The sequence below is a fragment of the Lentzea tibetensis genome, from assembly GCF_007845675.1.
Lineage (GTDB): Bacteria > Actinomycetota > Actinomycetes > Mycobacteriales > Pseudonocardiaceae > Lentzea > Lentzea tibetensis.
The window spans coordinates 113,642-224,758 of the sequence record NZ_VOBR01000007.1; the positions used below are offsets into that span (position 1 = coordinate 113,642).

Below are 111,117 nucleotides of genomic sequence, written 5' to 3' on the forward strand. Positions count from 1 at the left end.
CTGGACCGACCTTCTCACCGCCCGCCATCAGCAACCGTCATCTGACAAGTCGCTCGGTGGTATCCCCCCCGTTCCACCGCAGAAGGAACGGGATGGAACGCCGTACGAGGTGAGACGGGGAAACTACCGACCCGATCTCGGATCCATCGTCGTGGGAAGGGCGGCTGTGATGCGTTGCGTTTTCATCGGGACGGGCGGGGTCCTGGGTCGGATCGACAGCGAGACGCGGTGCGCGTTCTGGGCCGAGGAGCCGGTCGATCACGGCGCACCCCAACGCGGCGCACTGTTCTTGGTCAGCGGCCAACTCTCGAGCGAGCTACCCGTGGAGTCACGATGAACGACAGACCCGAGCCAGCAACCAACTCCCGCAAATCGCTCGTCGCGAATCAACCGCGGAGCTTGCGTGTCGCCGCGCTGCTGGTGGCCGCCGCGCCGGTAGCTGTCGCGCTCGTCGCCCTCGCCTCGCCGATGGCCGCCCCGATCCGGATCGGCTCAGCACCTGCCGACACAACGCTCGTCCAACCCACGTGCGACGTCGCGATCCCTTCTGGTGCGCTCAACCCGGTGAAGTGGCCGGAATGCGGCGGCGACTGAGCGATCGTCCGCGCGCCACACGAATCCCGAGGAGTCACGATGGACAAGGAGCCCAAGGCGTCCGCACCGCCGGTTGCCGCGAAGCGATCGCCTCGTGTGCGGGCCGCCGCGCTGTTCAACAGTTCCGTCCTGCTGGCCACCACCGCGCTGATCATTGCGATCGAGCCCAAAGCTCCGCCCTTCAAAGGTGACTAGCGGACCGCGCAAGGCGTTTTCAGTGACCGTGCTGCATTACCAGTGAGGTGGGGGAACATCGCCATGTCGACCGCATCCGGGGTTCTGAGATCCATCGCGACCAGCGCCTTGGCTGTCGTCGCGGTCCTGTCTGCTGCTGTCGGGTCGTCGGTGAGCGCGGCCGTCGTCGAGTCGCCGCAGGTGATCCGCTTTCACGGCGGTGGTGACGACCGTGCCGGCGCCATCGCTCTCGACGGTGCGGGCAACATGTACCTCGGGGGTGCGGTGGGCACGCCCAACACCGGCATCACCTTCGCGGTGGTCAAGCTGAACGCGCGCGGTGAACTGATCTGGCGCACCACGTACAGCGGTGCGCGCGGCGGGACCCTCGGCGCCGTGAGCGCGCTGGCCGTCGACGCGGCCGGTAACGTCTTCGCGGGTGGCCACATCAGCGATGACCGCAACGTGGACTCGTTGGTGCTCAAGCTGGGGCCCGACGGCTCGGAGCGCTGGGCGCAGCGCTACGACGGACCAGGCGGAGGCTATGACCAGGTCATCGGGCTTGCGGTCGACCAATCCGGTGCCGTGTACGCCACCGGGAACTCATATGGCACCGGCTTCGACTGGGTGACGCAGCGGTTCGGGTCCGACGGAACGTTGCAGTGGACGCGGCGGCACAGCGGCCCGGGATCCGCCGACGACGTGGTCGGCGACATGATGCTCGGGCCCAACGGCGACCTCGTTGTCGCTGGGGTCACGAGGAACACCCCCGACGCGCTGACCAACGACATCGAGATCGTGAGCTACCGCCCGTCGGGCGAGATCAACTGGCGACAGCAGTGGACCGACACGCCCATCAGCCACGAGCTCGTCGAGGACATGGACGTCGACGCCGCCGGGGGGATCACGGTGACCGGCTCGACGGCCCGGAATCCCAGCCCCGAGTTCGGCGTACCGTTGCCGATCACCTTGCGGTACAACGCTTCAGGCTCGCTCCAGCAGACGATCCGTGCCGGTGGTAACGCCGTCGCCGTCGACTCGAACGGCGGCGCCGCCTACCTCGTTGGGTCCTTCATGGACAAACCTCAGCTGTCGCAGACAACGAAGTACGACGCGGCCGGCAACCTGGTGTGGGTCACGCCACTCGCGTTGAACACCAACGAATTTCTGGTTGTCACCGGCATCGTGGTGGACGCGCAGGGCGTCGCCACCGTCGCAGGCACGGTTCACAACCCTCGCATGCCCGCCGTTGACTACCTCACCATCCGGTACTCCTCCGACGGAAGGGAGTTGTGGCGCCACCGGTTCAACGGCCTGGGCAACGGTGACGACCGCGTGGCCGGGCTCGCGGTCGACAGCGCGAACGGGGTCCTGGTCACCGGGACCTCGTGGGGCGACTACTCCTCCTCGGGCGATACCGACAACGACATCCTGACGTTGAGGTTCCCCGCAGGCGTCACCCCGAGCCCGGACCTGCCGCCGGTCGCGCCGAGCCACCTCGTCGCCACATCCGCGTCCAGGAGCCAGATCCGCTTGAACTGGCACGACAATTCGGATGTCGAGACCGGACTCCGGATCGAGCGCTGCCGGGGTTCGAGATGCACCGACTTCGCCCAGATCGCCGTGCTCGGCTCTGACGTGACGACGTTCCTCGACAGCGGTCTGGCCCGGAACACCTCGTACACCTATCGGGTGCAAGCAACCAACACAGCCGGAAGCTCGCTGTTCTCCAACCCGTTCAGCGCCAAGACTCGCGTCAGCTGACCGGCATGGCTGGACATGACGACTCACGGCTGCTGATCGACATCGTCACGGCTGTACTCGCGCGAGCGGGTGCTGACTGGACGATTGACACCGGCGCGTTCTGGTGCTCGCTGAGCCCTCCTGACGGGCGCATGCCTGATCAGGGTTGGAAGTTGCACGTGTCGGCAACCCAGCTGTCCGCGCCGGTGGTGCTTTCGCGCGCCGCGGACGTGCTGATCGCGGAGGGCTGTGCGTTCAAGTTCGCACGTGGGCTGGACGAGGTGGCGGCACTTCTGTCCAGTCGGTGTGATCGGGGCAGCGGTGGGAAGTTCATCACCGCGTATCCGTTGGACGACGAGACGTTCCGTCGGGTGGCGGCGAGGTTGGACCTGGCGACTGATGGTTTGCCGGGGCCGGCGATTCTGTCCGACCGCCGGCTGCGCCCGAACAGCCTTGTGCACTACCGCTACGGCGTTTTCGGCGCCGAGGCGGTGCTCACCAACGACGGCGGTCTCGAGCCCGTGCTGACGGGGCCGGACGGGGAGAAGATCGTTGACGAAAGGCCGGCGTGGTTCAGCCCACCGGAGTGGGCGGTGGCGCCGCTGCCCGAGCCGTCCGGAGCTGACGGAGGCCGCGTACCTGAGTCGGTGCTCATCGCCGACCGGTTCGTCGTCCGTGAGGCCGTCCGGCATTCCTACCGGGGCGGTGTCTACCGGGCGACCGATCGGGACACCGGCGACGAGGTCATCGTCAAGCAGGCTCGCCCGCACGTGATGGGTCTGTTGACCGGCATGGACGCGCGTGATGTGTTGCGTCACGAGGCAGAGATGCTCGACCTGCTCAGCCCACTCGGCCTGGCGCCGCGCAAGATCGCCCTGGTCCGTCAGCAGGACAACCTGTTCCTCGCCGAGGAGTTGGTGCCAGGGGTCACGTTGCGCCGGTGGGTTGCTGAGCGCTGCATCGATGTGTGGCGAGGTGCGGGCGCTCCGGTGGCCGAGGCGGTCGACAAGGCGGGCCGGCTGGTGGGGATCGTGACCGCGGTCCACCGGCAGGATCTCGTGTTGCGTGATTTCACGCCCAACAACGTGATGGTCACCCCGGATGAGCGCCTGCGGCTGATCGACCCGGAGCTCATCGTCGCGACCGGCTCCCGTGCCTCGGCGGCACACACGGCGGCTTACGGCGCGCCGGAGCAGGTCTCCGCGCCGAGGTTCGGCCCGGTGCCGTCGCAGCGGGCCGACCTGTACAGCCTCGGCGCCACCATCATGTTCCTGGTCTCCGGTGTCGACCCGCTGCTGCCCGCGGACGAGCGCCCGCTGCAGGCCCGCATCGCCGAGTTCGTGACTGCGCTGGGGACATCCATGCCGGCGGTGCGTGCGTTTGCCCCGCTGATCCTTGGCCTTCTGCGAGATGCCCCGGAAGAGCGGTGGACAACGGCGCAGGCACACGCTTTCCTCGCCGACGAGCGCCACGCCGAGGCGGTGGCCCCCGCGCGGCTGCGGGCCGCGACGGTCGACCGCGTGTTGGCCGACGGGCTCAACCACGCGCTGCGGACCATGAGCCCCACCAACCCGCGGCTGTGGCCGGTCGACGAGCAGCGTGGCAACACGGACCCCGCCAACGTGCAGCACGGCGTTGCGGGTGTGCTCGGGGTGCTGACCAGGGCCGCGAGGGTGCTCGGTGATGACCATCTGCGTGAAGGCGTTGCCACCGCGGCTGGTTGGCTCGACCGTCGGCTGTTCGACGTGCCACGCCTCCTGCCGGGTCTGTACTTCGGCAGAGCCGGTACGGCGTGGGCGATGTACGACGCGGCCCGGCTGCTGGGCGACGACGAGATGGCCGCGCGAGCCGTCGAGTTGGCGAAGCGGTTGCCGGTGCGGTGGCCCAATCCGGACGTCTGTCACGGCACCGCCGGTGCCGGAATGGCGTACCTGCGCCTCTGGCTGGCGACCGGTGACTCCGAACTGGAACGCCGTGTCGAGGATGCCGCGGACTGCGTGCTCGACGCGGCACAGGAGCGCGACGGCCACCTGACGTGGCCGATTCCGGCGACGTTCGACTCGCGGCTGTCCGGGTTGGCGCACTACGGCTTCGCCCATGGAGTGGCAGGCGTCGGAGCCTTCCTGTTGTACTGCGGTGTCAGCACCGGCCGAGCCGACTGCGTGACAGCCGCCCGCCAGGCGGGCAACACGTTGGCGGCCGCGGCCGACCTCGACCACGGGGCGGCGTGGTGGCCCAGTGGCACGCAACGCGACCCGGCCGCCTCACGGATGTGGCATTGGTGCAGCGGATCGTCCGGCGTCGGAACCTTCCTGATCCGGCTGTGGTCGGTCACGGGGGAGCCGCGTTTCCGCGACCTCGCGGAGGCCGGGGCGGTCGCGATCCGCCGCGCGGGCTGGTACTCCTCGACAGCGGCCTGCCACGGCTTGGCAGGCGACGGGGAGTTCCTGCTGGACCTGGCCGCCTGCACCGGCGACCACCGCTACCACGAATGGGCCTCAGAACTCGCCGCGATCGCTCACACCCGTCACGCGATTCGCGACGGGCTCGCGGTCCTGCCGGACGAGTCCGGTGCGGACACCGTCGCCGTCGGCTACAGCACCGGGCTCAGCGGCGTACTCGGGTTCCTGCTCCGGCTGCGCCACGGCGGCCAGCGGTGGTGGATGCCCGATGAGATCCTTGCCCCAGAAGGGAAATGGCCCGTCTTCGTTGCTCGGACACCTGAGCTGACTGTCCACTGAGGAGTGTTTCATGATCGAGACGGATATCAGCACACTGGATCTGCTTCCGGCAGACGCGAACACACCCGTGTTCTCGGGCGTCATCACTTGTCCTACCGGCAGCGGATTCCCGGGGTCGGCTGTGGCCGCCGAATCGGGCGCGGGCTGCCCCGTTTCGGAGTACCGAACGACCTTCGTCGCGCGGCCGTGTCCGTGGCACTCGAGTCAAGGTCGATAGTGAGCAAGGGAGTACGTCAATGATCGAGATCGACATCAGCAAACTGGATCTGTTGCCGGCCGACGCGAACACACCCACGTTCTCGGGCACCATCACTTGTCCCATGAGCAGCTTCCTGGGACCGGCAGTGGTCACCGACTCAACCGCCAAATCCTGCGACGTCCCTCGAGTCAGTCACCTCTGAAGGGGGGAGACTTGGGCTCGATCGCGGCGACCAACGCCGTGGTGGTCAGCACCGCGGTGGTGTTGAAAAATGCGGCGATCCGCAGGAGGCTTGGCTGCTTGGAGGTTGCCGGCGGCACGGGCGAATCGGCTGGACGGGGATTCTTGTTCATCATTGCTCCGGTGAGTTGGGGTTCCGCAGCGCGGGCGGTCAGCTGAAGGCCGAGGCTTCGACGAGGATGTGGGTGAACGCGGGGTTGAAGCCGTCGGCGGTGGAGTGGCTCTTGAGGAGTGGCTTCAGCGTTCCGAAGACCGGCAGGTCCAAGGTGCGGGCGAGCATGCGAAGCGTGCGTTGGCCGGCCTCGGTCACCGCGGTCTCGCAGCCGAGCAGCCGCACGGCGGTGATCCGCAGGCGGGGGAGCAGACGGGCCTCGGCAAGCGCGTGAAAGAACCGCGCGACCGTCGGGTCGAGCATGTTGATCGGTGTGTCGCCGAGGCGGAGCAGGTGGTGCTCGCGGGTCGAATGGCCGAGCAGGTCGAGCGTCGCGGGCGATCCGACGGTGTTGAGATGACCTTCGAGAACCGTGCGCAGCTCGGCGAGCGAGCCCGCGTGCCGCAGGTTCACGCAGCGCGCGGCTCGCCCGGCGAAGAATGCCTCGGCGCAGTCAGGCGAGGCGACGTTGAGGCTGGGCACCGGGGTGGACATGGTCGGCTAGTCGCCCTTGAAGGGCGGGTTCTTCGGCTCGATCGCGATGATCAGCGCGGTGGTGGCCAGCAACGCGGTGCTGTTGAACAACTCGGCAACGCGCCAACGACGTGACCGCTGAGCGGCGGCCGGGGGGCCGGACGGTTCGGCGGCTGCCGGTTCGACGTCCTCTTTCATCGTGACTCCTTGAGGTTGTGGCCGGTCTCATCCGTACCGGCGTTCCACCTCGTTCCACCGGTGGGCGTGAGGACGTTCCACCGTTGTTGGGTGAGGAGTTGGAACGGGGTGGAACGCCTTGGTGGCGAAGGTGAATCAGCCACCAGGTTGGAGGAGTTCCTTGAAGATCACTGATCGAGTTCGCGGCTGGCACGTCCGGCTCGCTGTGGTCGCTGCCCTGCTCTGCATCGCCACCAGCATCGGTGTGGCCACAACGTCTCCCGGCTCGGGCCTCGCCTGCGGCTCCTCGCCGAAATGCGCTGACGGTCCGCCGCCAGCAGGAATCGTGCGAACCAACCCGGAACGGGATCGCAGCTCACACCTCGCCTGCGGCGGCGACCCGAAATGCGCTGGCGGCCCACCGCCAGCAGGAGTCGCCCGAGCCGTCCCGCAACGGGTTCATGGCCCGCACCTCGCCTGCGATACGCCGAAATGCTCCGGCGGCCCACCGCCTACGGCAATTTTCGCCTGCAACAGCTCGCCGAAATGCTCCGGCGGTCCGCCGCCTGCGGTCGCTGTCCTGCTCGGCGTCTCCGCCGGTGTAGGTGCGGCCACGACGCCCGCTGGCTCTCCTGGCGCGGACCTCGCCTGTGGTGCCTCGCCGAATTGCGGTCAAGGCCCACCGCCGGTGACTCTCGTCCGAGTTGGCCTCGGGGTCGCTGTTCCGTAGGAGCCGGTAGTCGCCGGTGCTCGGGCCCTGCCCCAACAGGGCCCGAGCTGACCTTCACCGCAGATGCTTCACAACGCCAAGGGCGCTTGAGACAAGCCGTCGGACTTTCATCTACAAGCTAGTCACCTTTGTAAGGAGGGAGCTTGGGTTCGACGGCGATGACCAGTGCGGTGGTGGCCAGCACCGCGGTGGCGTTCAGCAGCTGAGCGGCCCGGCGATGGCGTGGCAACTTGGCGGTGACCGACGGCGCGGGTGGGACGGACTCGGCTGGATCGGGATCGTTCTTCATGTGACTCCTTCGGTTGCGGACGGTTGCGGCTAGTCTCCAGCGCAGACCGGAACTTTCATGGTGTTGAGCGCTCCGGAGTGGACTGACACGACGCACTCCGTGGGGATGAGCGTTGCGCCGGGGTGTGGCGTGGTCGCTGCGCCGATCGTGACGGTCAGCGGTGCGGCGAGTGCCAAGGCGGTGGCCACCGGCGCTGCGGCGATCAGTAGCGCGGCGATCCGGTGACGGCGTCGTTCGGTGGGTTCGGGTTTGCTGTTCACCGCGTGCTCCTCAGGGTTGTGACGGGAGGTGGCCGCTGATCAAGAACAGCGCGCCACGTTTGGGGGCGGAGCCGACGCCGATCGTGGTGAGGCTGTCGGGGCCGGCGTCGCATTGCTCCGGCGACGCCAAGTCGATCCACATGGGAACCGGGCGCACGTCTGGCTGATCCGACCTGCCCGGCGGGTAGACCGCCACCCGCGCCAGCGAACCCTGTTCGTCGAGAATCTCCGCGCAGTGCCCGGCGTAGCGGCTGCCGGCCCGCGGATCATCACCGTCGGGCCAGTAGACCGTCGTCATGCATTCGTAGGACTGGCCGCTCATCCCCGCAGGCGGACACGCCGGGCGCAGCTCTGCCGGGAGTGTGGCCAGGAAACCGCGCTCCAGGTACACCGCGCCGCCCAGCTGCAACTCCGGCCACCGCGGTCCCAGCGTCGTCCCGGACAGCGCGCCGTTGGGGCCGGTGAAGCAGTCGTCGACCTGCACCTCGTCCCAGCCGATCTCCTTCGCCACCGCGGCAGACGGCGTCCGTCCGAGGTCCACCTCGATCAGCAGGGCCGGGTCGAAGCCGTGATCAACAGGTTCCTCCGCCCAGAACGCGCACCGCGTCTCACCATCGATCCGGCCCAAGAACCCCGGCGTCCCGACGAACACACACCGCATCACAGCCGCCTTTTCCTCACCACGATGAGCCGATCCGGCTGACCCCTACGGCGTTCCACCCCGTTCCACCGGGAGTCAGGTAGGTCGGTACCAGCAGCGAATTCCGGTGTGGACCCCGGCGCGCAGGTGCGCACCGATCGTGGGGTCGGCCCGCTCGATGTGGGTGAGGGCACGCCGGATCGCCCGGCCCACCGCCAGTCGCGCGCGTTCGGGGTTGTCCGGAAAAGCGCGGGCTCGGCCGCCCAGACCTGAACCCGCAGCCAGCTCGGCGAGCACCCAGTCGCGTTCCAGCTGTACCTGGTCGTCGCCGCTGCCGTCCGGGTCCGCCTGGTCGAGCTCGGTGAGCCGCTGCCGGTAGCGCTGGACCGCGGCGCGGTCGAGCACCGGCTGGGCGGCCGCGCTGCCGGCCACCCTGGCCAGCGCGTCGAGGCCGACCGCCAGGTCCAGGGCGGGGATCTCGACCTCCGGGTTCGCTGTCAACACAGCCAGGTGGAGCAGGCCGACACTCTGGTCGACGAGGACGGCCCGGCCTCCCAGTTGGATCCGCCACCGGCGGCCGTGCCGGGTGCAGGTGGCCCTGCCGCTGGGCGACCGCGGTGACGCGGTACCGAGTGTCGACGCCAGCTCGGTCGCCAGGGCGCGCTGCTCCTTCGCCGCGGCCTCGTCATCGGGTTGCCCCCGGCGCTCCAATGCCTCAGCAAACCGTTGCCGGGCAACCAGCAGCGCGGGCCAGTGGCCCAACGCGAGGTCGCGGTGCACGGCCTCGCGCAGATGAGCCACCGCTCGCTCCGTCTCGCCCGTGGTCAACGAGGCGACGCCGAGCGCGTGGTGGACCGAACCGAAGCAGACGACTGCGGGACCCGCCACCACCGGCAGGTCGGCGAACGGGGCCAACAGCTCGTAGGCCGCGGCGGACGCCTTCGCGTCGCCGAGCAGACGTGCCGCCTCGACGATGCCGTACATGGTGACCAGCCAGTTGCCCGACCGCGGCAGGTCGGCCAGCGCACGACCGCGCAGCGCGGCCAGCAGCCGCTCGGCGGTCCGGTGATCTCCGGCTGTCGCCGCCGCGACGGCCAGCGCGGCGAAGAACGAGTTGTCCACCACGCTCAGCGTCGGTGAGTTGACCAGCTCGGTGAGCATCGGCAGCAACTCGCCGAGCCGGCCTTGGTACCAGCGGATCGCAACGATCTGCGCGGCGAACCAGGCCGGCGCATCGACATGGCCCGCACTGGTGCCCTGCTCGAGGCAGTCCCGCGCGAGCTGCTCGGCTTCCTCCAACCGACCGGCGCGAACAGCCAGCATCACCTCGATGGCCTCGACCACAACGCTGATCGCCCGATGCTCGTCCTCAGCCAACAAGCCGCGCAGTTCACCCAGCCGCCGCTCCGCGTGCGGATCGGCATCCAGAAACCGGTCGACCACCTGCCAGAGCAGACCCATCAACAGATCCGTGCGACGCGCACCCTGTGCCGCGTCACCGACCAACTCATCAGCCAGCGCCCGACGCAGCACACCGTGGTCGGGCCCGCGCAGACACTGGTGGGCCAGGCTCAACGCCTCCGCGCGCGCCACCGGGTCCGACGATGCTCGGGCCTCGTCGAGCACGGCCAGCGTCGCGGTGTGCGCGCCGGCGCGGTAGTCGGCCTCGGCGGCCAACCTGATCCGGACTCGCAGCGCCACAGCGGATTTCGGATCGATCAACCGCAATGATCGCCGCAGCCGCGCGCACAGCGAACCCGACCCGGCGGCCGTGCGGTGCTCGTCCACCCACAAACCGCCCAACCCCAACGCGGCCTCCGCCATCACCAGCGCATCACCGGTCTGCTCGCCCGCGCCGTACGCAGCGTCGAACCACCGCCGCCCGGCCAGCAGATCACCGTCGGCGTGCAGCGCCCGGATCCCCGCCGCGAGAAACGACTCAGCATCCTCGACAACCGCGACAATCGCCCCGAACGTCACCTGAACCACTCCTCACCCAACCCCGCTCGCGCGGCTCAGCCGCCCGCGACGAGGGTGGCAACAAGGCCTGCAACCGAGCTGGAACGGGGCTGGCACGGCGGTGGCACGGGTCTCGGCATCGGTTCCAGGTCCGAGGACCGACAGGGCGCGAATCAGCCTTGCTGGGGAAGGAGTCCCGCTTCGCGATCGGGCTCAGGAGCCGCAGCGAGGTGGTGGAGTTTGGCCCGGACCTGGGCGGCTTCGGGTTGGTCGAGCTCGTCGAGCACGCTGAGGGCCTGTTGCGAGGCGGTCCGGGCGGCGTCGGTGTCGCCGGCCGCGCGGTGGGTGTCCCCGAGGCTGGTGAGGGTTTCGGCTTCGTCGCAACGGTTGCCGAGCTGCCGGTACAGGTCGAGGGACCGCTGGTAGCAGGTGATGGCGGCGGTGTGGTGGCCGAGATGTCGGTGGATGTAGCCGAGGCTGTCCCACGTGTCGGCCTGCCCCCGGCGTTCACCGAGCTCCTGGAGCAGCGTGAGGGCCTGCCGACAGCAGCTGAGGGCCTCCTGGTGCTCGCCGAGCAGGGCGTGGAACCAGCCGACCGCGCCGAGCGCGTTCGCCTGCCCGCTCTGGTAGCTGGTGGTTCGGTACAGGTCGAGGGCCTGCCGGGCGTGGCTGAGGGCGGCGGTGGCCGGGGAGGTCAGCCTCACCGTCGCGGGCCCCGTGCACGCCGCGGACGCCGGCACCGTGCAGGTGAACGGCTGGCAACTGGTGTTCACCGCGGGCGACCGCGGCAACAAGATCGAAATGTCGCGCGCGGGTGACACCTTCTTCTTCTGGGACAACCGGGAGATCACACCGCAGGCCGGGTGCTGGCGCCCGGTCCCGACCGAGCCCAAGCTCGCTCAGTGCAGCGCGGCCGGCGTCGGGCAGATCGTCGTCTGGGCCAACGGCGGAGACGACGAGGTCAACACCCTCACCCTGAACATGAACACGCCCCTGTTCCTGTCCGGCGGCACCGGCAACGACACCCTGCGTGCCAACGACGGGGACGACTTCCTGTACGGCGAAGAGGGAGCGGACTTCGTCGACGGCGGCGCCGGACGGAACAACGTCAACCGCGGGCCCGACGTCGACACCTGTTGGAACGGGCCGGTGTTCGTCAACTGCCCGTAGCACTTCACCTGTCGCACCACCGGCATCGCCGGTGGTGCGGCGGGGTCGGCTTCAGCAGCGGAAAGCACGAACCCCGGTCAGTGACCACGCGCGCGAGATCCGGCCCTCGTGCGTGGTCAGCAGGTCGACCCCACCAACGGCGACGCCGTCCGCGGCTGTCCAGAGGAACACGACGGACCCTCGGGCGACGTGAACACGTTGACGTGCCGCGCGCGATAGTCGGTGACGAACCGTTCCTGTTGGTCCGGGCCGACCACCGCGTCCAAGCTCTCCACGCGGTTCGACCACTGCACGCAACTGCCTGTCATAAGCTCGTGCGCCAGCGAGGGGTCCTCGTTCCACATCCGGCACCAGTCGATCATGCGCTGCTCGTTGTCCATGATCGACAGCCTCGCAATCGCCGGCGACAGCGTCCTGTCGGTGTTTCAGGCAACCGAGGAGGTCGTGGATGCGCTTGCATCCGGGTGAGGTCGAGGCCACGGGCTGGCGGGTCGAGAAGCTGGCCGATGTCGTGCAACGACTGCGCGACGCAGCACCCGACGTCACCGGACGTCCTCTTCTCATCGCGATCGACGGGCGCGGCGGCGCCGGGAAGTCCACCCTCGTCGCACGGCTGCACAAGCTCGTCCCCGCGTCCGAGGTCGTGCACACCGATGACGTCGCCTGGCACCACGCGTACTTCGACTGGGGAGACCTGATGGTCGAGAACGTCCTGCGGCCCCTTCACCGCGGCGAGGCGGTGGAGTTCCGGCCGTCGGCCTGGATCGAGCACGACCGGCCCGACGCGATCCGCGTCCCGGCCGGGACGGACGTCGTGTGGGTCGAGGGCACCGGGATCATCCGCGAGCAGTTCGCCCCGTGGATCGACGCGTCGATCTGGATCCAGGGCGACCTGGACGAGCAGGAACGCCGGCTGGTGGCACGCGACGGCGACTCCGTCGATCAGCAACGGCACATCGCCGCGTGGCTGGCCGAGGAACTGCCGCTCATGCTCCGCGAACAGCCGTGGCGGAAGGCGACGTTCGTCGTGGCCGGCACGACCGAACTCCGCCACGATCCCGCTACCGAGATCGTCATCGCTCCTCCGGTCTGACCAGCAAGGCGGTGATCGTCCGCGGCGCGTTGTTCATGGTGCCGGAGCTCCGCGGGTGACGTCAGGACCGGACTACCTGGTCTCACACGGAGAGCGTCACGAGACCTTCGTCGGTGTCGAGCACGAGTGGGTCGCACAGCGGGGCGAGGGTCGCGTGCAGCTTGCTGAGCGCGTCCGCCGTCAGGGTGTCCTGGACCGCGATGATCGCGTCGACGACCTGGCGCTGGTCGAGAGCGTAGAGACGGTGCGGGTAGTGCACTTCCTGGTCGCGGTCGAGCAGCTCGAACTCGATGCACACCCCGCTGGTGTACTCGTCGCGCATGCGGAACTCGCACATCATGTCGAACACGGGCCCGCTGTACCGCGCGACCGCGACCGGGTCGATGAGAATCTTGCGGTCGATCAGCGGCCGGCGGTCGACGCAGTCCCAGCCGGCCGACTCGAACGCGTCGACGAATCCGCCGATGTTCGCGCGCATCTCGTCGGACACCTCCACGTCGAAACCGTCCATCAGATCCCCCTTCGTAGGACGCTGTGAGGCGGAACAACATACGGAATGGGCGGTTGCGCACAGCTCGAGGCCCCGTGAGCACGTGGAGATGCTGGTCTTCAAACGCTGTCGTGGTCCCGGCCTAGCTGTTGACGTACCAGTCGACCTGAACGGCGTTCGCCGAGATGTCCTTCAGCTCCGCGCACACCTGGTGAGTCACGAGAACACCGGTTTGCTGGCACATTCGCGGGTTGCCGGTGATCGTGCTCGTCGGCCCCGGCGTGTAGCCGCGTGACGCGAGATGCTCGCGCATCACCGCGGGTGCGCGGTCTCCGGTGGCCGTGAGGACTCGCCAGCAGCCGCCGGAACCGCACGCTTTGTCTTCGGCGATCCGCAGCTGCGCGGGCGCGGGCAACACGTTCTCGTCACCGGGTGCTTCCTCCAACTGTGCGAAGAGGACGAACCCGGTGGCGACGAACCCGATGACCACCATCGTCAGCAGCCTCCCGGCACCTGCTGGCCGTCGGCGCTCCACCAGTGCGCCGGCGAAGCACACCGCGGCCGCGAGTGTCGTGTGGAGCCAGTAGACCTCGATCGCGGCGGGCACCCACGGTCCGGACCACCCCAGTTCGCGCGGCACCACGAACCACGCGAGCAGCACCATCAGGATCAGCCCGACGACCAAACCCGTCCTCGGCGACCGCGCCGAGGCGCACCAGACCAGGATGGGGATCAAGGCGAACAGGCTCGCTCCCCACACGCACGTGGCGACCGCGACGGTCAGCAGGGCCAGGCGCCACCAGTGCTCGCGCAAGCGAAACGGCACAACAACCCCAGTACCTGACACCTGGCCAGTCTGGCAGTCAGTTGTGAAGGCCCTGCTGAAGCAGCGTCTCGCGATGCTGCCACGCCAGCGCGAGCAGGGCGGCGCCCGCCGCTTGCGTGGGCTCGTCGTGGACGTACCGCGAGACGTTCTCCTCCGTGAAGGGCAGGCCTTCGAGCACGCGGCCCTCGTCGTTGTTCGTCACCAGGCCGCCGAACAGCGAGTCGAACTGGGGAGCGTGGATGACGACGACGGTCAGCACGTCCGTCGCGAACGTCAGCGGGTCCACGCCCATCCCGAGGTACCACCGGCGCGCCGACGAGGTCAGGCTTCGCGCGAACGGCCAGGCGTCGTAGTCGATCGGGCTGCCGTGCTCTTCGGACGCGCCCAGCATCTCCTCCGCGAACTCGCGGATCATGCAGCGCCACAACGAGAAGTCGTTCGCGACGTTGCCCGGCTCGTCGCCGGACGCCTGGAAGATGCCGACCGGCAGCACCTGGTACATGCCGCCCGCGTGGCCGACCCGTTGAGGGTCGCGCCAGTGCAGGTAGAACGTCGCGTCCCCGCTCTCCCGGTCGAGCCGCAGCGTCAGCGTGCTGATGGCGACGTTCGTCGGGCGGCGCGACGGATCGCACGGGTCGCCGATCGCGGAACGCAGGCGCAGCTCGCCGACCAGTCCGAGCTCGCGTGCCGCGTACTCGTGGGCGCACGCTTCGCCCACGTCGATGCCGTCGAAGTACGTGCCATCGCCGAACGTCAGCAGACCGGCCGCCAGGTCGGCTTCGAGCAGGCGGTAGGTCGAGCGGTTCTGGAACACGGCCGGCGCGGCGAGATCGGCCATCGCCGCCGAGTAGCTGCGGTACCGGCCGCCATCGGCTGTGCACGGAAGCAGGTCGTCGGTGATGTCGCTGAACGAGCTGTCCTTGCGGTACCGCAACTCGATGGCGTCCAACGGAATCGGCGCGGCTGGTGTCCACCCCGGAGACGTGAGCAGCGGCGTGCCCGCGACCCTCGGGATGTCCGGGTACTCGGCGGCCGCCTTGACCGCGAGCGCGTGACGGTGCTCGCCGAGGTGGGCGCGGACCTCGAGCCACTGTGCCGGCATTGCGTCCTTTCCAACCCCAACCCGAACCCGAACCGACTACTCCTCGGCCGGACGGCTCGGGCGGGCCAGCTCGATGCCGACTTCTCCGCCGATCCGCAGTGCCATTGTGCGGGTCGGCTCCACGGTGAAGCCGGCCGCGGCGATCCGCTGCGGCACCGCGTCGCCGACGTTGTCCCGCATCTGTTCGCGCATCTGGCCGCGCATCCCGATCTGACGACGGCCGTGCCCGTGGCCGTGCTCGTGGAGCACCGCGTCGGCCAGCACCAGCACGCCGTCGGGCCGCAGCACCCGGCGCACCTCGGCGAGCAGCGCGTCCTTCGACGTGCTGTCCAGGTGGTGCAGCATCAGGCTGGAGAAGACCCGGTCGAACGAGCTGTCTGGATAGGGCAGTTCCTGGGCGAACCCGCGATCCAGCCGCACGGTGAGGCCGGCCCGCCGCACCTTGCGCCCGGCCCTGGCCAGCGCCTTCGGATCGGGGTCCAGCCCGACGAGGTCGACGGTGGGGTACCGCTTGCCGATCGACCGCAGCAGGTTCCCGGTGCCGCAGCCCACGTCCAGCACCCGGTGCCCGTCCCGCAGGCCGGCCAGCGTGATCATCTTCTGGTGGATCGGGCGCAGCCCGAACAGGTGGTGCACCACGTCGTAGAACGGCAGCAGGACGTGCTTGCCCATACCGGGGATGTAGTCCCGCTCGGCAGATGGCTGAGATGTTCTTTCGGTCATGCAACCATTCTGGCCGCTCTTGGACCTGCGGACCTGTACCGATCCGTGGCTCCAATGGGACGATTCGACGGTGAAGACCGTGCGAACAGCGCCCAGCCGGGACCGGCCGGCGAGCTACTCGATGCTGCCCGCGCCCGGCGAGCTGCCCGTGGCGACCTGGCAGCTCGAGCACGGCTGGCGGATCAACGGTTCGTTCGAGGAGCACTCGCACGACTTCCCCGGCCTGGCGTACTTCCAGACCACCGGGGGGATGCTGCGCACCGGCCGGCGGGCATGGCCGATCGAGGCGGGCGACCTGTTCGTGATCGCGCCCGGCGACGTCATGGGGCGCGTCCACGCCACCGACCTGGAAGATGCTCAGGGCTGGGGCGTGTTCTTCACCGCCGACGCGCTCGGCCCGGACGTCCCCGGCGCCCACCTCGCGTGGCGCACGCACCCGCTGCTGTTCCCGTTCGTCCGCGGCGGAGCGATCGGCGCGCTGCGGCTGCGGGTGCCCGAGCCGGACCGGCCCGAGTGGAGCGGCCGGATCCAGGCTCTGCACGACGAGCTGGCGCAACGCCGGGACGGGTACCGGGAGGCCGTGCTGGCGCACCTGGTGCTGATGCTGGTCGGGGTGTCCCGGCTCGCCGCCGACGTCGTGGGCGATCTGCGCGAGAACTCCGAACCGCTGCTCGCCGAGGTGTTCGAGGTCATCGAGCGGCGCTATCCGCAACCGTTGTCGCTGCGCGACGTGGCCGCCGCGGTCAGCATCTCGCCGGGCCACCTGACCTCGACCGTGCGCAGGCGGACCGGACGCACCGTGCAGGAGTGGATCACCGAGCGGCGGATGGTCCAGGCGCGGCGCCTGCTGGCCGCGACCGAGCTGCCCATCAGCGACATCGGCCGGCAGGTCGGTTTTCCGGACGCCGGCTACTTCGCCCGCACGTTCGGGAAGGTGCACGGGATGAGCCCCGCGCGGTGGCGCCGGGCAGGCGCCGGGTGATGTGGCATCGGTGTGGTGGGCCGGAGTTACGTTGCCCGCCGTGAAGGATGTCGACTGGTTCAGCCCGTTCGTGGTGCGCGGCGATGCCGTGGGTGTCGAGAGCGCTCGGGACGAGGTCACGCCCGAGGTGCTGGAAGACCTGCTGTGGCTCTACGGGCGGCTCGACACGTGGCTGCAGCGGTGCCTGCTGGTCCAGCTCCTGCAGGACCACTGGGAGCCCGAGCTGTTCGCGCCGGTGATGCGCGACATGCTGCGCGCGCCGACCGACTGGCACGACGGCGGCACCGAGGACAACGTCCAGTGGTCGCAGGCCGTCGCACTGGGGTTCCTGGACGAGCGGTACGACATGTTCGACCGGTACTGGAACGACCGGGACGTACTGCGCGCCGCGGTCGCTCGAGCGCGCACCGAGTACGGACTGACCGCCGACGAGGTCGCGGACGCCCCGAGGCCGCTGATTCCGTACTCGGCCGATCCGAAGGCGCGACTCGAGCAGGCCTGCCGGCGTGGCGACACCGACATCGTCCTGGCAACCCTGGACACCGGCCTCGACGTCGACACGCCGCTGAGCATCGGCACGCCGATGATGCACGCGATCGTCAACGGCCACGTCGACACCGGGCTGCGCCTGCTCGAGCGCGGCGCGTCCGCGAGCGCCCGGTGGAAGTACACCGGCGCGACCGCGTTGATCAAGGCCGGCTACTACGGCAGCGTCCCGTTGGCCGACGCCCTCCTGGCGCGCGGCGTGTCGCCCGACGAGGCCGACGACGACGGCCTGACCGCGTTGTACTTCGCGGCCAACTACGGGTACCTCGACGTGCTCCGCCGGCTGCTGCAGGCGGGTGCGAGCCCGCGGGCGGCGAGGTCACCGCTGGTGGCCGCGGCCGGTGGCGGTCACGTCGACGTGGTCCAGGCGCTTCTCGCGGCAGGCAGCGAGCTCGAGGAGGTCGCCTGGGGGCGCACCGGCCTGGGCACCGCAGCCATGCTGAACCAGGCGCCGGCGGTGGACTTCCTGATCGAGGCCGGGGCGCACGTCGACGCCCGCGACGACAACGGCCGCACCCCGCTCATGCAGGCCGCCGTCCACGGCTACCCCCGCATCGTCGAGCGCCTGCTGCGCGCGGGTGCCGACCGCTCGCTCGTCGACAACGCGGGCAAGACCGCGCGCGACCTGATCAGGCCGCGTCGCCGCGAGGAGCTGACCGCCCTGCTGGCCGACCCGCCCAAGCCGGTGGTGAAGGTGCCCAAGAACTACGACGAGGAGCACTTGGGCATCAAGTTCTCGAAGGAGACCGATCGGAGCAAGAACGGCAGCTGGCCGTGTGCGGCGACGGAGTGCTCCGGTCAGACGAAGTTGCTGGTGGCGCTCCGCCACTTGTACATCCCGCACGGCATGGAGGGGCACAACAACGCGTTCTGCTACACGTTCGTCGCGGTCTGCACGACCTGCGGGACCGGCAGGCTGGAGTCGTTCAGCCACGACTGCTGGTCCTACGACGATCCGTGGGACCTGGCCTGGGTCCACGTCGTCGCGCCCGAGGACGTCGAACGGCTCCGCACCGCGCTCCGCGACTGTCCGCGGTGGGAGGACGCCCAGTGCGACTGCACGGTGCACGCGGCGCTGCTCCACAGCGCTCAACGGCTCGGCCCGTCGACCCCGGCCACCGTCGAGCTCGTCGACGGTGGCGCGAGGTTCCAACGCCGACAGGCCTAGAGCGCCGCGGCGATCATCGGTTTCAGGGTCTGGCTGCGGCCGCTCTGGTCGTCGGCGAGTTCCTTGCGTGAGAAGAAGGACATCACGATCGTCGACGGCTTGTCCTTCACGATGGCGTCGGTGATGGCCGCGGACCAGTCCGCGCACCATGTCCACGGTGCGCGCCGGGCCGAACGGGGCGGGACAGCCGTTGGTGGCGATCATGGCCGACGCGCCGCGGCACGGTCCGTCCACACCAGCAGCCGCGTCGCGTTCCGCCTGCGCGACGTGCCGCGCGTACGTCCACTGCAGACCGCTCGATGGTGACGCTCGCGTGCGCCGATCGGTTGCCACTCGGCGGAAAAGCTCCCGCGCGGTGATCACAGTCCGGCGCCGCCGGTCGCGTCGACGACCCGGCCGGTCACCCAGCGGGCGTTGTCGGATGCCAGGAACGCCACCACGTCGGCGATGTCCTCGGGCTGACCGACCCGGCCCAGCGCGGCCAGCGAAGCCGCGTGCGCCTCGGCTTCGGCGTTGCCGCGCAACCAGTTCGCGTTGACGTCGGTGTCGACGATGCCGGGTGCCACCGAGTTGACGGTGATGCCGCGCGGGCCCAGTTCCTTGGCCAGGTTGAGGGTGAACGTGTCCAGCGCGCCCTTGGTCGAGCTGTAGGCGATGATCTCCGGCATCGCGATCCGGGCCGCGCCGCTGGAGATGTTGATGATCCGGCCGCCGTCGCGCAGCCGCTTCAGGCCTTCGCGCACCACGAAGAACGGCGCGCGGACGTTCACCGCGAACACCTCGTCGAAGTCGTCCTCGGTGAGGCCGGCCAGGTCCGAGCTGCGGCCGATGGCCGCGTTGTTGACGATGATGTCGACGTGGCCCGCGTGCGCGTCGAACGCCTCCCACAGCGCGGCCGCGTCACCGTGCCTCCCGAACTCGGCGCGCACCGCGAACGCCTTCCCCTCGACCTCGGCGGCCGCCGCCTCGTCGCGGGCGTACGTGATGCCCACGGTGGCGCCGTCGCGCGCCAGTCGTTCCGCGATGGCCCTGCCGATGCCCCTGCTGCCGCCGGTGACCAGCGCGATCTTGCCTGCCAGCACGATGTTCCCCCATTTGTTGAACGATCCTTCAAGAAACACCGTAACACGACTTCTTGAGCGAGCGTTCTAGAATGACGGGCATGAGGGGACGTCCACGCGGGTTCGACCGAGACGCTGCGCTGGGTGCGGCCATCGAGCTGTTCTGGCGGCGCGGGTACGAGGGCACGTCCGTCAGCGAGCTGACCGAGGCGATGGGGATCCGGCCCGGCAGCCTCTACGCCGCGTTCGGGGACAAGCGGGCGTTGTTCGCGGAGGTCGTGGACACCTACGGGCGTTCACCCGTCGGGGCGTTCATGGCCGAGGCGCTGGCCGAGGAGCCGACGGCTTTCGGCGCGTTCGCGCGCATCCTCCGCGAGGCGGCCGACATCTACCCCGACCCGGCTCATCCCGCCGGATGTCTGACCATCAGCGCGGCCACCAACGTCGCGGTGCAGGACGCCGAGGTCGAGGCGTTCCTGCGTGAGCTGCGCAACGCCAACGTGAAAGTTTTCCGGGAACGGCTTCGTGTCGCCTGTGAGGGCGGCGAACTGCCCGGTGACGCCGATGTCAACGCGCTGGCCGGGTACTTCGCCGCGGTCATCCAGGGGATGTCGCAGCGGGCCAGGGATGGGGCGACTCGGGAGGAACTCGCGCAGGTCGCGCGCATGGCAATGGGGGCGTGGTCTCAGTGCGGTCTTACCGATTTGGAAGAGGGCGGAGGCGTCCGTTAAAGTTTCGTCTGCACCTGGGAAACCGGGGCGCAAGCGGATGTAGCGCAGTTGGTAGCGCATCACCTTGCCAAGGTGAGGGTCGCGAGTTCGAGTCTCGTCATCCGCTCGGACGATTAGCTCAGCGGGAGAGCACTACCTTGACACGGTAGGGGTCACAGGTTCAATCCCTGTATCGTCCACTCGCTCAGGAGCGAGGTGTGTTCGCGGAAAGCGCGAACCTGCCTCGCTCCTCGTGTTTTCCGGGGGCCGAGCCCCCAGACCCCCAGCCGGGGCTCGCCGCCCCGGACCCCGTCCGTGGCTGAGGCGATCCGCCAACTCGATCGGGTTCGTGGCTGGAGCAAGCTTGGCAAGGTCCACAGAGGAACGCCCCGTCGGTGAGAACCGGCGGGGCGTTTTCCGTTGCTACGGCTGGTAGTAAGGCGGGTACTGCGGCGGGGGCGGCGGCATGCGGCGGCGCTTGGAGCGGCGCACCAGCACGATGATCAGGATGATCACGCCGATCACCAGCAGCAGGAACACCGCGATCCCGATGCCGACCCACATGACGATCTGCTTGGCGGCGGCCTCGTCGTCGTCGGGCTTCTCGGTCACCTTGCGGTCGCCGAACGCGCTGCGCAGCTGGGCTTCCGTTGCGACCAGCGGCTTTCCGTCGAGGTCGAGGCGCAGCTCGTCGATGTGCTCGGGGTAGGTGTCCCAGACGATGCGGCCGATCTCGTCGGGGTCGGCGCCGGACTTGCCGGACGCCGAGATCGACAGGGAGTCGAAGCCGTTGTTCGAGCTGTGGTTCACCGACACGTCGCGGTAGCCGGCGTCCTGCACGCGCTTGCTCAGGTCCATCACGTCACCGAGCGAGGCGCAGCCTCCGACGACGGCGATGCACAGCAGCAACGGTGCCAGGCGGCGAAGGAGATGCCCCATGAGGCGGATCGTAGGCGTGCGAACGGCCGCACGCCTGGCGAACATCAACATTCGGCGGAACGGGACGCGCCGAGCGGGGAGAACTCGACGCGCACGTCGTTCGTCCGAGGCAACAACACCGCCACGCCGTCGGCTCGGTTCCACGAGCGCGGCAGCAGGAAGTACGAGCCGCCGGACTGCAGCACCAGCACCAGGCCGTCGTAGCGGTAGCGGTACGCGGCACCCTCCGCGCAGACGGACGAGGTGATGCCGCGCCCGCGCAGGCCGAGGTCCTTGGCGGCGTACACGACGGCCTGCGGCTGGGACGCCAGCTCGAGCTCGACCTGGTAGCCGCGGTTCTCGCCGACCGCGGCCGAGTAGTCGGTCACCGCCCAGAACAGGCCGATGGTGACGAGCACGAACGTGAACGTCCACTGCGCGACCGCGGTCGCCTGCGCGGCGCGGCGGCCGGTGCGGACCAGGTGGAGCCGGTCGGCCAGCGGGAACAGCAGGAACCCCGTCGCGATGCACAGGCCGGGCAGGCCCGCCAGGCGGTACAGCCACGACGGTGCCACGACACCGCTGAGCCCCACCGAGATCAGCACCACCCCGAGCACGACGGCCACCGGCACGGCCCACCGCAGCAGCTGCCGCCAGCGGCGCGGCGGCAGCACCGCCTTGAGCAGGCGCGAACCCCACAGGGCCGCGAGTCCCGTGCACGCGACGGCCACGAGCGGGACGAACATGCCGTCCGACGAGCGGATCAGGTAGTCCGACGCGGTCAGGCCCAGTGTCGTGTACTCGACGCCGAACCACCTGCAGAACCAGTTCGCGTGCTGGTTGCCGAAGTAGAACAGCAGCGCGGTCAGCACCGTCGTGGGTGCCAGGATCGACCCGAAGATCCGCAACGCCTTCGCCGGTGCGTTGGTGTCCTGCGGCCCGCGTCCCGCTACCCGCGGCCGGTCACGGCGTGGGCTCGGGCTCGACATCGTTCGGCCTGAACACGTAGGTCACCGTTCCGCCCTCGTGCAGCGGGTCGGGGATGCGGACCGCGGTGATGCTGCCGTTCTCCGCCTTGTCCAGGCCGGGGAGCAGCTCGTACTCGATGTTCACGCACAGCTTCCGCTGCGGGCAGAAGTCCGCCCAGAGCGAGAACGGGTCGACGGAGCCGAGCGTCGCGCCGATCACCTGCGACGCGGACACCCGGTTCGGGTTGCTCAGCGCCCACCGCTCCGGGGGCGGTGGTGGGGGAGGTGGTTTGGTCGTCGTGGTGGTGGTCGTGCGCGGTGGCGGTGGGGGAGCGGGCGGCTTGGTGGTGGTCGGTTCGGCAACCGATGTGTCCGTGAACGCGTCGACAGAGGTGGAGACGTGCACGTGGGACTCGGAGGCGCCGAGTGTCGGCGCGGCCTCCGGTGGGGTTGGGCGAGCGCACGCGGCCACGGTCGCGGTGCTCATCAGCAACAACAGGATTCGGCTGTTCATCCGAATCACCTCCTGGCGAAGTGGAGGGATCGGTTGGGCGCTCAGATACGGGGGACGACGAAGTGCGGCCATTGGTGTTGCTCGACGAGGGCTTTGGACCTCAGTCCGGACCTCGGAACTGATCCACACCAGCTCGGCCGAAATTGTCGGTGTCGCACGGCAGAGCAAAGCAGAGGTCCCCCTGGCCGGGGGCCGCTGAACCGGCGTCTGCACCCGGACATCCCGCGAATGGGGTCCGTCGACCCGAGCACGGGCATCACGGAAGACCACTGGCAACAACTGGACACTTTCGCCACGGCTTTCGATCACCGCTAGGCAATGTGGAATTCACCCGAAGAGTCGAACCGGTCACGGTCGGCGCGCCCAGCTTGACAGGCATCTTCAGGGTCGCGAAAGCTCCCGAACCGTGCTTCGAGGAGGAAGGTGCAGCCAGTGACACGTGTTGGCAGGCTCATCGGTATCGGTGCTCTGGCTGTGGCTCTCGCCGCCTGCGGGACGCCGCCCGCCAAGGACGGCGGAACGGGTGCCGCCGCGACGGCCAAGTCCGCGGGTGACTTCGGCGGCATGGACAAGCTCATCGAGGCGGCCAAGAAGGAGGGCAAGCTCAACGTCATCGCCCTCCCGCCGGACTGGGCGAACTACGGCGAGATCATCAAGGCGTTCGAGGCCAAGTACGGCGTCAAGATCGACTCGGCGCAGCCGGACGGCTCCAGCCAGGAGGAGATCAACGCGGCCAAGTCCCTCAAGGGCCAGGACCGCGCGCCGGACGTCTTCGACCTCGGTCTCAACGTCGCCGCGGCGAACAAGGACCTGTTCGCGCCGTACAAGGTCAGCACGTGGGACGACATCCCCGCCGAGCTGAAGGACGCGGACGGCGCGTACTACGGCGACTACGGCGGCTTCATGTCGATCGGCTACGACGCCGGCAAGGTGCCCGCGCCGGCGAGCGTCAAGGACCTGCTCAAGCCCGAGTACAAGGGCAAGGTCGCGCTGAACGGCGACCCGACGCAGGCCGGTGCCGCGTTCGCCGGTGTCGTCATGGCCAGCCTCGGCAACGGCGGCGACGCGGACAACATCGCGCCCGGCGTCGAGTTCTTCAAGCAGCTCAAGCAGGCGGGCAACTTCCTGCCGGTCGACCCGTCGCCCGCGACGATCGAGTCCGGTCAGACGCCGGTCGTCATCGACTGGGACTACACCAACGCCGCGCAGACCGCGAAGCTGCAGGGCAAGATCGACTGGAAGGTCGTCGTGCCCACCGAGGCGCAGATCGGCGGCTACTACAACCAGGCGATCAACAAGGACGCCCCGCACCCGGCCGCCGCGCGGTTGTGGCAGGAGTTCCTGTACTCCGACGAGGGCCAGAACCTGTACCTGAAGGGCCTGTCCCGCCCGGTGCGCCTCGACAAGATGGGCGACAAGGCCGACAAGGACGCGAAGGCCAAGCTGCCCAAGACCGAGGGCAAGCAGGTCTTCCAGACGCAGGCGCAGGCCGACAAGGCCAAGCAGGTCCTGACCGCCACCTGGGCACAGGCGGTGGGATGACCGCGGTCGCCCCGATCTCGACCAAACCCGGCGGTCCCACGAAGAGTGGGGCCGCCGGCCGGTCTTCGGCACTGTCGTACCTGGTGGCGCTGCCGTTCCTCGTGTTCGTCGGTATTTTCCTGGTGTACCCGACGATTCTGGTGCTCGCGGGGTCCTTTCAGGACTCCAGCGGCGCCTTCACGTTCCAGAACCTGACGGACCTGACCAAGGGCGTCTACCTGCAGGCGTTCATCCGCAGCGTCGAACTGTCCGCGCTCACCGCGCTGATCGGCGCCGTGTTCGGTGCGCTGCTCGCCTGGGCCGTCGCCGTCGGCAAGCCGGAAGGTCTGCTGAGGCGGATCGTCGTCGCCGCGTCCGGCGTGCTCGCGCAGTTCGGCGGCGTGCCGCTGGCATTCGCGTTCCTGGCGACGGTCGGCTTCCAGGGTTTCGTGACGCAGTTCCTGCGTGACAACGTTGGCATCGACCTGTTCGCCGGCAGCGCGTGGCTCTTCGAGCTGCCAGGACTGACGCTCGTCTACACGTTCTTCCAGATCCCGCTGATGGTCATCGTGTTCCTCCCCGCGCTGGACGGCCTGCGTCCACAGTGGAGGGAAGCGACGGCCAGCCTCGGCGGGACCAGCTGGACGTACTGGCGCCACGTCGGCGGCCCGATCCTGGTGCCGCCGTTCCTCGGCGCGCTGCTCCTGTTGTTCGCCAACGCCTTCTCGGCGTACGCGACGGCCGCGGCGCTCGTCTCGCAGGGCAGTCCGATCGTGCCGCTGCAGATCCGCGGATTCCTCACCGGCGAGGTCGTGCTCGGCCAGGAGAACCTGGGCAAGGCGCTCGGGCTCGGCATGGTCGTGATCGTCAGCATCGCCATGGGCGTCAACGTCCTGCTGCAGCGGAGGATGTCCAAGTGGGTTCGCTGACCAAGCGCCGCGTGTTGCGGACCATCATCCTGCTGGTGCTGGGGTTCTACTTCCTCCTGCCGCTGTTCGCGATGGGCGAGTTCTCCACCCGCGGTGTCAACGACACGCGCAGCCTCGACTCGTGGGCGCAGATCACCCAGGACCCCGACCTCGTCGACGCGATCATCACGTCGCTGGAGCTGTCGATCACCAGCTCGGTGCTGATGCTGGTGATCCTGGTGCCGACGATGGCGTGGATCCGGCTGCGGCTGCCGAAGCTCCAGCGGCTCGTGGAGTTCCTCTGCCTGCTGCCGCTGGCGATCCCGGCGATCGTGCTCGTCGTCGGCATGGCCCCGCTGTACGCGTGGGTGAACTACTTCTTCGGCGACTCGGCGTTGACGCTCACCTTCGCCTACACCGTGCTGGTGCTGCCGTTCGCGTACCGCGCGATCGACGCGGGTCTCTCCGCGATCGACCTGAAGACGCTGGCGGAAGCCGCGCGCAGCCTCGGCGCGTCGTGGCTCACCGTGCTGCTCAAGGTCGTCGTGCCGAACATCCGCACCGCGCTGATCGGCGCGGCGCTGCTGTCGGTCGCGCTGGTGCTCGGCGAGTTCACCATCGCCTCACTGCTGAACTTCGACACGCTGCAGGTCCAGGTGAACCTGCTGGGCAAGCGCAACGCGGGCGTGTCCATCGCGGTGTCGTTGCTGTGCCTGCTGTTCGCGTTCGTCCTCTTGTTCGCACTTTCTTATGTCGGCCAGCGGCGCCGTCAGACCGTGGTCGAGGAGTAGGAAATGGGCTATCTGGAACTCACGGGGCTGCGGAAGTCGTTCGGCGGCAACGTCGCGCTCGACGGCCTCGACCTCGAGCTCGCCGAGGGCGAGCTGGTCAGCCTGCTCGGCCCGTCGGGCTGCGGCAAGACGACCGCGCTGCGCATCGTCGCCGGGTTCGAGACCTCGGACTCCGGCACGGTCACGGTGGGCGGTAAGGAGATCACCGGGACGCCGGCCAACAAGCGGGACATGGGCATGGTCTTCCAGGCCTACAGCCTCTTCCCGAACATGACCGCGGAGCAGAACATCGCGTTCGGCCTGAAGCTCCGCAAGACCGGCAACCGCGGCAAGCGCGTCGAGGAGCTGCTGGACCTGGTCGGTCTCGGGCAGTTCGGTGCCCGCTACCCGCACCAGATGTCGGGTGGGCAGCAGCAGCGCGTCGCGCTGGCTCGCGCGCTCGCGATCGAGCCGCGCGTGCTGCTGCTGGACGAGCCGTTGTCCGCGCTGGACGCCAAGGTCCGCGTGAACCTGCGCGACGAGATCCGGCGCATCCAGACCGAGCTCGGCATGACGACCCTGTTCGTGACGCACGACCAGGAGGAGGCGCTGGCCGTCTCCGACCGCGTCGGCGTCATGTCGCAGGGACGGCTGGAGCAGCTGGACGTCCCGTCCGTCGTGTACCGGGAGCCCGCGAGCGCGTTCGTCGCGCAGTTCGTCGGCGTCACGAACTCCGTGCACGCCAAGGCGGACAACGGGAACGTGGTGCTCGGTGGCGTGACCGTCCCCGTCGACACGGATCTCGCCGGTGACGTGCGGATCATCGTGCGGCCGGAGGACATCACCATCACCGCGCACGAGGGCGACCCGAACGGCGCCATCGTCGGTGACGTGCTGACGCACGCGTTCCTCGGCCCGGTCACCCGGATCTCGGTGAAGCTGGAAGACCAGATCGTGCGGGTCGACCAGCCGTCCAACCAGGCGTCGGCGTACCAGCCGGGCACGCGCGTCGCACTCGACCTGCGCGACTCCCGAATGATGGTGGTGCCTGCGTGAGAAGACTGGTCGCGCGCGACTCCGCGGAAGCACATCGGGTCGCCACCCCGCTGGAGTTGTTGTTCGACCTGAGCTTCGTGGTGGCGGTCGCGCAGGCCGCCACCTCTTTGCACCACGCCGTGTCCGAGAACCACCTCGGCACCGGCGTGCTCACGTACTCGATGATGTTCTTCGCGCTCTGGTGGCCGTGGGTGAACTTCACCTGGTTCGCCAGCGCGTACGACAACGACGACGTGTTCTACCGGCTCACCACGATGGTGCAGATCGGTGGCGTGCTGCTCGTCGCGGCGGGCATCCCGCGGGTGTTCGACCACCACGACTTCGGCCTGGTGGTGACCGGGTACGTCGTCATCCGGATGGCGATGGTCGTGAACTGGGTGCGGGCCGCTCACGGCGATCCGCGACACCGCGCGTGCGCGACGCGCTACGCCGTCGGCGTCGGGGTGCTCCAAGCGCTGTGGGTCGGGTGGCTGTTCATCCCGGAGGGCGCGCAGCTGCCGTCGTTCTTCGCGGCCGTGGTCGTCGAGATGCTGCTGCCGGTGTGGGCGGAGCGCCCGTCGACGACGTCGTGGCACCCGCACCACGTGATCGAGCGGCACGGCCTGTTCACGCTGATCGTGCTCGGCGAGTCGATCCTCGCCGCGACCATCGCGTTCCAGAAGGGCGCCGACACCGGCCACAACCTCATCACGCTGGCGATCGCCGCCCTGGTCATCGTGTGTTCGCTGTGGTGGATCTACTTCGAGACCCCGCCGCGCGAGCTGGCCACCGAGAACCTGGGCCGCGCGTTCGTGTGGGGCTACGGCCACTACTTCATCCTCGGATCGGTCGCGGCCGTCGGCGCCGGCCTCGCCGCGTCGGTGGACTACGACCTGCACGTGTCGCACGCGCCGGGCATGGTCGTCGCGAGCGCCACGACCGTGCCGATCGCGATCTACCTGCTCAGCGTGTGGTTCCTGCAGGTCTGCCCACGTGTGAGGGGGCTGCCGGTCGCCGTGCTGCCCGTCGGCGCGGTGCTCGTGCTCGGTGCGACGTTCGCCCCTGCACCGATTCACGTCGCCGCCGGGATTCTCGTGATCCTCGCTGTGGCGGTCCGCCTGGTGCGATGATCGACAGATGTCCGGTGTGCGCGAACTCCGTCTGGCTGTCACAGCGTCCGACTACGACGAGGCGCTGCGGTTCTACCGCGACGTCCTCGGCCTGTCCGAGCGCGAGGCCTACAGCTCCGAGAACGGCCGGGTGACCATCCTCGAGGCGGGCCGGGCGACGCTGGAGATCATCGAACCGAAGCACGCCGACTACATCGACGAGGTCGAGGTCGGCAGGCGCGTCGCCGGGCACATCCGGGTCGCGTTCGAGGTCGACGACTCGGCCGCCACGACGCGCGAGCTCGAACAGGCGGGCGCCGAGGTGATCGCGGAGCCGACGCGGACGCCGTGGAACTCGCTCAACGCGCGGCTCGCGGCTCCGGCGGGTCTGCAGCTGACCCTGTTCACCGAGCTCGGCGAGTGACGGGGCTGGGCTACCGCGAGCTCGTCAACAGGGACGTGCTCGCCTGGGTCGTCGTGTCGCTGGTGGGCAAGCTGCCGCTCGCGATGGCCCCGCTGGCCATGGTGTTCCTGACCCGCGAGCTACCCGGTGGGTACTCGCTGGGCGCCGCGCTCGCCGCCGTCTACGTCGTGGGCGAGGTGCTGGGTGCCGCGCTGCTCGGCCTCCTGCTGGACACCGCACGCCTGCGCGGCCAGCTCTCGGCCGGACTCGCGGTGGGCGCGGTGGCGTTCGGCGTGCTCGCGTTCGCGCAGAGCACCTGGCTGCTGGTCGCGGCGGCGTTCCTCGCGGGCGCCGGTCCGTCGACCACACCGGGTGGACTGCGCGCGGTGCTGCTCGGCCTGCTGCCGGACGACCACGTGCCGCGCGCGATGAGCATGGAGGCGATGCTCACCCAGGTCACCTGGGCGGTCGCGCCCGCGCTGGTCACCGTCGTGGCGCTCGGCGTCGCACCGCAGGCGCCCGCCGTGGTCGCGGCGTCGGGGACGGCCATCGCGGCCTGGCTCGTGTGGATCCTGCCGCGCGGGCACGTCACGTCGCGCAAGGGTTCCGCCACCACGCGGACCGTGCTGTCGGCGTGGCCGATCTACCTGATCAGCGCCGCCGCGCTGGCGCAGCTGGCGGTGGCGGAGCTGGTGCTGCCCGCGCTGCTGGAGTACCGGGGTTTCGCGGTCGGCTGGGCCGGTGTCCTGCTGACCGGGTTCGCGGCGTGCAGCGCGGTCGGCGCGCTCGTCTACGGCTGGCGGAGGTGGCCGGGCGGCCTGCGCACGCAGGGGTTCGTGCTGCTCGTCGTCACCGCGGCGTGCGTCGTGTTCGTCGCGCTGGGCACGAGCCTGCCGATCATCGCGATCGCGCTGCTGGCGGCCGGGTTGTTCCAGTCAGGCGTGCTGGTGACGCGCAGCCTGGTGCTGCGCGAACGCTTGCCCGTCGGCGCGCACGCGGCGGGTTTCTCGATGATGTACGCGGTGACCGGCGTCGGCTACGGCCTCACGGCCAGCGCGGCGGCATGGGTGCTCGCGCACGGCACGCCGGAGTGGGCGGTGCTCGGTGGCGTGGCGATCACGCTGGTGCTGACGGCGGTCAGCGCGCTCGCGGAACGCCGCCAGCGCGCTGACCAGCGGGTCACGCACCCACGATCGGATTCCACGGCCGCAACGACACCACCGTGACGCCCGGCGTCGCGTAGTACGGGTCGTCGGCCATGATCACCCGTGCGGCCGCCTCGTCTTCGACGTTGAACACGACCATCGCGCCGGACTCGTCGCGCCACGGGCCCGCCATCGCGAGCTTGCCCTCCGCGTGCAGCGCGGCGAGCTTCTCGCGGTGCAGCGGCCGGGCGGCCAGCCGCTGTCCGCCGTCTTCGCTGAATGAGATCTCGAGAACGATCATGCGCTCACCCTACGCACGGAAAAGGGGCGGTGCCGCGCGGCACCGCCCCTTCTCACCGAACCACTACCAGCTGCGGTAGTGCTGCTGCGTCTGGACGTTGAGCTCGTCGAACCGGACGAACTTCGCCGGGAACGCCCTCGGATCGCGGAAGTCGATCACGTCGAATCCGCGCTGGATCTCCGAGGAGTAGATGTAGCCGTTGTAGTAGTACGACGACCAGGTGCCGCCACTGGCACCGTTGGCCATCGGGCCGTACTCGAAGAACCCGATCTCCTTGGGCTTGGCCGAGTTCGTGAAGTCCCACACCGACACGCCACCCTGGTACCAGGACTGGACCATGATGTCCTTGCCCTTGATCGGGATGAGCGAGCCGTTGTGCGCCACGCAGTTCTCGGTGCTCGTCTGGAACCGCGGGATCTTGTAGTAGCTGCGGAACACCAGCTTGCGCTTGTCGCCCCGGCCCACGATGTCGTAGATGCCGTTGGCACCCCGGTTCGGGCCGATCTCCGCGTTGCAGGTCGCCGCGCCGCCGCCACCGAGCTCGTCGGTGAAGACGACCTTCGTGCCGTCGTTGTTGAACGTCGCCGAGTGCCAGAACGCGAAGTTCACGTCGTCGGCCTGCCTGCTCAGCTCACGCGGTGCCTCGGGGTTGGAGATGTCGAACAGCACGCCGTCACCCATGCAGGCGCCGGCCGCGAGGTCGAGCTTCGGGTACACGGTGATGTCGTGGCAGCCGCTGGTCGCCGAGCGGCCGGGTGCACCGGGGTCGCCGCCGTCCGGGAACAGCACCGGAGCCTTGATGACCGATGCGGCCGCCGGGTTGCGCACCGGCACCTTGACGATCGAGATCTTGTCGTGCGGCGGCTGGCAGTCCGGGAACGTGGCGTTCGGCGAGTAGGAAGAGACGTAGAGGTACACGTCCTTCTTGTTCTTGCCGGGCACCAGCGTGTGGGTGTGCGAGCCGCAGTCGGTCTCGACAGCCGCGACGTACTTGGGAGCACGCTTGTCGCTGATGTCGAAGATCTTGATGCCCTCCCACGAGTCCTTGATCGTGGCGGACTGCGCGACGTTGTTGCAGGTGTTGTTGCTGCGCGACGAGTCGGTCGACAGGAACAGCAGGTCACCTGACACCGTGACGTCGTTCTGCGCGCCGGGGCAGAGCACCTGGCTGACGATCTTCGGGCTGCGCGGGTTGCGCACGTTGTAGATCGTGAAGCCGAGGTAGTTGCCGACGATCGCGTGGTTGTCGGTGAACGCGATGTCCGAGTAAACCGAGTCCCCGTTGGCGAACGGGCCGGACTTGTCGAGGTGGGCAACCCTCTTCATGTTCCGGCTTCGGCTGATCTCGTCCGGGGCCAGCGGGCCGCCGCCCGGTTCCGCTGGCGCCTCCAGCTGGGCTTCCGAGAGCCCGGCGATGTCGGCGTTGTCCGGGTTGTCGGGCTGACCAAAGGCCTGGGGGGCTGTCAACGTTGACAACGCGAGCGCAAGCGCTCCTACAACCGCCAACGACGATCTGCGTCGTGTGGTCACGACTGGGTTCCCCTCTCGGTCGGGGGTTGTCTGTGTGGCGGAAGTATCTACTCTTCGCCTAGCTAATGAACAGCTCCTTTCGGCGGGTATTGTGCGCCGAAGCGGCGAAAGGGGTGCGGGGTGCGGACCGGTCTGCTAGCGGTGACGATCTTGCTGGTCATCGGGGGTGCGGCGTGCACGTCGTCCGACCCGGACGCGCCGCCGATCATCGTCCCCAACGGGCCGGGTGAGCAGGCGCAGACCATCTCTCCGGGTGAAGCTTCGAGCCACATCCCGGCGCCGCCCAACGACGCCGACCGGACCTACGTGACGATGATGATCGTCCACCACCAGCAGGCGCTGTCGATGACGTCGCTCGTGCCCACGCGTGCGGCCAACGGGACGGTCAAGGGCATCGCCTCGCGGATCGAGGACTCGCAGAAGCCCGAGATCGGCGCCATGGAGCAGTGGCAGAAGCAGTTCGGCGCCTCCGGTGCGTCCAAGCACGACCACTCGACCATGCCGGGGATGGCGACCGCCGCGCAGCTGGACGCGTTGAAGAACGCCTCCGGTGGGGCGTTCGACCGGATGTTCCTCGAGCTGATGATCGTGCACCACGAGGGTGCCGTGAAGATGGCAACCGACCTGCTCGGGGCCGGTCAGAACGTGCTGGTCGAGGAGATGGCCAACGACGTGATCTCCACGCAGACCGATGAGATTCAGCGCATGCGGGACCTGTTGCCGCAGGTGTGACGGTTGGGCTGCGGTACGCGCGCCGCGCCAGGCCGTGCCTGTCCGCGCTCACGCAGGCGTCGCCCGCCAGGGGACCCCTGATTTCATTCTCCCAGCCAGCACCGACAACTCCGGGCCGTGAGCCCGGAGTTGTCCACAGGTGACGTCAGGCGCAGGCTTCGTCAGGCGTGACGATCAGGTCCTCGATCGGCGAGAAGCACTCGACCGCGTTACCCGTGACGTGCCGGGCGATCCCGCTGTTCCGCGCGTGCGCCTGCTTGAAGGAGTCGGACGCGACCCAGGCGCGGAAGTCCTCTTCGGACTCGAACTCGTTGGTGGACACGTACGGCTGGTCGGGACGGGTCGGCCTCAGCAGGGTGCTGCGCAGCAGGCCGGGCACACCTGGCAGGAACGTGCGCATGTTGTCGCGGAAGTGGCGTTCGAACTCCTCGGCTCGCTCCGCGGGGACGAACAGGCGGTTGGTAGCGATGAACACTGCGACCTCCTGTGATTCCGACGCTCTGTCGGCAACTATTCCAACACCACGTCGGGAAGGCAAGGCGATCAAGCGATACGATCGGTGTGTGCCGAGGATCAGCGCTGACACGGTCGCGCAGCACCGTGCCAACCGGCTGCGCGCGTTGCTGGACGCCGGACGGGAGATCGTCGCCGAAGGCGGCGCGGACGCGCTCACCCTCGCGGCGTTGGCCAGGCGGGTCGGGCTGAGCAGGCCGAGCCTCTACGAGTACTTCCGGTCCCGCGAGGAACTGGTCGCCGCGATCGTCACCGACGCGCTGCCCGAGTGGGCGGACAAGCTGGAGGACGCGGTCAACCAGGCTGGCACCGTGCCGCAGAAGATCGAGGCCTACCTGCGCGCCGAGCTCGAGATCATCTCGGACGGCAGCCACGGTGCGGTGGTCGCGCTCTCCGCGCACACGCTGCCGGACAGCAGCCGCGAGCAGATCAGGGCCGAGCACGAACGGCTCCTCGCGCCGCTCGTCGGCGTCTTCAAGACGGCGGGCGTGCAACGCGCCCAGCTCCGGGCGATGCTCGTGCACGCCATGGTCGAAGCCTCGTCGCGGATGATCACGCCGGGCCGCAGCGAGGAGAACGAGGCCGTGATCGCCACCCTCCTCGACCAGGTGGTGCACGGCCTGGATCAACCGATCGGTTGATCCAGCACTACCAGCTCGTTCGATGAGACGCGAGCGTCCGAACGCGACGCTCGAGGCATGGCAATCATCGAAGTCGACGACCTCCGCAAGACCTACGGGGCGAAGGTCGCGGTCGACGGCATCAGCCTGGCCGTCGACGAGGGGGAGATCTTCGGCATCCTCGGCCCGAACGGCGCGGGCAAGACCACGACCGTCGAGTGCGTCGCCGGGCTCAGGACGCCCGACGCGGGCACCATCAAGGTCGCCGGAAGGAACCCGAAGGACTGCCGGGACCTGCTCGGCGTGCAGTTGCAGGAGAGCGAGCTGCCTGAGCGGATCCGGGTGCGCGAGGCGATCGAGCTGTTCTCCAGCTTTTACCCGGACCCGGTCGACTGGACCGAACGGCTCGGGCTCGCCGAGCACCGCGAAGCCGAGTTCGGGAAGCTGTCCGGCGGCCAGAAGCAGCGGCTGAACGTCGCGCTCGCGCTCGTCGGCAACCCGCGCGTGGCGATACTCGACGAACTGACCACCGGGCTCGACCCGCAGGCCCGCCGCGACACCTGGAGCATCGTCGAGGACGTGCGCACCGCGGGCGTCACGATCCTGCTCGTCACGCACTTCATGGAGGAGGCCGAGCGGCTCTGCGACCGCGTCGCCGTCGTCAACGCGGGCCGGATCGTCGCGCTGGACACGCCTTCCGGGCTGGTGTCCCGTGTGGACGGTGAGCAGCGGGTGCGGTTCCGGCCGTCCGAACCGCTGGCGCTGGATCTGCTCCGCGGCCTGCACGAGGTGACGGACGTCCAGGACGACGGCGGCCAGCTGACCGTCACCGGCGGCGGCAACCTGCTGCACGCCGTCACGTCCCTGCTGGCCCGCAGGCAGATCGTCGCGCTCGAGCTCCGCGTCGACCAGGTCAGCCTCGACGACGCCTACGTCGCACTCACCGGAGGACACCGTGCGCAAGATCGTTGAGATCGAGACCAGGCTGTTCCTGCGGGACCGCCAGACGTCCATCTTCGCGGTGGTGTTCCCGACCGCGCTGCTGCTGGTGCTCGGCGCGATCCCCGCGCTGCGCACGCCGGACCCGGTGTTCGGCGGGCTGCGGTTCATCGACGGCTACGCGTCGACGCTGATCGTGATCACGCTGGCGTTCATCGGGCTGCAGCGGGTGCCGCAGGTCGTCGCGACCTACCGGGAGAAGGGCGTGCTGCGCAGGCTCTCCACGACACCCGTGCACCCGGTGCGCATCCTCGTCGCGCAGATGATCGTCAACATCGGGGCGGCCGCCGCGTCCATCGCGCTGACGATCGCCGTCGGCAGGCTGGTGTTCGGCATCGACCTGCCGCACAACCCGCTCGGCCTGCTGCTCACGGTGGCGCTGGGCGCGTCGGCGCTGTTCGGGATCGGCCTGGTCATCGCCGCGCTGGCGCCCACCGCGCGGGCTGCCGGCGGGTGGGCGACGATCGCGTTCATGCTGATCATGTTCTTCGGCGGCGCGTACCTGCCGAGGTTCATGCTGCCCGAGGTGATCAACGCGATCGGCGAGCACCTGCCGCCGGGCGTGCAGGCGCTCCAGGACGGGTGGCTCGGCACCGCGCCGCAGCCGGCGCATCTCGTGATCATGGCACTGGTGACCTTGGTGGCGGGTACCGTCGCCGCCAGGACCTTCCGCTGGGAGTAGGGCGTGGACGAAGCCGCGTTGAACAGGTGGGAGCGCAGGCTCGCGCGAGTCGCGCACGTGATCGCCTACTTCGTGCTGACCGTGACCACGGTGCTGTACCTGGCGTTCACGCAGCAGTCGGCAGGGCAGCGGGTCTTCACGCTCGCGGTCGTCGCGTTCGGGTACGTGTGGCTCTCGGTGCGCACGCTGCTGCCGGTGCCCGTGTTCATCGCCGGGATGGTGCTGTTCTACGGCGTGCTGGGCCTGCGGGAGCACTGGTTCGGCGCGGTGTCCTACGCGGTCTACATCTACGCCGCCGAGTACCTCACCGGGAAGTGGATGCTGGTCGTCACCGCGGCCACGGCGGTGCTCGCGACGCTCTCGCTGTTCGGCGGATACCCGCCACCCGAGAACAGGCTCGCCTTCTGGGGCCTGCTCGCGCTGTTCGTGACGGTGGCGTGCGTGTTCACGTTCATCGGGCACATCACGACCCAGCAGGCCCGCAAGCGCAAGGAGCTGCTGGAGGAGAACCAGGGCCTGCACGCGCAGCTGCTCGTGCAGGCGCGCGAAGCCGGTGTGCTGGACGAACGGCAGCGGATGGCGCGCGAGATCCACGACACGCTCGCGCAGGGCTTCACCGGGATCATCACCCAACTCGAGGCCGCCGAGTCCACCGGGGACTGGAAGCAGCGCGTCGAGACCGCGGCCAGGCTGGCGCGGGAGAACCTGGCCGAGGCACGCCGGTCCGTCCACGCGCTGCGCCCGCCGCAGCTGGAGAACGCGGGGCTGCCGGAGGCGCTGGCCGAGGTCGTCGACGGGTGGACGGCGGCGAACGGCGTGCCGGTGTCGGTGACCACGACGGGTGACGCGCGGGCGATGCATCCCGAGGTGGAGGTCGCGCTGCTGCGCACCGCGCAGGAGGCGTTGGCGAACGTCGCGAAGCACGCGGCGGCGTCGCGGGTCGGGTTGACGTTGTCGTACATGGGGGACGTGGTGACGCTGGACGTGCGCGACGACGGGGTGGGCTTCGACATCGGCGCCCCCGGTGACGGTTTCGGCCTGACGACCATGCGGCAGCGCGTGCAGCGGCTCGCCGGTGTGCTGGAGGTCGAGTCCGAACCGGGCGGCGGCACCGCGATCTCCGCGTCGGTCCCGGCGGTGGCGCCGTGATCCGGCTGGTGATCGTCGACGACCACCCGGTCGTGCGGGACGGCTTGCGCGGCATGTTCTCGTCCGACCGCGGTTTCGAGGTCGTCGGTGAGGCGGCCAACGGCGACGAGGCCGTCACCGTCGTCGAGGCGCTGCGGCCGGACGTCGTGCTGATGGACCTGCGGATGCCGGTCGTGGACGGCGTGACGGCCATCAACCGGTTGCGGGACAAGGGGAACCCGGCCCGCGTGCTGGTGCTCACGACGTACGACACGGACCGCGACGTGCTGCCCGCGATCAAGGCGGGCGCCACCGGCTACCTGCTCAAGGACACGCCGCGCGACGAGCTGTTCCGCGCCGTGCGGTCAGCCGCACGGGGTGAGGCGGTGCTGTCGCCCGCCGTCGCGACCAAGCTCGTCGGCCAGGTGCGGACCCCGGACGCCGAACCGCTGTCGCAGCGCGAACTGGAGGTGCTCGGGCTGGTCGCGCGCGGGTCGACCAACCGCGAGGCGGCGGCTCGGTTGTTCATCTCCGAGGCGACGGTGAAGACGCATCTGCTGCACGTCTACGCGAAGCTCGGCGTGAAGGACCGCGCCGCCGCCGTGGCGGTCGCCTACGAACGCGGGCTGTTGCGTTCGTAGACCGAGACGCAGTTGGGCGTGTGGACGGTGAACGGCTGTCGTTCCCAGCCGCCCCACCGGTGTTTCAGCCGCAAGCCCGCGATGCGCGCCATCAGGTCCAGCTCGGCAGGCCACGCGAGCCGTTGCACGACCGGGAAGAACCGGATGCCCTGCGGCGTCAGGTGCACGTGGTTCTCCTCGAGCAGCTGCGTCACCGGGTCGTACCGTTCCAGGTCCAGCCACACGTCCCGCTTGTTCACCCGCTCCGCACGGATGCTCTGGTCGTCGTCGCGGATGTGCGGCACCCCGGCCTCGACGAGGAACACGCCGTCGTCGGTGAGGTGCTTCGCCACGTTCTCGAAGCACCGCACCTGGTCGTCCTGGGTGAGCAGGTTGAACAACGTGTTGTAGACGACGTAGACCAGCGAGTACGTGCCGGGCACGTCCACGTCGGCGAAGTCGCCCATCGTCACCGACAACGCGTCGCCGCCCGGCTTGGCTCTCAGCTGGGCGACCATGTCGGGTGACAGGTCGATCCCGTCGACCCGGACGCCCGTCGCGGCCAGCGGGAGCGCGATGCGGCCGGTGCCGATCGCCAGTTCCAGCGCCGGTCCGGCGCCTGCCAGTTCGTGCAGCAGGGCGACCGACACACCTTCGTCGCCCCTGGGGTTGTTGTCGTATTCGGCCGCGGTGTCTGCGCCGAAGCTGTCCATCGGGTGGTAGCCCTTCACCCCACCTTCGTACCGCGCGACGCAAACGCTTTACCGCCGCAGATACGCCCGCCAGTCGCCGATCGACGTGATGTCGGTCAGCTCAGGACTGTCCAGACAGGACTCCCGCAGCACGGTGGCCAGGCAGGCGCTGCCGTCCTCCAGCTCGATCACGCCGATCTCCAGCTCGGGCGGCTCGGACGGCAGCAGGTGGTCGCGCAGCACGGTCAGCGGCAGGTCGTACACCTCGCCCACCACGGACCCGGTGCCGGACGCGTGCATCGCCGGGAACCGGTCGCCGACCGAGAAGTACCGGTACTTCGCCGCGCTACGGGCGGCACACACCAGCGGGGTCCCCTGCAGCTGCGAGTGCAGCGGGCCGCCCTTCATCCCGCCGCCGTTCAGGAAGATCAACGCCATGGTGGGTCTCCTTGTGGATGGGGGAGCTGACCGAGGAGAGCGGGGAGCCGGATCCGCCGTGCCGCACCGCGACCAGCTCGGCCGCGATGGACACGGCGGTCTCCTCCGGCGTCCGCCCGCCGAGGTCGAGACCGATGGGGGAGCGCAGCCTCGCGAGCTCGTGCTCGGCGAGGCCGGCTTCGCGCAGTCGTTCCAGCCGCTCGGCGTGCGTGCGCCGCGAGCCGAGCGCGCCCACGAACGCGAGTGGTCGCCGCAGTGCCTCCACCAGCACGGGCACGTCGAACTTCGGGTCGTGCGTCAGCACGCAGACCGCGGTGCGCGAATCCGTGCAGGTGGAGGCGAGGTAGCGGTGCGGCCAGTCGACGACCACCTCGTGCGCGGCCGGAAAGCGTTGCGGCGTCGCGAAGATCGGCCGCGCGTCGCACACCGTCACCTGGTAGCCGAGGAACCGGCCGATCTCCGCGACCGCTCCCGCGTAGTCGATCGCGCCGAACACCAGCAGCCGCGGCTGCGGCCGCCAGGTCTCGGAGAACACGCGCTCCGTCTCGGCCAGCGGTGGCAGGCCGGCGCGCGGGCCCTCGATCACCCGGCGCAGCGACACCGGACGGCCCTCCCGAGCCGCGCGGAGTGCCGCGCGGATCTCGGGGGTGTCGCGCTGGACGAAGACGTCGAGCTCACCACCGCAGGTGAGCCCGACGGCGAACGCGTCGTCGTCGGAGTAGCCGAACGACTCCAGCACCGGCTGACCCGTTGCCAACACCTGGAGCGCCAGCTCGTAGACCGCGCCCTCGACGCAGCCGCCGGAGACGCTGCCGACGACCTGGCCGCCGGGTCCGACGGCCATCGCGGCACCGATCTCGCGCGGTGCGCTGCCCCGCACCGCGACCACGCTGGCCACCGCGAAGGTGTCCCAGGCGAGCAACGCGTCAGCCAGTTCACGCACCGGTCACGGCCTCCATCCCGAAGTACGCGACGAAGATCGCCGCCAGCGCGAGCATCAGCCAGCCGGTCTGCCGCCACTGGCCCTTGCACACCTTCAGCACGACGTACGACACGAGGCCCGCGCCGATGCCGTTGGTGATCGAGTAGGTGAACGGGATGATCGCCGCGGTCAGGAACACCGGGATGGTGAAGTCCGTGTCCGCCCAGGGAATCCGGCGGATCTGCGTCATCATCAGCCCGCCGATCACGACCAGCGCGGGAGCCGCCGCCTGCGCCGGGACGACCGCCGCGAGCGGCGTGAACAGCAGCGTCAGCGTGAACAGCGCACCCGTCACCACGGACGACAGACCTGTGCGAGCGCCTTCACCGACACCGGCCGCGGACTCCAGGAACACCGTGTTCGGCGAGGAACCCGTGATGCCGCCTGCGATCGCGCCCGCGCCGTCCACCATCAGGATCCGGCCCATGCCCTCGACCTTGCCGTTCTTCGTGAGGCCCGCCTCGTCCGAGACGCTGGTGATCGTGCCCATGGCGTCGAAGAAGCCGGAGAGCACCAGGGTGAACAGGAACGTCGTCGCCGCGATCGCGCCCGCCGAGGCGAAGCCGCCGAACAGGTCGATGTTCCCGAACAGCCCGAAGTCCGGAGCCGCCACGACGGAGTCCGGGAGCTGCGGGGTGACCAGGCCCCAGTCCTTGACGTCGAACAGCGCGTTGACGCTGATCGCCAGCACGGTCGCGGAGGCGATGCTGATCAGCACCGCGCCGGGCACACCGCGCGCCATCAGCACGATCATCAGCAGCAGGCCGAAGCAGAACACCGCGATCGGCCAGCCGTTGAGGTGCCCGCCGATGCCCATCTGCACCGGCACCGTCGAGTGCGCGGCGTCCGGGACGCGCGTGACGAAGCCCGCGCTCACCAGGCCCACCAGCGCGATGTAGAGGCCGATGCCGACCGTGATCGCGATCTTCAGCGGTTCCGGGATGGCGTTGATGATGCGCTCGCGCACACCCGACGCCGCCATCACGACAATGCAGAGTCCTTCCAGGACAACGAGTCCGAAAGCCTGCGCCCACGTCATCGTCGGCGCCATCTGGAACGCGACGATCCCGTTCACGCCCAGACCCGCCGCCAGTGCGAGCGGTGCGTTGCCGACGAGTCCCATGAGGACGGTCATCACGCCGGCCGCCAGCGCGGTGGCGGTGGTGATCTGCTCGATGCTGAGCTTCGCGCCGGTGATGTCGGCGGACGCGCCGAGGATCAGCGGGTTGAGCAGCACGATGTACGACATCGCGACGAACGTCGTGATGCCGCCGCGGACTTCACGGCCGAGCGTGCTTCCTCGTTCGGTGATGCGGAAGAACTGGTCGAGCGGCGTGCTCGTTCGGCTCCGGAGTTGAGTCATTGGACGGCCTTTCCCATGCCGGTGGGCGCGCTCCAGTAAGCCGGGGCGCGTTTAGCGATGTGCTCCGGTCAGCAGGTACGGCTTGTGGCCGTCAGTAGTTGATTCGGTCGGAAGAGGACAACCACGCGGTGAACGGGGCGTTGTCCTCGCCGGTGGAGATCTGTTCGACCGGCAGGCTCCAGTCCTCCCTGGGCCTGCCGAACAGCTCGTAGAACTCGAGGTCGTCGAACCCGGCCGCCGCCGCGTCGTGGCGGTCGGCGGCGTAGACGACCTTGTCCACCCGCGCCCACAGCGCGGCGGACAGGCACAGCGGGCACGGCTCGCACGACGAGATCAGGGTGCAGCCGGTGAGCTTGAAGTCGCCGAGCGCCTGGCAGGCCGCGCGAATCGCGACGACCTCGGCGTGCGCGGTCGGGTCGAGCGTGGGCGTGACCTGGTTGACGCCGGTGGCGATGACCTCGCCGTCGCGCACGATCATCGCGCCGAACGGGCCACCGCCGTTCGCGACGTTCGTCGTGGCCAGGTCGATTGTGGCGAGCAGGTGGGTGTTCTTCATCGGGGTACTCCAGAGATCATGTGTTGGTGAGGTGTTCCGGGCGGACCGGGACGCGGGTGAGCGCCAGTCCGGTCGCCGCGCGGATCGCCGCCACGATCGCCGGGGTGGACGAGATGGTGGGCGGTTCGCCGACGCCGCGGATGCCGTACGGGGCGTGCGGGTCGGCGAGCTCGAGCACGTCGATGCTCATCGGTGGCATGTCGAGCACGGTCGGGATCAGGTAGTCCGTGAAGGACGGGTTGCGGACCTTTCCCTGCGAGGTCTGGATCTCCTCCATGACCGCGAGGCCGAGTCCCTGCGCGGAGCCGCCCTGGATCTGGCCGACGACGGCCTGCGGGTTGAGCGCCTTGCCGACGTCCTGCGCGCAGTCCAGCTGCACGACCCTGACGAGGCCGAGCTCGGTGTCGACGTCGACGACCGCGCGGTGCGCCGCGAAGCCGTACTGCACGTGCGCGTTGCCCTGTCCCGTCTCCGGGTCGAGCGGCTCGGTCGCGCGGTGCCGCCACTCGACGGTCTCGTCGATGACCTCGTCGCCGATGTCGGTGCGGTCGCCCAGCTTCGCCTTCACCGCGGCGCACGCGGCCTTCACCGCGCCACCGGTGACGTAGGTCTGCCTGCTCGCCGAGGTCGAGCCGCCGTTGCCGATGCTGGTGTCCATCGGCAGTACGGTGACCTTCTCGATGTCCAGCTCGGTGCGCACGATCTGCTGCATGATCGTGACGAGCCCCTGCCCGACCTCGCACGCGGCGGTGTGGACCTGTGCGGTGAGCTCGTCGCCCGCCATCTGCACGCGCACCCGTGCCGTCGAGTAGTCGTCGTAGCCCTCGGAGAAGCAGACGTTCTTGATGCCGACGGCGTACCCGACGCCGCGCACCACGCCCTCGCCGTGCGTCGTGTTCGAGACGCCACCGGGCAGCTGGCGCAGGTCTGCGGACATCGGTGCCGGCATCGGCTTGTCCTGCACCAGCTTCAGCAGCTGCGCGACGGGTGCGGCGGAGTCGACGACCTGGCCGGTCGGCATGACCGAGCCCTCGGTCATCGCGTTGCGGACGCGCACGTCGACGGGGTCCATGTTCAGCGCTTCCGCGAGCTTGTCCATCTGGGACTCATACGCGAAACCCGCTTGCACCGCACCGAATCCGCGCATCGCGCCGCACGGCGGGTTGTTCGTGTAGACGCCGTAGCAGTCGATCGTGACGTTGTCGACCTCGTACGGCCCGACGCCGAGCGTGGCCGCGTTGGCGACGACCGCGGGCGTGCTGGAGGCGTACGCGCCGCCGTCCAGGAACATCTTCGCCTTGACGTACACGAGCTTGCCGTCGGCCGTCGCGCCGTGCTCGTAGTGCAGCACCGCGGGGTGCCGGTGCACGTGGCCGTAGAACGACTCCTCGCGGTTGTAGACCATCTTCACCGGCTTGCCGGTGTGCAGCGCGAGCAGGCACGCGTGCACCTGCATCGACAGGTCCTCGCGCCCGCCGAACGCCCCGCCGACGCCGGACAGCGTCAGCCGCACCTTCTCCTCGGCCACGCCGAGCGCGGACGCCACCTGCGAGCGGTCGACGTGCAGCCACTGGGTCGCGACGTAGAGGTCGACGCCACCGTCATCGGCGGGCACGGCGAGCCCGGACTCCGGTCCGAGGAACGCCTGGTCCTGCATGCCGACCTCGTACCGGCCGGTGATGACGACGTCGGCCTTGGGAGCTTGATCCCCTCTGCGGATCGGCACGTGGCGCACCAGGTTGCCGCCGGGGTGCAGCGGAGTTTCCTGGGTTGCGGTCTCCATGTCGACGACCGGTTCGAGCACCTCGTAGGTGACCTTGATGCGCTTCATCGCGCGGTTCGCCGTCTCCGGGTGGTCGGCGCCGACCAGCGCGACGGGCTCGCCCTGGTAGCGGACCACGTCCACGGCCAGCACCGGCTGGTCCTTGTGCTCGAGGCCGTAGAGGTTGCGGCCCGGTACGTCCTGGTGCGTCAGCACCGCGTACACGCCGGGGGTCTTGAGCGCCTCGGTGAGGTCGATGCCCGTGATGCGGGCGTACGGGTGCGGCGAGCGCAGCGTCGCGCCCCAGATCATGTCCTCGTGCCACAGGTCGGACGCGTAGGCGAACTCGCCGCGCACCTTGAGGTTGCCGTCCGGGCGCTGCGGGCTGGTGCCGATGCCGCCGGTGACGGCCGAGGTGAGCTCGGCGGGAGTGAGAGTCCCAAAGTTGGTCGTCATCGCGCTGACACCTCGGGTTGTCCACAGGCGGCACGATCGCCGCCACGAATTGTCGGTGTGGCCTGGGAGAATGGAATCAGGGGACCCCCCGGGCGGGGACGCCTGCGCAGCTGTGCGAGGGCCCGGAATTGTCGGTGCTCGCTGGGAGAATGAGAACTGGGGATCCCCCGGCGGGGACGCCTGCGTGAGCGCGTCATCGTGCCGCCTCCGCGAGCCGGGTGCTGGCGGTGCGCAGTTCGCCCGCGATGTCAGCCGTCGACGCGGTGCGCAGTTCGCCGTCCTCGACGACGGTCCGCCCACCCACCATCAGCAGCTTCAGCGGCGGCTGCGGCCCGAGCACCAGCGCGGCCACAGGGTCAGTGATACCGGCGTAGTTCAGCCCGTTGAGGTCCCACACGGCCAGGTCGGCGAGCTTGCCCGGCTCGATCGAACCCAGGTGGTCCGCGCGCCCGAGGCACCGCGCCCCGCCCATGGTCCCCATCCACAACGCCAGCCGGACGTCCAGCGCCCGAGGCCCGCCCCGCTGCCGCGCCTGGTGCAACGCGGACCGCAGCTCGACCACGAGCCCACCGTCCTCATTGGACGCGGCACCGTCGACACCGAGCCCGACCGGCGCACCGGCGTCGAGCAGATCCCGGACCGGCGCGATCCCCGTGCCGAGCCGGCCGTTGGACGTGGGGCAATGGGCGGATCCGGTCGAAGTGGCACCGAGCCGCTTCACCGCCGCGTCGGACAGGTGCACGGTGTGCGCGAGCCACACGTCGTCACCGAGCCAGCCCAGCTGCTCGGCGTACTCGGTCGGCGTGCAGCCGTTCTCGCGCTGGCACTGCTCCTCCTCGTCGATCGTCTCGGCGAGGTGCGTGTGCAGCCGGACCCCGTGCCTGCGTGCGAGCGAAGCAGCCCCGGTCATCAGCTCGCGGCTCACCGAGAACGGCGAGCACGGCCCCACGGCGACGCGCACGAGAGCGTTCGGCGCGGACGAGTGGTAGTCGCCGATGGCCTCCTCGGTGGCGCGCAGCGCGGCGTCGGTGTCCTCGACCAGGTTGTCCGGCGGCAGCCCGCCGTCGGACTCGCCGCGGTCCATCGACCCGCGGATCGCCTCCAGCCGGATCCCCACCCGGCGGCCCGCGCCGACCAGCGCCTCGAACACGTCGCCACCACCCTGAGGGAACACGTAGTGGTGGTCAGCGGCCAGCGTGCACCCGGTCAGCGCGAGCCGTGCCAGGCCGGCGGAAGCGGCGGCGTGCGTGACGGACGCGTCGAGTCCGCGCCACACCGGGTACAGCGTGGTCAGCCACTCGAACAGCGTGGCGTCCTGCGCGTAGCCGCGCGTCGCCCACTGGTAGAGGTGGTGATGGGTGTTCACGAGGCCGGGCGTGACCAGGCAGCCGCTCCCGTCCACGCGGACGTGGTCAGCGGACGGCGTGGGCGCGGGACCCGCACCCACCGCGAGCACGTGCTCACCGTCGATGATCACGTGACCGTTGCGGTGCTCGGTCCCCGCACCGTCCACAGTGGCCACCGCGACGTTGTCCAGTACGATCATCGCCGACCAGCCGCCAGCCGGACCGCGTCCATGATCTTCTCGTAACCCGTGCAGCGGCACAGGTTTCCGGCGAGCGCCTCGCGGATCTCCGGATCCGACGGCGAGGGGACGCGCTCCAGCAGGTCGTGCGCCGCCACCACGAGACCGGGCGTGCAGAACCCGCACTGCACCGCGCCCGCCTCGACGAACGCCTCCTGCACCGGGTCGAGCGAGTCGCCGGACGCGAGGCCCTCGACCGTCCGCACCGAACGGTCCTGCGCCTGGCCGGCCGCGACCAGGCAGGAGCACACCGGCACGTCGTCCAGGTACACCGTGCACGAACCGCACTCGCCCTGCTCGCACGCGTTCTTCGAACCGGGCAGGCCCAGCCGCTCGCGCAGCATGAAGAGCAGCGACTCGCCTTCCCAGACGTCGTCGGCCTGCCGCTGCTCGCCGTTGACGGTCACGTTCACGCGCATGCCTGCTCCTCGGTCAAGAACTCCTGCCACGTCCAGCCGAGCGTGCGGCGGGCCATGACGGCCAATGCGTGCTTGCGGTACGCGGCCGACCCGCGCACGTCGTCGATCGGGGACGCCGCCTGCGACACCAGCTCGCCGAACTCGCGCTTCACCGAGTCGAGCAGCGGGCGGGGGTTGTCGAAGTCCAGCGCGTGGTTCAGGAACTCCTCGGCGTCCCGCGCGCGGCGCGGCGTCGGAGCTGCCGAACCCACGGCCGCACCGACGCGCTTCTCTCCAGGGTGCAGGGAGAGGGCGAACGAGCAGACGGCGATCACCATCGCGTTGCGCGTGCCGACCTTCGAGAACTGCTGCGGCCCGGCCGCCGGCGCCAGGTGGATCGCGGTGATCAGCTCGTCCGGCTCCAGCGAGTTGCGCTTCACACCGACGTAGAAGTCGTCCGCCTCGATCATCCGGGTGCCGCGCACCGACGCGACCTCGATGACCGCGTCGGACGCCAGCAGCACCGGGTGCGTGTCACCGGCGGGGGAGGCGGCGCCGAGGTTGCCGCCGACCGTGCCGCGGTTGCGGATCTGCGGCGACCCGACCGTCCGCGACGCCATCGCGAGGCCGGGCAGCTGAGCGCCGAGCTCCTCGATGATCCGGACGTACGGCACGCCCGACCCGATCCGCAGCTCGTCGCCGTCCGACCACGTCCGCAGCTCGTCGATCCGCGTCAGGTCCAGCAGCGCGGCTGGCCGCCGGTGGTCGAAGTTCAGTTCCACCATGACGTCCGTGCCACCGGCGATCGGCACGGCGTCTGGCCGCTCGGCCTTCACGGCCAGCGCCTCCGCGAGGGTGGTGGGGCGTAGGAAGTCCATCAGCTACCTCGATAGGTGGAGTAGGCGAACGGCGAGAGCAGCAGCGGCACGTGGTAGTGCTGCGCCGGGTCCTCGTAGTGGAACGTGAGCACGACCTCGGGGAAGAACGGCGCGATGCCGGCCGTGTGGAACACCAGCCGGTACACGCCGGCGTCGAGACCGTCGCCCCAGCCGGTGACCCGCCCGTCGACGTTGGTCGCCGACTCGGCCACGACGGTCCCGTCCTGACGCTGCAACTGCACGGCCACGCCGACCGCGGGCCGTCCTCGCTGCGCGTCGAGCACGTGGGTGGAGATCGTCACTCGCCCTCCAATCGCTGTGTGAGCCAGTACACAGAGCGTGGTCCCCGTTGGGCTAGAGCGGGGACACATGAATCCCCAGGCTCCTACAGACAGTCAATTTGTGCTTTCCTACAAACACGAATGGAGGAAGGTGATCGCGATGCTGCTCCTACGCACTCTCCTCCAGATGCCCGAGCTCCGCCTCAGCCTCCAGGTGGGCTCCGACCTGCTGGACCGCCAGGTCACCCGCGTCTACGGCACGGAGCTGCCCGACCCCAGCCGCTACCTGTCCGGCGGCGAGCTGGTGCTGTCCGGCCTGCTCTGGCACGACGGCCCCGCCTCGTCGGAGGCCTTCGTCGCCGCACTGGCCGCGGTCGGCGTCGCCGGGCTCGCCGCGTCCGAGACCGAGTCGCTGGCGCTGCCGACGGACCTCGTCGACGCGTGCGAACGCCACCAGGTGCCGCTGCTCGAGGTCCCGGTCGACCTGTCGTTCGCGACGATCACCGAACGCGTGTCGCTGGAGCTGGCCGGGCTCGGCAGGCACCGCAGGCTGCTCAGCGTCGTCGCCGAGGGCGCCGGGCTCGACGCGCTGCTCTCCGCCGGGTCCGCCGAGCTGGGCACCCGCTGCTGGGTCCTGTCCACCACCGGGCGGGTCGTCGCGGGCGGCGAGCTGGCCGGTCGCGAGTCGCTGGTGCGCGAGTTCCTCCAGGCCGACCGGCTGCCCCGCGCGTTCCGCGGCTTCACCCTGCTGCCGGTCGCCGAACGCGGCGGTTCCCGGCTCACCAACTGGATCCTCGTCGTCGCGGGCGCGGTGTCCGAGGAGGGCGCCGTCGAACTGGCGTCGCTCGTCGCGCTGGAACGGTCGCGGCTCGCGCAGGGCAGGCACGTCGAGAACCGCGCGGCGGGCCCGCTGCTGCACCTCGTGCTCTCCGGGGCGGCCACCCACGGCGAGCTCGCCTCCCGCCTCACCGCCGTCGGACTCGACACCGGCGACCGGCTGCGCGTGCTGACCGCGTCGTCGTCCGACCAGCGCGTCGAGCTCGCCGCCGCCGTGCTGGAGGAACTGCTGCCCGCCGCGCTCGTCACCCCGGTCGGCACCGAGGTCTACGCGCTGGCCCGCGCGGACGACGCGGTGCCGGACGCGGTGCGGGAGTCGTTGCGCGTGCTGGAACCCGGACTCGGCTCGGCCCGCGTGCTCGTCGGCATCTCGTCGCCGGTGCGGGCGGCCGGGTTGCGCGGCGCCGCCGAGGAGGCCGCGCACGCGCGCAGGTTGGGGGAGCGGCGCACCGGGCGCACCTGCGTCGTCGCCGGTGACGAGATCGCGCTGCACCAGCTGCTGCTCGCCGGCGTGCCCGAGGAGCTGCGGTCGTCGTTGCGGCGCAGGCTGCTCGGCCCGGTGCTGGACTACGACACCGAGCACGGCTCGGACCTCGTCGGCACGCTCCAGGTGTTCCTCGACTGCTCCGGCTCGTGGACCGTCGCGGCCGCCAAGCTGCACGTGCACGTCAACACGTTGCGCTACCGCGTGGGCAGGGTCGAGGAGCTGCTGGACGTCGACCTGTCCGACTTCGCCGCGCGCGTCGACCTGTACCTGGCCCTGCACGCGGGCTGAATCCACTGTGGACACCTGGGGAGTTCTCGTTGAGCGACGTCGTCCTGCTCCACTCGACCGCCTGCGACCGCGGCATGTGGGAGCCGCAGCTGCCGGCGCTGGCCGGGCACCGCGTGCTGCGCCCGGACTTCCGCGGCTACGGCGCCGAGCCCGCGGTGCCGTCGTTCGACCCGGCCGCCGACGTCCGCGCCCTGCTCGACGGCCCGGTGGTGCTGGTCGGTTCGTCGTTCGGCGGATCGATCGCGCAGGAGGTCGCCTGCCGCTGGCCGTCGCTGGTGTCCGGCCTGGTCCTGCTGTGCCCTGGGCGGCACGGCGTCCCGTTGACGCCCGCCATCTCGGCGTGGGCAGCGCGCGAGCGGGAACTGCTGGCGACGGGCGACGTGGACGGCGTGGTCGAGCTGGCCGTCGAGACCTGGCTGGGGCCTGAGGCGGACGAGGTCGCGCGCAAGTCGGTCCGCGAGATGAAGCGCCGGTCGGTGCTCGCGCAGCTCGGCCACGACGCCGAGATCCGGCGCACTCCCGTTGACGCGGGGGAGATCCGGGTGCCGACGCTCGTCGTCTCCGGCGGCCACGACGTCGACTACTTCCAGCAGGTCGCGGAGTCGCTCGCGCACGACATCCCCGGCGCGCGGCACGTGCACCTCGACTGGGCGGGACACCTGCCGAACCTCGAACGACCGGACGCCGTGAACGCACTGCTGGAGGACTTCCTGGCACTAGAATGAGCTATGGCCGAAGCTCCCGTCGGCAACCTGGTGCTGTACGTCATCGCGGCAGTGGCGCCCAGCTTGTTGTTCTGGGCCCTGCTCCGGTTACCCCGGTTGATCAGGCGGATGCGGCACCCGAAGCTCGTCGTCGAGGCGCCACCGGTGGAGATGATCGCGGCCGACCTGCGCCGCGTCCGGCGCGTGCTGCGCTTCTACCAGCCGGGCACCCCGGCCGTCCGGCGCATCAGCGCCCGCCAGGCGTACGACGAACTGCTGAAGCAGGCGTGCCTGGCGGTGGACGTCGAACACCGCCTCGACACCCTGCCGGAAGGCGTCGACCGCGACATCGAACGACTGCGCGTTGAAGAGTCTTTGCGCTGCGCGGGGCTGCGGTTGTCAGACTGACGGCTGATACCGGTTCCGCCTTCCGACCGATGCCAGGTGACGGTCCAGGTTCCTAATGTCACGGCATGAGAATGGTGCTGGTGCTCGCCATCCTGGTGAGCGGGTGTGCGGTGCCGCCGGACATCCGATTACGCGTCGAGGGATCAGGCACGACCGATCGGCTGACTTATCTGTTCCCCGGTCAGGACGAGAAGACGTTGCGCAACCCCGACGTGCCGTGGGAACGGTCCGGCGCGCGGCACGGCCGCGTCAGCCTGCGCCTCGAAGGCGTGCACGGGACGCTGACCTGCAAGATCATCATCAACGGCCGGCAGGTGCGCTCGGTGACCAGCGAGTCGGGCGAGGCGCTCAACTGCACCCACGCGATGGCCGACTGAAGCTGACCGAATGCCGTCTAACGGTTATCCACATCCAGACGTGTAAGCGGCACAACTGTTTCCCGCCTGAACGTGCAGGAACACCACAAATGGAAGCGCTCTCACTCTGTCTCGTTGTCTAACGGGAAGCGTTGCCGTCTAAGGGAAATCCACTCGATGTGATTGGTTCGGCAACTCCGCCTTCGCTTACGCTTGATCACATGGGTAAGCCATTCCGGCCCACGATGCTGGAACGTGCCATCGGGCGAACGCTGGGCGACTGGCGCAAGGACCGTCAGTTCAGCCTGTCCGAGGCGGGGCGCAGGGTCGGCTTCTCGACCGCCAAGCTGAGCATGATGGAGAACGCGGTCCAGCCGTCGGCCCCGGTCGACGTGATGGCGCTCGGTTTCGTCTACCTCGTGCCCGCGCCGGAACGGCAGCAGCTCGTGGCGAACACGGAACACGCGCGGCGGCTGCGCAGGCCGTCCGCCGGCGAGATGGGTGTCCTGTTCGACGCGGTGGGGGAGTACGGCAGGCTCGAGCTGGAGGCGTCGTCAGTGCGCGCGTTCCGGATCGACGTGCTGCCCGGCTTCTTCCAGATCCCCGACTACATCACCGCGCTCGCGAAGGCGGACGACCCGCTGCGCGCCGCCGTCGTCGCCGAACAGCGCATCGCACTGCGCGAGGTGCGCAGGCAGCGGCTCACCGACAAGAACCCGCTCGTCGTCGAGGTAGTCCTGTGCGAGGCAGCGCTGCGCCAGACGGTCGGCGGCCCGCGGGTGATGCGCGCGCAGCTGCTGCACCTGATCGAGCTCGCTGAGCTGGCGAACGTCACCATCCGCGTCATGCCGTTCGCGGCGGGCGCCTACCCGGCCGTCGGTTCGCCGTTCACGATCCTGTCGTTCCCGCACGAACAGCACGACGACGTGGTCTACCTGCAGTCCGTGCGCCGCGGCAGCTACGTCGAAAGCCCAGAGGAGCGCGGGCCTTATATGGTGAGGTTCACCGCCCTCCAGGAGATCGCGCTGACTCCGTGCGAGTCGCTCGAGCTGATCGCGGAGGTGCTGGGTTCGTTCTAGGGGGACGACATCATGCTGGTGGGAGCGGTGCAGCTGCCGGACGGCGCGTGGGTGCGCGGTCGCGGGCAGCGCAAGCCGATGCCGGAGGGGCCTGAGCCGGAGTTCGGCCTCTACCTGGGGAAGCTGCCGAAGGACCTGCCGTGGGCGCACGACCTGGTCGAGTGGCCGGACTTCTGGCTGCCGAAGGACCGGGACAAGGCGATCGCGCAGATCCGCGACCTGCACGCCAGAGCCCTGGCGGGGCAGCGGGTCGAGGTCGCCTGCGGTGGCGGGGTCGGGCGCACCGGGACGGTCATCTCGTGCCTGGCGATCCTCGCGGGCGTCGAGCCGAAGGCCGCCGTGGCGTGGACGCGGGAGCACTACCGGCGCGGTGCGGTGGAGACGCCGTGGCAGAAGCGCTGGGTCGAGAGGTTCCCTGTCCATTGACTGTCGATGTGTCGCATGACGCCGTGGCCCGCGAAAGACTCGGGCCGCACGCTAACCAACAGGAGGCGTCATGCAGCGCAGAATCGGTGTCCTGGTCGCGGCGGTCCTGGGGCTCACGCTCGCAGGAGCCGCACCGGTCACCGCAGCAGAGACAGCAGCAGAGACAGCGGGGAAGCCCAAGTTCCCCACCGAGATCACGCTCCCCGCGGGCTGGCAGCCGGAAGGCATCGCGATCAGCGGCCGCACCGCGTACTTCGGATCGCGGGTCGACGGATCGATCTACGCGGCCGACTTGCGCACCGGGCGGGGCGAGGTGTTCGTCAAGGGCACGGTCGCGAACTCGCTGGGCATGAAGGTCGACAGCAGGGGCAGGCTGTGGGTCTCGGGCGGGCCGTCCGGGCAGGGACGCGTCTACGACACCCGCAGCGGGAAGCTGCTGGCGAGCTACCAGTTCGCCACCGCGGACACGTTCGTCAACGACGTGATCGTCACGCACCGGGGCGCGTGGTTCACCGACTCGCGCAAGGCCGTGCTCTACCAGGTTCCGCTGAACCTGCCGAAGGAGCACCGGACGCTCGCCCTCACCGGTGAGCTGGTGGTCACGCCCGGCGCGACCAACCTGAACGGCATCGAGACGACCGTCGACGGACGGGCGCTGTTCGCGGTGCAGAGCAACACCGGCCTGCTGTTCCGCGTCGACCCCGCCACCGGCGCGACGAAGGCGGTGAACCTCGGCGGCGAGGTGCTCACGAACGGTGACGGTCTGCTGCGGATCGGTCACAACCTGTACGTCGTGCAGAACCGGCTGAACACCGTCGCCAAGTACCGGCTGACGAACAGCGGTGGAACTTTGGTCTCCAAGACCACCGACCCGAGGTTCGACGTGCCGACGACGGTCGCGGCGTTCGGTGATCGTCTCTACCTGCCGAATGCCCGGTTCAGCACCCCTCCGACGCCCACCACGCCGTACAACGCGGTCGCGATCGATCGGCCGTAGCCAAACGTGTCGGGGGTCGCATTGAGCGATGCGACCCCCGACCGGGTATCGCACTCGTCACACGACTGGGTAGCCTGCGGGTCGCATTGCGCGCGTGATCCATGTCTTAAGGTGACATTGATCTTGAGTGTTACCGTTCCGTAGCCAATCGGGTGATCGTGGGGCGTTGTGAGTAAGAAGAAGCCGCAGGAGACCGACCACAAGACCATTCGCTCCAGGCTCACCGGAATCGTCGTCGTTCCGAGTGTCGTCCTGCTGGTCATGTGGCTGACGTTCTCGTCGTACACCGTCTTCGACGGCTTCTACATCCGCGCTGTGGCGGTCGGCGTCAAGGACGCCTCGATCCCGGCGGTCAACACGTTCGTGGCGATCCAGAAGGAACGCCAGCTCACGATGACCGTCCTCAGCGACAAGAGCCCGTCGCGCGACCAGTTGTGGGCGCAGCAGCGGCAGGTCGACGAGGACGTCACGACCATGCGGGCGGCGTTCGACAAGCTCGCGGCCAACGCGCCCGTCGAGGTCGCCGACAAGATCGCCTCGCTCGACCGGCTGCTGGCGGAGCTGCCGCAGCGCCGCGCGCAGGTCGAGGGCGGCAACGTCTCGCGCAGCGACGTCTACGCCTATTACAACAGCGTCGTCGACGCCGGTTCCGCGTTGTTCGGCACGCAGGCGCGCATCGTCCCCGACGCCGAGGCTGGCCAGGGCGGTCTCAACGCGACGGACCTCTTCCGCGCCGCTGACTGGATGTCACGAGCGTCCTCTGTGGTGTCCGGCGCGCTCGCGGGCACCGAGCTGTCCACTCAGGACCACCTCGAGTTCGTCAACCTCGTCGGCTCGTACCGGGCGCTGCTCAAGTCGACCACGCCGTTCGCCGACCCGCGGGTGCAGCAGTCGTACCAGGAGCTCACCGCGTCCGAGGACTGGCGGCGTCTCACCAGCTACGAGAACGAGTTCATCGGCGCGCGCACGCACCGGATGTCGCCGAGCCAGTGGGCGCTGGTCGCGAACCCGGTGTCCGAGAGGCTCGTCAAGCTCGGCGTCGACCAGGCCGTCTACGCCTCCGACGTCGGCATGGAGAACGGCAACCGCAAGTTCATCGCGGTGCTCATCGGCAGCATCATCGCCCTGATCGTGGTGCTCGGCGGCATCTTCGTCGCCGTCCGCGTCTCCAGCAGGCTCGTCAACAAGGCACTCGTCAGCCGCCTCGCCGCGCTGCGCAGCGAAGCCCTGATGCTCGCGCACGAGCGGCTGCCGTCCATCGTCGGCAGGCTCCGCCGAGGCGACCAGGTCGACGTGCGCGCCGAGGTGCCGCCGCTCGACTTCGGCAACGACGAGATCGGCCAGGTGGCCGACGCGTTCAACGCCGCGCAGTACACCGCGGTCGCCGCGGCGGTGAAGGAGAGCCAGGCGCGTGAGGGCGTCAACCGGGTCTTCCTCGACATCGCGCACCGCAACCAGGGCCTCGTGCACCGCCAGCTGAAGATCCTGGACAAGCTGGAGCGCGAGGAGGAGAACCCGGAGCAGCTCGACTCCCTCTTCCAGCTCGACCACCTCGCGACGCGCGCCCGCCGCAACGCCGAGAACCTGATCATCCTCGCCGGTGAGCAGCCGGGACGGCAGTGGCGCAAGCCGGTGCGGCTCAGCGACATCATCCGCGCCGCCGTCGCCGAGACCGAGCAGTACCAGCGCGTGCGGGTCAACCCGGTGCCGGACCGCGCGCTCGTCGGTGTCGCCGTCGCGGACACCATCCACCTGCTCGCGGAGCTGGTCGACAACGCCACGGCGTTCTCGTCACCGCGCTCCGAGGTCGTGGTGCACAGCAGCGTCGTGCCGCACGGCATCGTCGTCGAGATCGAGGACCACGGCCTCGGCATGACGCCGGAGGAACGCGCGCAGGCCAACGCCAAGCTGAGCAACCCGCCGGACTTCGACGCCATGGCGTTCCGCGGCGAGTCCCGCCTCGGCCTGTTCGTGGTCGCACGGCTCGCGGCCAAGCGCGGCGTCAAGGTGGAGCTGCGCGACTCGCCGTACGGCGGGACCGTCGCGCTCGTCGTGCTGCCGGTTCCGCTCATCGCGGGTCCGCAGATGTCGGGTGACATCGGCGAGACCACGCAGATGCCGGTGCGGTCGTTCCACGAGAAGAACCACGGCCACGAGCAGGAGAAGGAACAGGGGCAGGAGCAGGCCGGTGCCCGATTTCTGGGTGCCGTCCAGGCGCATGGAACGGATCCCGATCCCCGTCCAGCGGAGCAGCAGGTGAACGAGAACGCGTCCGCACCCGTGTCAGACGCGGGTAAACCGCCGCTGCCGCGCAGGCAGCGGCAGCAGAACCTGGCTCCGCAGCTCATGGACGAGGACTATTCGCGAGAGGCGGAGCAGGGTCCGGCGCTGCAGAGCGAGCAGTCCGCCGAGCGAACAAGGGAAGGGCTCTCCGCCTTCCAGCGGGGAACGCTCGACGCGCGGCGGACAGATGACTGGAAATCAGAAGGGGCTCCCTCGTCATGAAGGACAACACCAGCCAGCACGGCGAACTGAACTGGTTGCTGGAAGACCTGATCCAGCGCGTGGTCGGCGCCCGTCACGCGGTCGTGCTGTCGGCGGACGGCCTTCTGCTCGGCCGGTCGGCAGGTCTGTCGAGGGACGACTCGGAACACCTGTCCGCGATGGCGTCGGCGTTCCAGAGCCTCGCGCGGGGCACCGGGCGGCACTTCGGCGGCGGCGCGGTCCGGCAGACCATCGTCGAGATGGAGCATGCCTACCTCTTCGTCACGGCGGCGGGCCACGGTGCGTGCCTCGCGGTGCTCGGCGAGGAGGACTCGGACATGGGCATGATCGGCTACGAGATGAACATGCTCGTGAAGCGGGTCGGCACCTACCTCTCGTCCGCGCCGCGCGCGGAGACGAACGGCGCGGCTGTGCCGTCGGCCCGAGAGTCGCGCTGATGTCGTCCCGCGAGGACTGGTGGTACGACGAGGCGGCGGGCCCGCTGGTCCGTCCGTACGCGATGGTCCGCGGGCGCACCCGGCCGGTGACCCGCGAGCTGCACCTCGTCACGCAGGTGCGCGCCGCGCGGCAGACGCAGACGGCCGACCTGACGTCGCTGAACGTCGAGCACCGCGAGCTGCTCGAGGTGTGCCGCAAGCCGCTGTCCGTCGCCGAGGTCGCGGCGTACCTCGACGTGCCGCTGATCGTGGTCAAGGTGTTGTTGAGCGACCTCATCGAGCGCGGTGACGTGATCGTGCAGGATGTGTCCCGAATCTCGGAGATCCCGGACCGGGATCTACTTCAGGCCGTACTGGATGGTGTTCGTGGCATCTGACGACGCGCTGACCGTGCCAACGGCAGTCAAGATCGTCATCGCGGGTGGGTTCGGCACGGGCAAGACCACCATGGTCGGCTCGGTCAGCGAGATCCCGCCCCTCAGGACCGAAGAGCTGCTCACCGAGGCGGGCGTCCACGTCGACGACCTGGCGGGCATCGAGGGCAAGGAGACGACGACCGTCGCGCTCGACTTCGGTCGCATCACGATCAGCCCGCAGATCGTGCTGTACCTGTTCGGGACACCGGGGCAGAACCGCTTCTGGTTCATGTGGGACGAGCTGGCGCACGGCGCGATCGGCGCGGTCGTCCTCGTGGACACGCGCAGGCTGGACGCGAGCTTCCCGTCGATCGACTTCTTCGAGCACCGCCGCATCCCGTTCGTGGTCGCGGTGAACTGCTTCGACGGTGCACAGGCCTACACGGTCGACGAGGTGCGCGGCGCGCTCGACCTGGATCCCGCGATCCCGGTCGTGCTGTGCGACGCGCGCGACCGGGAGTCGAGCAAGTCGACGCTCATCGGGTTGATCCGGCACAGCATGAGCCGGCTCGAGCACGCCGCTCGCTGAGCAGGGACTCCAGGTACGGGGCGAAGTCCACCTGGATCGAGTCGATCTCGGTGGGACCGTAGCGCTGCCGCGCGGCGGCGAGGTGGCGCTCGATCTCGGTGATCATCTCCTTGGTGTGCGGCAGGCCGGCGGAACCGTCGACGAGGTCGGCGATCCACTCGGCCTGTCCCTCCAGCAGCCGCGTGATCGACCCGACGGGACGGATGAGCCCGGCGAAGTACAGTCCGGGCCGCCCCGGCGGGATCACGCGGTGGTACAGCGCGATCTGGCCGGTCGAGTCGCGGAACCACTCGCCGGGCAGGAACGGGAACGCGATCCGGTAGCCCGTGCAGTAGACGACGGCGTCGGCCTCGACGCGCGTGCCGTCGGAGAAGCACACGGCGGAGCCGTCGAACCGGTCGATCGCGGGCTTCACCGTGATGTCGCCGTGGCTGATCCGGCTGAGCAGCTCGTCGGAAATCGTGACCGGGCTGGAGAAGATTCGGTGGTCCGGCTCCGGAATTCCGTAGTCGGCCAGCCTGCCCCGGATGACGCGGAGAACCACCTCGACGAACCGGCGCTGGTCGTCGAATCCCATGCGGGCCCACCAGCCCTTTGACGCGATTTCGTCGATGGGAATTCCCAGCATGGTCTTGGGAACGACGTGCAGGCTTCGGCGTATCGAAAGATACGTTTTGCTGGCCAGGCGCGACAAATCAACTGAGACATCGGCGGCCGAATTCCCGAAACCTGCCACGACGACGCGTTTGCCGACGTGATCGGCAGGGGAGAAGTACTCGTAACTGTGCAATTGGGCGCCGGGGAACTGCTCAGCACCGGGAATTGCGGGCTCTGGCCATTTGGGATGCGAGTGGTGACCCGTTGCCACCACGACGTGCTGAAACATGAGGATCTCTTCACGTCCGGTCGCGGTGTCACGTGTGCGCACATTCCAGCCGGAATCGGGGTTCGGTGCGACCTCAACTACTTCCACGCCGAAACGAATGTGCTCGCGGAGGCCGAACTCGTCGGCGAAGTCACTGAGGTACTCGGCCACCAGGTCGTGTCTCGGATAACGCGGGTACCCATTCGGCATCGGGAAGTCGGAAAAGCCGCTGACCTTGCTGGACGTGTTGAGGTGGAGGGAGGCGTAGCCGGGGGAGGGCGCCCCGCTGCCCGCGCTGTGCCACAGCCCACCGACGTCGGTGGTCTGCTCCAGGACGCTGAAGGTGGAATTGCGTCCGCGAAGAGTTTTGGCGACCGCTAGTCCGGCCAGTCCCGCCCCGATCACACACGTGTGACCCCGACTGGGCTGATCGGCGTATTGACTTGGGACCTCCCCGATGCGAGGAACGGCCACCCCGTCGGAGTATTGAGGTGACTGAGCGTACCGAATTCCCTGTTGTGTCATATAGCTCAGTCCCCCTTCGTCCATTGCGTTTCGGCTGCTCGCAGAGTACTTCTTTGGGCCGGAGGTGCGGAAGTGGCCGGAAGTGCGACTGTGGCGAGCATCGCCAGGCGTGAGGCTCTTTTCTCGACTCCCGACAGCAGCTACGTCGACTTCGTTCTTGACAAATGGACGACGGTCTGCGGCGGACTCGGGATCGCCTCGTCGGCGGTTCTCGACGATGTGAAGTCTGTCATGTCGCCATGGGGCGACCGCGCCATTGGCGAGCATTGCAATTGTCCTTCATACGTCTCTCGAGACGGATTTCCCATCGAGTTCTCGATCAGCTGGCGCCAGGGCGTGCCCGAGATCCGCATCCTGTTCGAGTCGCTCGGCGACGAGCCGACGCCCGCCGCGTGCCAACAGGCCGGGCGCGACCTGACGCGTGCGCTGGTGGCCAAGCCCGGTGTGTCGATCGACCGGTACGACCTGGTCGAGGACCTGTTCGTCACCGACGACCCGCGTCCCTACCGGCCGACGGTCTGGCACTCGCTGGCCTGGCGCCCCGGCTCGTTCCCGCACTACAAGGTCTACTTCAACCCGCAGGTGCGCGGCGTCGCGAACACCGGTGACGTGGTCGCCGAGGCGATGGGCAGGCTCGGCCTCGCCGAGGCGTGGGAGCCGGTCGGCGAGGAGTACGAGCAGCTGTCCTCGCGCGGCCACGTGATCGACTTCTTCGCGCTGGACCTGCGCAAGGACGACAACGCGCGGGTCAAGGTCTACTTCCGCCACCCGGACGTCGACCTGTCCGAACTGGACCGGATCGCGTCGCTCGCCCGCCACCACGACTCGGCACGCGCACATCAGACGTACCGCGCGGTCTACGGCGACGCGGTCACCACGGCCAACGAGCCCATGACGTGCCTGGCGTTCCGGCGCGGCGTGCCGGAGCCCGAGCAGGCGAACGTGTACCTGCGGCTGCCCGGCAACGCGGAGACGGACGGTGACGCGGCGCGCCGGGTCGCGGACGTGATGCGGTCCGAGGGCCTCGACCCCGAGTCGTACCTGGACACGGTGTCCGCGCTCGCCCCGTTGCCGGTCGACGAGACCGCGGGGATGCACGAGCTGCTCAGCTTCCGCACGCGTGCCGACGGTGCGGCCGACCTCGGCGTCTACTTCAGGTTCAGCGTGTACGACCGCGCGCTCGAAGGCCACGTCTGACCCTTGCCCCCAGTACTCGATGGTGAAGGGCCGGTGCGCGAGCACCGGCCCTTCGCTCGTTCAGCTCGCGTAGTTGTGGAACCCGCGCCCGGACTTCTTGCCCAGCAGGCCGGCGTCCACCATGCGCAGCAGCAGCGGCGGCGGCGAGAACAGCGGCTCCTTGAACTCGTCGTACATCGACTCGGCGATCGCCTTGGTCGTGTCGAGACCGATCAGGTCGGTGAGGCGCAACGGACCCATCGGGTGCGCGCAGCCCAGCACCATGCCGTTGTCGATGTCCTCCGGCGACGCGAAGCCCGACTCCAGCATCCGGATCGCGGACAGCAGGTACGGGATCAGCAGCGCGTTGACCACGAAACCGGCGCGGTCCTGCGAGCGGATGACCTCCTTGCCCAGCGCGCCCGTCACGAACGCCTCGGCGCGCGTCTGCGTCTCCGCGCCGGTCAGCAGCGACGGCACGAGCTCGACGAGCTTCAGCACCGGCACCGGGTTGAAGAAGTGGACGCCGATGACCTGCTCGGGCCTGGTCGTCGCCATGCCCAGCTTCATGATCGGGATCGACGAGGTGTTGGACGCGAAGATCGCGGTGCGGTCCTCGACGACCTTGTCCAGCGCCGTGAACACCTCGGTCTTGATCTGCTCGTTCTCGGCGACCGCCTCGACCACGAACTGGCGGTCGGCGAAGTCGCCGAGGTCCGTCGTGAACCGGATCCGGCCCAGTGACTGGTCCCGGTCCTCCTCGGACAGCTTGCCGCTGCGCACACCTCGGCCGAGCGACGCGGCGATCCGCCCGTGCGCGGCCTCCGTCGCGTCCGCGCTGACCTCGGCGACGATGACGTCGAGACCGGCGCGGGCGCACACCTCGGCGATTCCCGAGCCCATCAGCCCGGAACCCACCACTCCAACACGTTGAATGTCACTCACCCCACGATCCTCTCACCAGATGGGCCGCTGCTCGACACACTGGTGATCAGCCACCGCCGAGTCGGGCACAGTCGTGCACATGTGTGAAACACCAGCTCCGCCGAAGGAGCCTCCGCTACACCTGATCGGCTAGCCGATCGTGGGCGCACCGACCATCACGCCGCCGACGCACACCCCGGCCGGAGTCTCCGTGCTCCACAGCGTGACCTGGTCGAACGGCTTGTCGATCACGATGTTCAGGTTGTGGACGCCCTGGTCCCAGTTGATCGGGATCTCCTGACCGCCGACCCGGAGCACCGCGGTGCCGGGTGCGCCGGTGAAATAGCTGAGCCGGAGCACCTGTCGGGGAGATGTCACCGGAGCCGAGAGTGGAATTTCGGTCGGGTTCGGACCGACTAGGTACCCGCAGTTCGGTGTCGGGCCCGGTTTGCCGGTCGCGATCGGCAGCAGCGCGAGTGGACGGACGTTGCCGTGCTCGTCGACCACGCGCATGTCCTCCGAGGGCTCGTCGAACCGCGGCCGGACGTCCGGCATCGTCTTCACCAGTTGCGAGACGTTGGCGAGCGAGCCGAGCCAGACGTTCATCAGCTCGACCGGCGTGGCCACGTCGTAGAGGACGACGCTGGTGCTCGCGCGCAGGTTCGAGCGCAACGTCTGCACGTACGCGCGGGCCGCGGGCTGATCGCTCAGCGCGGTCGCGGTGGTCGTGGTCGCGACGGAGGCGACGACCAGCACGGAGGTGGCCGCGAACGCGATGCCCGTACGCACCGGCCGCGGCGCGTACTCGGTCACGGTGACGGGCGTCAGGAACGCGAAGCTCGCGCACAGGATCGCGATCGGCACGACGTCCGCGACGTAGCGGGGATCGCCGCCGATCACGCTGCCGATCACCCACAGCCGGGCGACGCCGACCATGGCGATCGCGATCGCGGTGTACCCGGCGAGCGTCAGCCAGGCGAGTCCGGCCCGGCGGCCGCCGATCCACAGCCCGGCGAGGATGAGCACCACGAACAGGGCGTTGAGTCCGATCGCGACGGGCAGCGGCGGCACCGCCCACGCCGTCTCGCCCTCGATGCCGACGTCCCACGGACCGCCGAACAGTCCGGGTACGAGCGTGTCGCTCAGCATCCGCTTGGTCAGCCGCAGCCAGTCGATCGCGGCCGTCGGCCTGCCGGACACATCGGTGGTGTTGAGCACCGCGTAGCCGATGGCCAGCACGACGAGCAGCCCGGCGTGCGCGGCCAGCGAGCGCCAGTGGTTGCGCAGCGCCCAGCGCACGCGCGGCGGCTCGGGCGCGAGCATCGCGGTGACCGCGAAGAGCACCGGCACGACCACGAGTGCCTTCTGCCAGAACAACATCCCGGCGAACACCCACAGCAGGCTGTACACGAGGTCGCGGTTGCGTCCGGTGAGGACGTGCCGCACCTGCGCGTCGATCGCGCCGATCACGGCGACGAGCATCGGGATGAGCTGCAGCGCGAACGCCCACCACCGCGTGGACACGAGGATCAGCGGCGAGAACGTGAAGGCGGCGAACGGGATCAGCAGCACCCAGCGCGAGCCGAACAGCCGGGTCAGCAGGCGCCAGAACATCGCCATCGCCACGCCGTGCAGCACCAGCACCGGCACCGCGGCGACGGTGAAGTTCAGCGGCGCGATGGCGGTCACCAGCCACACCAGCAGGAACTGGCCCGGCATCAGGTGACCGTTGTAGTCGGTGAAGAGCACGTCGAGCGACAGCGGGACGTCGACCGTCCTGATCACGTAGCGGAAGTCGTCCTGCCAGAAGAACCCTTCCCGCAGGACGACCACGCTCTGCCACACCAGCGGCACCAGGGCGACCAGCACGGCCGCCCACCACTGTCTTCGCACAAGCCCCCCAGGGATCAGTCGTCCAGTTCCGCCTCCGCCCGCGCGATGGCCGCGAACTCCTCTTCGGGAGCGTTGGCGACGAGGTGGTGGCGGCTATAGAACCAGAAGTACGCGAGCGCCACGATCACGATTGCGGCAGTTACTCCGGCTGCGATCTTGTCGACGAAGAATGTCGCAATCACGGCTGCTACAGCGAGTACCAGGGCGACTCCGGTGGTGACAACTCCGCCGGGAGTCCGATACGGACGCTGCATCTCCGGCTCGCGCACGCGCAGCACGATGTGCGAGACCATCATCAGCACGTAGGACAGGGCGGCGCCGAAGACCGCGATGTTGATCAGGCGTGCACCGCCGGTGAGCGGATCGACGCTCTTCATGATCGATGCCAGCGCGAAGCCGATGGTGCCGGGCACGATCAGCGCCAGGTACGGCGTCTTGCGCTTGCCCGTCTTCGACAGCCAGCGCGGCAGGTAGCCTGCGCGCGACAGCGCGAACAGCTGCCGCGAGTACGCGTAGATGATCGAGAAGAACGACGCGACGAGCCCGGCCAGACCGACGTAGTTGACCAGCTGCGCCAGGAAGTTGTCGCCGCCGTACGCCGCGCGCACCGCCTCGGGCAGCGGGTTGCCGGACGACATCAGCGCCTTCGCGCCCGCGCCACCCGGCGCGAACACGAGGATCAGCGCCGCGAACACGAGCAGCGCCAGCATCGCGCCGATGATGCCGCGCGGCATGTCCTTCTTCGGGTCGCGCGCCTCCTCGGCCGCGAGCGGCACGCCCTCGACCGCGAGGAAGAACCAGATCGCGTAGACCAGTGCGCCCAGCGCACCGGTCACGCCCATCGGCAGGAAGCTGCCGTCGCCGATGTCGAACAGCTTGGCCGAGTCGAACTTCGGGATCATGCCGACGATGAACGCGACCAGTGCGACGACCGCGACACCGGTGATCACGAACATCAGCCGCAGCGCCTCGCCCACGCCGTACAGGTGCACGCCGACGAAGAGCACGTAGCAGACCAGGTACACCGGCCACGAGCTGGTGAGCCCGAACAGGCCGAGCGCTTGGACGTAGTCGCCGATGAACACGACGATCGCGGCGGGTGCGATGGCGTACTCGACGAGGATCGCGATGCCCGTGGCGAAGCCGCCCAGCGGTCCCAGCGCGCGTCGTGCGAAGCCGTACCCGGCGCCCGCCACGGGAAGTGCGGCCGCCAGTTCGGCGAGGCCGAACACCATGCAGGTGTACATGGCGCCCATGAGGATCGTGGCGACGAGCAGGCCGCCCCAGCCGCCCTGGGCGAGGCCGAAGTTCCACCCGGCGAAGTCGCCGGAGATCACGTAGGAGACACCGAGACCGGCGAGGAGGACCCAGCCGGCGGCGCCCCGTTTCAGCTGTCGGTGCTCCAGGTACTCGCTGCCGACGTTCTCGTACTCCACATGCTTGGCCATTGCGCCCCCTAATGGGTCACCGGCTGGTCCTTTAAGGATCGGTTGAGGGTGGCGCGCATCACCCGATGGTGTCAAGATGGGAGCGCCAATGGATCGGTGTCGTACCTTTGGAGGTAGTTGAGGATGCTCACCGTCGAGGAGTTGCGCGGGCTCGTGGACACCGGCGAGATCGACACCGTGCTGGTCGCGATCGTGGACATGCAGGGCCGTCTGCAGGGCAAGCGGTGCGCCGCGCGGTACTTCCTCGACGAGGTCGCCACGCACGCCGCGGAGGGCTGCAACTACCTGCTCGCGGTCGACGTCGAGATGAACCCGGTCAGCGGCTTCGAGATGTCCTCCTGGGAGCGCGGCTACGGCGACTTCGTGATGCAGCCCGACTTGTCGACCCTGCGGCGCGTGCCGTGGCACGAGGGCACCGCGATTGTCATGTGCGACGTCCGCTGGGAGAACGGCGACCCGGTCACCGCGTCACCGCGGCAGGTCCTGCGCCGCCAGCTGGAGCGGCTGCACGAGCGCGGGCTGGAGGCGTACGTCGGCACCGAGCTCGAGTTCATCGTCTTCGACGACACCTACGAGCAGGCCTGGAACACCGGCTACCGGAACCTGACGCCGTCCAACCAGTACAACGTCGACTACTCGCTGCTCGGCACCGCGCGCATCGAGCCGCTGCTGCGCTCGATCCGCAACGGCATGGCGGGCGCGGGCATGGTCGTCGAGTCCGCCAAGGGCGAGTGCAACCCCGGCCAGCACGAGATCGCGTTCCGCTACACGACGGCGCTCGCCACGTGCGACAACCACAGCATCTACAAGACGGGGTCCAAGGAGATCGCGTCGCAGCAGGGCAAGTCGCTCACCTACATGGCGAAGTACAACGAGCGCGAGGGCAACTCGTGCCACATCCACCTGAGCCTGCGCTCGCAGGACGGCGAGCCGGTGTTCGCCGAAGGCCAGGGCATGTCCAAGATGATGGAGCACTTCCTCGCCGGGCAGCTGGCCGCGCTGCGCGAGTTCACCTACTTCCTCGCGCCGAACATCAACTCCTACAAGCGCTTCGTCAAGGGCAGCTTCGCGCCGACCGCGGTCGCGTGGGGCCGCGACAACCGGACGTGCGCGCTGCGGGTCGTCGGCCACGGCCAGTCGCTGCGCTTCGAGAACCGCGTGCCGGGCGGTGACGTGAACCCGTACCTGGCGGTCGCCGCGCTGATCGCGGCCGGACTGCACGGCGTGGAGAACGAGCTGCCGCTCGAGGACGAGTTCGTCGGCAACGCCTACGCGTCCGACCGCGCCACCGTCCCGACGACGCTGCGCGACGCGGCCGATCTGCTGGCGCAGAGCGAACTGGCGCGCGAGACGTTCGGCAAGGACGTCGTCGAGCACTACCTGAACGCGGCACGCGTCGAGCTCGCCGCGTACGACGCAGTGGTCACCGACTGGGAGAGGATCCGTGGCTTCGAACGGCTCTGAACCGATCCGGCCTGGCCCCCCTCCGGGGGGATCGGAGACCCCACTCACATCGTCTCAGAGGGGTCTGACAATTCGGCCGCTCATCGGCATCAGCACCTACCTGGAGCGGACTCGCTTCGGCTTCTGGGACGTGGAGGCCGCGGTGCTGTACCGCGGCTACCTGGACTGCGTGGTGCGCGCGGGCGGCAACCCCGTGATGCTGCCACCGGTCGGGGAGTGGACCGCCGACACCATCGGGTTCCTCGACGGGCTGGTGCTCGCCGGCGGCGCGGACCTCGACCCCGCGTCCTACGGCCAGGAACCCGCGCCCGAGACGGGTGCGCCCCGGCCGGAACGCGACGCGTCGGAGTTCGCACTGGTGCACGCGGCGCTGAAGAACGACCTGCCGGTGCTCGGCGTGTGCCGCGGCATGCAGGTGCTGAACGTCGCGCTGGGCGGGACGTTGCACCAGCACGTCGATGGCCACAACCCGGCGCCGTCGGTGTTCGAGCACACGGACATCTCGGTCGAGCGGGACACCGCGCTGGCCGGGATCTTCGGCGCGGGCACGACCGTGCAGTGCCATCACCACCAGGCGCTGGACCGGCTCGGTGACGGGCTGCGCGTCACCGCCACGGCACCGGACGGCATCGCGGAGGCCGTGGAGCTGGCCGGTGCGCGGTTCGTCGTCGGTGTGCAGTCGCACCCCGAGCAGGACGTTGACGACCTCAGGTTGTTCGAAGCACTGATCGCAGCCGCTGCGAGGGCGCGTTGATGTCTGGACTGAGTCATTTCGTGCGTGGTCCGCGCCCCCAGGCGCGGGCCGCGTGCGAAATCACGAGGGAAGACATCAACCGAAGGCGCCCTCGCCGCGTGAGCGGAGCGAACGCAATCAAACACAGGAGTACAGCGTGACCTTTGACGTCATCAACCCGGCGACCGAGGAGTTGGTGCGGTCCGTTCCGCACACGTCGCTGGAGGAGACGGACGCGGCCATCGCACGGGCGGCCGCGGCTTTCCCGGCGTGGCGTGACGTCGCGCCGGGGGATCGGGCGCGGCTGCTGCGCCGGTTCGCGGACGTCGTCGACGGCCACGTCGAGGAGCTCGCCCAGCTGGAGGTGACGAACTCCGGCCACACCGTCGGCAACGCCCGCTGGGAGGCCGGGAACGTCCGCGACGTGCTGCACTACTACGCGGCCGCCCCGGAACGCCTGTTCGGCAAGCAGATCCCCGTCGCGGGTGGCCTGGACGTCACGTTCCACGAGCCGCTCGGCGTCATCGGCGTGATCGTGCCGTGGAACTTCCCGATGCCGATCGCGGGCTGGGGTTTCGCGCCCGCGCTGGCCGCGGGCAACACGGTGGTGCTGAAGCCCGCCGAGCTGACGCCGCTGACCGCGATCCGGCTCGGCGAGCTGGCTCGTGAGGCGGGCATCCCGGAGGACGTGTTCCAGGTGCTGCCCGGCAAGGGTTCCGTGGTGGGCCAGCGGTTCGTGACGCACCCCGCGGTGCGCAAGGTCGTGTTCACCGGGTCGACCGAGGTCGGCAAGCAGATCATGGCCGGGTGCGCGGACCAGGTGAAGCGCGTGACGCTGGAGCTGGGAGGCAAGTCCGCGAACGTCGTGTTCGCGGACTCCGACCTGGAGCAGGCGGCCGCCACCGCGCCGTACGGCGTGTTCGACAACGCGGGCCAGGATTGCTGCGCGCGGTCGCGGATCCTGGTGGAGCGGTCCGTCTACGACCGGTTCATGGAACTGCTCGAGCCCGCGGTGAATGGCGTCGTCGTCGGTGCGCCCGGCGACGAGAAGACCGAGATGGGCCCGCTGATCTCGGCCGCGCACCACGCGACCGTGTCCGGCTACGTGCCCGCGGGCGCGCCCATCGCGTTCCAGGGCACCGCGCCCGACGGACCGGGCTTCTGGTTCCCGCCGACGGTGCTGACGCCGTCGCCGGACGACCGGACCGTCCGCGAGGAGATCTTCGGACCCGTCGTGGTCGTGCTGCCGTTCACCGACGAGGCCGACGCGATCCGGATCGCGAACGACAGCGAGTACGGGCTCTCGGGTTCCATCTGGACGCGAGACGTCGGCCGCGCCCTTCGCGTCTCGCGGGCCGTCGAGGCCGGGAACCTCTCGGTGAACTCGCATTCGTCCGTTCGCTACTGGACGCCGTTCGGCGGCCTCAAGCAGTCCGGTCTCGGCCGTGAGCTCGGTCCGGACGCGCTGGACTCCTTCACCGATGTCAAGAACGTCTTCATCGCTAGCTGAGTTTTGGGCGTAGCTGAGAAACATGGGAGAGCAGATGGTGCAGCGACTCGAGGGCCGCGTGGCCGTCGTGACGGGTGGCGGCAGCGGGATCGGGCTGGCCTCGGTCCGCAGGCTGGCGAGCGAGGGCGCGAAGGTCGTCGTCGCCGACGTCGACCCGGTCGCGGGCAAGGCGGCGGCCGACGAGGCGGGCGGGCTGTTCGTCCAGGTGGACGTGACGGACGAAGAGCAGGTCAAAGCGCTCTTCCAGACCACTGTGGACACTTACGGCAAGCTGGACATCGCGTTCAACAACGCCGGGATCTCGCCGCCCGACGACGACTCGATCCTCACGACGGGCATCGAGGCGTGGGACCGCGTGCAGAAGGTGAACCTCACGTCGGTCTACCTGTGCTGCAAGTACGCGATCCCGCACATGCAGGCGAACGGCAAGGGCTCGATCATCAACACGGCGTCGTTCGTGGCGACGATGGGCGCGGCGACGTCCCAGATCTCCTACACGGCGTCGAAGGGCGGCGTGCTGGCGATGAGCCGCGAGCTGGGCGTCCAGTTCGCGCGGGAGGGCATCCGCGTGAATGCGCTTTCCCCCGGACCGGTCAACACGCCGCTGCTGCGCGAGCTGTTCGCCAAGGATCCTGAGCGCGCCGCGCGCAGGTTGGTGCACGTGCCGCTCGGCAGGTTCGCCGAACCCGAGGAAATCGCCGCCGCTGTCGCGTTTCTCGCGTCGGACGACTCGTCGTTCATGACGGCGTCGAACTTCCTCGTCGACGGCGGGATCGCCGGGGCCTATGTGACACCTTTGTAGATGATGGAGCACGCGCAGGAGGCGTTGTTCCGCCCGGTGCGGGCGGGCAACGCCTTCGAGGAGACCGTCGAACGGCTCATGCAGGCCATCCGGCTCGGCGTCGTCGGGCCGGGGGAGAGGCTGCCCGCGGAACGGGAGCTGGCCACCAAGCTGGGCGTGAGCCGAGTGACGCTGCGCGAGGCGATCAGGTCGTTGCAGGAGAACGGTTTCGTCGAGTCACGACGTGGCCGTTACGGCGGCACGTTCGTGCGCATGGAACTGCCGGGCGTCGTGCCGGGTCTCGCGGAGACCGGGGACATCCGGGACGCGCTGACGTTGCGGAAGGTGCTGGAGACCGGTGCCGCGGAGTGCGCGGCCGGCCGCTCTCTCGGTCCGTCGGAACGCCGTGGCCTGCGTTCGCGGCTGGCCGAGTCGTGCTCGGCGGACCTGGGGGAGTACCGGCGCAAGGACTCGCGGCTGCACCTCGCGATCGCCGAGGTGACGGGTTCGGCGTCGCTGACCGCGGCGATCGCCGAGTCGCGGATGCGGGTCAACGAGCTGCTGGACAACATCCCGTTGCTGGAACCCAATCTCGCGCACTCCAACGAGCAGCACGAACGCATCATCGCGTCCATTCTGGACGGTGACCCGGCAGCTGCGAGGCAGGCGATGGCGGAGCACCTGGACGGCACGGCTTCATTGCTTCGCGGGTTTTTGACCTGACCGGTCAGTCCAATCTGCATACGTGAAAACGTTTACACGTTTGGCCTGTCTGATTGTCATGCACATCCCGCATGTAACGCCCCTTGGCGAGACGCTGTCGGGCCGTTACCGTCCGAATACCTCGGGGAACCCCCTGCGCGAGGAGCGGTTGATGGCGGGTTTGCGCAAGGCGTTGCGTAACGCCATGGGCAGAGTGCATTCACTGCGGGTGTTGTCCGCCGCCGGAATGGTGAGTTTGACCAACTTCAAGATGTCGGCGCAGGCCCTTCGCGAAGTGAAGATATGGGGTCCGAACGTGACCGCCGTGCGGCGTTCCGTCCGGCTCAACCCCGATGGTGTTGCGGTGGTGGACGAACGCGGTTCCGTGACGTACCGCCAGTTGGACCGGCGTTCCACCGCCATCGCACAAGGGCTGCGTGCCCTGGGTGTGCAGGACCGGCACGTGGTCGCGGTGATGTGCCGCAACCACCGCGGCCTGGTCGAGACACTGCTGGGCTGCGCGAAACTCGGTGTGCGCGCATTGCTGGTGAACACCGGCTTCGGCGCACCCGTGCTGATGGACCTGTTGCGGCGCGAGAACGTCTCACTCGTCATCCACGACGAGGAGTTCACGCCGCTGTTCCACCAGTTGCCGCCGCACATCCCGCGGTGGCTGGCGTGGTCGCGCGACGGTCTCGACCGCCGCACCCCCACGCTGGACCAGTTGGTGGCGCGCGCCCCGCGCGGCGAGCTGGAACCCCCGCGCGAGCCGGGCATCGTCATCCAGCTGACGTCCGGCACGACGGGCATACCGAAGGGCACCTACCGCGAGATCAAGTCGGTGCTCACGGCGTCCGACTTCCTCGACCGCATTCCGATGAACGCGGGCGAGTCGACGTTCGTGGCCGCACCGATCTTCCACGCGGTCGGCTACTCGCACCTGACCCTGGCCCTCTCACTGGGTTCACGGGCGGTGTTGCAGCGCCGTTTCGATCCGCGCAAGACCCTGCGTTCGGTGCAGGGTCAGCGGTGCACGACGCTGGTGCTCGTGCCGACGATGCTGCAGCGCATCATGGAGCTGGATCAGTCCATTTTGGACTCGTTCGAGCTCGGCCACCTGCGGGTGCTGTTCTGCTCGGGAGCGACGATCCCGCCTGATCTCGTCGCGCGGACGATGAACACGTTCGGCGACGTGCTCTACAACCTGTACGGGTCCACCGAGGTGGCCGTGGCGACCGTCGCGACGCCGGAGGACCTGCGGGTCGCGCCGTCGACCGTGGGGCTGCCACCGCACAACTGCGTGGTGCACATCTACGACCACGCCGCCGCGCGGATCACCACTCCCTACGTGACCGGGCGGATCTTCGTGGCCGGGTCGCTGACCGTCGACGGGTACACCGACGGGTCGCGCAAGGAGATGGTCGACGGCCTGGTGTCCACCGGCGACCTCGGCCACTTCGACGCGGCCGGGCGGCTGTACTTCGACGGCCGGGAGGACGACATGATCGTCTCCGGCGGGGAGAACGTCTATCCCGTCGAGGTCGAGAACCTGCTCATGACGCACTACCGGATTCGGGACGCCGCCGTGCTGGGCGTGCCCGACCCGGAGTACGGGCAGCGGCTGCGGGCGTTCGTGGTGCCGGTCGCCGGGGCGCGGATCGACGTGCGGGAGCTGCGGGAGTTCGTGCGGACCAGGCTCGCGCGGCACAAGGTGCCCCGTGAGGTCGTCGTGGTGCCCAAGCTGCCCCGCAACGCCACGGGCAAGGTCCTGCGCCGCCAGCTGATGTCGATCAGGTTCGGACCGCAGGCCCACTGACTCAGCCCACCGCGCCGCCCCTTGCGGTGCGGCGCGGTGGGCGACATCAGCTCCTAGCGGTGCCGGTGGTCGAACTCGGGACCAGGGCCGGGACCGCGGTCGCCCGGTCCGGGACCACGGTCGTAGAAGCGGCTGTGACCGCGGTCGTCGAAGCGACCGGGGCCGCCGGGGCCACGACCGCCGTCGCGGTCCGCGAGTGCGACGATGCCGCCGCCGAGGATCAGGCCGAGCAGGCCGACCGCCACCAGCTGGGTGGCGCGGTGCCGGACGAAACCCCTGACACGGGCCCGGCGAGGCGAGGGTGCCGCTGGCGGCGGCTCGGCCGCGGTCGCGGCAGGCTGTGCGGCCGCCGGTTCGGTCGCGGCCGCCGGCTCCGGTGCGGGCTGGGCGGTCGCTTCGGGCGCCGGCTGTGCCCCGGAGGCTTCCGGCGCGGGCTGTGCCGGGGGCGGGGTGGACGGCAGCGGCTGGGTCGCCGAGGGTGGCGGTGTGCCGTCCTGCGGCGGCTGGGCTCCTGGCCGAGGCGGAGGTGCGGCGGGAGGTTCTTCGCTCATGGCCCCAGGATGCGCTTCTGACCTGTGAAAATGCTGAAGCGAACCTGTCGTGAGGCCGTGGTTTTCAGGCCGTGATGACGTTGTTGAACCCGTGCCGCAGCAACTGGCGGTGCTGGTCGTCGTCCCAGCGGCCCGCGTCGGTGCGCAGGCTGTTCATGATGGGCTGGGCCGGGTCGAACGTGTGGCGCTGGTCGGCGAACGTGGCCCAGTAGTGCGCGGGGTCGAGGTCGTCGCCGTGCCAGATGAAGTGGATCGTGGTGCGGGTGCCCTCCTGGGCGTCGCGGCGCAGGTAGTGGTCGCGCAGGTCGGCGTAGAGCAGCCGCAGTTCCGAGCGGTTCGAGCTGGTCAGGCGGACTGGGCAGTCGATCACCTGGTGGTGCATCGGAGAGCTCCTCGGGTGCGTCGGCGGGCCCCAACTGTGCTCTCGTACCGACCCGAGGCGCATCCGAAAAACCACTTAGTCGCGCTGTGTAGGCGTGGGTAGGTACCGCAGGACCACAACATCACCCACCTGGACTACTTCCTCCAGGTGCATGCGGTGGGTCGGACCGCCGGGGTAGTTCGCCGGGTGGAGAAACCGCGGTGCGCCCTCATTACCTACGACCAAAGGGGCAATGGCCAGCTGGATCTCGTCGACCAAACCCGCCGAGAGGAACTCGGTGTGCATCTGACCGCCGCCCTCGACCATCAGCCTGCGGACACCGCGCGCACCCAGGTCGTCGAGCAGGGAACCGAAATCGATGGCCGAACCCAAAGCGTGCACCGTCGCGAGTGAGCCGACCGATTCACGCGCCACAACGGCACCCGCGTCCGTCGTGTACACGAGTTTGGCGCCGCCGCAGTGCCAGAAACGCAGCGCCGGATCCAGCTTTCCGGACCGCGTGACGGTGATTTTCAGCGGGAACTCGGACTGGCCCCGCGCGACGCGGGACGAGCGCCTTTCGGGGGAGTTCACCAGCAGGTGCGGGTTGTCGCGGCGCATTGTCTCCGCACCGATCAGAATCGCGTCGCACCCGGCCCGCTCCTCGTCGACGCGGTCGAAATCGGCCGCGTTCGAGAGGAGCAGGCGGTCGGGGCTCGTGTCGTCGATGTAGCCGTCGATGCTGACCGCGACACTGGACAGCACGTACGGGCGCATCGAATCTCGTCTCTAGCGGTGGATCGCGACTGAAGCGTGCGCCGGGACCACGGCCCGGAACCAGCCGGCCGAGTTTACCGAGTAGCACCCGCCGGTTCCGGACACGTCGCAGTACATGCCCGCGGGCAGCGACGTCTGGAACCAGCGGTCGATCGCGCCGTCCGTGTCGTTCAGGACCACGAACCCGGAAGAACCCCGGCCGAACGCGATGACGTCGCCACCGTCGTCCCACCAGTTCACGACCGCGGTCCCGCGAACGGCGTTGTGGAACCCCACCATTCCGGCCGCGGACCGGTGCTCGCACACCCACGCGGCACCGCACGACGCGTCCTGCACCCGGCCGGAGGCGTCCTGCGGGGGACCGGCGTCGTTGTCGCCGAACGAGTAGCCGGACATCACCGCGGGCGTCCCGTACGGCCAGGCGAGCATGAACGTGTTGGCCAGCTGGTACCGCGCACCGTCCTTGTAGGACAACGTGGACGCGTTGCGCTGGGTGTCGTGGTTGTCCACGAACACCACGGCCGACGACCCGCCGATGTAGCCCCAGCCCTCGCCGAAGTTGCGCAGGTACGCCAGCTTCTCGTTGTACAGCACCCGCTTGAGGTCGTAGCCGTAGCGGAACTCGTGGACGTCGCCCACGCCGGTGTACTCGGCGGGCCCGATCGGCTCACCGGCACCGAAGATCACTTCCTGCACCAGGTACGCGGGCCGCGACAGCCGCGACTTGATGGCGTCGATGTCCGCGGCGGGCATGTGCTTCGCCGCGTCGACGCGGAACCCGTCGACCCCGAGCGACAGCAGGTCGTTCAGGTAGGCGGCGATGCGGTCGCGCACGTAGGTCGTGTCGGTGGCCAGGTCCGCGAGGTTCACCAGCTCGCAGTTCTGGACCTCCCACCGGTCGTGGTAGTTCGCGATGTCGTCGGTGCCGTTGCGACCGCAGTGGTGGAAGTCCCACGAGGCGTAGGTCCCGGGGTGGTCGTAGTGCGTGTAGGCGGACCCGGCCCATCCGGTTCCGGCTCCACCCGTGGTGTGGTTGATGACCGCGTCCACGAGCACCTTCACGCCCGCCGAGTGGCACGTCGACACCATCGACGCGAACTCCGCGCGCGTGCCGAGCCGGGACTCCAGGCGGTAGGACACCGGCTGGTACTGCGTCCACCAGGCCGGGCCGGTGACGTGCTCCTGGGGCGGGGACACCTGGGCGTACCCGAAGCCCTTCGGCCCCAGCGTCGAGGTGCACTCGCGTGCGACCGACTTCCAGTTCCACTCGAACAGCTGAACGATCACGTCCCGAGGGCCGGCAGGGGCGGCCTGTGCGGGGACGGACAGCACGCTCAGCGTCATTGCCAGCGTCAGCAGGATCCGCATCTCCGCACGTTAAGTCCGGTTGCTCGAACGGCACAGCGCCGAAAGCAGGATTGCGGCCTGAAAAAATTGCCGTGTTCCGCCCAGATAACATCAGATCCGAACACCTACCCCTATCGAGGAGTCATCGTGTCCGAGTCGCGCCCCGTGTCCCCCGCGAACCCACCACGCGTGGTGGTGCCGGCAGGGACGACGGCGGGCACCGCGGTGCGCGAGGCCGGGCTCCCCGGTAAGGGCGCTGACGCGATCGTGGTCGTCAAGGACGCCGAGGGTCACCTGCGCGACCTGTCGTGGACCCCGCAGGTCGACGTCGAGGTCGAGGCCGTCGCCGCCGACACCGACGAGGGCCGCAGCGTCATCCGCCACTCCGCCGCGCACGTGCTCGCGCAGGCCGTCCAGCAGCAGTTCCCCGAGGCGAAGCTGGGCATCGGCCCGCCCGTGAAGGACGGCTTCTACTACGACTTCCAGGTCGACAAGCCGTTCACCCCTGAGGACCTGCAGGCGCTCGAGAAGCGCATGAAGCAGATCATCAAGGGCGCGCAGCGGTTCTCCCGCCGCGTCGTCGAGAGCGTGGACGCGGCCAAGAACGAGCTCGCGAGCGAGCCGTTCAAGCTGGAGCTCGTCGACATCAAGAGCGACGTCGACACCGCGGAGGTCATGGAGGTCGGCGGCGGCGAGCTGACGATCTACGACAACCTCGACCCGCGCACCGGCGAGCAGGTGTGGGGCGACCTGTGCCGCGGCCCGCACGTGCCGACCACCAAGCACATCCCGGCGTTCAAGCTCACCCGCGTCGCCGCGGCCTACTGGCGCGGCAACGAGAACAACCCGCAGCTCCAGCGCATCTACGGCACCGCGTGGGAGACCCAGGAGGCGCTCGACGCGCACCTGGAGCGCATCGCCGAGGCCGAGCGGCGCGACCACCGCAAGCTCGGCGTCGAGCTGGACCTCTTCAGCTTCCCGGACGAGCTGGGCTCCGGCCTGGCCGTGTTCCACCCCAAGGGCGGCATCATCCGGCGCGAGATGGAGACCTACGCGCGCGTCCGCCACGAGGAGTCCGGCTACGAGTTCGTGAACACCCCGCACATCAGCAAGAGCGGGCTGTTCCACACCTCCGGCCACCTGCCGTACTACGCGGACACGATGTTCCCGCCCATCGAGTTCGAGGGCGAGGACTACTACCTCAAGGCCATGAACTGCCCGATGCACAACCTGATCTTCAGGTCGCGCGGGCGTTCGTACCGCGAGCTGCCGCTGCGCCTCTTCGAGTTCGGCACGGTCTACCGGTACGAGAAGTCCGGTGTCGTGCACGGCCTCACCCGCGTGCGCGGCCTGACGATGGACGACTCGCACATCTACTGCACCAAGGAGCAGATGCCGGGCGAGCTGCGTTCGCTGCTCAAGTTCGTGCTCGACCTGCTCGCGGACTACGGCCTGAGCGAGTTCTACCTCGAGCTCTCCACCCGCGACGACTCGCCGAAGTTCATCGGCGACCCGGCGGAGTGGGAGGAGGCGACCGAGACGCTGCGCCAGGCCGCGGTCGACTCCGGCCTCGAGCTGGTCCCGGACCCCGGTGGCGCCGCGTACTACGGCCCGAAGATCTCCGTGCAGGCGAAGGACGCCATCGGCCGCTCGTGGCAGATGTCGACCATCCAGCTGGACTTCAACCAGCCCAAGCGGTTCGAGCTCGAGTACACCGCGCCGGACGGCTCGCGCCAGCAGCCGATCATGATCCACCGCGCGCTGTTCGGGTCGATCGAGCGCTTCTTCGGCGTGCTCACCGAGCACTACGCGGGCGCGTTCCCGGCGTGGCTGGCGCCCGTGCAGGTCGTGGGCATCCCGGTGACCTCCGAGAACGTCGACCACCTCCTCGAGGTGCAGAAGACGTTGCGCGCGAAGGGCATCCGGGTCGACGTCGACACCTCCGACGACCGCATGCAGAAGAAGATCCGCAACCACACCATGCAGAAGGTGCCGTTCATGCTCCTGGCCGGCGCCAAGGACGTGGAGGCCGGTGCGGTGTCGTTCCGCTTCCGCGACGGCACGCAGATCAACGGTGTGCCGGTGGAGAAGGCCGTCGAGACCGTCGTCGACTGGGTGCGGCGCCGGGAGAACGCGTCGCCCACGGCGGAACTGGTCCAGTGACGCCTGAGTACTCCGAGCAGGACGGCATCGGGGTCCAGGACGCCTTCCAGCGGCTCTGGACCCCGCACCGCATGTCCTACATCCGCGGCGAGGGCAAGGCGGACGGCGACGAGCCGTCCGGCTGCCCGTTCTGCCGCATCATCGAGCGCGACGACGAGTCCGGGCTGATCATCGCGCGCGGCACGACCGTGTTCGCGGTGCTCAACCTGTACCCGTACAACCCCGGTCACCTCATGGTGCTGCCGTACCGGCACGTCCCGGACTACACGGACCTCACCGCCGAGGAGACCGTCGAGTTCGCCGAGTTCACCCAGAAGGCCATGCGGGTCATCCGGCACACGGCGGCCCCGCACGGGTTCAACATCGGCATGAACCAGGGCGTCGTCGGCGGCGCGGGCATCGCGGCCCACCTGCACCAGCACGTGGTGCCGCGCTGGGGCGGTGACGCGAACTTCATGCCGGTCATCGGGCACACGAAGGTGCTGCCGCAGCTGCTCGGCGAGACGCGCCAGATGCTGGCGGACTCCTGGAAGACGGTCAGCTAGGACAAGTGTCGCGATCGCGCCGCGGTGGTGTGACCTGCGCCGCATCGTTCGAACCCGTACGGGCGTCCTGTCGTGTGCTTGCCATGCGAATCCGACCCGGTCAGGTTGCCGTCGTCACCGGTGCCGCCAACGGCATCGGCAGGGCTCTCGTCGCTCGTCTCGTCGCCGCGGGCGTCAAGGTCGTCATGGCCGACGTCGAGGAGGCGTGTCTGCGCGTCGCCGAGGTGGAGCTGCAGTTCTTCGGTGGGGACGTGCTGGCCGTGCCGACGGACGTCACCGATCTGAGTGAGGTCGAACGGCTGCTCGACCGGGCGATCGCGCACTACGGGCGGGTCGACCTCGTCATCAACAACGCGGGCGTCATCGGCCCCAAGAGGCCCGTGTGGGAGCTGGAGGCGTCCGACTGGCGCCGGACCATGGGCGTCAACCTCGACGGCGTGTTCAACGTGATCAAGGTGTTTGTGCCCGAACTGATCACGCGCGGTCGCGGCCACATCACGAACGTGTCGTCGGTGCTCGGGCAGTCGGCCGTCGCCCTGATGGGTGACTACTCGGCGAGCAAGCACGCCGTCGTCGGCCTCACCGAGTCGCTGCGCGCCGAACTGGCCACTCGCGCGCCGAAGGTCGGCGTGATGCTCGTGTGCCCAGGCCCCGTGCGCACCCGGTTGCTGGAAGGCGAAAACAGCCTGATCAACGTGGCTCTGTCCGCTGAGGACGTCGCGAACCAGATCGTCGACGCGGTCGACGCGGGGGCGGAGAGGCTTGTGCCCAACCGGTTCGCGGTCGCGGTGTGAGCCGTGCTGTAGATCACCCGGTCGCCGCGATCGGGGGACCAATACCCCGCCGATGGCCGATCGTCTGAGCGTGCACAGACGGTTACGGTGCGAAACATGACCGCACCCGAACGTTCGCGATTAGCGAGAGAACGGCTGTCGCGAGAGTTACGTCGGCTGCGCACCGAGGCGAAGATGACCGGCACGGCGACCGCTCGTGCCACCGGGATGAGCCAGTCCAAGCTGTCGAAGATCGAGAACGGCATGCTGCTCCCGTCGGTGACCGACGTCGAGCGCCTGGTCGCGGAACTCGCCGCGACCAGGGAGACGAGGGTCGAACTGGTCGAACTCGCCAGATCACTGCACGCCGAGGCGGAAACCCGTCGCGTCGTGCTGCACCGAGGTGCGCACCGGCATCAGCAAACGATCAGCCGCGTAGAGGCGCGGGCAGCCACGAGCAGGTTCTTCCAGACCAACCTCGTACCGTCGCTCCTGCAGAGCGAGAGCTACTTGCGGGTCGTGCTCGCCACGATGCCGCCGCAGGAGCAGGAGGCAGCCGTCGCCGCACTGCGCATCCGCCGCGCCAGGCTCGACGACCTCGCCAAGCAGTTCGTGTTCCTCGTCACCGAAAGCGCGCTGCGCTGGAGGATGGGGTCCGCCGAGCTGATGTGCGAGCAGATCGATCACCTAGCAGCAACACTCCGCCGCCCCAACGTCCGGCTCGGTGTCGTGCCGTGGACCGCGGACGCCAACATCGTGGCGCTGCACGGGTTCCACGTCTACGACGAAAGGGTCGTGACGGTGAGCGTGCTCACCGGCAACGCCACGATCACGGATCCGCTCGACGTCCGCGAGTACCTGAGCCTGTTCGGCAGGCTCGAACGGCTCGCGGTGCGCGGTGAGGAGCTGCAAGGGCTCCTCGGCCGGATCTCGGAGGATCACCGGCGTCTCGGCTGAGCAGCGTTCCGCTCCTCCTTCCTGACGGCGCGAGGCCACAGCCTCGCGGGAGGGGCCGAATGCTCGGTTCGCCGGAGTCGCGGGTCGGGGGAAACAGCAGCCCAGCTAGGCTGCGGTTCGCCATGCTGAACATCTTCGCTCGTGAATCGGTCTCGCGCGTCACCGACCCGATCGGGGCGTGGCTGGTCGCACGCGGCCTCACGCCGAACGCGGTGACCGTCGCCGGCTCCGCCGCCGCCGTCGGCTGCGCCGTGTGGTTCCTGCCGCGCGGGCAGCTGTTCCTGGGTTCCGCGCTGGTGACCGCCTGCGTGCTGCTCGACCTCATCGACGGCGCCATGGCCAGAGCGCAGGGCGGTGGGACGAAGTTCGGTGCGGTGCTCGACGCGACCTGCGACCGGATCGTCGACGGTGCCGTCTACTGCTCCCTGATGTGGTTCGCGTTCGCCTCCGGCGACAAGGCGACCGCGTTCGCCGGGTGCATCGTGGTCGTCGGTGCCGAGGTCATCTCGTACGTGAAGGCGCGCGCCGAGGCGTCCGGTCTCAACGCGGACGGTGGTCTCGCCGAACGCGCGGAGCGCTTCATCATCGCCCTGGTCGGAGCCGGGTTCCAGGACCTCGGCGTGCCGCACCTGCTGGCCATCTCGATGTGGATCCTCGCCGTGCTGGTCGTCGTCACGATCATCCAGCGCCTGGTCTCCGTCCGCAGGTCCGCGCGGGAGGTCGGTCCATGAGCCTCGCGACGCTCGGGTACGCGGCCGGCTGGCGCGTGGTCCGGATGCTGCCGGAGAGCTGGGCGCGCGGCCTGTTCCGCTTCGGTGCCGATCACGCGGCTCGGCGCGGCGGTCCGAGCGTGCAGCAGCTGCGCGCGAACCTGCGCCGCGTGGTGCCGCAGGCGGGCGAGGAGGAGCTGGACGACCTCGTCCGCGAGTCGCTGCGCTCGTACGCGCGCTACTGGTGCGAGGCGTTCCGCCTGCCGTCGATGGACCTCGACGCCGTCTACGAGTCGTGCGACGCGCTGGTCACCGGCCAGGAGAACCTCGACGCCGCGCTGGCCGACGGTGCGGGCGCGGTCGTCGCGCTGCCGCACAGCGGCAACTGGGACATGGCGGGCGTGTGGCTCGTCGGGCACTCCGGCACGTTCACGACGGTCGCCGAGCGGCTCAAGCCCGAGTCGCTGTACCGCCGTTTCGTCGAGTTCCGCGAGACGCTGGGCTTCGAGGTGCTGCCGTTGAACGGCGGCGACCGCCCGCCGGCCGCGGTGCTGGCCGAGCGCCTGCGCGCGAACCGCGTGGTGTGCCTGCTGGGCGACCGCGACCTGACGTCGAGCGGTGTGCCGGTGACGTTCTTCGGCGAGCAGACCCTGATGCCCGCCGGCCCCGCGCACCTGGCGGCGACGACCGGCGCCGCGCTGTTGCCCGTCGGGTGCTGGTTCACCAGGGACGGCTGGGGTTTCCGCATCCACCCGCCGATCCGCGTCACGAGCACCGCGGGCGTCGCGGGCGCCACGCAGGCACTCGCGGACGTGTTCGCCGCCGACATCGCCACGCACCCCGCGGACTGGCACATGCTGCAGAAGCTGTGGCTCGCCGACCTGCCCGAGTCACGACGCCGCGCACTGGCACGGAGGCGCGCCTCGTGAAGGTCGGCATCGTCTGCCCGTACTCCCTCGATGTTCCCGGCGGGGTGCAGGCGCACGTGATCGACCTGGCACGGGCGCTGATCTCGCTGGGGCACACGGTCGACGTGCTGGCGCCCGCCGACGACGAGCAGCAGCTGCCGTCGTTCGTGACGCCCGCCGGTCGCGCGGTCGCGATCCGGTACAACGGTTCCGTGGCGCGGCTTTCGTTCGGCCCGGTGTCCTACGCGCGCGTGCGCCGCTGGATCGCCGAGCACGACTTCGACGTGCTGCACCTGCACGAGCCGACCGCGCCGTCACTGGCCTTCCTCGCGCTGGTGGTCGCGGACGGGCCGATCGTGGCCACCTTCCACACGTCCACCCAGCGCTCGAAGATGCTGTCCGCGTTCCAGGGCGTGCTGCAGCCGTTCCTGGAGAAGATCACCGCGCGGATCGCGGTGTCCGCACTGGCGCGCCGCGTGCAGGTCGAGCACCTCGGTGGCGACGCGGTCGAGATCCCCAACGGCGTGGACGTCGGGTTCTTCACCGGCGCCGCTCCGCTGGAGGGCTATCCGCGCGCCGGTCGGACGGTCGGGTTCGTCGGCCGGTTCACCGAGCCCCGCAAGGGGATGCCGGTGCTGCTGGAGGCGTTCCGCACGCTGGCCGCGGAGATGCCGGAGCTGCGGCTGCTGGTCGTGGGCCGCGGGGACTCGGACGAGCTGCTGTCGTCGGCGGGTACTGAGCTGGCGTCGCGGATCGACCTGCTGGGCCAGGTGTCCGACGAGGAGAAGGCGCGGGTGCTGCGCAGCGTCGACGTCTACTGCGCGCCCAACACCGGTGGCGAGAGCTTCGGGATCATCCTGACCGAGGCGATGGCCGCGGGTGCCGCCGTCGCGGCGAGCGACATCGACGCGTTCCGGCGGGTGCTGGACGACGGCAAGGCGGGCGTGCTGTTCCCCGTCGGCGACTCGGCCGCGCTGGCCTCCGGGTTGCGGGAGTTGTTGCAGGACGAGCAACGCCGGCTCGATCTCGTGGAGAACGCGCGGCAGCGGGTGCAGTCGTTCGACTGGTCCGTCGTGGCGGGCCAGGTGTTGCGCGTGTACGACTCGGCCATGGCGGCCAACCCGCGGCGGGTGGGCCAGGCGTGATCCCCACCCTGATCACCGTGCTGGGCCTGGCCGTGCTGATCGGCCCGTGGCTGCTGAGCATCGCGAACCGGCTCGACCGCCTGCACGTGCGCACCGATGCCGCCTGGGCGGCCTTGGACGCCGCGCTCGCCCGGCGTGCCGTGGTCACGCGCGCCCTGCTGGACCAGGGGCTTTCGCTGGTCGCTGATCGGGCCGAGAGCTCCCCGCGGGTGGCGCGGGAGTCGGCCGAGAACGACCTCAGCCGGGCCTTGGGCGCCGTTGATCGTTCGTCCCTGCCACCCGCGCTGGCCGCGGAGCTGGCGGATGCGGAGCAGCGGGTGGTGCTGGCGCGGCGCGTGCACAACGACGCGGTGCGCGACACGCTGGTGCAGCGACGCCGGCGCGTGGTGCGGTGGCTGAAGCTGTCCGGCACCGCGCCCCAGCCGTCCTACTTCGAGATCGCCGAGCCGGTCGAGGAGGTCGCGGCCGCCGCGATCACGCCCCGGCCGTCCGCGCGGATCGTCCTGACGGACGCTTCCGGGCGCGTGTTGTTGTTCCAGGGGCATGATCCGGCGCGGCCGCAGGAGCTCTTCTGGTTCACCGTGGGTGGCGGGGTCGAGCAGGGGGAGTCGCTGCCCGACGCCGCGCTGCGCGAGGCGTTCGAGGAGACCGGGCTTTCGCTGTCACCGGACCAGCTCGTCGGTCCGGTGTGGCGGCGGCGCGCGGTGTTCAGCTTCGACGGCGAGACCTTCGACGCCGAGGAGTGGTTCTTCCACGCCGCCGTCGACGCGCACGAGGTCGACACCTCGGGGTTCAACGCGGTCGAGCTGGCGACGGTCAAGCAGTACCGGTGGTGGAGCGCCGCCGACCTCTCGTCCACTGAGGACACCATCTATCCCCGGCAGCTGGCGGAGTTCCTGCCGTCCCTCGTGGACGGGTCGTGGGATGGAAGGATCCGCACGGTTCGCTAGATCATCCGTGCCCCACGAGGCATGCTTGGTCCATGACCGACATCCCCGACGCCGAGCTCGCCGAGATCGAGCGGCGCGCCTCGGCCGCGCTCGCCCACGCACCGCTGCCGTGGGTCGACTTCCTCGAGGGCCGCGACGCCTTCAGCGGGAGCAGCTTCGTGCGCCTCGACGCTGAAGGCGACCTCGACCTCGACCTGTACGTCGACGTGACCGGCACGCCGTCGGCGACTCCGGCCGCCCGCCTCGACGCGCTCGTCGAGTTCGTCGCGCACGCCCCCGCTGATGTGCAGCGGCTCGTCGCGGAGGTGCGGCGTTTGCGCGGCGCACCTCCGGCGTGACCGGTCAGGCGGCGAGTTCGGCGCTGAGGGCGTCGGCGATCTCCTCGGCTGTCAGACCGGTGGGGAGCAGTGGTGCCAGTGCTTTCGCGAGCACGGACACGTCTGCCGCGCCGGTGGCGAGATCGCGCAGCGCGTCGACGACCTTCGCCTCGCTGTGGGTGATCGCCCCGTCGAACGCCTCCTCGTCGGGCTCGTCCGACTCCTCTTCCTCTTCCTCCTCTTCGCCGTCACCCACGATCTGCTGGAGCAGCTCGATCGCCTCGCGGATGCGCTCGTGCTCCTCGTTGACCTCCTCGCGCTCGGCGTCGTGCTGGCCCCAGTCGTCGGTGAGGACCTCGTTGACGTCGCACTGCACGCCGCCGACGTGGGGCTGCGGCGAGGCCTGCTGGTAGAGGTGCCTGCCGTCGAAGTACCGCACCGGCGTGCCGGACCAGGCGCGGCACTGCCAGAACCAGGTGGCCACGCCCTCGTCGGCGGCGCGCGCGACCACGTCGTGCTCGCCGTACACACCGACGTTCTCGACGCCGAGCACGTCGCTCGCCCCGCGCAGGTACTCCATGGCGGCCACGAACTCGTGCTCGTGCACGACGTCCTGGTCCACCGCGAAGTAGATCGGACGGTCCTCGGGGAAGCCGATGGCGTCGGCGTGGTCGCGCGCGATGCGCGCGGCGGCCTGGCCGCCGTCGAACCCCGCGCGCCAGTCGCCCGCGGTGTGCTCGTAGACCAGTGCCATCCCGAGCTCGTGCTCGGTGAAGTCGGCGAGCTCCTCCGCCGTGGTGCACTTCCTGTTGTTCGGGAAGCCGATGTAGCGGACGGCGCCGCCGTAGCCGTCCGCGGCGATGGCGGCCGCTCCCGGAAATCCCGCTGAGTAGTCGAGAACCTGCATGGTCTTGTCCTTCCCCCTGTTGTGCGATCAACTGGCCAGCTCGTGCAGCAGCGCCGTGGCGGTGTCGACACCACGGGCGAAAGCGCGCAGCGAGAGGCGTTCGTTCGGCGCGTGCATGCGGTCGTCGGGGAGCGCGAAACCCAGCAGCAGCACCGGGATGCCGCGTTCGGCGAAGCGGCCGACCACCGGGATGGTGCCCCCGGACCTGGTCAGCGCGGGGGAGCGCCCGAACCCCCGCCGGCAGGCCCGCACGGCCGCGCGCACCGCCCACCCGTCAGTGTCCAGCGTGACCGGCACCGCGGAAGCCTTGCGGCGCAAAGTGATCCGCACACCGGACCGGGTGCGTTCGCGGAAGAAGCGCCGCACCTCCCGTTCGACCGCCTCCGGCCGCTGACCGGCACCGAGCCGGATGTCCAGCGCCGCGAACGCCCGCGCGGGCACCACCCCGGCACCGGTGCCCGCCCGCAACGCGGTGACGGTCAGAGCCGGCCCCCGCGTGTGGTCGCGGGCCGGCCGCAGCACCGGGTGCTCACCCAGAGCGGCGAGCAACCGGGACAGCTCGAGCGCGGGCTGGGCGACCGCGCCGCCGTACGAGCCCGCGTGCAGGTCGGTGTCCGCGCCGCGGGCCAGCACGGTCAGCTTCACCGTGCCGCGCAACGAGATCGTCAACGCGGGCACGTCCGGGGCGGCCATCCTGGTGTCGCTGATGACGACCAGGTCCGGGCGCGTCCGGTCGAGGAAACCGGCCGTGTGCACGCTGCCGATCTCCTCCTCCCCGTCGAACACGTACCGCACGCTCACCGGCAGTCGTCCCGCGGTGCGCAGCCAGCTCTCGGCCGCGGCGACGTGCGTCAGCAGCTGCCCCTTGTTGTCGGAGGTTCCCCTGCCCACCAGAAGGTCCCCGACCCGCGTCGGGTGGAACGGCGGGGAGTCCCACTCCCTCAACGGCCCCGGCGGCTGCACGTCGTAGTGCCCGTAGACGAGCACCCTGGCGTGCCGGTCACCGGCCACCACGAGCGGATGGCCGCCGGTGCAGACCATCCGCGCACCGGTCAGCCCGGCCCGCCGCAGCCTGCCGGTCAGCCACACCGCGGCACGACGCACGTCCGCGCGGTGCGCGGGATCCGCGCTGACGCTGGGGATGGCCGCGAGGTCGGCGACGTCCTGCACGAACCGTCGCCGGTGCCTCGCCGCGTATCCCAGCGCCCGCGCGAGACTCATCGCTTGTGCCCGTTGGCGGTCGCCAGCCCGCTGCCCTTGTAGACGCCGAGCCCACCGCGCTGCGAGTACGCGGGCCGCTCGGAGGCGGGCGTCGCCACACCGGCCGGACGGTGCTGGTCCCACGGCAGGACGCGTTCGGTCTCGGTGCGTTCCGCCACCCGCAGCGACTGCGCGGAGGTGATCCACTCCTCGGCCGGTTCCGCGGCTTCCAGCAGCAGCGTCTCGAACTCCGCACGGGTCGACTCCAGCAGGTGCGGACCGGCGAGCCAGCGCAGCACCTGCCGTCCGGTGACACCCATCCGCTGACGAGGCGACGTGACGAGCCGCTCGTCGAAGTAGCGGATCAGGACCTCGTCCACGACGTCCCACGCGTTGGCCGCGCCGAACAGGTCCTTGACGTCGTCGGCGTTGAGGATCTTGAAGGCCTCCTCCAGCAGCTGCATGACCTCGACGCGCAACACGTTGAGGTGACCGTAGGAGGTGAACTTCAGGTTGTTGCGGAGGTCCAGCCCGGCCCTGCGGACGACGGCGATGCTGCCGAAGCTCGGGTCGTAGGACCGCGCCCGGATCACGTCCGAGATCCGCTTGTCCCGCCAGAACAACGCGATCTGGTTGTTCAGGTGCACGAACAGCCGGTGGAAGTCGGTGTTCGGCCGCGAGTTCGCCGCGCCGGATCCCTTGCCGTAGCCCAGGATCCGCCGGTACGCGCCGATCCGGTCGCGCTTGGTGTACCGCAGCACGTCGCGCCGGTCGAACTTGTACAGCCCGAACGCGCCCACGCCGTCGGACAGCCGGATCGAACCGCCCTGGAACAGCTCCTGCAGCTTCTGCACCACGCGGAACACGCCGATCCGCTCGTGCTGGTACAGGTAGTACAGGTCGCCGACCGCGTAGATCCGTTCGGACGCGACGTTCTCGTCGTAGCTCTCCACCCCGCGCGGCAGGCTGGTCTGGCCGAGCGTCGCGGCGGCTTCCGGCCCGATGCCGACGAGCTGGCCGAGACCTCCGTCCGGTACGGCGGGCTTGGCCCGCTCGGCCGTCTCGACGCTCTCCAGCATGTCGTCGATCTGCCGGATGAGCGAGTCCGCGAGCTGCGGGTTGACCGTGAGCTCGCCGGCCAGCTTGTTGGCGACCTGCCCGCGCAGTGCCGCCACCCGGTCGAAGAGCTCCTTGTACTCCTTCTCGGTTGCCATCTCGATCCCCCTACTTGCCGGACCGCTTGGCGCGCGACCGCGGTGTGTTCGGTGTGGACAGTTCCGCCTTGAGCCGCGCGACCAGCTCGTCGAGCTGGCCGTCGGACAGCTTCGCGGACCCGTTGGACTGCGGGACGACGTCGTCCTCGTGGTGCACGTTCTCGGCGATCCGGACGATCTCCTGCAGGTCGTCGTGCAGCTCGTCGATCGCCACCTGCACGCGCCTGCTGAAGAACCCGGCCGGGAGCGTGTTGCGGAAGCTCACCGTGTCGTCCTCTGCAGGGACCGGGGTGGTGCGCCTCGGCAACGCCCGCACCAGTCGCTCGAGCCTCCTCGCGACGAAGACGAACGCGTTGTCCACGCCGTCCTTGCCCAGCTCGGCCATCTTCTTGCCGTCGTTGAGCGCGAACTCGTGCACCCAGCGGGTCAGTCCGCCGAGGGTGATCGACCCGCCGAGCTGCGCGGGAACCGGCACCCTGAGCACCTCGCGCTCACCCGCGGTGATCATCACCGAGTCGAGCGCCACCCACAGCTCGTCCACCTGCGCGGCGGTCGCGGCGAGCAGCTGCGACAACGCGATCAGCGCGGGCCCGAAGAAGCCGTTGTCGTTGTCCGGGTCGAACGGGTCGATCTTGCGCTTGACCCGCGTCCACCCGTCGTACAGCCCGACGTTCCAGTCCACCAGCGTGATGAACGAGGTCTGCACCCGCTCTTCCTCGATGGTGTTGACCAGCCGGGAGATCATGCCGAACTCGTCCCGCAGCCTGCCGAGGTGGCCGCCGACGTTCTCGTCGGTGATGACGTCCGGTTCACCTTCGCCACCGCGCGGCGGGTCCAGCAGCATGTCGAACAGCTGGTCCACCTTCGGCACCCTGATCAACGGGCTCTCGAACTCGCGCAGCAGCGCCTGCATGTCCTCGCGGACGAGACTGCGGAAACCCTCGGCGTCCTGCGGGTCGAAGTCCACCCGCAGCGGCGTCAGCGAGTCCAGCAGCGTCAGCGAGTCCTTCACCGCCGTCCGCGCGCGGGCGGCGAGCGACGCCTGACCCCCGGTCACCGCACCGAGATCGGCCTGCACCGCGTAACCACGCGGCCTCCAGTTCGCTTGCGTGTGCCCCTCGACCTGGGTGAGCTCGAAGCTCCCCGCCAGCGCCGCCGCGAACCCCTTGGCATCGCCCGGACGGAACTTCCAGCCCAGCACACTGCTGATCGCGTCGCTGGCCAGCCTGCCGAGCTCGCCCTCGCCGCGTTCCGTCGACGACGACGAGATCGTGCCGACGTCCCTGGTGAGGATCGGGAACGCCGCGTCGATGTCGTGCGGGTTCTCGAGTGCGGCGCCGCGATCGGGCTCTTTGCTTGTCATCGTGTTCCTCCCCCTTCGTCTGTGATCTCGCGCCAGCACCTCATCAGCGCGTCGCACACGGCCTGCATCGGCTCGGCGCACCTGGCTCCGCTGGAGATGACCGAACCGGCCCAGCCGCGCCACTCCGGTCCGTGGCCCCTGATGCCGGTCAGCAGGTCGCTGACCGCGAGGTAGGACCGCATGCGCTCCTCGTACCGCCTGCGCAGCGCCTCCAGCTCGACCGCCGCGCGGTAGACGTTCTCCGGACAGGGCCCGGAGTCGAGCGTCCGCAACGCACTGTCCAACCAGGACAGACCGTCCGAGATCGTGTCGCTCACGTCGTCGGCGACGGCCAGTCCGCAACCGGCGGGCCGGTCCTCGGTGACCGTGACGATCAGCTCCCGCCACGAGTCGTGCAACCGGGCGACGGCCTCGCGCAGCAACGGGACCTCGGTCCGCACGCTCATCGCGACCTCCTCCCCAGCTCCGTGAAGAAGTTGCGCATCAACCGGTCCGGGCTCGCCAGCCCGCGTTCCACCGCGGTGCGCACGGCGCTGATCAGGAACCGCTCGGGCAGCACACCGGGGTCGACGCCCTCGGCGAGCCTGCCCGCCGCCTCCTCGATCATCACCTGCTCCTTCGGTTCGAAGCGCAGCACCGTCATCAGCGTGCGGTGCCCCAGCGACGGGAACTCCGTGCGGCACAACGCGTCCACCACGAGCGGTACCGCGGTGCGCGCGGTCTGCAGCAGCGGCCGCGGGATGTCCGATCCCCGCGTGTCCGGGTAGAGCGCGCGCCACGTGCGCCGGTACTGCTCGGCCTCCTCGGGAAAACCCATGCGCCGCAACAGCTCGACGGACAGGAACGCGCGCAGGTACGGCGTCGGGTGGACGCCGCCGGGCAGGTAGCCCAACGTCTGGCGCCGCGAGCGGCCCACCACGTCGAACAGCGACCCGACCGTGCCCGGACCACCGAGCAGCAGCCCGGCGAGGTCCGCGAAGATCTCGCGATTCCACCGGGTCCACGTGCTCGCGACCGACCGCGGCAACCCCGCGCCGAGCAACCGCTCGGCGATCCGCACCGGCACCACCTTCTGCAGCCCGAGGTCGTTCTGCAGGTTGTGGCTCACCTCGTGCAGGATCGCGCCGAGCGTCCACGGGTTCAGCAACCGGTGGTACGGCAGCTGGATCAGCGCGAACGGGTTGAGCTGCCGCCCGATCTTGCTCAGCCGGATCCCGCGCCGATAGGTGGCGGGGGAGAAGCCGGTGCGCATGTAGGCGAACGGTGGCGGCGCCGGAACCGACTTCGCCACGCCCACACCGAGGTACGCGTACTGGTAGCAGTCCAGTGCGATGCGGTCGCACGCCACCAGCCACGGCGCGAACGACGACTGGCGTTGCCCGAACAGCTCCAGGTAGAAGTCCCAGACCTGCTCGGTGGCGCGCACCCAGTCGTGCGCCTTCGACTTCAGCTCCAGCAGTGCCGTGACCCGTTCCCTGCTGGGGTCGTCGGCGGCGGCCTCGGCGGTGTCCTTCAGCTCCGCGATGACCCTGCCGAGCGGTGTGCGGAGCGTGCCGAGCAGTGCGTTGACCGCCTGGACGTGGCCCCGGCTCGGCCCGGTGGCCGGGTCGCCGAACTCGTCGACGCGAAACGGGCGCAGCCCGGCCCGGTGCCGGGTGACGTTCTGCGCCTGGCTGAGCACCCAGGTGCGCAGGTGTTCCGACGGGACGGCGCCGCGCGCCGGTCCGGTCCGGCGTGCCTGCGGCGCGAGGAGCTCAGCGACCATGTCGACGCCTGCCGGCGACACTGGCGCGGCGCGCGGCCCCGCCGCAGCGGCGGCGTTGCGGCGTGCGGTAACCGCCGGACTGGGTGGTGGTGCGGCGGCCGCCGGTGGTGCGGCGCTAGTGCCTGCGGTTGAGCTGGTTCGTCGCGCGCACCGCGTCCGACTTGCCCGCGCCCAGCGTGTCGGCCATGTTCTTGCCGAACGTGCCGATGGCCCGGCGCGCGCTGATGTCCTTGCCGTCGGCCCACTGCCCGGCCAGGTCACCCGCGGTCTTCAGCACCGCGGACGGCACGGCCTTCACCAGCTGGCGGGTCTCCGGCCGGTTCCACAGCTGGCGGCCGACCTTCGCGACCCCCTTGATCAGCTGCGGCCCGAACTTCCTGATCACCGGCATCGCCTTGGGCAGCACCTTCGCGGCCAGCGGGATCAGCGCGCCGAGGAACGCCTCGGCCTCCGCCTCGCTCTCCGCGTTCGCGGCCTGGGTGGCGAAGTGGGCCATCAGCTCGGCGTCGCGGGCGATCCCGAGCCTGCTCGCGCGCAGGTTCGGATCCGCGAAGTCCTCGAACTCGAACTCCAGCTCGTCTTCGAACTCGAGCTCGTCCTCGTCTTCGAACTCCAGCTCGCGGACCAGTCCCTCGAACTCGCCCTCCCACTCGTGCTCGCCCTCGCACTCGTCCTCGAGCTCCAGCTCGTCCTCGAACTCGCCTTCCCACTCGAACTCGAGCTCGTCCTCCAGCTCGCCGTCGATGGTCGGGTACCTGTTGCGGCTCATGCGTTCCCCCTCCTAGAACTCGTTCTGCGCCACCGTGCGGACGCTCGCGGTGCGTCCGGCGGGTACGGCTCCCTTGGGCACCTTGACGTGCGAGACGACGCGGACGAGCCGCGAGCCGTTCGGCCCCGGAACCCGGATCGGCGTCGTGACCTGGACGGTCGAGCGGCCCGGTTGCTTCGCGACCGCGCCCGGCACGACCGGCGCGCGCAGCGGTCCCGGATAGGTCGCGACCATGCCGAGCTGACGGGCCTTGCGCACCCCGCGCACGTGCTTGGTGAGCGCCTGCTGCGTGGCGCGCGGGTCGGCGAACACCCGCGTGGCGTGCGCTCCCATGGCGTGGCCGACGACCTGGCGGGTCAGCGGCTGCCCGGTGCGGGCGTACTTCGTCAGCGTCTTCGCCGTGCTGTCCACGATGGACGGGACGACACCGGTGTACGGGCGGGTGGCCTTGTTGCGGTGCAACAGCTCGGCGAGCACCGACGCGCCGCACACGAGGTCCGCGTGCACCTGCCGCAGCGCGCGGCGGTCCGGCCTGGCGAGCAACGTGCTCGTGGCCGCGCCGACCAGTGCCTCGGCCTCGCTCTCCGACTCGCTCCGCGCGGCGCTCGCGGCGAACGCCTCGGCCTGGGCGCGGCTCGCGCTGACCGGCCGGGTCATCTCCTCCTCGAACTCGGCCTCGTCTTCGAGCTCGCTCTCCAGCAACGACCCGATCGCCTTGCCCGCGATTCCACCCAGCGGACCGCCGAGCGCCGTGCCGATCATGGGGGCGGCGATCTTCGCGAACGGACGCAGCACCTTCAGTCCGCGTCCGGCGAGCCTGCCGACCTTGCGCAGGCCGCGGCCGATCTTCTTGAAGAACTCCTCGCCTTCGTCCTCGAGCTCCAGCTCGTCCTCGAACTCGTACTCGGCCTCGTACTCGCCCTGTCCGATCAGGGCTTCGAGTTCGTCTTCGAACTCGCTCTCGTACTCGCCTTCGAGCTCCTCCTCGGCCTCCAGCTCGTCCTCGCCTTCACCCAGGACGGTGCCGAGGAACTCCTCGTATTCCATCTGTCGGTTCATTTCGCAGCTCCTGTTCCCTGGACTGGGAACATTCACCCGCACGCCCTGACCTGGGAAAAGTCACACATTCCCCTGCGGTGCGATCGCGCTACTGCACACGTGTGTCACACGTATCGGGGACGCGGCGAATGGCGGATTGCGCAACTCTGGTTACTGGAACCTTGCGCGTTTCGTCCGGGGGGACGGGTTCCGCACACGCCAGGGGAGGGCGTTTTCATGGATCCACAAGGGGTGATGGAGGACGACCGGGTCAGAGCGCTGCTGCGCGCGCTGGTGCGGCGAGTGCACGAGCTGGGGCCGTCGGGAGGGGTGCCGCTGCTCGACACCGAGGAGCTGGGCGTCCGCTGCTTGCTGCTGCCGATGAATCCGGAACCGGTCGACGTGCTCAGTCCACGTGAGCGGGAAATAGCGAGGATGGTGGGGTTGGGGCACACGAACAAGATGATCGCGGCCGTGCTGGAGATCAGCCTCTACACGGTCTCGACGCACCTGCGCCGGATCTTCGCGAAGCTGGACGTGTCGACCAGGGCGGCCATGGTCGCCGTGCTGTCCGACAACCACGGCCTGCCCAAGTCGGGCTAGACGTTGGGGATCACGCTGCTGCCGTAGGCGTCCCGCGTCTTGTCCTTCTCGTCGTGCATCAGGTACAGCGCGAAGTTGTCGACACCGATCTCCCGCAGCTCCTGCAAGCGGTCCACATGCGCTTGCTCGGGCCCGACGAGGCAGAACCGGTCGACGATCTCGTCCGGCACGAAGTCGGTCGACGGGTTGCCCGCCTTGCCGTGGTGCGCGTAGTCGTAGCCCTCGCGTCCCTTGATGTAGTCGGTCAGCGCCTTCGGCACGACACCGGAGTCGCCGTACCGCGACACGAGATCCGCGACGTGGTTGCCGACCATGCCGCCGAACCACCGCAGCTGGTCGCGCTGGTGCGCGAGATCCGTGCCGACGTACGCGGGCGCCGCCACGCACATCGTGATCGCCGAGGGATCCCGGCCGGCGTCGGCGGCGGCGGCACGGACCGAGCCGATGGTCCACCGGGCGATGTCCGGGTCCGCGGTCTGCAGGATGAAGCCGTCGGCCTGCTCACCGACCATCTTCAGCGCCTTGGGACCGTACGCGGCCATCCAGATCTCGAGCTTTCCGTTGCGCACCCACGGGATGCGCACGGGAGCGCCGTGGTGCTCCACCTCGCGCCCCTCGGCCAGCTCCTTGATCACGTGCATGGCCGATCCGAGCGTGGCCAGTGACGCGGGCTTCTGGCCGATCACCCGCCGCGCCGAGTCGCCGCGCCCGATGCCGCACACGGTGCGGTTGCCGAACATGTCGTTCAACGTGGCGAAGAGCGATGCCGTCACCGACCAGTCGCGGGTGGACGGGTTGGTGACCATCGGCCCGACGACCAGCGACGACGTGGCCGCCAGCACCTGCGAGTAGATGACGAACGGCTCCTGCCACAGCACGCACGAGTCGAACGTCCAGCCGTAGCGGAAACCGCAGTCCTCGGCGGCTTTGAGGCCCGCCACCACGTCCGACGCGGGCGGGTCGGTCTGCAGTACGACTCCGAAGTCCACGAGCGAAGCCCTTTCAGATCAGGTACTGGTTCAGTTCTCGCGAAAGGAACTTGCCGTGTCCGGCACCGCCGTGGAACGTCCCGTCGGCGATGACCACCCGTCCGCGTGACAGCACGGTGTCGACCTTGCCGGTGACCTCCATGCCCTCGTACGCCGAGTAGTCGACGGCCATGTGGTGCGTCTCCGACGAGATCGTCTGCCGGGCGATGGGGTCGTAGACCACGATGTCCGCGTCCGCGCCCGGCGCGATCACGCCCTTGCGCGGGTACAGGCCGAACATCCGCGCCGGGGTGGTCGACGTGATCTCCACCCAGCGGTTGACCGTCAGCTCGCCCTTCACCACACCCTGGTGCAGCAGGTCCATCCGGTGCTCGACGCCAGGCATGCCGTTCGGGATCTTCGAGAAGTCACCGACGCCGAGCTGCTTCTGGTCCTTGAAGCAGAACGGGCAGTGGTCCGTCGACACGATCGACAGGTCGTTGGTCCGCAGGCCGCGCCACAGCGTCGCCTGGTGCTCCTTGGGGCGCAGCGGGGGAGAGGCGACGAACTTCGCGCCCTCGAAGCCGGGCCGCGCCATGTCCTCCAGCGACAGGTACAGGTACTGCGGACACGTCTCGGCGAACACGTTCTGCCCGGTGTCGCGCGCGGCCGTCACCGCGTCCAGCGCCTGCGCGGCACTCAGGTGCACGATGTACAGCGGAGCGCCGGTGACCTTGGCGAGCTGGATCGCGCGGTTCGTCGCCTCGCCCTCCAGCTCCGGCGGCCGGGTCAGCCCGTGCTGCACGGGATCGCCCTTGCCCTCGGCCAGCGCCTGCGCGACGAGCTGGTCGATCGCGATGCCGTTCTCGGCGTGCATCATGATCGTCGAACCGGTCTCGCGCGCCTTCTGCATCGCGCGCAGGATCTCGCCGTCGGTGGCGTAGAAGACGCCGGGGTAGGCCATGAACATCTTGAAGCTGTTCACGCCGCCCTCGATGCAGGCCTCCATCTCCTTCAGCGACGCGTCGTTCACGTCGGAGATGATCATGTGGAACCCGTAGTCGATCGCGCAGTTGCCGTCGGCCTTCTCGTGCCACTTGTCCATCGTGGACAGCAGCGAGGTGCCCTTGGCCTGCACGGCGAAGTCGATGATCGTCGTCGTGCCGCCCCACGCGGCGGCCGTCGTGCCGGTCTCGAACGTGTCCGCGGACTGGGTGCCGCCGAACGGCATCTCCATGTGCGTGTGCGCGTCGATGCCGCCGGGGATGACGTACTTGCCCGCCGCGTCGATCACCGTGTCGGCCTCGAGCGGGAAGCCCGGCGTGACCAGCGCCGCGATCTTCTCGTCCTGCACGAGCACGTCGGCGGCGTGCGTGCCCGTCGCGTTCACGACGAGCCCGTTGCGGATCAGGATGCTCACGGCTGCACCAGCCTGTCGTAGGTGTCGGGGCGGCGGTCGCGGTAGAACGCCCACACGTCGCGCACCTCGGTCAGCAGGTCCATGTCCAGGTCGCGGACCACGACCTCTTCCTCGGTGTCCGACGCGGCGTCGCCGACGAGCTGGCCGCGCGGGTTGACGAAGTACGTCTGCCCGTAGAACTCGTTGTCGCCCAGCGGTTCCACGCCGACGCGGTTGATCGCGCCGACGAAGTACTCGTTCGCGACGGCCGCCGCTGGCTGCTCCAGCTTCCACAGGTACTCGGACAGGCTGCGCGACGTCGCCGACGGGTTGAACACGATCTTCGCGCCCGCCAGGCCCAGCGCGCGCCAGCCCTCGGGGAAGTGCCGCTCGTAGCAGATGTAGACGCCGATCCGGCCGACCGCGGTGTCGAACGTCGGGTAACCGAGGTTGCCCGGCTTGAAGTAGAACTTCTCCCAGAAGCCCTTCACCTGCGGGATGTGGTTCTTGCGGTACTTCCCGAGGTACGTGCCGTCCGCGTCGATCACCGCCGCGGTGTTGAAGTAGACACCCGGCTGCTCCTGCTCGTACATCGGCACGACGAGCACGACGCCGTTCTGCTCGGCCACCTGGCACATCAGCTCGGTGGTCGGGCCGTCCGGGATGCCCTCGGTGTAGGAGTAGAAGTCCGCGTCCTGCACCTGGCAGAAGTACGGGCCGTAGAACAGTTCCTGGAGGCACACCACCTGGGCGCCCTGCGACGCGGCGGCGCGGATGTGCTCGACCGCGTTCGCGATCATCGACTCCTTGTCACCGGTCCACTTCTGCTGAACCAGGCCGGCCCTGACGATGTTGCTCACCTGTTCTCCTTCTCGCGTGCGGACAGGGCGTAGAACACGACGAACCCGACGACCAGGCCGATCACCCAGTTGTAGTCGTACGCCCACTTCAGGAACGGGATCAAGCCGTCCGCCGGGAACGGTCCGCCGTACGCACCGCCGACGGCGCACACGCCGCCGAGGACGGTGGCCACGACGGCTCGCCAGTTCCAGCCGCCGTTGAACCAGTACCTGCCCCTGCCGTCTTCGTAGAGGTCCTGCAGATGCAGTTGGGTCTTGCCGATCACCCAGTACCCGGCGATGAACACGCCTGCGACCGACGCCAGCAGACCGCCGTAGAAACCGAGCCAGGCGAAGATGTAGATGTTCGGGTCGCTGATCAGCCGCCACGGCTGGATGACGATGCCGAGCACGCCGGTGATCAGCCCGCCGAACGCGAACGTGATCTTCTTCGGGAACGCGTTGGAGAAGTCGTAGCTGGGGCTCACCACGTTCGCCGCGAGGTTCGCGCTGATCGTCGCCAGCACCAGCGAGATCAACGCGACGAGCACGACGAGCGTGCTGTCGAACCTGCTCGCCAGGTCCGCCGGGTCCCAGATCGCCTCGCCGTACAACGCCTGCGCGCCGGACGTCGTCAGGATCGCGACGATCGCGATGAAGCTCATCGTCGTCGGCAGACCCAGGATCTGACCGGTGATCTGCTTGCGCTGACTCCCACCGAACCGGGTGAAGTCCGGCATGTTCAGGCTGAGCGTCGACCAGAACGCGATCATGCCCATCAGCGCGGGGAAGAACAGCTTCCAGAAGTCCGGGCCCCAGCCGAGCTTCGACTGCTCCTGCAGGATCGGCCCGAACCCGCCCGCCTTGCCGACGACGTAGCCCAGCAGCACGAGGAACCCGATGCTGACGAGCGGCGCCGTCCAGTTCTCGAACCGGCGGATCGCGTCCATGCCGCGCCAGATGATCAGCATCTGCACGACCCAGAACCCGAAGAAGCACAGCCACAGCGTCCACGTCTGCCCGGCGATCTGCGGCGCCTTGGTCCACGGGTCACCGGCGAGCTTGCCGATGATCACGTGCAGCGCCTTGCCGCCCACCCACGTCTGGATGCCGAACCACGCGCACGCGATGAACGCCCTCAGCAGTGCGACGAGGTTCGCCCCGCGGATCCCGTAGAACGCCCGCGCGAACACCGGGAACGGGATGCCGTACTTGGTGCCCGCGTGGCTGTTCAGCAGCATCGGGATCAGCACGATCAGGTTGCCGAGCGTGATCGTGAGGAACGCCTGCACCCAGTCCATGCCGATCGCGATGAGCGACGCGGCCAGCGTGTAGCTGGGGATGTTGTGCGCCATGCCCATCCACAGCGCGAAGAAGTTGTACGTGGTCCACGTCCGCTTCTCGATCGGGACGGGAGCCAGCTCGGAGTTGAAGAAGCGGCTGTCCTGGATGGGACTCACGTCTTGGAGCTCGACGCGGCCATCGGGTGTGACCTGGGTTGGTGCTGGGTCAACGGCCATCGGTCGCTCCCTTGTTACGCTGCTGAAACAACGCGAACGCGGTCGGTTCCACCCCGGAATCCTGGGTCCGGTGCAGTTGGCGTGGCAGTGTCAGAGTGTCCACGCTTCGCATGATCGGCGCACATTGTGTCCGTTGCGTGTTCACTGGTGACATGACGATCAACCGTCGCGGCCTCCTGATCGGCGCCGGCGTGCTCGGACTGGGGGCGGCCGGACTGGGCGCGAACTCCGTCCGCGGCCGTCGTCTGCTCGGGCGGACCGGTCCGGACGGCGAGGTGCCCTCCGTGTCGCCCGCGGCCGTCGTGCGGAAGCCGTGGGGTGCGGTGATCGGCTCCGGGCCTCCGGTGCTCGCACTGCACGGACGCGGCGGCGACGTCGACTGGTGGGTCGGGCTCGGGCTGCCGCAGTTCCTCACCTCTGCCGGTGGCGGGTTCTCGATCCTCGCGGTCGACGGCGACGAGGACTACTGGGTGGATCTCGAGTTGCCCGAGCCGGTGGTGGCCGCGCTCGGCGTGTCGATGGGCGGGTTCGGGGTGCTGGACCTGGCCCGGCGGGTGCCCTTGCGGGCCGTCGCGGCGATCAGCCCGGCGTTGTTCCCGACGTGGGAGGACGCGGACGTGATCAAGGGGTTCGCGTCGCGCGAGATCTGGGAGGCGCACGAACCGCTGCGGCACACCGGCGAGGTCACAGCGCCGGTGGGCGTGTGGTGCGGGCGGGAGGACCCGTTCCACGATCCCGCGCAGGACCTCGCGGCGCGCGTCGAAGCCCAGGTGCGGTCGTTCGACCACGGCGCGCACGACAACGGCTACTGGCGCCGGGTGATGCCCGAGGCGCTGAGGTTCATCAAGGACCGCCTGTAGTCAGGCCACCGGTCGCAGCCACGGGCGCAGCGCGAGCCCGCCGATCTTCGCGAGCTTCTCCTGCAGCGCGGGCGTGACCATCACCAGTTCGACCTCGACCGAGTCAACGCCACCCGAGGTGTAGATGCCGTTGGCCGGATCGCGCATCAGCTCGTGCAGCACCTCGTTCGCCTTGGCGTGCAAGGACTCCTGGTCGGCCAGGCTCGGACGGCCGGGCGCGCTGACGACGCAGAGGTTGCCGCTGTAGCGGCTCCGCAGTGCACGGCCCTCCTCGGCCGGATCACCGCTGACGACCTCGACGACGAGCACCCTGGCGGCGCTCGCCATGTCCATCGTGGTCGCCGGGACGCCGCCCGGATACGACACCCACGGCCTGCGGAACCGGTCCGGGTGCTGCTCCTGGACGTACCGGGTCAGCTCCTTGTCGTCGCCCTCACCGGGAGACTCCCAGCCGGCGGACGGGGGTGAGCACGGCGGCGGCCCGAACGGGTCGGAGGGCACGGTCGCCGCGGCGGGCGGTTTCTGCTCGGCGACGGTCAGCACACCACCCCGCCACACGCCGCGCAGCTGGGCGGTCCCGTCGGGGGACAGCTGGTTCACGTCGACCCCGACGACCGGTACGCCGAACGGGCAGTCGTGCTGCGGCGAGGCGATCGCGAACGTCGGCGCGGGCGCGCAGAACCTGGCCGGCTTGCCGGACTGCGCGACGACCCGTCCCGTCGCCCGCACCTCGGTGCCCTCGCGCACCACGAGCGGAGCGGCCGGCTCGGATCCCGCCTGTGCCGTGGCGAAGCCGAACGGCCGGTCGGACTCGGTGCTGCCGCTCGACTGCGGACGGGTCACCAGGTACGCCCCGCCCGCCACCAGGACGGCGGCCGCCGCCGCCGCGAGCGGAACCCAGCGGCGCCGCCGCGGCGGTTCGGCAGGCGGTCGGTCCGGTGTTCCGGCCTCGTTCACCAGGTTGTCGACGGGGTCGTTCACCCGGTCACCTCCCCCAAGACGTGAGCTTCATCCGTGAGACGGAAGTGCTGTCGATCCGCGTTGCTCACCCTTCACCGGCCGACTCGGAACTGCTCCACCAGCTCCTCGGCCTCGGCGATGTTGTCCGGCGTCTCCACCGCGCGCATCCCGTCGAGCGACGCCGTCCACGCCTGCTCGGCGGCGGCGTGCCTGCCGAGCGCGAACAGCACGCGGCCGAGGTTGAGCCGCAGGCGGGCTTCGGCGGCGATGTCGCCGAACTCGCGGCACGTCGCCAGCCCCGTCTCCAGGTGCAGGAGCGCCTGCTGGAGCCTGCCCGTGCCCAGGCAGGCGATGCCGAGCTGGTTGCGGGTGCTGATGGCGTGGTACGACCCGTCCTCGTCGCGCCGCAACGACTCCTCGAGGCACTCGATCGCCTCGGTGAAGCGCTTCTGGTGGAGCAGGACCGCACCGAGGTTGCCGAGCAGCACGTACGACGCTTGGTCGTCGTGCAGCTTCTCGGCCTCGGCCAGCGCCGAGTGCAGCACCATGATCGCGTCGTCGGTGTGGCCACCCAGCAGCAGCACCCGGCTGACCGTGCTCATCGCGCGGAGCACCGCCTCGTGCATACCCAGTTCCAGCGCGCGCTGCGCGGTGCGCAGCAACAGGTCGTGAGCTTCCCGCAGCTGTCCCGCCGTCGCGAGCGCGGCGCCCTGTTCGTTGAGCGCCTCGAGCTCGGCGTCCTCCGCGCCCAGCTCGCGCGCCGACGACTCGGCCAGCTCGCTGATCTCCAGCCACGCCGAGGTGCTCGACCTGATGCGCAGCAGGAAGTACAGGCAGTGCGCCAGCCACAGCACGTCCTTGTGCCTGCCCGTCGCGTGCGCGAGCCCGGCCGCGCTGATCAGCGTCGCCCGGTTGTCGTCGAGCCACTCCAGCGCCGCCGGCGTGTTCTGCTCGCGGAACTCCTGGTCCGCCTTGGCGCTGCGGCCGGTGAAGTACACCATCAGCCGGTCGAGCGCCGCCTCGCGCTCGGTGTCCGGCTCCTCGGCCAGCCGGTCCTTCGCGTACAGCCTGACCAGGTCGTGGAACCGGTAGCCGGGTTCGAGCAGGTGCGCGGTCCGCAACGCGCGCAGCGTCTTGCGGGTCTGTGGGAACGGCGTGTACGTCAGCATCGCCGCGCACTCGACGGTGAACCCGTCACCGGGGTGCAACGCCAGCAGCCGGAACAACCGTTGCTGCTCGACGGAAAGCGCGTTGTAGGAGAGGGCGAAGGTCGCTTGCAGGCCGTCGAGCAGGTCGAACTGGGCCTCGCGCAGCTCGTCGGCCCAGTCGGCGTCGGGCCGTTCCGGCTCGGTCTCGCGCAGCGCGGCCATGATCTGCAACGCCAGCGGCAGGTGCCCGCACAACGACGCGAGCTCGGTGGAGCCGACCAGCGCGACCGACGAGTCGACGTCGAGCACGTCCAGCTCGACGTGCCGGGCACCGGTGAGCCCGGTCAGCTTGTGCCTGCTCGTCACGATCACCTGATGCCCCGCGGGCAGCAGCGGTGTGACCTGTTCGACCGACGAGGCGTCGTCCAGCACCACGAGCATCGGCTCGCGCTCCGCGAGCAAGCTGCGGTACAGCGCGGCCTTCTCGGCTTCACCGGGTGGCGTCTCCCGCACGCCGAGCACCCACAGGAACGACTCCAGCGCCCGTTCCGACGTCCATCGGCGATCGGGGTCGTAGCCGTGCAGCTCGACGTGCAGCACCCCGCCGGGGAACGAGTGCTGTCGCGCGAAGTGCAGCACCAGCTCGGTCTTGCCGACACCGGGCAACCCCGACACCACGCTCAGCGGCGCGCCCGCCAGCGACGCGAGCTCAGCCGTGCGGCCGGTGAACGTCGGTGAGGCGCGGGGAAGCCCGTGGAGCGCCTGGTGGGACTTGGCACCGACCTGCACCGAACCGATCTTCCCGGCCTGGATGACGTGCCCGAACACGTCCCCGTGCAACTCGCTCACCGGTGTTCCGCCGTGTGGTCGTGGACCGCGTGCCGGTGGATGACGAAGTCGTCGAAGTAGTGGATGCCCATGTCGTCGCCCACGACGTCCAGCGCGTCGCGCAACGCGTGCAGGTGGTCGACGGTCATCTGCAGCGGCGGCTCGTCCGGCTGGTGCACCGCGCCGATCGGGTAGTCGTGACCGGGCTTCGTGGACATCTCGATGTGGCAGCCGAGCACGTGCGTCACCGGGTTGGCCGCGCAGAAGTCGACGAGGCGCGCGATGGTCGCCCGGTACGCGGACCAGTCGAACACGTACAGCCTGCCCCGGTACAGCGTGTCGCCGGTGAGCAGCAGCCCGGTGGTGCGGTCGTAGAACACGACCGCAGACTCCTGGTGTCCCGGACCGGGGATCACGTCCACCACCCGGTCACCGAGGTCCAGGGTCGCGTTCTTGACCGGCCAGTCGGTGAGGCCGTAGAACGACGTCACGTCGTCCAGCGACTTGCCGACCACGGTCGTCGACGGACGGTCCTCGAACTGCGCGTCCGCCGCCACGTGGTCACCGTGCGCGTGGGTGTGCACGACGAGCAGCTCGCGTTCGGAGCCGATCAGCTCGTCGATCGTGTCGCGCAGCGGGAAGTGGGCCGGGTCCGCGGTCGCACCGGTGTCGACGAGCATCGCCCGCTCGGTCCCGGCCAGCAGGAACAGGAACGGGCCCTCGTAGTTCACGGCCTTGTTCTGCCGCAGGATCCACGTCTGCTCGTCGTACCGGTGCACCTGCAGGGGCGGGTGCGTGTCGTGCTTCGGCGACGGGGAGCCCGCGTGCCAGGTGACGTCGAGGTTCACCGCACGAACTCTGCCAGCCGCGGTCATCCGAGCGCAGCTCTGATCTGCTCGAGCACGTCGCGCGCGGTCTTCGCCTCGTGGTCGTCACCGAGAGCCTCGAACGTCTCCACGGCTGCTCGCACGGCCTCTTCGGCTTCGTCGGGCCTGTCCATCTCGCTGCAGAGGTTCGCCTCGTCGTACCGCTTCAACGCCTGGAACGTCGCGCCGATCGAGTTGAGCACGATCATCTTCGTCGACCACTGCCCGAGGTCCTCGCAGAGCCGCAGCGCCTCAGCGAGGTGCGGCTCGGCCCGCCAGGAGGTGATGGTCGTGCTCGGTGGCCATCCCCACGGCTGCCACCAGTGTGGACCGGTGGCGATCCAGCCACCGCAGCCCTTCTTCGTGGTCGGCGAAAGGGGCGCTGTCCGCTGCCTCGGCCGTGGCGACGAAATGGCTCAGCACGCGTGTCGTCGCGGCCTCGCACGTGCGTGTCGATGCGGCCTGCCTGGACCACCGAACCCTGGTTGTGGTCGGTGAAGTCGTTGTCGGTGCCGTCCGTCACGGGGCAGTATCGTCACGTGCGGCCAGGTGGTCGTTTTCAGGGGCGGACGAACTCGGCCAGCCAGCGGCCCTCGATGCGCTGAATCCGTTCCGCGCGCAGGCCGTCGGCGAACTGCTCGACCTCTGTCGGCGTCAGCGGCCACGGCGGGCCGTCCGGGACGGGTGAGTCGTCGTCACGGGCTTCCGCGAGCACGACCAGCTGGTCGCCGGTCAGCCCGGCGACCTGCGCGATCGCTTCGGCGTGCAGCGAGATCGGCAGCGACTGCACGGTCAGCGACTCCACGACCAGGTCGAACCCGTGGTGCCATTCGGCGGGCGGGTTGAGGAGGTCGGCGACCCGGTAGTCGACCGGGCTGTCCGGGAAGCGGCGCCGGATCGTCTCGACCGCGGTCGGTGACACGTCGAACGCCGTCACGGTGAATCCCTTGGCGGCGAGGAACTCCGAGTCGCGGCCGAGCCCGCACCCGACGACCAGCGCGGACCTGCCGGTGCCGTCGACGTCGCGCGCCCACTCGGCGAGCAGCGGGTGCGGCGACCCGCGGTCCCACGGCACCTCGGCATGGCCCTGCGCGGCCTGGACGTACAGCTCCTCGAACCAGCCGGTCGGGCTGGCGCCGGCTGCGAGGTGACGGGTGTGCTCGTCGGCGGAGTTGACCATGTTGCCAGTTCTACTCCTCGCTGGCGGTCAGGTAGGCGCCGATCACCACATCCAGTGTCTGCCACCCCAGCCGCCACAGCTGGATCGCGGACGCGCCGAGCGTGGTCGTGCCGATCACCAGCAGGGGAGTGGCGACCCGCGGTTCGCTGATCGTCAACGCCGCAGCCAGCAACGTCAGCACACCGATCGTGAACCACAGCGGGAACGTGTCGGTGTGCCGGAACGCCCTGCGGATCTTCGGGCTGTGCGCGGCGAGCGCGGCGCAGATCGCGTCGCGCTCCTCGTTGGACACGCGGATCGCCTTGTCGGACAACCGGGTCGCGAGCAGTTCGACGGTGAGCGCGGTGCGCGTGACGGGATCACTCACTCTTCGGCAACCACAGTCCGGTCGGCTTCGGACGCGCGAGCCTCGGCGCACCCGGCTGGTCAGGACCCGGCAGGTGCAGCAACGCCAGCGCCGTGTCCACAGTCGTCCCCTCGTACGCCCACACGATGTCCTTGCCGTTCTCGCGCGCGGCGATCGCCTCGTGCTCGTCCCAGATGTGGATGTGGTCGTAGAATCCGAGGTAGCCCTTCGAACCGACGAGCACGAGGATTTCGCCCGCGTGGTCGTACACCGGTTGGAAGAAGTAGCCGCGCTCGACGAGCGCCTCGAGTTCCCTCATGTCGCCATTTCCCCGTATGCAGCGGGGACATACAAGCCGCTGACCTGCTACTTTCGGGCGGACTTTCGGTGCCGAACGTCCTCAATGGCCTGCTGCGGCGTGGCTTTCTGGTGTCCCGGCCGTCCGGATGCTTGGGATCATCGTCGTGCTCGCGAAGGCCGAGTCACGCGTGTCGATCGCTAAACTCGCCGCATGGCTGAGCCGTGCGTCCTCGATGCGCAGACAGTCCGGTGGACGAGCTGACCGCCGAGGTCCTCGCGGCAGCGGCCCGCGGCGACTGGGATGCGCTCAAACCGCTGCTGCACCCGTACCTGCACTGGAGCGATGGAGAGGCGAAGTTGCGCGGTCGCACCAAGGTTCTCGCGCACCTGGCCGCGCATCCGGTAGGCCCGCCGGCGGAAGTCGAGTTGCGCGATGGACAGGTCTACCGCTGGATCGGCCGTCCAGCGGAGTGAAGTGAGAAATCCTCACGCTAGCGTCCGTGCCCATGCTGAGTGCGCTGACGGTGGCCGCGTTCACCCTGTCCCTTCTCGTGCCGCCGCCGGGGTTCTCGGTTGAAGTGCTGAGCGTCAGCGGGGAGGGTTGTCCTCCTGGTACGGCGCAGGTGGCGCCGTCGCCGGACAACCAGGCGTTCACCGTGACGTACAGCGACTTCTTGGTGCAGGGCAAGGGTTCTGAGGCCAAGAAGACCTGCGAGCTCCAGCTGCGGGTGAACCATCCGGCGGACTACACGTACGCCGTCGAGGCGACCGACTACCGCGGTTTCGCGGCGTTGGACGCGGGCACGACCGGCATCAAGAAAGCCAGCTACCACTTCGTCGGGCACGGGCCGACTCGGCACATCACGAACACCTACGCCGGGCCGATGAGCGACAACTGGCAGGCCACCGACAAGCCCGACCCCGGCAAGCTGGTGCACGGTCCGTGCAAGCAGAAGAAACCGCTGCGGATCGTCGTCGAGCTGCGGGTGAAGGGGAAGTCCGGCTTCATGTCCATGGACTCCACGGACAGCAGTGTGAGCGCGAAGTTCAAGCTGAACTGGAAGAAGTGCTAGCGGTCGCACACTCCGACCATCAGCCGGAGTGTGCTGCCGCAGGCGCCACGCGGTTCGGGGGAACTGCGCGTCGATCCTCCCGGACTTGACGGGCTTCGCCCGACACGAGGCGTCCCTCCGGGCCGCGTCGTACCGAGGAATCTGCCGCGGCGATGCGGTGGTCCGATCCGCCACTCGCCTTTCGCGGTTCTGGTTGCACCGGATCCGTGGCTGCTGGCCGGCGCTCACCTCTTCGTCCTTTTTTCAGAAGGGTGGAATGTCGGCAAAGCCCGCCAATACCGGCTCTGGTTCGGTGACATATGTCTTTCCCGCTGGGCTTCGGTGGACGAACCTGCCCGGTGACGGCTGTGTGACCACCCAGTCCGATTCGTGCTTCAACCGGTGGCGGCGTTTGCAATACGCGCCACAATTGTCCGCCGACGTCGCACCCTCAGGGAATGGGGTCGTGTGGTCGATTTCGCAGCGCTGCGCCTGCCGCATACACCCCGGGAATCGACACGTCTTGTCACGCGCCCAAATGGACTTCCGCAGCGCGGCCGGAGGCTTGTAGGTGATCCGCCCGAAGTCCAGCAACTTCCCGTCCACCGGATCGGTCAACAACCGGCTCCACGTCGCATCCCCAGCCAACTCGCGGGCGAGTGACGCGCTGATCGGCCCGTACCCGGCGAGCTCGGCGGCCTCCTCGTCCAAACCCATCAACGTCGTCGCGGACACCGTCACATACAGGTTGACCTTGACGCTGCTGGAACCGTCCGGCGTCGCCAGCAACAGATCCGCGACCACATCCGCGCGTCGCTGATTGAGCGTGCGGGTGTCACCCGGTGTCTTCGCCCGCCTGGCCAACACATCCACCCGATGCGCGATCGCCGTCCCCTGCTCCGCGGGCAATACCGCCGACAACCGGGCCATCTCATCCTCGAGCGGCTCGAACCACGCCACCCGCTGCGCCCGCTTCTCCGCCCTGCGCTCCTCCCACCCCTGCGGGTCGACCTTCATCACGAGCCGCCGAGCACGCGCCCGCATCTGCTGCCCCGTCTGCTCCGGCGCTTTCGCCAGCACCCGCTCCTCCACGACACGGACCTGCTCGTCCGAGAGCGGCCTGGTCAGATCATTCAAAGTACGAGCCTTGTACAGGTCGATCTCCCCGCGCTGCAGAGCATCGACCGTATCCGGCAACCTGGTCACCAAATCCTCAGCGAGCGCCAACTGACTCACCGCCCAGCCCGACGTCCATCTCATCCACGCCGCCACCTCATCAGCAGCGAACTCATCCCGCCGCCGCGACTGAGCAAACTCAGCCAACGCCCGCACCATACGAGCCTGCCAATAATCAATCCCCCGCTGACACTCCCGAATGGAGTCCAGCACCCCACCTCACCCATGCCGCCAATATTACCGCAGAACAAGCCTGCCAAATTAACTCGACTCAGTGAAAATAGAAAATGATCAAGCTGTCCGAAAATCGCTGGCACCAGATGAAACCATCGACTCCATGAGCACCGAGATCACCGCGCACTACGCAGACGGAGTCGAACGCACGAGGCTGACCCGCTCCCCGCACGGACGCCTGGAGTTCCTGCGCACACAGGAGATCCTGCGCCGCACGCTGCCGAAGAACGCGAAGGTGCTGGACGTGGGCGGCGCGATGGGCGTCCACGCGGAATGGTTGGCCCAGGACGGCCACCGGGTCCACCTGATCGACCCCGTCCCCGACCACGTCGAAGCCGCCGCTCAGCTGCCGGGCGTCACGGCGGCCATCGGTGACGCCCGGCAGCTCGACACAGAAGACAACAGCGTCGACGTGGTTCTGCTCTTCGGCCCGCTCTACCACCTCACGGACCCCCGGGACCGGCAAACGGCCATCGGCGAGGCGAAGCGAGTGCTCCGAACAGGGGGCCAGGTGTTCGCGGCAGGCATCAGCCGCTACCTGACGCTCATGGAACTCGGCACGAACGGCGGAATAACCCAGATCAATGAGTCCGATGTGGACGAAGTGGTGAGAACCGGCCGCTACAACGAGCACGCGGGCTTCGTCGAGACGCACTTCCACACGGCGGACGAGCTGGCCCAAGAACTAGGGGGCTTCAGCGACATCACCGTGTTCGGCGTCGAAGGACCGGCGTGGCCGACCCTTGACGCCACGAACAACGACGAACACATCGACGGTGCGATCAGGGCGGCGCGGCTGGTCGAGACCGATCCGCACCTGATCCACGCCAGCGCTCACCTGCTGGCCCGCGCCCGGTTGACGTAGTCGACGAGGCCATCGTCAGCCGGCCAGCCGACCTGGGTGCTGATGGTGGCCTTGTTCTCCTTCCACGACGCCGCGGCGGCGGCCTTGATCGCGGGGTCGTCGCCGGTGAACTTGGCTCCGAGCTGGTCCCACTTGAGCGACAGCGACTGCACGGCCGGATCGTCGACGGGGGTTCCGGCGTTCATGTGTTCCCGCAAGGAAGAAGCCAGCCCGAACCACTCGGTCTTCAGCGCCTCGACCGCCTCGGGGCCCATGGAGGCGGCGCGCGAGCGCAACGCGGTCAGCTGCTCGGCGGTGAAGTAGCTCTCGTACACGGACATCATCTCCAAAGTGGTCAAAAGGGACTCGGTGTCGTCGTGACGCAACAGGTCCGCGACCCGTGAGCGCAGCTGGTCGAGCTTCGCCGCCTGGGCGTTCAGCGCGGCGAGCTGCGCGGTGAACAGCGAGTGCAATGAGTCCGAAAAGGACAGCATCGAGCGGATGTCGTCCAGGCCGAAACCCAGCTGCCGCAACGTTCTCACCCGATACAGCAGGCGCACGTCCGCCTCGGTGTAGCGGCGGTGCCCGGACGGCGTCCGCTCCGAAGCGGACACCAGCCCGATCTCGTCGTAGTGGTACAGCGTGCGGATCGTCAGGCCCGATGCGCGGGCCAGGTCTCCGATGCTCCATCGCGTCACGTCGCCGACGGTAGAACCTCCCGTTACGGGAGGTGCAAGTCCCTAATCACCTGATCGAGTGGGTATAGATGCGAACCGGGCGTGCCGATGAAAACGAAGATCGGTCCCCGAAAACCACGTGAGGAAAACTGTGTCTCGTTCCGGACTGTTCCGTGCCGCCGCTCTGCTCGCCGCGGGTGTGTCTCCGCTCCTCGTTGGCGCAGCCAGCGCGGCCGAGACCCCTGACCTGAAGGGCATCGCCCCTGAGGCCGCGGCCGCCGAGAAGGTCGCCCCGCTGATCCAGGACGCCAGCAAGACGACGAACCCGCTCGACGCCGCCAAGGGCGTCAAGCTGCCTTCGGTGAAGGCTCCGGTTGCGAACCCGGCGCAGGTCAAGGCCCCCGAGGCCCCGGCTGCCGAGCGCTCGCTGCCCGCCGGTCTCCCCGGTCTCCCGGTCCCCGCCGACCTCCCGGCCCCCGGTGACCTGCCGATCGGCACGCTGCCGACGCTGCCCGACACCAACGCCGTCCCGGACGCCAAGGTCGGCGACGTGAAGGTTCCGGCCGTCTCCAAGCTGCCGGGTGTCGAGAGCGTTCAGGGCCAGCTGCCGCCGCTCGGCTGAGAATCGTGAGAATCGGGCCCATGACGCGGTGGCACCCGCGTCATGGGCCCATCTCGTGCACCAGCAACGCCACGTAGAGCGACAACACCGACTCCGGGTCCTCCAGCGACACCCCGAGCACCTGCTCGATCCGGGACAGCTGCTGGTAGAACGCCGTGCGCGAGAGGTGCGCCGCCGAGGCGGCCGCCGACTTGTTGCCGCCGTGCTCGCACAGGCACCGCAACAGCTCGACCAGCCTGCTGCCCTGCGCCGTGTCGCGCGACAGCAACGGCCCCAGCTCGCGGTCCGCGAATGCGCGCACCCGCTCGTCGTCCCGCAGCAGGTGCAGCAGTCCGCGCAGCCGGACGTCGTCGAGCCGGTGGTACAGCTGGGATCCCGGTGAGCGCAGCGCCGCACCCGCGACGTGCGCCGCCTCGCCGAGCGAACGCCGGACGTCGACCGACGACGACACGGTCGTGCCGACGGCGATGACGACCGAACCCGCAGCCGTGCGGTGGATCTCGCGCGCGACCTTGCGCAGAACCCCTTCCACGCCAACGGTCAGCGGCACCGACAACAACGCGCGCACGGACGTCTCGTCCACGACGCCGACCAGCGCGGCCACCGTCACCCGGCGCGCCGCCAGCGCGGTCGCCTCGGCCAGGTCGCGCAGCACCTCCTGCGTCGCAAGGGTTTGCGCGGACGGGATCGCGCTCGACGGCCGGATCGCGACACCGACGAGCTGACGTCGTTCGAGCGGAACGCCCAGCGCCGCCGCCCGCGCGCCGAGATCGGGTGAGAGCGGTGCCTGGCCGAGCAGCTGGGCGAGCAGCGTGCGGTGAGTCTGGCGCTCCAGCGACTCCCGGTCCCGCGCGACGAGCCGGTGCACGGCCAGCGCGGACGCGGCGCGTTCGGCGACGACGACGTGCCGGTGCGGCGGAGCCTCGGGGGAGAGCAGCACGAGCCGTCCCCAGTCCGCGCCCCGTGCGCCGACCACGGTGACCAGCCAGCCGGACGTCGCGTGGTACGCCGTGCGCTCCGAGACGGTGACCGCGCGCGAGCGCGAGCCCCAGTCGTCGAGCAGCTCGGACGGATCCTGACCAGCGGCGTCGTACGCGAGCACGTCGTGGCCGAGCGTCTCGAGCACGACCGGCAGCCCGGACGTGCGCGCCACCTCGCGCAGCACCTCGGACGGCTCGGCGCCGGCGACTGTGAGCGCGGTGAACGTCTCGTGCACCTGCTCGGCGGCCCGCAGCTCGGCGAGCTGGGCGTCCACGATCAGCGCGACGACGGCCTCGGTGACCGACACGTACCTGGTCTCCTGCGCGAGCGTGACCAGCGGCAACCCGTGCCGCTCGGCCGCGTCGACCAGCGCCTGCGGCACGTCGTCGCGCCAGCGGCGGCCGAGCTCCAGCACCAGGCCGGCCACCCCGACCTCGGCGAGGTCGTCGACGTAGCTGGTCAGTGCGTTGTCGTCGGACCCGAGCAGCACGCCGGTGGTGAGCACCAACTCGCCGCCGCGCAGCAGTGGCGCGATGTCTGCGACCTCGGCCACATGGACCCAGCGGACGCGCCGCTGCATCCCGGCCGAGCCCGCCACGACACGCGGTTTTCCCTGTCGCACGATCGGCAGTGCGACCACTTCGGCGACCGTCGGGTACATGAACACAACGTAATGCGAATCCCCCGATCCCGGTACAGGTTGTCCATGGCGGGGAACCGCTCGCGCGGACAGACTCCGACGTAGGCGGAACGACCCTGGAGGACGTGATGGACGACCTGCTCGCCCGGCACCGCGCGGTCATGCCCAACTGGCTGGCGCTCTACTACGACGAGCCGATCGAGATCGCGTCGGCGTCCGGCCGCCGGGTCACCGACCGCGACGGCACCACGTACCTGGACTTCTTCGCCGGCATCCTGACCAACGCGATCGGCTACGACGTGGCCGAGATCAGCGACGCGGTCCGGTCGCAGCTCGACACCGGCGTGCTGCACACGTCCACGCTGTACCTGATCCGCAAGCAGGTCGAGCTCGCGGAGAAGATCGCCGAGCTGTCCGGAATTCCGGACGCCAAGGTGTTCCTCACCAACTCGGGCACCGAGGCCAACGAGACCGCGCTGATGCTGGCCACGACCGCGCGGCGCAGCGAGCAGGTGCTGGCGCTGCGCAACTCCTACCACGGCAGGGCGTTCGCGACGGTCGGCATCACCGGTAACCGCGGCTGGTCGGCGTCGTCGCTCAGCCCGGTCAAGGTGTCGTGGGTGCACGGCGGCTACCAGTTCCGCAGCCCGTTCAAGTCGTACTCCGACGCGGACTACATCAAGGCGTGCGTCGCGGACCTGCGCGACATCATCGAGACGACGACCTCCGGTGACGTGGCGTGCATGATCGCCGAGCCGATCCAGGGCGTCGGCGGGTTCACCGCCCCGCCGGACGGCCTGTTCCGCGCCTTCAAGGAAGTGCTGGACGAGTACGGGATCCTGTTCATCTCCGACGAGGTGCAGACCGGCTGGGGCCGCACCGGCGAGCACTTCTGGGGCATCCAGGCGCACGACGTGGTGCCGGACGCGATGACGTTCGCCAAGGGCCTCGGCAACGGTCTCGCGGTCGGCGGCGTCGTCGCGCGGGGGTCGCTGATGGACACGCTGAACGCGAACTCGATCTCCACGTTCGGTGGCAACCCGGTGTCCTCGGCCGGTGCGCTGGCGACGTTGAACTACCTGCTGGACCACGACCTCCAGGCCAACGCGGCGAAGCTCGGGTCGCGGCTGATCGCGGGGCTGCGGTCGGTCGCCGAGCGGCACCCGGTCGTCGGGGACGTGCGCGGCAAGGGCCTCATGGTCGGCATCGAGTTCGTCGGGCCCGAGGGCGAGCCGAACGCGGCCGCCGCGGCGGGCGTGCTGGAGGAGACGCGGCGCCGCGGCCTGCTCGTCGGCAAGGGCGGGTTGTACGGCAACGTGATCCGCCTGGCGCCGCCGATGACGCTGACCGAGGACGAGCTGGAGGAGGCGCTGGGCATCCTGACCGCGTCCGTCGAGGCGGTGTCCGCGTGAACCGGATCACCCACTGGATCGGCGGAAAGCCTTGGGACGGCGTGGTTTCCCGGTCCGGCGACGTCTACGACCCGGCGACCGGGCAGGTGGCGTCGCAGGTCGACTTCGCTTCCGCCGCTGACGTCGACGCCGCCGTCGACGCGGCATCGGGTGCGTTCGCTTCGTGGCGCAACGCTTCGCTGGCGCAGCGGTCGACGGTGATGTTCGCGTTCCGCGAGCTGCTGAACGCGCGCAAGGGCGAGCTGGCCGAGATCGTGACCGCCGAGCACGGCAAGGTGCTGTCCGACGCGGCGGGGGAGATCCAGCGCGCGCTGGAGTCCGTCGAGTACGCGTGCGGGATTCCCGCACTGCTGAAGGGCGGGTTCTCGGAGAACGCGTCGACCCGCGTCGACGTGTACTCGATCCAGCAGCCGCTGGGCGTGGTCGGCGTGATCTCGCCGTTCAACTTCCCGGCGATGGTGCCGCTGTGGTTCGTGCCGACGGCCATCGCGTGCGGCAACGCCGTGGTGCTGAAGCCGTCGGAGAAGGACCCGTCGGCGTCGAACTTCATCGCGTCGCTGTTCGCCGAGGCCGGGCTGCCGGACGGCGTGCTGAACGTCGTGCACGGCGACAAGGTCGCGGTCGACCGGCTGCTGGAGCACCCGCGCGTCAAGGGGATCTCGTTCGTCGGGTCCACGCCGATCGCGCGGTACGTCTACGAGACCGGGACGTCGCACGGCAAGCGCGTGCAGGCGCTCGGTGGCGCCAAGAACCACATGGTCGTGCTGCCCGACGCCGACCTCGACCTCGCCGCGGACGCCGCGGTGTCCGCCGGCTTCGGGTCGGCGGGGGAGCGGTGCATGGCGATCTCGGTCGTCGTGGCCGTGGATCCGGTGGGTGACCAGCTGGTCTCCAAGATCACCGAGCGGATCGCGAAGCTGCACGTCGGCGACGGCAGGCGGCCGGGCTGCGAGATGGGGCCCCTGGTCACCGGGGTGCATCGCGACAAGGTCGTGTCCTATGTGGACGCTGGCGTGTCGTCGGGCGCCTCGCTCGTCGTGGACGGGCGTTCGCACGCGATCGACGGTGCCGCCGAGGGGTTCTGGCTCGGGCCGACGTTGTTCGACCACGTCGGCACGGACATGTCGATCTACACCGACGAGATCTTCGGGCCGGTGCTGTCCGTGGTGCGCGTCCCGTCGTACGACGACGCCGTCGAGATGGTGAACGACAACCGGTACGGCAACGGCACGGCGATCTTCACCAACGACGGTGGCGCCGCGCGGCAGTTCCAGAACGAGATCGAGGTCGGCATGGTCGGCGTGAACGTGCCGATCCCGGTGCCGGTCGCGTACTACTCGTTCGGCGGCTGGAAGGACTCCCTGTTCGGCGACTCGCACGCTTACGGGCCGCACGGCGTGCACTTCTTCACCCGCTCGAAGGTGATCACGTCGCGCTGGCTCGACCCCTCGCACGGCGGAGTCAACCTCGGGTTCCCCCAGAACACCTAGCAGAACACGGGAGCTGGTCGAACGGTTCTCGCTGCTCGGCATCCTGGGCACCGGCGTGCTCTTCGAGTACGCCGGTGCCGCCTTCTTCACGGTGCGCGACGGAAGTTTGCACACCGCCTGGGTGCTGGGCGATCTGGTGGCCCTGCGAGCCCAGCTCACCCGAGGTTGAGCGACCACCGGTCGAAGTGACCCACGTCGGCCTCGGCGCGGTCCTGCACCTTCAGCGCCCACTTCCCGTTGCCGGTCTCGCCGGACGCGTTGACGGTGAAGGTCTCGTTCACGTCGTCCTTGCCGTCCAGGCTGTTGGTGTTCTTCAGCCGGAACTCGCGCCCGGACGGCCCGACGAGGTCGATCCGCAGGTCACCGCGGAACTCGTGCCTGACCAGCACGGCGACCTTCAGGTCGGCGGGTGCGTTGCCGGGACAGCCGGACACGACGATCTCGGCGACCACGGGTGGTCCCGCGTCGGGGATCTTGGCATCCCGGTCGTTGACGTGCGTTCCGCAGCCCGCCGGAGCGGGCACGGGTAACGCGAGCGCGGTCAGCAGAGCGATGGTCGTGAGCATCGGCTTCTCCCTCAAGGCTTGTGGTCGAGTGCGAACTGAAGTGAGCGGGAGTAGGCCTCGCTGGTGATGGTCGCGCCGGACACCGTGTCGATGTCCGCGCTCTGCGCCCGCAAGACCTCCTCCCGCAGGATCGGCAGGGCCATGCGGGTGGGCGCGCTGTCCGGCGCCTGCAACACCCGCACGTCGGCGATCCGATCCTCGGTGAAGACGACCGCGACCTGCACCGCGCCTCGCCAGGTGATCTCCACCGAACCGGGGACGGTGTCCGCCGCGGACGCGGCCGGCACCGGTGGCGTGATCGTCAACGGCGCCAGCGCCGCGCTGGGCTCGAACTGCCACACGACGACGAAACCGGTGGCGGACAACAGCATCGCGGGGATCGCGCGGTGCATTTCAGCTCCTCAACTGGCCAGGCTGAACCGTTCGGTGTGGATGAGCGCGGGCGGGACGCTCAGTTCGCGCAGGCTCGCCATCGTGGCGCGCACCATGGG

Annotated in this window: 121 protein-coding genes and 2 tRNA genes (1 of these 123 running past the window's edge); 61 read left to right on the forward strand and 62 right to left on the reverse strand. The window is 69.4% G+C overall.

The window, feature by feature from the left end; genetic code table 11:
- Positions 1–333: 333 nt before the first annotated feature.
- The 6 genes from FKR81_RS12890 (at position 334) to FKR81_RS12905 (ending at position 5,850) form a co-directional block, all read left to right on the forward strand.
- Positions 334–594: a hypothetical protein gene (locus tag FKR81_RS12890; RefSeq protein WP_146351436.1), complete on the forward strand. Its 261-nt coding sequence runs from the start codon at positions 334–336 to the stop codon at positions 592–594.
- A 39-nt stretch (positions 595–633) separates the two neighbouring features.
- Positions 634–789, forward strand: coding sequence for a hypothetical protein (locus tag FKR81_RS43525; protein ID WP_186762945.1), 156 nt, complete (start codon positions 634–636; stop codon positions 787–789).
- 63 nt (positions 790–852) lie between these two features.
- Positions 853–2,532: a fibronectin type III domain-containing protein gene (locus FKR81_RS12895; protein ID WP_146351439.1), complete on the forward strand. Its 1,680-nt coding sequence runs from the start codon at positions 853–855 to the stop codon at positions 2,530–2,532.
- A 5-nt stretch (positions 2,533–2,537) separates the two neighbouring features.
- Positions 2,538–5,252 carry a class IV lanthionine synthetase LanL gene (gene lanL / locus FKR81_RS12900; protein WP_146351442.1) on the forward strand — a complete coding sequence of 905 codons (2,715 nt, stop codon included), beginning with the start codon at positions 2,538–2,540 and terminating at the stop codon, positions 5,250–5,252.
- A 236-nt stretch (positions 5,253–5,488) separates the two neighbouring features.
- Positions 5,489–5,653, forward strand: a complete 165-nt coding sequence (locus FKR81_RS43530; RefSeq protein WP_186762946.1) for a hypothetical protein — start codon at positions 5,489–5,491, stop codon at positions 5,651–5,653.
- Between the two features lie 11 nt (positions 5,654–5,664).
- Entirely contained in the window at positions 5,665–5,850 is a 186-nt protein-coding gene (locus FKR81_RS12905) for a hypothetical protein (protein ID WP_146351445.1), read from the forward strand.
- Here the strand turns inward: FKR81_RS12905 and FKR81_RS12910 are convergent.
- From FKR81_RS12910 to FKR81_RS12930, 7 genes are all read right to left on the reverse strand, one after another.
- Entirely contained in the window at positions 5,843–6,337 is a 495-nt protein-coding gene (locus FKR81_RS12910) for a hypothetical protein (RefSeq protein WP_146351448.1), read from the reverse strand. The genes FKR81_RS12905 and FKR81_RS12910 overlap by 8 nt on opposite strands.
- Before the next feature lie 6 nt (positions 6,338–6,343).
- Positions 6,344–6,514 (reverse strand): hypothetical protein, encoded by a 171-nt coding sequence (locus tag FKR81_RS43535; RefSeq protein WP_186762947.1) that lies wholly within the window; start codon positions 6,512–6,514, stop codon positions 6,344–6,346.
- Between the two features lie 827 nt (positions 6,515–7,341).
- A complete protein-coding gene (locus FKR81_RS43540) occupies positions 7,342–7,512 on the reverse strand; it encodes a hypothetical protein (protein ID WP_186762948.1) in 171 nt (56 codons plus the stop codon).
- 29 nt (positions 7,513–7,541) lie between these two features.
- A complete protein-coding gene (locus tag FKR81_RS12915; protein ID WP_146351450.1) occupies positions 7,542–7,772 on the reverse strand; it encodes a hypothetical protein in 231 nt (76 codons plus the stop codon).
- Between the two features lie 10 nt (positions 7,773–7,782).
- Positions 7,783–8,400 carry a hypothetical protein gene (locus tag FKR81_RS12920; RefSeq protein ID WP_146351453.1) on the reverse strand — a complete coding sequence of 206 codons (618 nt, stop codon included), beginning with the start codon at positions 8,398–8,400 and terminating at the stop codon, positions 7,783–7,785.
- Positions 8,401–8,508: 108 nt separating this feature from the next.
- The gene (locus FKR81_RS12925; RefSeq protein ID WP_235921504.1) at positions 8,509–10,392 is read right to left on the reverse strand and encodes a hypothetical protein; all 1,884 of its coding nucleotides are present in this window, start codon (positions 10,390–10,392) and stop codon (positions 8,509–8,511) included.
- 152 nt (positions 10,393–10,544) lie between these two features.
- The gene (locus FKR81_RS12930; RefSeq protein ID WP_186762949.1) at positions 10,545–11,075 is read right to left on the reverse strand and encodes a tetratricopeptide repeat protein; all 531 of its coding nucleotides are present in this window, start codon (positions 11,073–11,075) and stop codon (positions 10,545–10,547) included.
- Here FKR81_RS12930 and FKR81_RS43545 point away from each other — a divergent pair.
- Positions 11,053–11,541 carry a hypothetical protein gene (locus FKR81_RS43545; RefSeq protein WP_222598251.1) on the forward strand — a complete coding sequence of 163 codons (489 nt, stop codon included), beginning with the start codon at positions 11,053–11,055 and terminating at the stop codon, positions 11,539–11,541. The genes FKR81_RS12930 and FKR81_RS43545 overlap by 23 nt on opposite strands.
- Before the next feature lie 116 nt (positions 11,542–11,657).
- Here FKR81_RS43545 and FKR81_RS12940 read toward each other — a convergent pair whose 3' ends face one another.
- Entirely contained in the window at positions 11,658–11,921 is a 264-nt protein-coding gene (locus tag FKR81_RS12940) for a hypothetical protein (RefSeq protein ID WP_146351461.1), read from the reverse strand.
- Positions 11,922–11,989: 68 nt separating this feature from the next.
- Between FKR81_RS12940 and FKR81_RS12945 the strand changes: the two genes are divergently transcribed.
- Complete coding sequence (locus FKR81_RS12945) at positions 11,990–12,634, forward strand: uridine kinase family protein (RefSeq protein ID WP_146351464.1); 645 nt, start codon at positions 11,990–11,992, stop codon at positions 12,632–12,634.
- 82 nt (positions 12,635–12,716) lie between these two features.
- On the opposite strand, the gene FKR81_RS12950 is transcribed toward FKR81_RS12945, so the two are convergent.
- The 4 genes from FKR81_RS12950 to FKR81_RS12965 all read right to left on the reverse strand — a co-directional run bounded on the left by FKR81_RS12950 (position 12,717) and on the right by FKR81_RS12965 (position 15,775).
- Positions 12,717–13,145, reverse strand: coding sequence for a hypothetical protein (locus tag FKR81_RS12950; protein WP_146351467.1), 429 nt, complete (start codon positions 13,143–13,145; stop codon positions 12,717–12,719).
- Between the two features lie 121 nt (positions 13,146–13,266).
- Complete coding sequence (locus tag FKR81_RS12955; protein WP_235921505.1) at positions 13,267–13,950, reverse strand: hypothetical protein; 684 nt, start codon at positions 13,948–13,950, stop codon at positions 13,267–13,269.
- A 37-nt stretch (positions 13,951–13,987) separates the two neighbouring features.
- Positions 13,988–15,052 (reverse strand): transcriptional regulator, encoded by a 1,065-nt coding sequence (locus tag FKR81_RS12960; RefSeq protein WP_146351473.1) that lies wholly within the window; start codon positions 15,050–15,052, stop codon positions 13,988–13,990.
- 36 nt (positions 15,053–15,088) lie between these two features.
- Positions 15,089–15,775 carry a class I SAM-dependent methyltransferase gene (locus tag FKR81_RS12965; protein ID WP_146351476.1) on the reverse strand — a complete coding sequence of 229 codons (687 nt, stop codon included), beginning with the start codon at positions 15,773–15,775 and terminating at the stop codon, positions 15,089–15,091.
- A gap of 70 nt (positions 15,776–15,845) precedes the next feature.
- Here FKR81_RS12965 and FKR81_RS12970 point away from each other — a divergent pair, with 70 nt between their 5' ends.
- Both FKR81_RS12970 and FKR81_RS12975 read left to right on the forward strand, forming a co-directional pair.
- Positions 15,846–16,757: an AraC family transcriptional regulator gene (locus FKR81_RS12970; RefSeq protein WP_186762950.1), complete on the forward strand. Its 912-nt coding sequence runs from the start codon at positions 15,846–15,848 to the stop codon at positions 16,755–16,757.
- Positions 16,758–16,797: 40 nt separating this feature from the next.
- Positions 16,798–18,471: an ankyrin repeat domain-containing protein gene (locus tag FKR81_RS12975; RefSeq protein WP_146351483.1), complete on the forward strand. Its 1,674-nt coding sequence runs from the start codon at positions 16,798–16,800 to the stop codon at positions 18,469–18,471.
- Between the two features lie 359 nt (positions 18,472–18,830).
- Here the strand turns inward: FKR81_RS12975 and FKR81_RS12980 are convergent, their stop codons facing one another.
- Positions 18,831–19,553, reverse strand: a complete 723-nt coding sequence (locus tag FKR81_RS12980) for an SDR family oxidoreductase (RefSeq protein WP_328593140.1) — start codon at positions 19,551–19,553, stop codon at positions 18,831–18,833.
- Positions 19,554–19,633: 80 nt separating this feature from the next.
- On the opposite strand from FKR81_RS12980, the gene FKR81_RS12985 reads away from it, so the two are divergent.
- The 3 genes from FKR81_RS12985 (at position 19,634) to FKR81_RS12995 (ending at position 20,442) form a co-directional block, all read left to right on the forward strand.
- The gene (locus tag FKR81_RS12985; RefSeq protein ID WP_146351486.1) at positions 19,634–20,263 is read left to right on the forward strand and encodes a TetR/AcrR family transcriptional regulator; all 630 of its coding nucleotides are present in this window, start codon (positions 19,634–19,636) and stop codon (positions 20,261–20,263) included.
- 33 nt (positions 20,264–20,296) lie between these two features.
- A tRNA-Gly gene (locus FKR81_RS12990) sits at positions 20,297–20,369 on the forward strand.
- A 1-nt stretch (position 20,370) separates the two neighbouring features.
- Positions 20,371–20,442 (forward strand) — tRNA-Val (locus FKR81_RS12995).
- Positions 20,443–20,665: 223 nt separating this feature from the next.
- Here the strand turns inward: FKR81_RS12995 and FKR81_RS13000 are convergent.
- Genes FKR81_RS13000 through FKR81_RS43550 form a run of 3 tightly spaced genes read right to left on the reverse strand, consistent with a single transcriptional unit; the run spans position 20,666 to position 22,642 of the window.
- On the reverse strand, positions 20,666–21,181 hold the full coding sequence (locus tag FKR81_RS13000; RefSeq protein WP_146351489.1) for a hypothetical protein: 516 nt from the start codon (positions 21,179–21,181) through the stop codon (positions 20,666–20,668).
- A 44-nt stretch (positions 21,182–21,225) separates the two neighbouring features.
- Positions 21,226–22,149 carry a hypothetical protein gene (locus tag FKR81_RS13005; protein WP_146351492.1) on the reverse strand — a complete coding sequence of 308 codons (924 nt, stop codon included), beginning with the start codon at positions 22,147–22,149 and terminating at the stop codon, positions 21,226–21,228.
- Positions 22,124–22,642 carry a hypothetical protein gene (locus tag FKR81_RS43550; RefSeq protein ID WP_186762952.1) on the reverse strand — a complete coding sequence of 173 codons (519 nt, stop codon included), beginning with the start codon at positions 22,640–22,642 and terminating at the stop codon, positions 22,124–22,126. The genes FKR81_RS13005 and FKR81_RS43550 overlap by 26 nt, the downstream gene beginning before the upstream one ends.
- Before the next feature lie 432 nt (positions 22,643–23,074).
- Between FKR81_RS43550 and FKR81_RS13015 the strand changes: the two genes are divergently transcribed.
- The 7 genes from FKR81_RS13015 to FKR81_RS13045 are packed head-to-tail and all read left to right on the forward strand — an operon-like array spanning position 23,075 to position 29,614.
- A complete protein-coding gene (locus tag FKR81_RS13015) occupies positions 23,075–24,184 on the forward strand; it encodes an ABC transporter substrate-binding protein (RefSeq protein WP_146351498.1) in 1,110 nt (369 codons plus the stop codon).
- Entirely contained in the window at positions 24,181–25,092 is a 912-nt protein-coding gene (locus FKR81_RS13020; RefSeq protein ID WP_235921506.1) for an ABC transporter permease, read from the forward strand. The genes FKR81_RS13015 and FKR81_RS13020 overlap by 4 nt, the downstream gene beginning before the upstream one ends.
- Positions 25,080–25,862 carry an ABC transporter permease gene (locus tag FKR81_RS13025; RefSeq protein WP_235921507.1) on the forward strand — a complete coding sequence of 261 codons (783 nt, stop codon included), beginning with the start codon at positions 25,080–25,082 and terminating at the stop codon, positions 25,860–25,862. The genes FKR81_RS13020 and FKR81_RS13025 overlap by 13 nt, the downstream gene beginning before the upstream one ends.
- A gap of 3 nt (positions 25,863–25,865) precedes the next feature.
- The gene (locus FKR81_RS13030; protein ID WP_146351501.1) at positions 25,866–26,897 is read left to right on the forward strand and encodes an ABC transporter ATP-binding protein; all 1,032 of its coding nucleotides are present in this window, start codon (positions 25,866–25,868) and stop codon (positions 26,895–26,897) included.
- Entirely contained in the window at positions 26,894–28,006 is a 1,113-nt protein-coding gene (locus FKR81_RS13035) for a low temperature requirement protein A (protein ID WP_146351504.1), read from the forward strand. Before FKR81_RS13030 ends, FKR81_RS13035 begins: the two co-directional genes overlap by 4 nt.
- Positions 28,007–28,013: 7 nt before the next feature.
- Positions 28,014–28,409 carry a VOC family protein gene (locus tag FKR81_RS13040; protein WP_146351507.1) on the forward strand — a complete coding sequence of 132 codons (396 nt, stop codon included), beginning with the start codon at positions 28,014–28,016 and terminating at the stop codon, positions 28,407–28,409.
- On the forward strand, positions 28,406–29,614 hold the full coding sequence (locus FKR81_RS13045) for an MFS transporter (protein WP_146351510.1): 1,209 nt from the start codon (positions 28,406–28,408) through the stop codon (positions 29,612–29,614). Before FKR81_RS13040 ends, FKR81_RS13045 begins: the two co-directional genes overlap by 4 nt.
- Here the strand turns inward: FKR81_RS13045 and FKR81_RS13050 are convergent.
- Both FKR81_RS13050 and FKR81_RS13055 read right to left on the reverse strand, forming a co-directional pair.
- Entirely contained in the window at positions 29,568–29,834 is a 267-nt protein-coding gene (locus FKR81_RS13050; RefSeq protein ID WP_146351513.1) for a YciI family protein, read from the reverse strand. The two genes, FKR81_RS13045 and FKR81_RS13050, sit on opposite strands and share 47 nt — an antisense overlap.
- A 63-nt stretch (positions 29,835–29,897) precedes the next feature.
- Positions 29,898–31,301, reverse strand: a complete 1,404-nt coding sequence (locus FKR81_RS13055; RefSeq protein ID WP_235921508.1) for an LVIVD repeat-containing protein — start codon at positions 31,299–31,301, stop codon at positions 29,898–29,900.
- A 204-nt stretch (positions 31,302–31,505) separates the two neighbouring features.
- On the opposite strand from FKR81_RS13055, the gene FKR81_RS13060 reads away from it, so the two are divergent.
- On the forward strand, positions 31,506–32,096 hold the full coding sequence (locus tag FKR81_RS13060; protein WP_235921509.1) for a DUF305 domain-containing protein: 591 nt from the start codon (positions 31,506–31,508) through the stop codon (positions 32,094–32,096).
- A 145-nt stretch (positions 32,097–32,241) separates the two neighbouring features.
- On the opposite strand, the gene FKR81_RS13065 is transcribed toward FKR81_RS13060, so the two are convergent.
- A complete protein-coding gene (locus FKR81_RS13065) occupies positions 32,242–32,571 on the reverse strand; it encodes an antibiotic biosynthesis monooxygenase family protein (RefSeq protein ID WP_146351519.1) in 330 nt (109 codons plus the stop codon).
- Between the two features lie 88 nt (positions 32,572–32,659).
- Here FKR81_RS13065 and FKR81_RS13070 point away from each other — a divergent pair, with 88 nt between their 5' ends.
- Genes FKR81_RS13070 through FKR81_RS13090 form a run of 5 tightly spaced genes read left to right on the forward strand, consistent with a single transcriptional unit; the run spans position 32,660 to position 36,679 of the window.
- On the forward strand, positions 32,660–33,250 hold the full coding sequence (locus FKR81_RS13070; protein WP_146351522.1) for a TetR/AcrR family transcriptional regulator: 591 nt from the start codon (positions 32,660–32,662) through the stop codon (positions 33,248–33,250).
- A 57-nt stretch (positions 33,251–33,307) separates the two neighbouring features.
- A complete protein-coding gene (locus tag FKR81_RS13075) occupies positions 33,308–34,201 on the forward strand; it encodes an ABC transporter ATP-binding protein (RefSeq protein WP_146351525.1) in 894 nt (297 codons plus the stop codon).
- Positions 34,185–34,910, forward strand: a complete 726-nt coding sequence (locus FKR81_RS13080; protein WP_146351528.1) for an ABC transporter permease — start codon at positions 34,185–34,187, stop codon at positions 34,908–34,910. The genes FKR81_RS13075 and FKR81_RS13080 overlap by 17 nt, the downstream gene beginning before the upstream one ends.
- 3 nt (positions 34,911–34,913) lie before the next feature.
- Complete coding sequence (locus tag FKR81_RS13085; RefSeq protein WP_146351531.1) at positions 34,914–36,059, forward strand: sensor histidine kinase; 1,146 nt, start codon at positions 34,914–34,916, stop codon at positions 36,057–36,059.
- Positions 36,056–36,679 (forward strand): response regulator, encoded by a 624-nt coding sequence (locus FKR81_RS13090; RefSeq protein WP_146351534.1) that lies wholly within the window; start codon positions 36,056–36,058, stop codon positions 36,677–36,679. The genes FKR81_RS13085 and FKR81_RS13090 overlap by 4 nt, the downstream gene beginning before the upstream one ends.
- Here the strand turns inward: FKR81_RS13090 and FKR81_RS13095 are convergent.
- From FKR81_RS13095 to uraH, 10 genes are all read right to left on the reverse strand, one after another.
- Positions 36,652–37,389 carry a class I SAM-dependent DNA methyltransferase gene (locus FKR81_RS13095; RefSeq protein WP_235921510.1) on the reverse strand — a complete coding sequence of 246 codons (738 nt, stop codon included), beginning with the start codon at positions 37,387–37,389 and terminating at the stop codon, positions 36,652–36,654. The two genes, FKR81_RS13090 and FKR81_RS13095, sit on opposite strands and share 28 nt — an antisense overlap.
- Before the next feature lie 30 nt (positions 37,390–37,419).
- On the reverse strand, positions 37,420–37,788 hold the full coding sequence (locus FKR81_RS13100) for an allophanate hydrolase-related protein (protein ID WP_146351537.1): 369 nt from the start codon (positions 37,786–37,788) through the stop codon (positions 37,420–37,422).
- Positions 37,697–38,731, reverse strand: coding sequence for an XdhC family protein (locus FKR81_RS13105; RefSeq protein WP_146351540.1), 1,035 nt, complete (start codon positions 38,729–38,731; stop codon positions 37,697–37,699). Before FKR81_RS13105 ends, FKR81_RS13100 begins: the two co-directional genes overlap by 92 nt.
- The gene (locus FKR81_RS13110; protein WP_146351542.1) at positions 38,724–40,133 is read right to left on the reverse strand and encodes an NCS2 family permease; all 1,410 of its coding nucleotides are present in this window, start codon (positions 40,131–40,133) and stop codon (positions 38,724–38,726) included. Before FKR81_RS13110 ends, FKR81_RS13105 begins: the two co-directional genes overlap by 8 nt.
- 91 nt (positions 40,134–40,224) lie before the next feature.
- Positions 40,225–40,689, reverse strand: coding sequence for a nucleoside deaminase (locus tag FKR81_RS13115; RefSeq protein WP_146351544.1), 465 nt, complete (start codon positions 40,687–40,689; stop codon positions 40,225–40,227).
- 16 nt (positions 40,690–40,705) lie between these two features.
- Entirely contained in the window at positions 40,706–42,907 is a 2,202-nt protein-coding gene (locus FKR81_RS13120) for a xanthine dehydrogenase family protein molybdopterin-binding subunit (protein WP_146351547.1), read from the reverse strand.
- 193 nt (positions 42,908–43,100) lie between these two features.
- On the reverse strand, positions 43,101–44,453 hold the full coding sequence (locus FKR81_RS13125; RefSeq protein WP_146351550.1) for an 8-oxoguanine deaminase: 1,353 nt from the start codon (positions 44,451–44,453) through the stop codon (positions 43,101–43,103).
- Positions 44,450–44,911 (reverse strand): (2Fe-2S)-binding protein, encoded by a 462-nt coding sequence (locus FKR81_RS13130; protein WP_146351553.1) that lies wholly within the window; start codon positions 44,909–44,911, stop codon positions 44,450–44,452. Before FKR81_RS13130 ends, FKR81_RS13125 begins: the two co-directional genes overlap by 4 nt.
- Complete coding sequence (locus FKR81_RS13135) at positions 44,902–45,768, reverse strand: FAD binding domain-containing protein (protein WP_146351556.1); 867 nt, start codon at positions 45,766–45,768, stop codon at positions 44,902–44,904. The genes FKR81_RS13130 and FKR81_RS13135 overlap by 10 nt, the downstream gene beginning before the upstream one ends.
- Positions 45,768–46,070, reverse strand: coding sequence for a hydroxyisourate hydrolase (gene uraH, locus FKR81_RS13140; RefSeq protein ID WP_235921511.1), 303 nt, complete (start codon positions 46,068–46,070; stop codon positions 45,768–45,770). The genes FKR81_RS13135 and uraH overlap by 1 nt, the downstream gene beginning before the upstream one ends.
- A gap of 139 nt (positions 46,071–46,209) precedes the next feature.
- On the opposite strand from uraH, the gene FKR81_RS13145 reads away from it, so the two are divergent.
- The 11 genes from FKR81_RS13145 (at position 46,210) to FKR81_RS13195 (ending at position 55,518) form a co-directional block, all read left to right on the forward strand.
- Positions 46,210–47,661 (forward strand): PucR family transcriptional regulator, encoded by a 1,452-nt coding sequence (locus FKR81_RS13145; protein ID WP_146351562.1) that lies wholly within the window; start codon positions 46,210–46,212, stop codon positions 47,659–47,661.
- A 29-nt stretch (positions 47,662–47,690) separates the two neighbouring features.
- Positions 47,691–48,386, forward strand: a complete 696-nt coding sequence (locus FKR81_RS13150) for an alpha/beta fold hydrolase (protein WP_222598254.1) — start codon at positions 47,691–47,693, stop codon at positions 48,384–48,386.
- A 3-nt stretch (positions 48,387–48,389) separates the two neighbouring features.
- Positions 48,390–48,773, forward strand: coding sequence for a hypothetical protein (locus FKR81_RS13155; RefSeq protein WP_146351565.1), 384 nt, complete (start codon positions 48,390–48,392; stop codon positions 48,771–48,773).
- Between the two features lie 65 nt (positions 48,774–48,838).
- Entirely contained in the window at positions 48,839–49,150 is a 312-nt protein-coding gene (locus tag FKR81_RS13160) for a hypothetical protein (RefSeq protein WP_146351568.1), read from the forward strand.
- 200 nt (positions 49,151–49,350) lie between these two features.
- Complete coding sequence (locus FKR81_RS13165) at positions 49,351–50,208, forward strand: DUF5753 domain-containing protein (protein ID WP_146351571.1); 858 nt, start codon at positions 49,351–49,353, stop codon at positions 50,206–50,208.
- A gap of 12 nt (positions 50,209–50,220) precedes the next feature.
- Positions 50,221–50,634, forward strand: a complete 414-nt coding sequence (locus tag FKR81_RS13170; protein WP_146351574.1) for a phosphatase domain-containing protein — start codon at positions 50,221–50,223, stop codon at positions 50,632–50,634.
- 70 nt (positions 50,635–50,704) lie between these two features.
- Positions 50,705–51,631, forward strand: coding sequence for an NHL repeat-containing protein (locus tag FKR81_RS13175; protein WP_146351576.1), 927 nt, complete (start codon positions 50,705–50,707; stop codon positions 51,629–51,631).
- A 168-nt stretch (positions 51,632–51,799) separates the two neighbouring features.
- Complete coding sequence (locus FKR81_RS13180; RefSeq protein WP_235921512.1) at positions 51,800–54,136, forward strand: sensor histidine kinase; 2,337 nt, start codon at positions 51,800–51,802, stop codon at positions 54,134–54,136.
- A complete protein-coding gene (locus FKR81_RS13185) occupies positions 54,133–54,573 on the forward strand; it encodes a roadblock/LC7 domain-containing protein (protein ID WP_146351579.1) in 441 nt (146 codons plus the stop codon). Before FKR81_RS13180 ends, FKR81_RS13185 begins: the two co-directional genes overlap by 4 nt.
- A complete protein-coding gene (locus tag FKR81_RS13190; protein ID WP_146351582.1) occupies positions 54,573–54,950 on the forward strand; it encodes a DUF742 domain-containing protein in 378 nt (125 codons plus the stop codon). The genes FKR81_RS13185 and FKR81_RS13190 overlap by 1 nt, the downstream gene beginning before the upstream one ends.
- Entirely contained in the window at positions 54,931–55,518 is a 588-nt protein-coding gene (locus tag FKR81_RS13195) for a GTP-binding protein (protein WP_146351585.1), read from the forward strand. Before FKR81_RS13190 ends, FKR81_RS13195 begins: the two co-directional genes overlap by 20 nt.
- Here the strand turns inward: FKR81_RS13195 and FKR81_RS13200 are convergent.
- Positions 55,466–56,932: a flavin-containing monooxygenase gene (locus FKR81_RS13200; protein WP_235921513.1), complete on the reverse strand. Its 1,467-nt coding sequence runs from the start codon at positions 56,930–56,932 to the stop codon at positions 55,466–55,468. The two genes, FKR81_RS13195 and FKR81_RS13200, sit on opposite strands and share 53 nt — an antisense overlap.
- A gap of 207 nt (positions 56,933–57,139) precedes the next feature.
- Here FKR81_RS13200 and FKR81_RS13205 point away from each other — a divergent pair, with 207 nt between their 5' ends.
- On the forward strand, positions 57,140–58,105 hold the full coding sequence (locus FKR81_RS13205) for a tryptophan dimethylallyltransferase family protein (RefSeq protein WP_235921514.1): 966 nt from the start codon (positions 57,140–57,142) through the stop codon (positions 58,103–58,105).
- A 60-nt stretch (positions 58,106–58,165) separates the two neighbouring features.
- Here FKR81_RS13205 and FKR81_RS13210 read toward each other — a convergent pair whose 3' ends face one another.
- The 3 genes from FKR81_RS13210 to eat all read right to left on the reverse strand — a co-directional run bounded on the left by FKR81_RS13210 (position 58,166) and on the right by eat (position 62,349).
- Positions 58,166–59,029, reverse strand: coding sequence for a 3-hydroxybutyryl-CoA dehydrogenase (locus tag FKR81_RS13210; protein WP_146351591.1), 864 nt, complete (start codon positions 59,027–59,029; stop codon positions 58,166–58,168).
- 129 nt (positions 59,030–59,158) lie between these two features.
- Positions 59,159–60,877, reverse strand: a complete 1,719-nt coding sequence (locus tag FKR81_RS13215; RefSeq protein WP_146351594.1) for a glycosyltransferase family 39 protein — start codon at positions 60,875–60,877, stop codon at positions 59,159–59,161.
- A gap of 38 nt (positions 60,878–60,915) precedes the next feature.
- Entirely contained in the window at positions 60,916–62,349 is a 1,434-nt protein-coding gene (gene eat / locus FKR81_RS13220; RefSeq protein ID WP_146351597.1) for an ethanolamine permease, read from the reverse strand.
- 123 nt (positions 62,350–62,472) lie between these two features.
- Here eat and FKR81_RS13225 point away from each other — a divergent pair, with 123 nt between their 5' ends.
- From FKR81_RS13225 to FKR81_RS13250, 6 genes are all read left to right on the forward strand, one after another.
- Entirely contained in the window at positions 62,473–63,813 is a 1,341-nt protein-coding gene (locus tag FKR81_RS13225) for a glutamine synthetase family protein (RefSeq protein WP_146351600.1), read from the forward strand.
- A gap of 130 nt (positions 63,814–63,943) precedes the next feature.
- Positions 63,944–64,567: a gamma-glutamyl-gamma-aminobutyrate hydrolase family protein gene (locus FKR81_RS13230; RefSeq protein ID WP_235921515.1), complete on the forward strand. Its 624-nt coding sequence runs from the start codon at positions 63,944–63,946 to the stop codon at positions 64,565–64,567.
- Positions 64,568–64,703: 136 nt separating this feature from the next.
- Positions 64,704–66,056 (forward strand): aldehyde dehydrogenase family protein, encoded by a 1,353-nt coding sequence (locus FKR81_RS13235; protein ID WP_146351603.1) that lies wholly within the window; start codon positions 64,704–64,706, stop codon positions 66,054–66,056.
- 34 nt (positions 66,057–66,090) lie between these two features.
- Positions 66,091–66,858 (forward strand): 3-oxoacyl-ACP reductase, encoded by a 768-nt coding sequence (locus FKR81_RS13240; protein ID WP_146351606.1) that lies wholly within the window; start codon positions 66,091–66,093, stop codon positions 66,856–66,858.
- Positions 66,859–66,861: 3 nt separating this feature from the next.
- Positions 66,862–67,560 carry a FadR/GntR family transcriptional regulator gene (locus FKR81_RS13245; protein WP_146351959.1) on the forward strand — a complete coding sequence of 233 codons (699 nt, stop codon included), beginning with the start codon at positions 66,862–66,864 and terminating at the stop codon, positions 67,558–67,560.
- Between the two features lie 304 nt (positions 67,561–67,864).
- Positions 67,865–69,355 (forward strand): AMP-binding protein, encoded by a 1,491-nt coding sequence (locus tag FKR81_RS13250; RefSeq protein ID WP_235921516.1) that lies wholly within the window; start codon positions 67,865–67,867, stop codon positions 69,353–69,355.
- 53 nt (positions 69,356–69,408) lie between these two features.
- Here the strand turns inward: FKR81_RS13250 and FKR81_RS13255 are convergent, their stop codons facing one another.
- The 4 genes from FKR81_RS13255 to FKR81_RS13270 form a co-directional block, all read right to left on the reverse strand.
- Positions 69,409–69,906, reverse strand: coding sequence for a hypothetical protein (locus tag FKR81_RS13255; RefSeq protein WP_146351613.1), 498 nt, complete (start codon positions 69,904–69,906; stop codon positions 69,409–69,411).
- A gap of 64 nt (positions 69,907–69,970) precedes the next feature.
- Positions 69,971–70,288: a hypothetical protein gene (locus FKR81_RS13260; RefSeq protein ID WP_146351616.1), complete on the reverse strand. Its 318-nt coding sequence runs from the start codon at positions 70,286–70,288 to the stop codon at positions 69,971–69,973.
- Between the two features lie 75 nt (positions 70,289–70,363).
- Positions 70,364–71,044 carry a RibD family protein gene (locus FKR81_RS13265; RefSeq protein WP_146351618.1) on the reverse strand — a complete coding sequence of 227 codons (681 nt, stop codon included), beginning with the start codon at positions 71,042–71,044 and terminating at the stop codon, positions 70,364–70,366.
- 12 nt (positions 71,045–71,056) lie between these two features.
- The gene (locus FKR81_RS13270; RefSeq protein ID WP_222598255.1) at positions 71,057–72,412 is read right to left on the reverse strand and encodes an alpha-amylase; all 1,356 of its coding nucleotides are present in this window, start codon (positions 72,410–72,412) and stop codon (positions 71,057–71,059) included.
- A 126-nt stretch (positions 72,413–72,538) separates the two neighbouring features.
- Between FKR81_RS13270 and thrS the strand changes: the two genes are divergently transcribed.
- From thrS to FKR81_RS13315, 9 genes are all read left to right on the forward strand, one after another.
- On the forward strand, positions 72,539–74,554 hold the full coding sequence (gene thrS / locus FKR81_RS13275; RefSeq protein ID WP_146351621.1) for a threonine--tRNA ligase: 2,016 nt from the start codon (positions 72,539–72,541) through the stop codon (positions 74,552–74,554).
- On the forward strand, positions 74,551–75,099 hold the full coding sequence (locus FKR81_RS13280; RefSeq protein WP_146351624.1) for an HIT family protein: 549 nt from the start codon (positions 74,551–74,553) through the stop codon (positions 75,097–75,099). Before thrS ends, FKR81_RS13280 begins: the two co-directional genes overlap by 4 nt.
- 83 nt (positions 75,100–75,182) lie before the next feature.
- The gene (locus FKR81_RS13285) at positions 75,183–75,893 is read left to right on the forward strand and encodes an SDR family NAD(P)-dependent oxidoreductase (RefSeq protein WP_146351627.1); all 711 of its coding nucleotides are present in this window, start codon (positions 75,183–75,185) and stop codon (positions 75,891–75,893) included.
- A 96-nt stretch (positions 75,894–75,989) separates the two neighbouring features.
- Entirely contained in the window at positions 75,990–76,829 is an 840-nt protein-coding gene (locus FKR81_RS13290) for a helix-turn-helix domain-containing protein (protein WP_146351630.1), read from the forward strand.
- Between the two features lie 122 nt (positions 76,830–76,951).
- Positions 76,952–77,560 carry a phosphatidylinositol phosphate synthase gene (gene pgsA, locus FKR81_RS13295; protein WP_146351633.1) on the forward strand — a complete coding sequence of 203 codons (609 nt, stop codon included), beginning with the start codon at positions 76,952–76,954 and terminating at the stop codon, positions 77,558–77,560.
- Positions 77,557–78,468 carry a phosphatidylinositol mannoside acyltransferase gene (locus tag FKR81_RS13300; protein WP_146351635.1) on the forward strand — a complete coding sequence of 304 codons (912 nt, stop codon included), beginning with the start codon at positions 77,557–77,559 and terminating at the stop codon, positions 78,466–78,468. The genes pgsA and FKR81_RS13300 overlap by 4 nt, the downstream gene beginning before the upstream one ends.
- Positions 78,465–79,592 (forward strand): glycosyltransferase family 4 protein, encoded by a 1,128-nt coding sequence (locus FKR81_RS13305; protein WP_146351637.1) that lies wholly within the window; start codon positions 78,465–78,467, stop codon positions 79,590–79,592. Before FKR81_RS13300 ends, FKR81_RS13305 begins: the two co-directional genes overlap by 4 nt.
- Positions 79,589–80,542, forward strand: coding sequence for an NUDIX hydrolase (locus tag FKR81_RS13310; protein WP_146351639.1), 954 nt, complete (start codon positions 79,589–79,591; stop codon positions 80,540–80,542). Before FKR81_RS13305 ends, FKR81_RS13310 begins: the two co-directional genes overlap by 4 nt.
- Before the next feature lie 32 nt (positions 80,543–80,574).
- Positions 80,575–80,880 carry a hypothetical protein gene (locus FKR81_RS13315; protein ID WP_146351641.1) on the forward strand — a complete coding sequence of 102 codons (306 nt, stop codon included), beginning with the start codon at positions 80,575–80,577 and terminating at the stop codon, positions 80,878–80,880.
- A 4-nt stretch (positions 80,881–80,884) separates the two neighbouring features.
- On the opposite strand, the gene FKR81_RS13320 is transcribed toward FKR81_RS13315, so the two are convergent.
- The 8 genes from FKR81_RS13320 to FKR81_RS13360 form a co-directional block, all read right to left on the reverse strand.
- Positions 80,885–81,766, reverse strand: a complete 882-nt coding sequence (locus FKR81_RS13320) for a glycoside hydrolase domain-containing protein (RefSeq protein WP_146351643.1) — start codon at positions 81,764–81,766, stop codon at positions 80,885–80,887.
- A 27-nt stretch (positions 81,767–81,793) separates the two neighbouring features.
- Positions 81,794–82,987, reverse strand: a complete 1,194-nt coding sequence (locus tag FKR81_RS13325; RefSeq protein WP_146351645.1) for a M20/M25/M40 family metallo-hydrolase — start codon at positions 82,985–82,987, stop codon at positions 81,794–81,796.
- On the reverse strand, positions 82,984–84,180 hold the full coding sequence (locus FKR81_RS13330) for a hypothetical protein (protein ID WP_235921517.1): 1,197 nt from the start codon (positions 84,178–84,180) through the stop codon (positions 82,984–82,986). The genes FKR81_RS13325 and FKR81_RS13330 overlap by 4 nt, the downstream gene beginning before the upstream one ends.
- A 10-nt stretch (positions 84,181–84,190) precedes the next feature.
- Complete coding sequence (locus FKR81_RS13335; protein WP_146351647.1) at positions 84,191–85,543, reverse strand: hypothetical protein; 1,353 nt, start codon at positions 85,541–85,543, stop codon at positions 84,191–84,193.
- Complete coding sequence (locus tag FKR81_RS13340; RefSeq protein ID WP_146351649.1) at positions 85,540–85,989, reverse strand: hypothetical protein; 450 nt, start codon at positions 85,987–85,989, stop codon at positions 85,540–85,542. Before FKR81_RS13340 ends, FKR81_RS13335 begins: the two co-directional genes overlap by 4 nt.
- Positions 85,986–87,308: a hypothetical protein gene (locus FKR81_RS13345; RefSeq protein WP_146351651.1), complete on the reverse strand. Its 1,323-nt coding sequence runs from the start codon at positions 87,306–87,308 to the stop codon at positions 85,986–85,988. Before FKR81_RS13345 ends, FKR81_RS13340 begins: the two co-directional genes overlap by 4 nt.
- Positions 87,309–87,423: 115 nt before the next feature.
- On the reverse strand, positions 87,424–88,077 hold the full coding sequence (locus FKR81_RS43555; protein WP_186762953.1) for a hypothetical protein: 654 nt from the start codon (positions 88,075–88,077) through the stop codon (positions 87,424–87,426).
- Positions 88,078–88,089: 12 nt separating this feature from the next.
- Positions 88,090–89,136 (reverse strand): hypothetical protein, encoded by a 1,047-nt coding sequence (locus FKR81_RS13360; protein ID WP_186762954.1) that lies wholly within the window; start codon positions 89,134–89,136, stop codon positions 88,090–88,092.
- A gap of 216 nt (positions 89,137–89,352) precedes the next feature.
- Between FKR81_RS13360 and FKR81_RS13370 the strand changes: the two genes are divergently transcribed.
- Positions 89,353–89,718: a helix-turn-helix domain-containing protein gene (locus tag FKR81_RS13370; protein WP_146351659.1), complete on the forward strand. Its 366-nt coding sequence runs from the start codon at positions 89,353–89,355 to the stop codon at positions 89,716–89,718.
- Here the strand turns inward: FKR81_RS13370 and FKR81_RS13375 are convergent.
- Genes FKR81_RS13375 through FKR81_RS13390 form a run of 4 tightly spaced genes read right to left on the reverse strand, consistent with a single transcriptional unit; the run spans position 89,715 to position 94,444 of the window.
- Positions 89,715–90,707: a TIGR03842 family LLM class F420-dependent oxidoreductase gene (locus FKR81_RS13375; RefSeq protein WP_146351661.1), complete on the reverse strand. Its 993-nt coding sequence runs from the start codon at positions 90,705–90,707 to the stop codon at positions 89,715–89,717. The genes FKR81_RS13370 and FKR81_RS13375 overlap by 4 nt on opposite strands.
- A gap of 13 nt (positions 90,708–90,720) precedes the next feature.
- Positions 90,721–92,106, reverse strand: a complete 1,386-nt coding sequence (gene hydA, locus FKR81_RS13380; RefSeq protein ID WP_146351663.1) for a dihydropyrimidinase — start codon at positions 92,104–92,106, stop codon at positions 90,721–90,723.
- Positions 92,103–92,945, reverse strand: a complete 843-nt coding sequence (locus FKR81_RS13385; protein WP_146351665.1) for a nitrilase-related carbon-nitrogen hydrolase — start codon at positions 92,943–92,945, stop codon at positions 92,103–92,105. Before FKR81_RS13385 ends, hydA begins: the two co-directional genes overlap by 4 nt.
- Positions 92,942–94,444, reverse strand: a complete 1,503-nt coding sequence (locus FKR81_RS13390; protein WP_146351667.1) for an NCS1 family nucleobase:cation symporter-1 — start codon at positions 94,442–94,444, stop codon at positions 92,942–92,944. Before FKR81_RS13390 ends, FKR81_RS13385 begins: the two co-directional genes overlap by 4 nt.
- A 152-nt stretch (positions 94,445–94,596) precedes the next feature.
- Here FKR81_RS13390 and FKR81_RS13395 point away from each other — a divergent pair, with 152 nt between their 5' ends.
- Positions 94,597–95,304 (forward strand): alpha/beta hydrolase family protein, encoded by a 708-nt coding sequence (locus tag FKR81_RS13395; protein WP_146351669.1) that lies wholly within the window; start codon positions 94,597–94,599, stop codon positions 95,302–95,304.
- Here FKR81_RS13395 and FKR81_RS13400 read toward each other — a convergent pair whose 3' ends face one another.
- The 7 genes from FKR81_RS13400 to FKR81_RS13430 form a co-directional block, all read right to left on the reverse strand.
- Positions 95,305–96,285 carry a hypothetical protein gene (locus FKR81_RS13400; protein ID WP_146351671.1) on the reverse strand — a complete coding sequence of 327 codons (981 nt, stop codon included), beginning with the start codon at positions 96,283–96,285 and terminating at the stop codon, positions 95,305–95,307.
- A gap of 71 nt (positions 96,286–96,356) precedes the next feature.
- On the reverse strand, positions 96,357–98,261 hold the full coding sequence (locus FKR81_RS13405; protein ID WP_146351673.1) for a tetratricopeptide repeat protein: 1,905 nt from the start codon (positions 98,259–98,261) through the stop codon (positions 96,357–96,359).
- Positions 98,258–99,088 carry an MBL fold metallo-hydrolase gene (locus FKR81_RS13410; RefSeq protein WP_222598256.1) on the reverse strand — a complete coding sequence of 277 codons (831 nt, stop codon included), beginning with the start codon at positions 99,086–99,088 and terminating at the stop codon, positions 98,258–98,260. The genes FKR81_RS13405 and FKR81_RS13410 overlap by 4 nt, the downstream gene beginning before the upstream one ends.
- 23 nt (positions 99,089–99,111) lie before the next feature.
- Positions 99,112–99,315 (reverse strand): hypothetical protein, encoded by a 204-nt coding sequence (locus FKR81_RS13415; protein ID WP_146351677.1) that lies wholly within the window; start codon positions 99,313–99,315, stop codon positions 99,112–99,114.
- A gap of 350 nt (positions 99,316–99,665) precedes the next feature.
- On the reverse strand, positions 99,666–100,286 hold the full coding sequence (locus FKR81_RS13420; RefSeq protein ID WP_146351679.1) for a class I SAM-dependent methyltransferase: 621 nt from the start codon (positions 100,284–100,286) through the stop codon (positions 99,666–99,668).
- A 10-nt stretch (positions 100,287–100,296) separates the two neighbouring features.
- On the reverse strand, positions 100,297–100,653 hold the full coding sequence (locus FKR81_RS13425) for a hypothetical protein (protein WP_146351681.1): 357 nt from the start codon (positions 100,651–100,653) through the stop codon (positions 100,297–100,299).
- Positions 100,646–100,951 (reverse strand): hypothetical protein, encoded by a 306-nt coding sequence (locus tag FKR81_RS13430; protein WP_146351683.1) that lies wholly within the window; start codon positions 100,949–100,951, stop codon positions 100,646–100,648. The genes FKR81_RS13425 and FKR81_RS13430 overlap by 8 nt, the downstream gene beginning before the upstream one ends.
- 230 nt (positions 100,952–101,181) lie before the next feature.
- Here FKR81_RS13430 and FKR81_RS13435 point away from each other — a divergent pair, with 230 nt between their 5' ends.
- Both FKR81_RS13435 and FKR81_RS13440 read left to right on the forward strand, forming a co-directional pair.
- Positions 101,182–101,406: a nuclear transport factor 2 family protein gene (locus tag FKR81_RS13435; RefSeq protein ID WP_146351685.1), complete on the forward strand. Its 225-nt coding sequence runs from the start codon at positions 101,182–101,184 to the stop codon at positions 101,404–101,406.
- Positions 101,407–101,438: 32 nt separating this feature from the next.
- Positions 101,439–102,005 (forward strand): DUF4360 domain-containing protein, encoded by a 567-nt coding sequence (locus FKR81_RS13440; protein ID WP_235921536.1) that lies wholly within the window; start codon positions 101,439–101,441, stop codon positions 102,003–102,005.
- A gap of 243 nt (positions 102,006–102,248) precedes the next feature.
- Here the strand turns inward: FKR81_RS13440 and FKR81_RS13445 are convergent, their stop codons facing one another.
- Entirely contained in the window at positions 102,249–103,373 is a 1,125-nt protein-coding gene (locus FKR81_RS13445) for an HNH endonuclease signature motif containing protein (protein WP_146351689.1), read from the reverse strand.
- 124 nt (positions 103,374–103,497) lie between these two features.
- Here FKR81_RS13445 and FKR81_RS13450 point away from each other — a divergent pair, with 124 nt between their 5' ends.
- A complete protein-coding gene (locus FKR81_RS13450) occupies positions 103,498–104,259 on the forward strand; it encodes a class I SAM-dependent methyltransferase (protein ID WP_146351691.1) in 762 nt (253 codons plus the stop codon).
- On the opposite strand, the gene FKR81_RS13455 is transcribed toward FKR81_RS13450, so the two are convergent.
- The gene (locus FKR81_RS13455; RefSeq protein ID WP_146351693.1) at positions 104,229–104,936 is read right to left on the reverse strand and encodes a MerR family transcriptional regulator; all 708 of its coding nucleotides are present in this window, start codon (positions 104,934–104,936) and stop codon (positions 104,229–104,231) included. The genes FKR81_RS13450 and FKR81_RS13455 overlap by 31 nt on opposite strands.
- 130 nt (positions 104,937–105,066) lie before the next feature.
- Between FKR81_RS13455 and FKR81_RS13460 the strand changes: the two genes are divergently transcribed.
- Positions 105,067–105,537, forward strand: coding sequence for a hypothetical protein (locus FKR81_RS13460; protein WP_146351695.1), 471 nt, complete (start codon positions 105,067–105,069; stop codon positions 105,535–105,537).
- Between the two features lie 40 nt (positions 105,538–105,577).
- Here FKR81_RS13460 and FKR81_RS13465 read toward each other — a convergent pair whose 3' ends face one another.
- Positions 105,578–107,179 carry a PucR family transcriptional regulator gene (locus tag FKR81_RS13465; protein ID WP_146351697.1) on the reverse strand — a complete coding sequence of 534 codons (1,602 nt, stop codon included), beginning with the start codon at positions 107,177–107,179 and terminating at the stop codon, positions 105,578–105,580.
- Positions 107,180–107,286: 107 nt separating this feature from the next.
- On the opposite strand from FKR81_RS13465, the gene FKR81_RS13470 reads away from it, so the two are divergent.
- A complete protein-coding gene (locus FKR81_RS13470) occupies positions 107,287–108,570 on the forward strand; it encodes an aspartate aminotransferase family protein (protein WP_146351963.1) in 1,284 nt (427 codons plus the stop codon).
- On the forward strand, positions 108,567–110,060 hold the full coding sequence (locus tag FKR81_RS13475; RefSeq protein WP_146351699.1) for a CoA-acylating methylmalonate-semialdehyde dehydrogenase: 1,494 nt from the start codon (positions 108,567–108,569) through the stop codon (positions 110,058–110,060). Before FKR81_RS13470 ends, FKR81_RS13475 begins: the two co-directional genes overlap by 4 nt.
- A gap of 155 nt (positions 110,061–110,215) precedes the next feature.
- Here the strand turns inward: FKR81_RS13475 and FKR81_RS13480 are convergent, their stop codons facing one another.
- The 3 genes in view from FKR81_RS13480 to FKR81_RS13490 are tightly spaced (at most 11 nt apart) and all read right to left on the reverse strand, a layout consistent with a single transcriptional unit that may run on beyond the window.
- Positions 110,216–110,626, reverse strand: a complete 411-nt coding sequence (locus tag FKR81_RS13480) for a proprotein convertase P-domain-containing protein (protein ID WP_146351701.1) — start codon at positions 110,624–110,626, stop codon at positions 110,216–110,218.
- 11 nt (positions 110,627–110,637) lie between these two features.
- Positions 110,638–111,018: an FMN-binding protein gene (locus tag FKR81_RS13485; RefSeq protein WP_146351703.1), complete on the reverse strand. Its 381-nt coding sequence runs from the start codon at positions 111,016–111,018 to the stop codon at positions 110,638–110,640.
- Positions 111,019–111,027: 9 nt separating this feature from the next.
- Positions 111,028–111,117: the 3' portion of a ferredoxin reductase family protein gene (locus tag FKR81_RS13490; RefSeq protein ID WP_146351965.1), read on the reverse strand. It continues 1,197 nt past the right edge of the window; the window shows 90 of its 1,287 coding nt (coding positions 1,198–1,287); the start codon falls outside the window, past its right edge — the gene reads right to left on this strand; it ends in the stop codon at positions 111,028–111,030.

What these genes read in the sequence shown, in the direction of transcription:
- FKR81_RS12890 (WP_146351436.1), top strand. Translation starts at nt 334, where the DNA reads ATGAACGACAGACCCGAGCCAGCAACCAACTCCCGCAAATCGCTCGTC.
- FKR81_RS43525 (WP_186762945.1), top strand. Translation starts at nt 634, where the DNA reads ATGGACAAGGAGCCCAAGGCGTCCGCACCGCCGGTTGCCGCGAAGCGA.
- FKR81_RS12895 (WP_146351439.1), top strand. Translation starts at nt 853, where the DNA reads ATGTCGACCGCATCCGGGGTTCTGAGATCCATCGCGACCAGCGCCTTG.
- lanL (WP_146351442.1), top strand. Translation starts at nt 2,538, where the DNA reads ATGGCTGGACATGACGACTCACGGCTGCTGATCGACATCGTCACGGCT.
- FKR81_RS43530 (WP_186762946.1), top strand. Translation starts at nt 5,489, where the DNA reads ATGATCGAGATCGACATCAGCAAACTGGATCTGTTGCCGGCCGACGCG.
- FKR81_RS12910 (WP_146351448.1), bottom strand. Translation starts at nt 6,337, where the DNA reads ATGTCCACCCCGGTGCCCAGCCTCAACGTCGCCTCGCCTGACTGCGCC.
- FKR81_RS43535 (WP_186762947.1), bottom strand. Translation starts at nt 6,514, where the DNA reads ATGAAAGAGGACGTCGAACCGGCAGCCGCCGAACCGTCCGGCCCCCCG.
- FKR81_RS43540 (WP_186762948.1), bottom strand. Translation starts at nt 7,512, where the DNA reads ATGAAGAACGATCCCGATCCAGCCGAGTCCGTCCCACCCGCGCCGTCG.
- FKR81_RS12940 (WP_146351461.1), bottom strand. Translation starts at nt 11,921, where the DNA reads ATGGACAACGAGCAGCGCATGATCGACTGGTGCCGGATGTGGAACGAG.
- FKR81_RS12945 (WP_146351464.1), top strand. Translation starts at nt 11,990, where the DNA reads ATGCGCTTGCATCCGGGTGAGGTCGAGGCCACGGGCTGGCGGGTCGAG.
- FKR81_RS12950 (WP_146351467.1), bottom strand. Translation starts at nt 13,145, where the DNA reads ATGGACGGTTTCGACGTGGAGGTGTCCGACGAGATGCGCGCGAACATC.
- FKR81_RS12960 (WP_146351473.1), bottom strand. Translation starts at nt 15,052, where the DNA reads ATGCCGGCACAGTGGCTCGAGGTCCGCGCCCACCTCGGCGAGCACCGT.
- FKR81_RS12965 (WP_146351476.1), bottom strand. Translation starts at nt 15,775, where the DNA reads ATGACCGAAAGAACATCTCAGCCATCTGCCGAGCGGGACTACATCCCC.
- FKR81_RS12985 (WP_146351486.1), top strand. Translation starts at nt 19,634, where the DNA reads ATGAGGGGACGTCCACGCGGGTTCGACCGAGACGCTGCGCTGGGTGCG.
- FKR81_RS13000 (WP_146351489.1), bottom strand. Translation starts at nt 21,181, where the DNA reads ATGGGGCATCTCCTTCGCCGCCTGGCACCGTTGCTGCTGTGCATCGCC.
- FKR81_RS13005 (WP_146351492.1), bottom strand. Translation starts at nt 22,149, where the DNA reads ATGTCGAGCCCGAGCCCACGCCGTGACCGGCCGCGGGTAGCGGGACGC.
- FKR81_RS43550 (WP_186762952.1), bottom strand. Translation starts at nt 22,642, where the DNA reads ATGAACAGCCGAATCCTGTTGTTGCTGATGAGCACCGCGACCGTGGCC.
- FKR81_RS13020 (WP_235921506.1), top strand. Translation starts at nt 24,181, where the DNA reads ATGACCGCGGTCGCCCCGATCTCGACCAAACCCGGCGGTCCCACGAAG.
- FKR81_RS13030 (WP_146351501.1), top strand. Translation starts at nt 25,866, where the DNA reads ATGGGCTATCTGGAACTCACGGGGCTGCGGAAGTCGTTCGGCGGCAAC.
- FKR81_RS13040 (WP_146351507.1), top strand. Translation starts at nt 28,014, where the DNA reads ATGTCCGGTGTGCGCGAACTCCGTCTGGCTGTCACAGCGTCCGACTAC.
- FKR81_RS13050 (WP_146351513.1), bottom strand. Translation starts at nt 29,834, where the DNA reads ATGATCGTTCTCGAGATCTCATTCAGCGAAGACGGCGGACAGCGGCTG.
- FKR81_RS13075 (WP_146351525.1), top strand. Translation starts at nt 33,308, where the DNA reads ATGGCAATCATCGAAGTCGACGACCTCCGCAAGACCTACGGGGCGAAG.
- FKR81_RS13100 (WP_146351537.1), bottom strand. Translation starts at nt 37,788, where the DNA reads ATGGCGTTGATCTTCCTGAACGGCGGCGGGATGAAGGGCGGCCCGCTG.
- FKR81_RS13110 (WP_146351542.1), bottom strand. Translation starts at nt 40,133, where the DNA reads ATGACTCAACTCCGGAGCCGAACGAGCACGCCGCTCGACCAGTTCTTC.
- FKR81_RS13115 (WP_146351544.1), bottom strand. Translation starts at nt 40,689, where the DNA reads ATGAAGAACACCCACCTGCTCGCCACAATCGACCTGGCCACGACGAAC.
- FKR81_RS13120 (WP_146351547.1), bottom strand. Translation starts at nt 42,907, where the DNA reads ATGACGACCAACTTTGGGACTCTCACTCCCGCCGAGCTCACCTCGGCC.
- FKR81_RS13125 (WP_146351550.1), bottom strand. Translation starts at nt 44,453, where the DNA reads ATGATCGTACTGGACAACGTCGCGGTGGCCACTGTGGACGGTGCGGGG.
- FKR81_RS13130 (WP_146351553.1), bottom strand. Translation starts at nt 44,911, where the DNA reads ATGCGCGTGAACGTGACCGTCAACGGCGAGCAGCGGCAGGCCGACGAC.
- FKR81_RS13135 (WP_146351556.1), bottom strand. Translation starts at nt 45,768, where the DNA reads ATGGACTTCCTACGCCCCACCACCCTCGCGGAGGCGCTGGCCGTGAAG.
- FKR81_RS13145 (WP_146351562.1), top strand. Translation starts at nt 46,210, where the DNA reads ATGCTGCTCCTACGCACTCTCCTCCAGATGCCCGAGCTCCGCCTCAGC.
- FKR81_RS13155 (WP_146351565.1), top strand. Translation starts at nt 48,390, where the DNA reads ATGGCCGAAGCTCCCGTCGGCAACCTGGTGCTGTACGTCATCGCGGCA.
- FKR81_RS13160 (WP_146351568.1), top strand. Translation starts at nt 48,839, where the DNA reads ATGAGAATGGTGCTGGTGCTCGCCATCCTGGTGAGCGGGTGTGCGGTG.
- FKR81_RS13165 (WP_146351571.1), top strand. Translation starts at nt 49,351, where the DNA reads ATGGGTAAGCCATTCCGGCCCACGATGCTGGAACGTGCCATCGGGCGA.
- FKR81_RS13170 (WP_146351574.1), top strand. Translation starts at nt 50,221, where the DNA reads ATGCTGGTGGGAGCGGTGCAGCTGCCGGACGGCGCGTGGGTGCGCGGT.
- FKR81_RS13175 (WP_146351576.1), top strand. Translation starts at nt 50,705, where the DNA reads ATGCAGCGCAGAATCGGTGTCCTGGTCGCGGCGGTCCTGGGGCTCACG.
- FKR81_RS13185 (WP_146351579.1), top strand. Translation starts at nt 54,133, where the DNA reads ATGAAGGACAACACCAGCCAGCACGGCGAACTGAACTGGTTGCTGGAA.
- FKR81_RS13190 (WP_146351582.1), top strand. Translation starts at nt 54,573, where the DNA reads ATGTCGTCCCGCGAGGACTGGTGGTACGACGAGGCGGCGGGCCCGCTG.
- FKR81_RS13195 (WP_146351585.1), top strand. Translation starts at nt 54,931, where the DNA reads ATGGTGTTCGTGGCATCTGACGACGCGCTGACCGTGCCAACGGCAGTC.
- FKR81_RS13200 (WP_235921513.1), bottom strand. Translation starts at nt 56,932, where the DNA reads ATGGACGAAGGGGGACTGAGCTATATGACACAACAGGGAATTCGGTAC.
- FKR81_RS13205 (WP_235921514.1), top strand. Translation starts at nt 57,140, where the DNA reads ATGTCGCCATGGGGCGACCGCGCCATTGGCGAGCATTGCAATTGTCCT.
- eat (WP_146351597.1), bottom strand. Translation starts at nt 62,349, where the DNA reads ATGGCCAAGCATGTGGAGTACGAGAACGTCGGCAGCGAGTACCTGGAG.
- FKR81_RS13225 (WP_146351600.1), top strand. Translation starts at nt 62,473, where the DNA reads ATGCTCACCGTCGAGGAGTTGCGCGGGCTCGTGGACACCGGCGAGATC.
- FKR81_RS13240 (WP_146351606.1), top strand. Translation starts at nt 66,091, where the DNA reads ATGGTGCAGCGACTCGAGGGCCGCGTGGCCGTCGTGACGGGTGGCGGC.
- FKR81_RS13245 (WP_146351959.1), top strand. Translation starts at nt 66,862, where the DNA reads ATGGAGCACGCGCAGGAGGCGTTGTTCCGCCCGGTGCGGGCGGGCAAC.
- FKR81_RS13255 (WP_146351613.1), bottom strand. Translation starts at nt 69,906, where the DNA reads ATGAGCGAAGAACCTCCCGCCGCACCTCCGCCTCGGCCAGGAGCCCAG.
- FKR81_RS13260 (WP_146351616.1), bottom strand. Translation starts at nt 70,288, where the DNA reads ATGCACCACCAGGTGATCGACTGCCCAGTCCGCCTGACCAGCTCGAAC.
- FKR81_RS13265 (WP_146351618.1), bottom strand. Translation starts at nt 71,044, where the DNA reads ATGCGCCCGTACGTGCTGTCCAGTGTCGCGGTCAGCATCGACGGCTAC.
- FKR81_RS13270 (WP_222598255.1), bottom strand. Translation starts at nt 72,412, where the DNA reads ATGCGGATCCTGCTGACGCTGGCAATGACGCTGAGCGTGCTGTCCGTC.
- FKR81_RS13285 (WP_146351627.1), top strand. Translation starts at nt 75,183, where the DNA reads ATGCGAATCCGACCCGGTCAGGTTGCCGTCGTCACCGGTGCCGCCAAC.
- FKR81_RS13290 (WP_146351630.1), top strand. Translation starts at nt 75,990, where the DNA reads ATGACCGCACCCGAACGTTCGCGATTAGCGAGAGAACGGCTGTCGCGA.
- pgsA (WP_146351633.1), top strand. Translation starts at nt 76,952, where the DNA reads ATGCTGAACATCTTCGCTCGTGAATCGGTCTCGCGCGTCACCGACCCG.
- FKR81_RS13300 (WP_146351635.1), top strand. Translation starts at nt 77,557, where the DNA reads ATGAGCCTCGCGACGCTCGGGTACGCGGCCGGCTGGCGCGTGGTCCGG.
- FKR81_RS13315 (WP_146351641.1), top strand. Translation starts at nt 80,575, where the DNA reads ATGACCGACATCCCCGACGCCGAGCTCGCCGAGATCGAGCGGCGCGCC.
- FKR81_RS13320 (WP_146351643.1), bottom strand. Translation starts at nt 81,766, where the DNA reads ATGCAGGTTCTCGACTACTCAGCGGGATTTCCGGGAGCGGCCGCCATC.
- FKR81_RS13325 (WP_146351645.1), bottom strand. Translation starts at nt 82,987, where the DNA reads ATGAGTCTCGCGCGGGCGCTGGGATACGCGGCGAGGCACCGGCGACGG.
- FKR81_RS13330 (WP_235921517.1), bottom strand. Translation starts at nt 84,180, where the DNA reads ATGGCAACCGAGAAGGAGTACAAGGAGCTCTTCGACCGGGTGGCGGCA.
- FKR81_RS13335 (WP_146351647.1), bottom strand. Translation starts at nt 85,543, where the DNA reads ATGACAAGCAAAGAGCCCGATCGCGGCGCCGCACTCGAGAACCCGCAC.
- FKR81_RS13340 (WP_146351649.1), bottom strand. Translation starts at nt 85,989, where the DNA reads ATGAGCGTGCGGACCGAGGTCCCGTTGCTGCGCGAGGCCGTCGCCCGG.
- FKR81_RS13345 (WP_146351651.1), bottom strand. Translation starts at nt 87,308, where the DNA reads ATGGTCGCTGAGCTCCTCGCGCCGCAGGCACGCCGGACCGGACCGGCG.
- FKR81_RS43555 (WP_186762953.1), bottom strand. Translation starts at nt 88,077, where the DNA reads ATGAGCCGCAACAGGTACCCGACCATCGACGGCGAGCTGGAGGACGAG.
- FKR81_RS13360 (WP_186762954.1), bottom strand. Translation starts at nt 89,136, where the DNA reads ATGAACCGACAGATGGAATACGAGGAGTTCCTCGGCACCGTCCTGGGT.
- FKR81_RS13370 (WP_146351659.1), top strand. Translation starts at nt 89,353, where the DNA reads ATGGATCCACAAGGGGTGATGGAGGACGACCGGGTCAGAGCGCTGCTG.
- FKR81_RS13390 (WP_146351667.1), bottom strand. Translation starts at nt 94,444, where the DNA reads ATGGCCGTTGACCCAGCACCAACCCAGGTCACACCCGATGGCCGCGTC.
- FKR81_RS13395 (WP_146351669.1), top strand. Translation starts at nt 94,597, where the DNA reads ATGACGATCAACCGTCGCGGCCTCCTGATCGGCGCCGGCGTGCTCGGA.
- FKR81_RS13415 (WP_146351677.1), bottom strand. Translation starts at nt 99,315, where the DNA reads ATGATCGTGCTCAACTCGATCGGCGCGACGTTCCAGGCGTTGAAGCGG.
- FKR81_RS13420 (WP_146351679.1), bottom strand. Translation starts at nt 100,286, where the DNA reads ATGGTCAACTCCGCCGACGAGCACACCCGTCACCTCGCAGCCGGCGCC.
- FKR81_RS13430 (WP_146351683.1), bottom strand. Translation starts at nt 100,951, where the DNA reads ATGAGGGAACTCGAGGCGCTCGTCGAGCGCGGCTACTTCTTCCAACCG.
- FKR81_RS13440 (WP_235921536.1), top strand. Translation starts at nt 101,439, where the DNA reads ATGCTGAGTGCGCTGACGGTGGCCGCGTTCACCCTGTCCCTTCTCGTG.
- FKR81_RS13450 (WP_146351691.1), top strand. Translation starts at nt 103,498, where the DNA reads ATGAGCACCGAGATCACCGCGCACTACGCAGACGGAGTCGAACGCACG.
- FKR81_RS13465 (WP_146351697.1), bottom strand. Translation starts at nt 107,179, where the DNA reads ATGTACCCGACGGTCGCCGAAGTGGTCGCACTGCCGATCGTGCGACAG.
- FKR81_RS13470 (WP_146351963.1), top strand. Translation starts at nt 107,287, where the DNA reads ATGGACGACCTGCTCGCCCGGCACCGCGCGGTCATGCCCAACTGGCTG.
- FKR81_RS13480 (WP_146351701.1), bottom strand. Translation starts at nt 110,626, where the DNA reads ATGCTCACGACCATCGCTCTGCTGACCGCGCTCGCGTTACCCGTGCCC.
- FKR81_RS13485 (WP_146351703.1), bottom strand. Translation starts at nt 111,018, where the DNA reads ATGCACCGCGCGATCCCCGCGATGCTGTTGTCCGCCACCGGTTTCGTC.